Annotated in this window: 106 protein-coding genes, 1 tRNA gene, 4 pseudogenes and 1 riboswitch (2 of these 112 cut by a window edge); of the genes and pseudogenes, 51 read left to right on the top strand and 60 right to left on the bottom strand. The window is 72.1% G+C overall.

Translation table 11 applies throughout. The annotated features are described in order from the left end of the window. Window positions 1-979: the 3' portion of a serine/threonine-protein kinase gene (locus SMD11_RS14620; protein WP_234366039.1), read on the top strand. It extends 521 nt beyond the left edge of the window; the window shows 979 of its 1500 coding nt (coding positions 522-1500); the start codon falls outside the window, past its left edge; its stop codon occupies window positions 977-979. 18 nt (window positions 980-997) lie between these two features. Here the strand turns inward: SMD11_RS14620 and SMD11_RS14615 are convergent, their stop codons facing one another. Beyond that, window positions 998-1207 carry a DUF397 domain-containing protein gene (locus SMD11_RS14615; RefSeq protein ID WP_087926887.1) on the bottom strand — a complete coding sequence of 70 codons (210 nt, stop codon included), beginning with the start codon at window positions 1205-1207 and terminating at the stop codon, window positions 998-1000. 154 nt (window positions 1208-1361) lie between these two features. Between SMD11_RS14615 and SMD11_RS14610 the strand changes: the two genes are divergently transcribed. Together SMD11_RS14610 and SMD11_RS14605 are read left to right on the top strand one after the other, a co-directional pair. Beyond that, entirely contained in the window at window positions 1362-2372 is a 1011-nt protein-coding gene (locus tag SMD11_RS14610; RefSeq protein WP_087926886.1) for a bifunctional lytic transglycosylase/C40 family peptidase, read from the top strand. A 198-nt stretch (window positions 2373-2570) separates the two neighbouring features. Next, the gene (locus tag SMD11_RS14605; RefSeq protein WP_087926885.1) at window positions 2571-3299 is read left to right on the top strand and encodes a phosphatase PAP2 family protein; all 729 of its coding nucleotides are present in this window, start codon (window positions 2571-2573) and stop codon (window positions 3297-3299) included. A gap of 96 nt (window positions 3300-3395) precedes the next feature. Here SMD11_RS14605 and SMD11_RS14600 read toward each other — a convergent pair whose 3' ends face one another. Continuing rightward, a complete protein-coding gene (locus tag SMD11_RS14600; protein ID WP_087926884.1) occupies window positions 3396-4973 on the bottom strand; it encodes an FAD-binding oxidoreductase in 1578 nt (525 codons plus the stop codon). Window positions 4974-5111: 138 nt separating this feature from the next. Beyond that, the gene (locus tag SMD11_RS14595) at window positions 5112-5318 is read right to left on the bottom strand and encodes a hypothetical protein (protein WP_087926883.1); all 207 of its coding nucleotides are present in this window, start codon (window positions 5316-5318) and stop codon (window positions 5112-5114) included. A 97-nt stretch (window positions 5319-5415) separates the two neighbouring features. Here SMD11_RS14595 and SMD11_RS14590 point away from each other — a divergent pair, with 97 nt between their 5' ends. Then, window positions 5416-6354: a hypothetical protein gene (locus tag SMD11_RS14590; protein ID WP_087926882.1), complete on the top strand. Its 939-nt coding sequence runs from the start codon at window positions 5416-5418 to the stop codon at window positions 6352-6354. Between the two features lie 186 nt (window positions 6355-6540). Then, window positions 6541-6738 (top strand): hypothetical protein, encoded by a 198-nt coding sequence (locus SMD11_RS36400; RefSeq protein ID WP_087926881.1) that lies wholly within the window; start codon window positions 6541-6543, stop codon window positions 6736-6738. Between the two features lie 160 nt (window positions 6739-6898). On the opposite strand, the gene SMD11_RS14580 is transcribed toward SMD11_RS36400, so the two are convergent. Continuing rightward, complete coding sequence (locus SMD11_RS14580) at window positions 6899-7288, bottom strand: metal-sensitive transcriptional regulator (RefSeq protein ID WP_199844064.1); 390 nt, start codon at window positions 7286-7288, stop codon at window positions 6899-6901. A gap of 264 nt (window positions 7289-7552) precedes the next feature. Between SMD11_RS14580 and SMD11_RS14575 the strand changes: the two genes are divergently transcribed. Continuing rightward, on the top strand, window positions 7553-8173 hold the full coding sequence (locus tag SMD11_RS14575) for a DUF47 domain-containing protein (protein WP_087926880.1): 621 nt from the start codon (window positions 7553-7555) through the stop codon (window positions 8171-8173). A gap of 6 nt (window positions 8174-8179) precedes the next feature. Continuing rightward, entirely contained in the window at window positions 8180-9178 is a 999-nt protein-coding gene (locus SMD11_RS14570) for an inorganic phosphate transporter (protein ID WP_087926879.1), read from the top strand. Between the two features lie 114 nt (window positions 9179-9292). Here the strand turns inward: SMD11_RS14570 and pstB are convergent, their stop codons facing one another. The 4 genes from pstB to pstS all read right to left on the bottom strand — a co-directional run bounded on the left by pstB (window position 9293) and on the right by pstS (window position 13413). Continuing rightward, window positions 9293-10072, bottom strand: coding sequence for a phosphate ABC transporter ATP-binding protein PstB (gene pstB / locus SMD11_RS14565; RefSeq protein WP_087926878.1), 780 nt, complete (start codon window positions 10070-10072; stop codon window positions 9293-9295). Between the two features lie 30 nt (window positions 10073-10102). Continuing rightward, window positions 10103-11170 carry a phosphate ABC transporter permease PstA gene (gene pstA / locus SMD11_RS14560; RefSeq protein ID WP_087930505.1) on the bottom strand — a complete coding sequence of 356 codons (1068 nt, stop codon included), beginning with the start codon at window positions 11168-11170 and terminating at the stop codon, window positions 10103-10105. An 11-nt stretch (window positions 11171-11181) separates the two neighbouring features. Then, window positions 11182-12174 carry a phosphate ABC transporter permease subunit PstC gene (gene pstC, locus SMD11_RS14555; protein WP_087926877.1) on the bottom strand — a complete coding sequence of 331 codons (993 nt, stop codon included), beginning with the start codon at window positions 12172-12174 and terminating at the stop codon, window positions 11182-11184. Window positions 12175-12282: 108 nt separating this feature from the next. Then, window positions 12283-13413: a phosphate ABC transporter substrate-binding protein PstS gene (pstS, locus tag SMD11_RS14550; RefSeq protein WP_087926876.1), complete on the bottom strand. Its 1131-nt coding sequence runs from the start codon at window positions 13411-13413 to the stop codon at window positions 12283-12285. A gap of 333 nt (window positions 13414-13746) precedes the next feature. Between pstS and SMD11_RS14545 the strand changes: the two genes are divergently transcribed. Then, window positions 13747-14796 (top strand): C40 family peptidase, encoded by a 1050-nt coding sequence (locus tag SMD11_RS14545; protein ID WP_234366038.1) that lies wholly within the window; start codon window positions 13747-13749, stop codon window positions 14794-14796. A gap of 93 nt (window positions 14797-14889) precedes the next feature. Here the strand turns inward: SMD11_RS14545 and SMD11_RS14540 are convergent, their stop codons facing one another. Continuing rightward, entirely contained in the window at window positions 14890-15414 is a 525-nt protein-coding gene (locus tag SMD11_RS14540; protein ID WP_087926875.1) for an O-acetyl-ADP-ribose deacetylase, read from the bottom strand. Between the two features lie 167 nt (window positions 15415-15581). Between SMD11_RS14540 and SMD11_RS14535 the strand changes: the two genes are divergently transcribed. Beyond that, window positions 15582-16913, top strand: a complete 1332-nt coding sequence (locus SMD11_RS14535) for a PP2C family protein-serine/threonine phosphatase (protein ID WP_087926874.1) — start codon at window positions 15582-15584, stop codon at window positions 16911-16913. A 163-nt stretch (window positions 16914-17076) separates the two neighbouring features. Here SMD11_RS14535 and SMD11_RS14530 read toward each other — a convergent pair whose 3' ends face one another. The 3 genes from SMD11_RS14530 to SMD11_RS14520 form a co-directional block, all read right to left on the bottom strand. Then, entirely contained in the window at window positions 17077-17418 is a 342-nt protein-coding gene (locus SMD11_RS14530) for a DUF2516 family protein (RefSeq protein WP_087930503.1), read from the bottom strand. A gap of 135 nt (window positions 17419-17553) precedes the next feature. Further along, window positions 17554-18162 carry a hypothetical protein gene (locus SMD11_RS14525; RefSeq protein ID WP_087926873.1) on the bottom strand — a complete coding sequence of 203 codons (609 nt, stop codon included), beginning with the start codon at window positions 18160-18162 and terminating at the stop codon, window positions 17554-17556. A 17-nt stretch (window positions 18163-18179) separates the two neighbouring features. Further along, on the bottom strand, window positions 18180-18557 hold the full coding sequence (locus SMD11_RS14520; protein WP_087926872.1) for a helix-turn-helix domain-containing protein: 378 nt from the start codon (window positions 18555-18557) through the stop codon (window positions 18180-18182). A gap of 273 nt (window positions 18558-18830) precedes the next feature. Between SMD11_RS14520 and SMD11_RS14515 the strand changes: the two genes are divergently transcribed. From SMD11_RS14515 to SMD11_RS14505, 3 genes are all read left to right on the top strand, one after another. Continuing rightward, a complete protein-coding gene (locus tag SMD11_RS14515; protein ID WP_087926871.1) occupies window positions 18831-19727 on the top strand; it encodes an RNA polymerase sigma-70 factor in 897 nt (298 codons plus the stop codon). Beyond that, window positions 19715-20179, top strand: coding sequence for an SRPBCC family protein (locus SMD11_RS14510; protein WP_087926870.1), 465 nt, complete (start codon window positions 19715-19717; stop codon window positions 20177-20179). The genes SMD11_RS14515 and SMD11_RS14510 overlap by 13 nt, the downstream gene beginning before the upstream one ends. 106 nt (window positions 20180-20285) lie before the next feature. Next, window positions 20286-21050: a MerR family transcriptional regulator gene (locus SMD11_RS14505; protein ID WP_087926869.1), complete on the top strand. Its 765-nt coding sequence runs from the start codon at window positions 20286-20288 to the stop codon at window positions 21048-21050. A 465-nt stretch (window positions 21051-21515) separates the two neighbouring features. Here the strand turns inward: SMD11_RS14505 and SMD11_RS14500 are convergent, their stop codons facing one another. Together SMD11_RS14500 and SMD11_RS14495 are read right to left on the bottom strand one after the other, a co-directional pair. Next, window positions 21516-21926, bottom strand: a complete 411-nt coding sequence (locus SMD11_RS14500) for a VOC family protein (RefSeq protein ID WP_087926868.1) — start codon at window positions 21924-21926, stop codon at window positions 21516-21518. A gap of 53 nt (window positions 21927-21979) precedes the next feature. Next, window positions 21980-22390, bottom strand: coding sequence for a VOC family protein (locus SMD11_RS14495; protein ID WP_087926867.1), 411 nt, complete (start codon window positions 22388-22390; stop codon window positions 21980-21982). 218 nt (window positions 22391-22608) lie between these two features. On the opposite strand from SMD11_RS14495, the gene SMD11_RS14490 reads away from it, so the two are divergent. Then, complete coding sequence (locus SMD11_RS14490; protein WP_087926866.1) at window positions 22609-23205, top strand: TetR/AcrR family transcriptional regulator; 597 nt, start codon at window positions 22609-22611, stop codon at window positions 23203-23205. A gap of 360 nt (window positions 23206-23565) precedes the next feature. Here SMD11_RS14490 and SMD11_RS14485 read toward each other — a convergent pair whose 3' ends face one another. From SMD11_RS14485 to SMD11_RS14460, 5 genes and pseudogenes are all read right to left on the bottom strand, one after another. Next, window positions 23566-23964, bottom strand: coding sequence for a winged helix-turn-helix transcriptional regulator (locus SMD11_RS14485; protein WP_087926865.1), 399 nt, complete (start codon window positions 23962-23964; stop codon window positions 23566-23568). 1001 nt (window positions 23965-24965) lie between these two features. Next, window positions 24966-25559 carry an NADPH-dependent FMN reductase gene (locus SMD11_RS14475; RefSeq protein ID WP_087926864.1) on the bottom strand — a complete coding sequence of 198 codons (594 nt, stop codon included), beginning with the start codon at window positions 25557-25559 and terminating at the stop codon, window positions 24966-24968. 222 nt (window positions 25560-25781) lie between these two features. Then, window positions 25782-27053 carry a GNAT family N-acetyltransferase gene (locus tag SMD11_RS14470; protein WP_087926863.1) on the bottom strand — a complete coding sequence of 424 codons (1272 nt, stop codon included), beginning with the start codon at window positions 27051-27053 and terminating at the stop codon, window positions 25782-25784. A gap of 313 nt (window positions 27054-27366) precedes the next feature. Beyond that, window positions 27367-28349: pseudogene (locus SMD11_RS14465) on the bottom strand (asparaginase). 59 nt (window positions 28350-28408) lie between these two features. Further along, window positions 28409-28999: an AmfC protein gene (locus SMD11_RS14460; protein ID WP_234366037.1), complete on the bottom strand. Its 591-nt coding sequence runs from the start codon at window positions 28997-28999 to the stop codon at window positions 28409-28411. Between the two features lie 150 nt (window positions 29000-29149). Between SMD11_RS14460 and dtd the strand changes: the two genes are divergently transcribed. Continuing rightward, complete coding sequence (dtd, locus tag SMD11_RS14455; protein WP_087930502.1) at window positions 29150-29575, top strand: D-aminoacyl-tRNA deacylase; 426 nt, start codon at window positions 29150-29152, stop codon at window positions 29573-29575. Window positions 29576-29635: 60 nt separating this feature from the next. On the opposite strand, the gene SMD11_RS14450 is transcribed toward dtd, so the two are convergent. The 6 genes from SMD11_RS14450 to SMD11_RS14425 form a co-directional block, all read right to left on the bottom strand. Then, window positions 29636-30619, bottom strand: coding sequence for a YgfZ/GcvT domain-containing protein (locus SMD11_RS14450; RefSeq protein WP_087926861.1), 984 nt, complete (start codon window positions 30617-30619; stop codon window positions 29636-29638). Window positions 30620-30629: 10 nt separating this feature from the next. Then, entirely contained in the window at window positions 30630-31067 is a 438-nt protein-coding gene (locus tag SMD11_RS14445) for a Fur family transcriptional regulator (protein WP_087926860.1), read from the bottom strand. A gap of 19 nt (window positions 31068-31086) precedes the next feature. Next, the gene (locus SMD11_RS14440; RefSeq protein WP_087926859.1) at window positions 31087-32121 is read right to left on the bottom strand and encodes an ABC transporter substrate-binding protein; all 1035 of its coding nucleotides are present in this window, start codon (window positions 32119-32121) and stop codon (window positions 31087-31089) included. Window positions 32122-32131: 10 nt separating this feature from the next. Continuing rightward, the gene (locus SMD11_RS14435; RefSeq protein WP_087926858.1) at window positions 32132-32905 is read right to left on the bottom strand and encodes an ABC transporter ATP-binding protein; all 774 of its coding nucleotides are present in this window, start codon (window positions 32903-32905) and stop codon (window positions 32132-32134) included. Window positions 32906-32907: 2 nt separating this feature from the next. Then, window positions 32908-33999 (bottom strand): FecCD family ABC transporter permease, encoded by a 1092-nt coding sequence (locus SMD11_RS14430; protein ID WP_087926857.1) that lies wholly within the window; start codon window positions 33997-33999, stop codon window positions 32908-32910. A 141-nt stretch (window positions 34000-34140) separates the two neighbouring features. Further along, window positions 34141-34214: riboswitch (cobalamin riboswitch) on the bottom strand. A 60-nt stretch (window positions 34215-34274) separates the two neighbouring features. After that, complete coding sequence (locus SMD11_RS14425) at window positions 34275-34877, bottom strand: FABP family protein (protein WP_087926856.1); 603 nt, start codon at window positions 34875-34877, stop codon at window positions 34275-34277. Window positions 34878-35148: 271 nt separating this feature from the next. Between SMD11_RS14425 and SMD11_RS14420 the strand changes: the two genes are divergently transcribed. Beyond that, window positions 35149-35517, top strand: a complete 369-nt coding sequence (locus SMD11_RS14420; RefSeq protein WP_087926855.1) for a DsrE family protein — start codon at window positions 35149-35151, stop codon at window positions 35515-35517. 46 nt (window positions 35518-35563) lie between these two features. On the opposite strand, the gene SMD11_RS14415 is transcribed toward SMD11_RS14420, so the two are convergent. The 7 genes from SMD11_RS14415 to SMD11_RS14390 all read right to left on the bottom strand — a co-directional run bounded on the left by SMD11_RS14415 (window position 35564) and on the right by SMD11_RS14390 (window position 40528). Next, window positions 35564-35836 (bottom strand): DUF3099 domain-containing protein, encoded by a 273-nt coding sequence (locus SMD11_RS14415; RefSeq protein ID WP_087926854.1) that lies wholly within the window; start codon window positions 35834-35836, stop codon window positions 35564-35566. 166 nt (window positions 35837-36002) lie between these two features. Then, on the bottom strand, window positions 36003-36290 hold the full coding sequence (locus tag SMD11_RS14410) for a DUF1416 domain-containing protein (protein ID WP_087926853.1): 288 nt from the start codon (window positions 36288-36290) through the stop codon (window positions 36003-36005). Between the two features lie 41 nt (window positions 36291-36331). Further along, window positions 36332-37177 carry a sulfurtransferase gene (locus SMD11_RS14405; protein ID WP_087926852.1) on the bottom strand — a complete coding sequence of 282 codons (846 nt, stop codon included), beginning with the start codon at window positions 37175-37177 and terminating at the stop codon, window positions 36332-36334. Window positions 37178-37441: 264 nt separating this feature from the next. Further along, complete coding sequence (locus SMD11_RS37320) at window positions 37442-37522, bottom strand: putative leader peptide (RefSeq protein WP_356454418.1); 81 nt, start codon at window positions 37520-37522, stop codon at window positions 37442-37444. Window positions 37523-37716: 194 nt separating this feature from the next. Further along, on the bottom strand, window positions 37717-38427 hold the full coding sequence (locus SMD11_RS14400; RefSeq protein WP_087926851.1) for a DUF2993 domain-containing protein: 711 nt from the start codon (window positions 38425-38427) through the stop codon (window positions 37717-37719). Between the two features lie 111 nt (window positions 38428-38538). Next, a complete protein-coding gene (locus SMD11_RS36395; protein ID WP_324614735.1) occupies window positions 38539-40242 on the bottom strand; it encodes a hypothetical protein in 1704 nt (567 codons plus the stop codon). Between the two features lie 10 nt (window positions 40243-40252). Beyond that, entirely contained in the window at window positions 40253-40528 is a 276-nt protein-coding gene (locus SMD11_RS14390) for a MoaD/ThiS family protein (RefSeq protein WP_087930501.1), read from the bottom strand. Between the two features lie 166 nt (window positions 40529-40694). On the opposite strand from SMD11_RS14390, the gene SMD11_RS14385 reads away from it, so the two are divergent. Both SMD11_RS14385 and SMD11_RS14380 read left to right on the top strand, forming a co-directional pair. Beyond that, complete coding sequence (locus SMD11_RS14385; protein ID WP_087926850.1) at window positions 40695-42428, top strand: ABC transporter ATP-binding protein; 1734 nt, start codon at window positions 40695-40697, stop codon at window positions 42426-42428. Between the two features lie 131 nt (window positions 42429-42559). Continuing rightward, window positions 42560-44449, top strand: a pseudogene (locus SMD11_RS14380) (ABC transporter ATP-binding protein); the annotation flags it as partial. 169 nt (window positions 44450-44618) lie between these two features. Here SMD11_RS14380 and SMD11_RS14375 read toward each other — a convergent pair. Further along, the gene (locus SMD11_RS14375; RefSeq protein ID WP_087926849.1) at window positions 44619-45584 is read right to left on the bottom strand and encodes an alpha/beta fold hydrolase; all 966 of its coding nucleotides are present in this window, start codon (window positions 45582-45584) and stop codon (window positions 44619-44621) included. A gap of 264 nt (window positions 45585-45848) precedes the next feature. Here SMD11_RS14375 and SMD11_RS14370 point away from each other — a divergent pair, with 264 nt between their 5' ends. Beyond that, on the top strand, window positions 45849-46649 hold the full coding sequence (locus tag SMD11_RS14370) for a response regulator transcription factor (RefSeq protein WP_087926848.1): 801 nt from the start codon (window positions 45849-45851) through the stop codon (window positions 46647-46649). A 24-nt stretch (window positions 46650-46673) separates the two neighbouring features. Then, on the top strand, window positions 46674-47699 hold the full coding sequence (locus tag SMD11_RS14365; protein ID WP_087926847.1) for a LacI family DNA-binding transcriptional regulator: 1026 nt from the start codon (window positions 46674-46676) through the stop codon (window positions 47697-47699). A gap of 127 nt (window positions 47700-47826) precedes the next feature. On the opposite strand, the gene SMD11_RS14360 is transcribed toward SMD11_RS14365, so the two are convergent. Further along, complete coding sequence (locus SMD11_RS14360; RefSeq protein ID WP_159395302.1) at window positions 47827-50256, bottom strand: hypothetical protein; 2430 nt, start codon at window positions 50254-50256, stop codon at window positions 47827-47829. A 559-nt stretch (window positions 50257-50815) separates the two neighbouring features. Between SMD11_RS14360 and SMD11_RS14355 the strand changes: the two genes are divergently transcribed. Beyond that, entirely contained in the window at window positions 50816-51418 is a 603-nt protein-coding gene (locus SMD11_RS14355) for a hypothetical protein (RefSeq protein ID WP_199843878.1), read from the top strand. Between the two features lie 31 nt (window positions 51419-51449). Here SMD11_RS14355 and SMD11_RS14350 read toward each other — a convergent pair whose 3' ends face one another. From SMD11_RS14350 to SMD11_RS14335, 4 genes are read right to left on the bottom strand one after another with little or no spacing between them, the layout of a single operon-like run. Further along, entirely contained in the window at window positions 51450-52655 is a 1206-nt protein-coding gene (locus SMD11_RS14350; protein ID WP_087926845.1) for a HEAT repeat domain-containing protein, read from the bottom strand. Then, complete coding sequence (locus SMD11_RS14345; RefSeq protein ID WP_087926844.1) at window positions 52648-53505, bottom strand: ATP-grasp domain-containing protein; 858 nt, start codon at window positions 53503-53505, stop codon at window positions 52648-52650. The genes SMD11_RS14350 and SMD11_RS14345 overlap by 8 nt, the downstream gene beginning before the upstream one ends. A gap of 54 nt (window positions 53506-53559) precedes the next feature. After that, the gene (locus SMD11_RS36390; RefSeq protein WP_234366036.1) at window positions 53560-53850 is read right to left on the bottom strand and encodes a DUF397 domain-containing protein; all 291 of its coding nucleotides are present in this window, start codon (window positions 53848-53850) and stop codon (window positions 53560-53562) included. A gap of 11 nt (window positions 53851-53861) precedes the next feature. Further along, a complete protein-coding gene (locus SMD11_RS14335; RefSeq protein ID WP_418952441.1) occupies window positions 53862-54668 on the bottom strand; it encodes a helix-turn-helix domain-containing protein in 807 nt (268 codons plus the stop codon). A 257-nt stretch (window positions 54669-54925) separates the two neighbouring features. On the opposite strand from SMD11_RS14335, the gene SMD11_RS14330 reads away from it, so the two are divergent. Together SMD11_RS14330 and SMD11_RS14325 are read left to right on the top strand one after the other, a co-directional pair. Beyond that, the gene (locus SMD11_RS14330; RefSeq protein ID WP_087926842.1) at window positions 54926-55399 is read left to right on the top strand and encodes an ATP-binding protein; all 474 of its coding nucleotides are present in this window, start codon (window positions 54926-54928) and stop codon (window positions 55397-55399) included. A gap of 177 nt (window positions 55400-55576) precedes the next feature. Beyond that, window positions 55577-56998, top strand: a complete 1422-nt coding sequence (locus SMD11_RS14325; protein WP_087926841.1) for a condensation domain-containing protein — start codon at window positions 55577-55579, stop codon at window positions 56996-56998. Between the two features lie 277 nt (window positions 56999-57275). Here SMD11_RS14325 and SMD11_RS14320 read toward each other — a convergent pair whose 3' ends face one another. After that, the gene (locus SMD11_RS14320) at window positions 57276-58133 is read right to left on the bottom strand and encodes an NAD(P)H-binding protein (protein WP_087926840.1); all 858 of its coding nucleotides are present in this window, start codon (window positions 58131-58133) and stop codon (window positions 57276-57278) included. A 316-nt stretch (window positions 58134-58449) separates the two neighbouring features. Here SMD11_RS14320 and SMD11_RS14315 point away from each other — a divergent pair, with 316 nt between their 5' ends. The 4 genes from SMD11_RS14315 (at window position 58450) to SMD11_RS14300 (ending at window position 63921) form a co-directional block, all read left to right on the top strand. Continuing rightward, window positions 58450-59724 carry a DUF2993 domain-containing protein gene (locus tag SMD11_RS14315; RefSeq protein WP_159395301.1) on the top strand — a complete coding sequence of 425 codons (1275 nt, stop codon included), beginning with the start codon at window positions 58450-58452 and terminating at the stop codon, window positions 59722-59724. A gap of 250 nt (window positions 59725-59974) precedes the next feature. After that, the gene (locus tag SMD11_RS14310; protein ID WP_087926839.1) at window positions 59975-61273 is read left to right on the top strand and encodes an MFS transporter; all 1299 of its coding nucleotides are present in this window, start codon (window positions 59975-59977) and stop codon (window positions 61271-61273) included. A gap of 113 nt (window positions 61274-61386) precedes the next feature. Then, window positions 61387-62616 carry an ATP-grasp domain-containing protein gene (locus SMD11_RS14305; RefSeq protein ID WP_087926838.1) on the top strand — a complete coding sequence of 410 codons (1230 nt, stop codon included), beginning with the start codon at window positions 61387-61389 and terminating at the stop codon, window positions 62614-62616. A gap of 141 nt (window positions 62617-62757) precedes the next feature. Then, window positions 62758-63921: a threonine aldolase family protein gene (locus SMD11_RS14300; protein ID WP_267896824.1), complete on the top strand. Its 1164-nt coding sequence runs from the start codon at window positions 62758-62760 to the stop codon at window positions 63919-63921. 286 nt (window positions 63922-64207) lie between these two features. Here the strand turns inward: SMD11_RS14300 and SMD11_RS14295 are convergent, their stop codons facing one another. From SMD11_RS14295 to SMD11_RS37065, 3 genes are all read right to left on the bottom strand, one after another. Next, complete coding sequence (locus SMD11_RS14295) at window positions 64208-65593, bottom strand: sensor histidine kinase (RefSeq protein WP_087926837.1); 1386 nt, start codon at window positions 65591-65593, stop codon at window positions 64208-64210. Beyond that, window positions 65590-66321 carry a response regulator transcription factor gene (locus SMD11_RS14290; RefSeq protein ID WP_087926836.1) on the bottom strand — a complete coding sequence of 244 codons (732 nt, stop codon included), beginning with the start codon at window positions 66319-66321 and terminating at the stop codon, window positions 65590-65592. Before SMD11_RS14290 ends, SMD11_RS14295 begins: the two co-directional genes overlap by 4 nt. Before the next feature lie 68 nt (window positions 66322-66389). After that, the gene (locus tag SMD11_RS37065) at window positions 66390-67523 is read right to left on the bottom strand and encodes a S1C family serine protease (protein WP_087926835.1); all 1134 of its coding nucleotides are present in this window, start codon (window positions 67521-67523) and stop codon (window positions 66390-66392) included. A gap of 169 nt (window positions 67524-67692) precedes the next feature. On the opposite strand from SMD11_RS37065, the gene SMD11_RS14280 reads away from it, so the two are divergent. Next, a complete protein-coding gene (locus SMD11_RS14280) occupies window positions 67693-67932 on the top strand; it encodes a DUF1876 domain-containing protein (protein WP_087926834.1) in 240 nt (79 codons plus the stop codon). A 23-nt stretch (window positions 67933-67955) separates the two neighbouring features. Here SMD11_RS14280 and SMD11_RS14275 read toward each other — a convergent pair whose 3' ends face one another. Continuing rightward, entirely contained in the window at window positions 67956-68159 is a 204-nt protein-coding gene (locus SMD11_RS14275; protein ID WP_087926833.1) for a hypothetical protein, read from the bottom strand. Window positions 68160-68338: 179 nt separating this feature from the next. After that, window positions 68339-70156 carry a bifunctional metallophosphatase/5'-nucleotidase gene (locus SMD11_RS14270; protein ID WP_087926832.1) on the bottom strand — a complete coding sequence of 606 codons (1818 nt, stop codon included), beginning with the start codon at window positions 70154-70156 and terminating at the stop codon, window positions 68339-68341. Between the two features lie 364 nt (window positions 70157-70520). Between SMD11_RS14270 and SMD11_RS14265 the strand changes: the two genes are divergently transcribed. The 7 genes and pseudogenes from SMD11_RS14265 (at window position 70521) to SMD11_RS14230 (ending at window position 79321) form a co-directional block, all read left to right on the top strand. Then, on the top strand, window positions 70521-71108 hold the full coding sequence (locus SMD11_RS14265; RefSeq protein WP_199843876.1) for a hypothetical protein: 588 nt from the start codon (window positions 70521-70523) through the stop codon (window positions 71106-71108). A 39-nt stretch (window positions 71109-71147) separates the two neighbouring features. After that, window positions 71148-72071, top strand: coding sequence for a mycothiol synthase (mshD, locus tag SMD11_RS14260; protein ID WP_087926831.1), 924 nt, complete (start codon window positions 71148-71150; stop codon window positions 72069-72071). 85 nt (window positions 72072-72156) lie between these two features. After that, window positions 72157-72546 (top strand): annotated as a pseudogene (locus SMD11_RS14255) (GntR family transcriptional regulator); the annotation flags it as partial. 848 nt (window positions 72547-73394) lie between these two features. Next, complete coding sequence (locus tag SMD11_RS14245; RefSeq protein ID WP_087926830.1) at window positions 73395-74333, top strand: ABC transporter ATP-binding protein; 939 nt, start codon at window positions 73395-73397, stop codon at window positions 74331-74333. After that, entirely contained in the window at window positions 74330-75349 is a 1020-nt protein-coding gene (locus SMD11_RS14240; RefSeq protein WP_087926829.1) for a translation initiation factor IF-2, read from the top strand. Before SMD11_RS14245 ends, SMD11_RS14240 begins: the two co-directional genes overlap by 4 nt. 471 nt (window positions 75350-75820) lie before the next feature. After that, a complete protein-coding gene (locus SMD11_RS14235) occupies window positions 75821-78088 on the top strand; it encodes an RNA degradosome polyphosphate kinase (RefSeq protein ID WP_087930496.1) in 2268 nt (755 codons plus the stop codon). A gap of 211 nt (window positions 78089-78299) precedes the next feature. Further along, a pseudogene (locus SMD11_RS14230) lies at window positions 78300-79321 on the top strand (CHAD domain-containing protein). 412 nt (window positions 79322-79733) lie between these two features. On the opposite strand, the gene SMD11_RS14225 reads toward SMD11_RS14230, so the two are convergent. Then, a complete protein-coding gene (locus tag SMD11_RS14225) occupies window positions 79734-80165 on the bottom strand; it encodes an NUDIX hydrolase (RefSeq protein WP_087926828.1) in 432 nt (143 codons plus the stop codon). A 276-nt stretch (window positions 80166-80441) separates the two neighbouring features. Next, entirely contained in the window at window positions 80442-81248 is an 807-nt protein-coding gene (locus SMD11_RS14220) for an SAM-dependent methyltransferase (RefSeq protein ID WP_087926827.1), read from the bottom strand. 199 nt (window positions 81249-81447) lie between these two features. On the opposite strand from SMD11_RS14220, the gene mshA reads away from it, so the two are divergent. Together mshA and SMD11_RS14210 are read left to right on the top strand one after the other, a co-directional pair. Next, window positions 81448-82809 carry a D-inositol-3-phosphate glycosyltransferase gene (gene mshA / locus SMD11_RS14215; protein ID WP_234366034.1) on the top strand — a complete coding sequence of 454 codons (1362 nt, stop codon included), beginning with the start codon at window positions 81448-81450 and terminating at the stop codon, window positions 82807-82809. Then, a complete protein-coding gene (locus tag SMD11_RS14210; protein ID WP_087926826.1) occupies window positions 82802-83329 on the top strand; it encodes a YbjN domain-containing protein in 528 nt (175 codons plus the stop codon). The genes mshA and SMD11_RS14210 overlap by 8 nt, the downstream gene beginning before the upstream one ends. Window positions 83330-83354: 25 nt before the next feature. Here SMD11_RS14210 and SMD11_RS14205 read toward each other — a convergent pair whose 3' ends face one another. Further along, window positions 83355-84650, bottom strand: coding sequence for an MDR family MFS transporter (locus tag SMD11_RS14205; protein WP_087926825.1), 1296 nt, complete (start codon window positions 84648-84650; stop codon window positions 83355-83357). Window positions 84651-84814: 164 nt separating this feature from the next. Here SMD11_RS14205 and SMD11_RS14200 point away from each other — a divergent pair, with 164 nt between their 5' ends. Then, window positions 84815-85576: a phosphoglyceromutase gene (locus tag SMD11_RS14200; RefSeq protein ID WP_087930494.1), complete on the top strand. Its 762-nt coding sequence runs from the start codon at window positions 84815-84817 to the stop codon at window positions 85574-85576. Between the two features lie 108 nt (window positions 85577-85684). Here the strand turns inward: SMD11_RS14200 and SMD11_RS14195 are convergent, their stop codons facing one another. After that, entirely contained in the window at window positions 85685-85891 is a 207-nt protein-coding gene (locus SMD11_RS14195) for a hypothetical protein (protein WP_087926824.1), read from the bottom strand. Between the two features lie 353 nt (window positions 85892-86244). Between SMD11_RS14195 and SMD11_RS35440 the strand changes: the two genes are divergently transcribed. Beyond that, entirely contained in the window at window positions 86245-87036 is a 792-nt protein-coding gene (locus SMD11_RS35440; protein WP_159395300.1) for a hypothetical protein, read from the top strand. 19 nt (window positions 87037-87055) lie between these two features. Further along, entirely contained in the window at window positions 87056-87796 is a 741-nt protein-coding gene (locus tag SMD11_RS14185) for a class F sortase (RefSeq protein ID WP_087926822.1), read from the top strand. Between the two features lie 397 nt (window positions 87797-88193). On the opposite strand, the gene phoU is transcribed toward SMD11_RS14185, so the two are convergent. Continuing rightward, window positions 88194-88883, bottom strand: a complete 690-nt coding sequence (gene phoU, locus SMD11_RS14180) for a phosphate signaling complex protein PhoU (protein WP_087926821.1) — start codon at window positions 88881-88883, stop codon at window positions 88194-88196. A gap of 203 nt (window positions 88884-89086) precedes the next feature. Here phoU and SMD11_RS14175 point away from each other — a divergent pair, with 203 nt between their 5' ends. Further along, a complete protein-coding gene (locus SMD11_RS14175) occupies window positions 89087-90340 on the top strand; it encodes a sensor histidine kinase (protein WP_087926820.1) in 1254 nt (417 codons plus the stop codon). Window positions 90341-90398: 58 nt separating this feature from the next. Further along, window positions 90399-91079: a response regulator transcription factor gene (locus SMD11_RS14170; protein ID WP_087926819.1), complete on the top strand. Its 681-nt coding sequence runs from the start codon at window positions 90399-90401 to the stop codon at window positions 91077-91079. Between the two features lie 164 nt (window positions 91080-91243). Here SMD11_RS14170 and SMD11_RS14165 read toward each other — a convergent pair whose 3' ends face one another. Next, entirely contained in the window at window positions 91244-91966 is a 723-nt protein-coding gene (locus SMD11_RS14165) for a DUF461 domain-containing protein (protein ID WP_199843875.1), read from the bottom strand. Between the two features lie 544 nt (window positions 91967-92510). Between SMD11_RS14165 and SMD11_RS14155 the strand changes: the two genes are divergently transcribed. The 4 genes from SMD11_RS14155 (at window position 92511) to SMD11_RS14140 (ending at window position 95192) form a co-directional block, all read left to right on the top strand. Then, complete coding sequence (locus SMD11_RS14155; protein WP_003953493.1) at window positions 92511-92993, top strand: CarD family transcriptional regulator; 483 nt, start codon at window positions 92511-92513, stop codon at window positions 92991-92993. Between the two features lie 336 nt (window positions 92994-93329). Then, complete coding sequence (gene ispD / locus SMD11_RS14150) at window positions 93330-94109, top strand: 2-C-methyl-D-erythritol 4-phosphate cytidylyltransferase (protein WP_087926818.1); 780 nt, start codon at window positions 93330-93332, stop codon at window positions 94107-94109. Beyond that, on the top strand, window positions 94099-94605 hold the full coding sequence (gene ispF, locus SMD11_RS14145) for a 2-C-methyl-D-erythritol 2,4-cyclodiphosphate synthase (protein WP_087926817.1): 507 nt from the start codon (window positions 94099-94101) through the stop codon (window positions 94603-94605). Before ispD ends, ispF begins: the two co-directional genes overlap by 11 nt. Window positions 94606-94784: 179 nt before the next feature. Next, window positions 94785-95192: a PPOX class F420-dependent oxidoreductase gene (locus SMD11_RS14140; protein WP_087926816.1), complete on the top strand. Its 408-nt coding sequence runs from the start codon at window positions 94785-94787 to the stop codon at window positions 95190-95192. A 128-nt stretch (window positions 95193-95320) separates the two neighbouring features. Here SMD11_RS14140 and SMD11_RS14135 read toward each other — a convergent pair whose 3' ends face one another. Next, complete coding sequence (locus SMD11_RS14135; RefSeq protein WP_087926815.1) at window positions 95321-96568, bottom strand: acyltransferase family protein; 1248 nt, start codon at window positions 96566-96568, stop codon at window positions 95321-95323. A gap of 200 nt (window positions 96569-96768) precedes the next feature. Next, window positions 96769-97914, bottom strand: coding sequence for an acyltransferase family protein (locus SMD11_RS14130; protein ID WP_234366033.1), 1146 nt, complete (start codon window positions 97912-97914; stop codon window positions 96769-96771). 172 nt (window positions 97915-98086) lie between these two features. On the opposite strand from SMD11_RS14130, the gene cysS reads away from it, so the two are divergent. The 3 genes from cysS (at window position 98087) to SMD11_RS14115 (ending at window position 102347) form a co-directional block, all read left to right on the top strand. Then, on the top strand, window positions 98087-99481 hold the full coding sequence (cysS, locus tag SMD11_RS14125) for a cysteine--tRNA ligase (RefSeq protein ID WP_087926814.1): 1395 nt from the start codon (window positions 98087-98089) through the stop codon (window positions 99479-99481). Between the two features lie 104 nt (window positions 99482-99585). Then, window positions 99586-100536 carry a 23S rRNA (guanosine(2251)-2'-O)-methyltransferase RlmB gene (gene rlmB, locus SMD11_RS14120; RefSeq protein ID WP_087926813.1) on the top strand — a complete coding sequence of 317 codons (951 nt, stop codon included), beginning with the start codon at window positions 99586-99588 and terminating at the stop codon, window positions 100534-100536. A 176-nt stretch (window positions 100537-100712) separates the two neighbouring features. Beyond that, window positions 100713-102347, top strand: a complete 1635-nt coding sequence (locus SMD11_RS14115; protein ID WP_234366032.1) for a DoxX family protein — start codon at window positions 100713-100715, stop codon at window positions 102345-102347. Window positions 102348-102430: 83 nt separating this feature from the next. On the opposite strand, the gene SMD11_RS14110 is transcribed toward SMD11_RS14115, so the two are convergent. From SMD11_RS14110 to SMD11_RS14100, 3 genes are all read right to left on the bottom strand, one after another. Beyond that, window positions 102431-103147: a nucleotidyltransferase family protein gene (locus SMD11_RS14110; RefSeq protein ID WP_087926811.1), complete on the bottom strand. Its 717-nt coding sequence runs from the start codon at window positions 103145-103147 to the stop codon at window positions 102431-102433. A gap of 165 nt (window positions 103148-103312) precedes the next feature. Continuing rightward, entirely contained in the window at window positions 103313-103729 is a 417-nt protein-coding gene (locus tag SMD11_RS14105; protein WP_087926810.1) for a hypothetical protein, read from the bottom strand. A gap of 227 nt (window positions 103730-103956) precedes the next feature. Further along, window positions 103957-105093, bottom strand: a complete 1137-nt coding sequence (locus tag SMD11_RS14100; RefSeq protein WP_087926809.1) for an ABC transporter ATP-binding protein — start codon at window positions 105091-105093, stop codon at window positions 103957-103959. 182 nt (window positions 105094-105275) lie between these two features. On the opposite strand from SMD11_RS14100, the gene SMD11_RS14095 reads away from it, so the two are divergent. Next, a tRNA-Thr gene (locus tag SMD11_RS14095) sits at window positions 105276-105348 on the top strand. A 59-nt stretch (window positions 105349-105407) separates the two neighbouring features. On the opposite strand, the gene SMD11_RS14090 is transcribed toward SMD11_RS14095, so the two are convergent. Beyond that, the gene (locus SMD11_RS14090; protein WP_087926808.1) at window positions 105408-107576 is read right to left on the bottom strand and encodes an MMPL family transporter; all 2169 of its coding nucleotides are present in this window, start codon (window positions 107574-107576) and stop codon (window positions 105408-105410) included. A gap of 223 nt (window positions 107577-107799) precedes the next feature. On the opposite strand from SMD11_RS14090, the gene SMD11_RS14085 reads away from it, so the two are divergent. Then, entirely contained in the window at window positions 107800-108945 is a 1146-nt protein-coding gene (locus SMD11_RS14085) for an aminopeptidase P family protein (RefSeq protein WP_087926807.1), read from the top strand. 48 nt (window positions 108946-108993) lie between these two features. Here the strand turns inward: SMD11_RS14085 and SMD11_RS14080 are convergent, their stop codons facing one another. Together SMD11_RS14080 and SMD11_RS14075 are read right to left on the bottom strand one after the other, a co-directional pair. Next, complete coding sequence (locus SMD11_RS14080; protein WP_087926806.1) at window positions 108994-109485, bottom strand: GNAT family N-acetyltransferase; 492 nt, start codon at window positions 109483-109485, stop codon at window positions 108994-108996. 351 nt (window positions 109486-109836) lie between these two features. Further along, window positions 109837-110844, bottom strand: a complete 1008-nt coding sequence (locus SMD11_RS14075) for a zinc-binding dehydrogenase (protein WP_087926805.1) — start codon at window positions 110842-110844, stop codon at window positions 109837-109839. A gap of 101 nt (window positions 110845-110945) precedes the next feature. Here SMD11_RS14075 and SMD11_RS14070 point away from each other — a divergent pair, with 101 nt between their 5' ends. Next, window positions 110946-111716, top strand: a complete 771-nt coding sequence (locus SMD11_RS14070) for a pentapeptide repeat-containing protein (RefSeq protein ID WP_087926804.1) — start codon at window positions 110946-110948, stop codon at window positions 111714-111716. Between the two features lie 52 nt (window positions 111717-111768). On the opposite strand, the gene SMD11_RS14065 is transcribed toward SMD11_RS14070, so the two are convergent. Both SMD11_RS14065 and SMD11_RS14060 read right to left on the bottom strand, forming a co-directional pair. Beyond that, window positions 111769-112266, bottom strand: coding sequence for a hypothetical protein (locus SMD11_RS14065; RefSeq protein WP_087926803.1), 498 nt, complete (start codon window positions 112264-112266; stop codon window positions 111769-111771). A 318-nt stretch (window positions 112267-112584) separates the two neighbouring features. Further along, on the bottom strand, window positions 112585-112855 hold the 3' portion of the coding sequence (locus tag SMD11_RS14060; RefSeq protein WP_418952525.1) for a M4 family metallopeptidase. The gene runs 1277 nt beyond the window's last position; 271 of the gene's 1548 nt are visible here — the last part of the coding sequence; the start codon falls outside the window, past its right edge; its stop codon occupies window positions 112585-112587.

The raw sequence follows: 112855 nt of genomic DNA, 5'->3' as shown, positions 1-112855 counted from the left end.
CGCCCCGGAGCGGGCCCTCGGCCGGCCGGCGGGCCCCGCCTCCGACGTCTACGCCCTGGGGTGCGTGCTCTATCAGCTCCTGGCCGGCCGGCCGCCCTTCTGGGCGGACAGTCCGACCGCGCTGCTCTACCTCCACGTCGACGCGGAGCCGGTGCCTCCGCGTACGCACCGGGCGGACCTGCCGCCCGCCTTCGAGACCTATCTGCTGCGGATGCTGGCCAAGCAGCCGGAGGCGCGGCCCTCGGCGGAGGAGGTCGCGGACTGGTTCGCGGGAGCCTCCTGGCGGGAAGCGCCGCGGCCGCCCGTGCCGGGCCCGCTGTCCTCGGCGGTGCCCCCGCCCTCGACGTCGCCCTCCCCTGCGCGGGTGCCCATGCCGCCCTCCGCGGCCCCGTGGCCGCCCGGCCCCGCGACGCCCCCCGGCTTCGCCCCGGCGCCCCCCGGCTTCGCCCCGGCGCCGGGCCCCGGTCCGTCGTCCACCGCTTCGTTCCCGGTGGCACCTCCCGGCCCCGTGCCCCCGCCTCCCTCGCGCCGTAAGGGCGGCGGCGGTCGTACGGGCGCGCGGCGTCCGAAGGTGCTGTTGAGCGTGGCCGCCGGTGCGGTGGCGTTCGTCGCGGCGACGCTGTTCGGCGCGTCGGTGTTCGGTGCCGGTGGCACCGGCACCGGGGGCGGGAGCCCCGAGGCGCAGCCGTCGGAGTCGGCCGTGGACCGTGGTGGGGACCTTCCCGCGCCCGGTCCCGACCCGGAGTCCCATCGGGTGGTGCCGGCGGAGGCGTCGGGGGCACCGGAGTCGCCCCGGGCGTCGCGTTCGCCGAAGTCGAAGCCGAAGTCCAGGCCGAAGGGGGAGAAGTCCAAGGACGCGTCCAAGGAGGCGGAGCGGTCCAAGGACGGGGACAAGAGGGACGGGGACAAAAAGGACGGCGACCGTAAGGACCCGGACAAGGGCGAGAAGGACGACAGGGGTGACAGGGACGACGACTGAGTCGTCGTCCCGGCGGGGCTAGTCGATTCCCTCCACGAAGTGGTCGAACTCGCCCGCTTTCACGCCCAGTACGAACGCGTCCCACTTCGTCTCGGTCGTCACCACGACCTTCTCCGGCTTGTGGTTCTCACGGATGTAGACGTTGCCGTCCCCGCCGAAGGCGATCTCCAGGTACTCCGTCTCGTCGCCGTCCTTCGCCGGAATCCATTCGAGCTCGTTCACGTTCATGGTCCCCCCTCGCGGGTCTGCTCATGGGATCTGCGGCACGGGCGTCCGTGCCCGCGCCCACGATAGAGGAGCGGTCGCGGCGGCGGACGTTGACGGATCGACAGGTGGCCGTGAATCGCGGATATGCGGCGGGCTCGTGGGGGAGTATTGCGGGGTGCGGAAGCTCTGGGTGGGCGTGGGTGTCGGGATCGGGATGTGCCTGTGTTTCATCGGGCTGCTCGTCGTCGGCGTGTACTCGGCCGCGGGGAATCTGTTCGGCGAAAACGGAAGCGGGCGTTCCGTGGGGCTCGCGGAAGGCGCGGTGCCCGCGCAGTTCCAGCAGCTCGTGCGGGACTGGGGGAATCTCTGCCCCGCGCTCAACCCCGCGATCCTGGCCGCGCAGATCTACTCGGAGAGCGCCTGGAACCCCAAGGCCGTGAGCCCGGCGGACGCCCGTGGGATAGCGCAGTTCATCCCCGCCACCTGGGATTCGCACGCCATCGACGCCAACAAGGACGGCAAGCGCGACATCTGGGATCCGCAGGACGCCATCCCCTCGGCGGCGGTGTACGACTGCGCGCTGGCCAAGGACGTCAAGGGCGTGCCCGGTGACCTGGCCGACAACATGCTCGCGTCGTACAACGCCGGTCCGTACGCCGTCATCCAGCACCGCGGGGTGCCGCCCTACAGCGAGACCCGGGGCTATGTGAAGGCCATCCGCACCCTGGAGAAGAGCTTCGCGCGGCCGGTCGGCCGGGTGGCGCCCTCGCAGCAGGCGGCCGGGGCGATCTACTACGCCCAGGAGAAGCTCAACACGCCCTACCTCTGGGGCGGCGACGGAACGGCCGAGGACGGCGGCCGGTTCGACTGCTCGGGGCTGACCAAGGCCGCGTACGCCTCCGTGGGCATCGAGCTGCCCCGGGTCGCCAACGACCAGTGGAACGCCGGCGCGCACCCCCGGCGGGACGAGCTGCTCCCCGGGGACCTGGTGTTCTTCGCCTACGACCTGAAGGATCCGCGCAGCATCCACCACGTGGGGCTGTACGTGGGCGGCGGGTACATGATCAACGCTCCGTACACGGGGGCCGTCATCCGTTTCGACAAGATCGACTCACCGGACTACATCGGGGCGACCCGGGTCACCCAGGACGGTGCGAAAGCCCTGGCCGGCGGCAAGGCGGCCTGAGCCGTAGCGCCGACCCTGAGCTGCGACGACGGGTCACCCTTCGATAACGTCCGGGTGATCATTGAGTGGAAAGTGGAACGCCCGGCCGGAGTGGGGCGTTCCATGGAAGTGGGAAAACGGCGTCGCTACACGGGCGCGAAGACCACGGGGGTCGGCAGCTGGACGTAGCAACAGGCGACAGATAAGGGGCCACGACACATGGCTGGACTCGCGGTGGGTTATCCCATGTCGGAGGCCAGGGGCGGGTCCAACCCCGACACCAGCACGCTGTACGACATCAACGGCATCGCCAAGGCCGCCCCCAACTGGCTCGACCGCCTCGTCGAGTTCATCGGCGAGTACGGGATCGTCCTCGGACTCGGCGTGCTGATGCTCTTCGCCTGGTGGAGCGTGCGCAAGCGCGAGGACGCTCCGGCGGCCGTCGCCGCGCTGTGCTGGGCGCCGCTCGCCGCCGGGATCGCGCTGCTCGTCAACATCCCGATCCGAGGCTTCGTCAAGCGCCCCCGCCCGTTCCTCGATCACTCCGGCCTCGAGGTCCTGGTCAAGGGCAAGACCGACTACTCCTTCGTCAGCGACCACGCGACGCTGACCATGGCGCTCGGCGTGGGGCTCTTCGTCGCCCACCGCAAGTACGGCCTGATCGGGATCGCCCTCGCGTTCCTGGAGGGCTTCTGCCGGGTCTACATGGGCGTCCACTACCCCACGGACGTCATCGGCGGCCTCGCCCTCGGCACCGCCGTCGCCCTGCTGCTGGCGCCCCTCGCGATGATGCTGCTGACCCCGCTCGCCCGGCGCGTGGCGGGCACCCGCGCGGGCCGGCTCGTACGGTCGGACCGGGCCGTCCCGCCCGTCGTGGCCGCCGCCGGGCCCACCGGCCGGGGTCTCCCCGAGCAGCCGCTGCACCGGAACAACGACCTCGCCGCCTGACGGGCGGCCGGAGCGGCGGGGTCCGTGCCGGCCCGCCGCCCGGTTCCGCCGGGCGAGGCCACGGCGCGCGAGGCCCCGTCCCGGCCCCTCAAGGGCTCACAGAGCCTGCGGGAAGTCGAAGAGGCGGTTCGGGTCGTACCGCCCCTTCAGCTTCGTCAGACGGCCCTCGGCGTCCCCGTAGTAAGCCTTCCGCCAGTCCTTCAGGCCGGGGTCGGCGTAGTTCTGGTACGCCGCGCCCGACGCGTAGCGGCGCATCGCCGCGTGCGTGCCGTCCAGCCAGGACATCTGCGCCGCCCCGGAGCCGCCCGCCGCCCAGGACGTCAGGTACTGGGCGAGGAAGCGGGAGCGGCGGTGCACGAAGGCGGTCTCCAGGGGCTTGACGCGGTTGACCGCGCCGCCCAGCGCCGTCAGCTGGATCGCGGCGCCACCGCTGCCGCCTTTCTTGCTGAAACGTTCCATCTGGTCGGTCAGAGCGCGGTTCCCCGCCGCGCCCACCGGACGGTCGTAGAAGTCGGAGCGTGCCGCGTAGGTCTCCCGCTTCAGGGCGCCCGCGGACTCGCGGCCGGGCGTACCGCCCGGCAGATGGCATTGGGTGGTGGTCTTCTCGCCGCATCCCGCGTAGCCGCGGACCATCTCCAGGTGGGTCCGGCGGCGCAGCCGCACCCCGTTCGAGGCGCCGCCCACCTTGCCGACGAGCTGGTCGAGGCTGTTCGCCAGGTCGCCGTACGTGCCGAGCGAGTACGCCGAGACGGACACGCGCGGCGTGCCGCCGGCGGCGGCCGACAGGTCGCAGGACGACCAGATCTCGTCCGGGCGGCCCGGCCCCCACTCCTGCCAGACGCGCAGCACGTCGGCCGCCCGGGACCAGGGCCAGGAGACGTATCCGGCGACGCCGTCCGCGGCCTCGTGGGTGCGGAAGCGGAGTTCGGTCACGACGCCGAAGTTGCCGTTGCCCGCGCCGCGCAGGGCCCAGAAGAGATCGGCGGAACGGTTCGCGTCGCAGTCGACGGTCCTGCCGTCCGCCGTGACGACCGTGGCACCGGTGAGGCTGTCGCAGGTCAGGCCGTACGCGCGGGAGGTGACGCCGTGGCCGCCGCCGAGGGCGAGCCCGGAGACGCCGACGGTCGGGCAGGAGCCCGCCGGTATGGTCACACCGCGCGCGGCGAGGGCGGTGTACACGTCGATGAGCTTGGCGCCGGCCCCGACGACGGCCGTGCCTGCGGGCGGCGTACGGACCGTCCTGAGCCGGGAGACGTCGATGACGAGCCGGTCCGTACCGCTCGACCAACCGGCATAGCTGTGACCACCGTTACGTATGGATATCCGGGTGGTGTGGCGGCGGGCGAAGGCGAGGCACTCGGCTATGTCGTGGGTGTTGTCCACATAGGCGACGGCGGCTGGGCGCAGCCCGTCGAAGCGGGTGTTGTAGAGCTGGCGGGCCGTGGCGTAGTCCGCGTCGCCGGGGCGGACCAGGCCGCCGGCCAGGCCCTTGCCGAGTGCCGTCCAGTCCGCGGCGACCGCCTTGGTGCGCGGGACGGCCCTGCCGCTCGCGACCGGCACCCGGCCGGAGGGGCCGGACGGCGAGGCGTAGCCCGTGCTGTCACCGCAGGCGGCCGCCCAGACGCCGGCCGCGGCCAGGCCCGTACCGGCGGCCAGGAGGTGCCGGCGGTCCATGCCGCCGCCCCTCGCCTTCCTGAGGACGCCGCCCGGGACTCTGCCCGGTGGGCCCTCCGCGCCGCCCGTCGCCCGCTCCACGCGCCCGCCCCTGGCCATGCCGCCCCGCCACCCCACCGCTGTCCGTCGTTCGACCGCCTAGACAGATGGTGTACCCACGGAACCGGTTCCCTCACGTGCGGCGCCGGCGCCGGCGTGCGCCGCGGCGTCGTCGCGGGCGAGGGAGCGGGCCCGGCGGGCCGGGCCGCGCCAGCCGCACGTACAGCGGGCGCTACAGAAGGAGCCCGTCTCGGTGGTGCTCACGGAGTGGGCCGGGGTGAGGCTCGCGGTGGCTGTGTCGGACACGCCATCACCGTACCGGGCCGTGACGGCCGCCCCGGAGTGGTCGTTGACAGTAACGGGTTCCACAGGTGGTGGCAGCGGTGGCAGGGGGCTGACGGACATGGTGGTGCGGCGGCACGGACACAGGGGCGCGGTCGTCGCCAACGCGGTGGCGGGCGGGCTGGCCCTCGGGCTGCTGCTCTCCGGCTGCGCGGCCCAGGACCCCGTCGTCCCTGATGGCAGCGGGTTGCGGGAGGACCTGAAGAGCCTGAGCAGCCAGGCCCGCCCCGCGGGCGACGAGACCGATCCGCGCCGGGCGCGCGAGGCCCTGTCCCGCGCCGCCCGCGTGCTCGCGGGCGCCGGGGGCGCGAAGGTGCGCACGTCCATGGAGACGGTCAGCGGCGGCACCCGGCTCACCATCCACGGCCGCGGGCTCTACGACTTCTCCCGGCCGGCCGGGCAGTTGACGGTGCTGGTGCCCGAGGACGCCGCGGGCGCCGCCGAACACCGCCCGATCACCGAGGTCTTCACCCCCGGCAGGCTCTTCATGAAGAACCGCGGCGCCGGGGTCCCCGGGGACAGCTGGGTGCGGCTCGCCACGGCCTCGCTCGCCGACGGCAACCTCCTCACGAACGGCGCCACCGACCCGCTCGCGGCGGCCGAACTGCTCGGTGGTGCCCGGGAGGTGACATACATGCGGGACGAGCGGGTAGGCGGCGTCCGGGTGCGGCACTATTGGGGGACGATCGACCTCGGCAGAGCCGCCCGCGCGGCACCCGAGCGGGACCGCGAACCGTTGACCGTAGCGGCGAAAGGGTTCTCCAACGGCACAGTGGCGTTCGACGCCTACCTCGACGACCAGGGCCGCCCGCGGAGGGTGAGCCACCGCTTCAGCGTCGACGGCCGCGGGCGCGCCTCTTCCGCCTCACCGGTGGCCTCGGCGCCGCCGATGACCGTGGTCTCGACCGTCGAACTCTACGACTTCGGCACCCCGGTGCGGGTGGCCCTTCCCGCTCCCGCCGATATCTATGCGGGGACGGTGGGTTCGCCGCGGAAATAACGCGGCAGGGCGTAGTTGGCCATGGAAATGGTCCTTCTGTGCCATGCGCGCCATGTGTACCGATCACTACGCTGGTGAATCGGAGAGCGACCCCCTGACGGGGGGTGGAACAAGGGCCTGGAGGGCCTGAGCAGGCAAGAGCGGAAGACCTGGGCAGACCTGAGCAGAGCCGAGGAGGTGAATCACGTGGTTTCGCGACGCGGTTCGTCGGGCGGGCCGGATCCCGTGGCCCTCATCGAGATCGATCTCTACGGTGATCTGATGATCGCGGCGTCCAGTGCGGATGAGGATCGGCTGAGTCCGGATCGGATCGACGAGGTGCTCAGGGTTGTGCCGCGGGGGGAGTCCTCGGGGGACGGGTGCGGTGGCGGGGACGGGGGCTGAGGTGGTGGGCCCTGCGGGGCTTTCTCCCCTACCCGCCCCTTCCCGATCCCGGGGGCTCCGCCCCCGGACCCCCGGTCCTCAAACGCCGGACGGGCTGGATTGCCCGCTCTCCGGCCTTCGGGTGCGGCCGGGACAACTTGACCGTCCGGCCGCGCCGCCGTCACGTCCGCAGCAGCCTCGCGATCGCCGCCGTCGCCTCCGCGACCTTCGCGTCGATCTCGGCGCCGCCCTTGAGGGCCGCGTCCGCCACGCAGTGCCGTAGGTGCTGCTCCAGGAGCTGGAGGGCGAAGGACTGGAGGGCCTTCGTGCTCGCCGAGACCTGGGTGAGTATGTCGATGCAGTAGACGTCTTCCTCGACCATGCGCTGGAGGCCGCGGATCTGGCCCTCGATCCGGCGCAGGCGCTTGAGGTGCTGGTCCTTCTGGGCGCTGTAGCCGTGCGGGCCGTGCGCGGGCGCGGTGGCGGCGCCTGCCGGGGCCGGTGCGGCGCCGTGGCAGGACGGCGCGGCCGGCTCGGTGGTGCCGCCGCTCACGTCGGCTTCCGTCGTCATGCCGTCCGTCATGGCGTCCTCCGTCATTCCACCGCGCGGCCTTCGGCGCTCCGCGGGTCGGGGAGTTTTGCGCCCCTGTCGGGCGTATACCCCACTCGTATACCCCCGCTGGGTATATGGTACAGAAATTCGCCGCCGGAGGCGGTACCTGCCTTGGTGAGCACTCTGCCCGATGGGCGACACTGAGGGAATGCCAGTTAGCTGTGGCCCGATGATGCGCCTAGCATCAACGAGACCGAATCCGCTGCACCCCGAGGATCCCACGTGCGTTTTCGTCTGACCCCCAGGGAGACGAGCTTCTACGACATGTTCGCCGCCTCCGCGGACAACATCGTCACGGGCTCCAAGCTCCTGATGGAACTGCTCGGAGCGGACACGTCCGCCCGAGCCGAGATCGCCGAGCGGATGCGGGCAGCGGAGCACGCGGGGGACGACGCGACGCACGCAATCTTCCACCAGCTGAACTCCTCCTTCATCACGCCGTTCGACCGCGAGGACATCTACACCCTCGCCGGCTCGCTCGACGACATCATGGACTTCATGGAGGAGGCCGTCGACCTGGTCGTGCTGTACCAGATCGAGGAGCTTCCGAAGGGCGTCGAGCAGCAGATCGAGGTCCTCGCCCGGGCCGCCGAGCTGACCGCCGAGGCCATGCCGAACCTCCGGACCATGACCAACCTCACGGAGTACTGGATCGAGGTGAACCGTCTGGAGAACCAGGCGGACCAGATCCACCGCAAGCTCCTCGCCCAGCTCTTCAACGGCAAGTACGACGCCATCGAGGTGCTGAAGCTCAAGCAGATCGTCGACGTGCTGGAGGAGGCCGCCGACGCGTTCGAGCATGTCGCGAACACGGTCGAGACCATCGCGGTCAAGGAGTCCTGACCCCCGGTGGACACGTTTGCGCTTGTCGTGACCATCGCGGTCGCGCTCGGATTCACATATACGAACGGTTTCCACGATTCCGCGAACGCCATCGCGACCTCGGTCTCCACGCGGGCGCTGACCCCGCGCGCGGCCCTCGCGATGGCGGCGGTGATGAACCTCGCGGGTGCCTTCCTCGGCAGCGGGGTCGCCAAGACCGTCAGCAAGGGCCTGATCGAGACGCCGGTGGGCGACAAGGGGATGGGCATCCTCTTCGCCGCGCTGATCGGCGCGATCGCCTGGAACATGATCACCTGGTACTTCGGCCTTCCGTCGTCCTCCTCGCACGCCCTGTTCGGCGGCATGGTGGGCGCGGCGCTCGCGGGCGGTACGACCGTCATCTGGTCGGGCGTCGTCGAGAAGGTCGTCATCCCGATGTTCCTCTCGCCGTTCGTCGGCCTGATCATCGGCTATCTGGTGATGGTCGTGATCATGTGGATGTTCCGGAAGGCCAACCCGCACAAGGCGAAGCGCGGCTTCCGGATCGCCCAGACCGTCTCCGCGGCGGGCATGGCGCTCGGCCACGGTCTCCAGGACGCGCAGAAGACCATGGGCATCGTGGTGATGGCCCTGGTCATCGGTGATGTGCAGTCCATGGACGACGCGATCCCGCTCTGGGTCAAGCTGTCCTGCGCGATCACGCTCTCGCTCGGTACGTACGCGGGTGGCTGGCGGATCATGCGGACGCTCGGCCGCCGGATCATCGAGCTGGACCCGCCGCAGGGCTTCGCGGCCGAGACGACCGCCGCCTCGGTGATGTACACGGCGTCGTTCATGTTCCACGCGCCGATCTCGACCACGCACGTCATCACGTCCGCGATCATGGGCGTGGGCTCCACGAAGGGTTCGCGCGCCGTCCGCTGGGGCGTCGCCAAGAACATCGTGATGGGCTGGTTCATCACCATGCCGGCCGCGGCCGTCGTCGCCGCGTTCAGCTATTGGATCGTGAATCTCGCGTTCGGCTAGCGGTCGCGGGAGTACGAGAAGCGGACGGGCCCGCCCCCTGGTGGTCACAGGGGGCGGGCCCTTCGCCTTGCGGCGGCACCGCCATGCAGCGCCGCAAGGCGGCTCTCGGCGGGCTCAGCCGAAGCGGCCCGAGATGTAGTCCTCCGTGGCCTGCACCGACGGGTTGGAGAAGATCCGCTCCGTGTCGTCGATCTCGACCAGCTTGCCCGGCTGGCCGACGCCCGCGAGGTTGAAGAAGGCCGTACGGTCCGACACGCGCGCGGCCTGCTGCATGTTGTGCGTGACGATCACGATCGTGAAGCGCTCCTTGAGCTCGCCGATCAGGTCCTCGATGGCGAGGGTGGAGATCGGGTCGAGCGCCGAGCAGGGCTCGTCCATCAGCAGGACCTGGGGCTCCACGGCGATCGCCCGCGCGATGCACAGGCGCTGCTGCTGGCCGCCGGAGAGGCCCGCTCCCGGCTTGTTCAGCCGGTCCTTGACCTCCTTCCAGAGGTTGGCGCCCTGGAGGGACCGCTCCACGATCGCGTCCATCTCGGACTTGCGGACGCGGTCGCCGTTGAGCCGGATGCCCGCGGCCACGTTCTCGTAGATGGACATGGTCGGGAACGGGTTCGGGCGCTGGAAGACCATGCCGACCGTGCGGCGCACGGAGACCGGGTCGACGCCGGCGCCGTAGAGGTTCTCGTCGTCCAGCATCACCTTGCCCTCCACGCGGCCGCCGGGGGTGACCTCGTGCATCCGGTTCAGGGTGCGCAGGAAGGTGGACTTTCCGCAGCCGGACGGGCCGATGAAGGCCGTCACGGAGCGGGGCTCGACGGTCATCGAGATGTCGTCGATGGCCTTGTGGGCGCCGTAGAACGCGGAGAGGCCGCTGACGTCGATTCGCTTGGCCATGGGGATCACTTCTGCTTTCTGCTATCGCTGTCAGCGATGGGTCTTCGGGGCCTTCCAGCGGGCGATGCCGCGGGCCACCAGGTTGAGGATCATCACGAAGGCGATGAGGACGAGGGCCGCCGCCCAGGCGCGGTCGTAGCTGGCGTCGTTGCCGGCCGCCCACTGCTCGTAGATGTAGTACGGCAGCGAGGACTGGGCTCCGTCGAAGGGGTTGTTGTTGATCAGCTGGGAGCCGAAGACCAGCAGCACGATCGGGGCGGACTCACCGGCGATGCGGGCGACCGCGAGCATCACACCGGTGGCGATGCCGCCGATGGCGGTGGGCAGGACGACCTTGAGGATCGTGCGCCACTTGGGCACGCCGAGGGCCAGCGAGGCCTCGCGCAGCTCGTTCGGTACGAGCTTGAGCATCTCCTCGGTGGAGCGGACGACGACGGGCATCATCAGGATCGCCAGGGCCATCGACCCGGCGAAGCCGGAGTAGCCGAAGTCCAGCATCAGGATCCAGAAGCTGAGGATGAACAGACCGGCGACGATCGACGGGATGCCCGTCATGACGTCGACGAAGAAGGTGACCGCCTTGGCGAGCCGGCCGCGGCCGTACTCCACCAGGTAGACGGCGGTCAGCAGGCCGATCGGGGCCGCGATGGCGGTGGCGATGCCGACCTGCTCCAGGGTGCCGATGATCGCGTGGTAGACGCCGCCGCCGGGCTGGATGGTCAGCACGCCGGCCATGGAGTGCGTGAGGAAGTTGCCGTCGAGCACCTTGCTGCCGCGCGAGACCGTCTCCCAACCGAGGGAGACCAGCGGGATCACGGCGAGGACGAAGCAGACCCAGACCAGGCTGGTGGCCAGCCGGTCCTTGGCCTGCCGGCGGCCCTCGACGCGGGTCGCGAGGGCGTACATCCCGGCGACGAAGAGGAGGACGGCGATCAGGCCCCACTGGATGCGGCTGTGCAGCCCGGCGCCCAGGCCGATGCCCACGCCCACGGCCACCGAGGCGGCGGCGAGGGCGGCCGGGGTCCAGCGGGGGAGGCGCGGCTGGCGCAGGGGCCGGGAGGCGCCCGGGACGTCGTCGGCGACCAGCGGCTCGTTCATGGTCACTCCGCTCATGCCGTGTACTCCTTGCGGCGCGCGATGATCAGGCGGGCGGCGCCGTTGACCAGCAGGGTGAGGACGAAGAGCACCAGACCGGAGGCGATCAGGGCGTCCTTGCCGATCTCACCGGACTCCTTGAAGCTGCTGGCGATGTTCTGCGCAAACGTTCCGCCGCCGGGGTCCAGCAGGCTCTTGCCGATCTCGAAGCTGGGGGAGAGGACCGTCGCGACGGCCATGGTCTCGCCGAGCGCGCGGCCGAGGCCCAGCATCGAGGCGCTGATGACACCGGAACGGCCGAACGGGAGGACGGCCATCCGGATGACTTCCCAGCGGGTCGCGCCGAGCGCGAGCGCGGCCTCCTCGTTCATCTTCGGGGTCTGGAGGAAGACCTCGCGGCTGACGCTGGTGACGATCGGCAGGATCATGATCGCCAGCAGGATGCCGATGGTGAAGAGGGAGCGGGCGGCGCCGTCGTGGTACGCGAAGATCCCGGTCCAGCCGAGGTAGTCGTCGAGCCAGCTGTAGAGGCCGCCGAGGTGGGGCACCAGGAAGAGGGCGCCCCAGAGGCCGTAGACGATGGACGGCACGGCGGCGAGCAGGTCGATCACGTAGGACAGCGGGGTGGCCAGCCGGCGGGGCGCGTAGTGCGAGATGAAGAGCGCGATGCCGATGGCGACCGGGACCGCGATGAGCATCGCGATGACCGAGCTGACCACGGTGCCGAAGGCCAGGACGGCTATGCCGAAGACCGGCGGGGTGCCGTTGGCGGTCCACTCGAAGGTGGTGAAGAAGTTGCCTTCGTTCTTCGAGAGGGCGCTGGTGGCCCGGACGGTGAGGAAGACCGCGATCGCGGCCATGATCACCAGGAGCAGGATGCCGGAGCCCCGGGAGAAGGCGAGGAAGATGCGGTCACCCGGTCGGGTGGCCGACTTCGTCCGGGCCGCGGTGGCGGGCCCGCCGGCCGGTGGCGGTGGTGAGTCTGCGGTGGCTGAGGATATTTCCATGGGTTTCTCCGGTCTGCGGGGCCGGCTCGCGGATGAGCGCGGCCCCTGGCGCGGCGGTGCACCGGACGGTGCGGCCGGGACCCGGTCCGGGTCCCGGCCGCACACGGGTCAGGCGAGGCTCGCGACGGCCTCGCGGACCTTCGTCGCGATCTCGGCGGGCAGCGGGGCGTAGCCGAGGTCCTTGAGGACGGACTGGCCGTCCTCGCTCGCGATGTAGGTCAGGAAGGACTTGGTGGCGGGCAGGGTCTCGGCCTTGTTGCCCTTGTCGCCGACGACCTCGTACGTCACCAGGGTGATCGGGTAGGCGCCCTCGGCCTTGGTGGCGTAGTTGAGCTTGAGCGCGAGGTCCTTGCCGGTGCCGGTGATCTTGGCCTCGGCGATCGCCTTGGAGGCGTTGTCCGAGGTGGCCTCGACCGGGGCGCTGGCGCCGGTGTTCAGCTTGACCGTGTCGATCTTGTTGGCGGTGGCGTAGGAGAGCTCGAAGTAGGAGATGGCGCCGTCGGTCTGCTTGACCTGCGAGGACACACCGGCCGAGCCGTCGGCGGACTGGCCGCCCTTGGGCTTCCAGGCCTTGGCGGGCTCGTACGGCCAGGACTTGTCGGCGGCGGCCTTGAGGTACTTGGTGAAGTTGTCCGTGGTGCCCGACTCGTCCGAGCGGTGGAACGCCTGGATCTTGAGGTCGGGGAGCTTGGCGTCCTTGTTGAGCTTGGCGATCGCCGGGTCGTTCCACTTGTCGATCTTGTTGTCGAAGATCTTGGCGAGCGTGTCCGCGTCCAGGACCAGGTCCTTCACGCCGGGGACCTTGTAACCCACGGCGATGGGGCCGCCGACCAGGGGCAGGTTGATGCCCTGACCGCCCTTGACGACCTCCTTGGACTTGGTGACCTCCTCCGGCTTGAGCGCGGAGTCGGAGCCGGCGAAGGCGGTCTTGCCCTGGAGGAACTCCTGGATGCCCGCGCCCGAACCGGTGGGCTTGTAGTTGATCTGGATGTCCTTGCAGGCCGCCATGAAGTTCTTGACCCACAGGTCCATGGCGTTCTTCTGCGCGGACGAGCCCGAGGCCAGCAGCTGGCCCTTGCCCTCGCACTTGATGTTGCCGGCGGCCTTGGTGGAGCCACCGCCGGTGGAGCCGCCGCCGCTGTTGTCGTCCGAGCCGCACGCCGTGAGGACCAGGGCGCCGGAGACGGCGATGGCGCCGAAGGCGACGGCGCGGAGCCGGTTCTTGCGCTGAAGCTTCACTTTCGGGTGTTCCTTCCGGGAGCCGCCGCTGGGGCGGCGTGCGAGAGGTGGGTGGTGCTCATGTTGCTCTGGTCGTGCCACGAGGGTGAGGGCCGTTCGGACGGTGGGGCTCACACCTTCTAGCCCCGAAATTAGGCAGAACAGGTGAAGCGGTCGAAGGGTGAGAGTGAACGGAGGGTGAACCTCACCCGTCAGGGTGGTGGCCCGGCGGAAAGGCCGATTTCCCCACCGAGTGTGACGCAGATCTCTGTCGGTTTCCGGGTGGCCATGGCAGCATCCGTGTCTCACGTGACGGTATGTCAGACATGGGGGCGGACGCCGCGGAGGTGGCCTGTGAGGCGGTACGGCAGGGGTACGGGCGGGTACGCGATAGCGCTGACGGCGCTGGTCTGGGCGGTCGCCGTGCCCGGTGTGGCCTTCGCGGACGCGAAGCCGCCGACGCGGAGCCTGGAGGACGTGCACAAGGAGGTGGAGGGCCTCTACCGGCAGGCGGAGGCGGCCACCGACGCGTACAACGCGGCGGACGAGGCGACCCGCCGCCAGGAGAAGTCGATCGTGGAGATCGCGAAGAACGCGGCCGCCGCGCAGGAGCGGATGAACCGGCTCCGTAACCAGGCCGGCTCGCTGGCCCGCGCCCAGTACCGCGACGGCTCCATGCCGCCCCAGGTGCGGCTCTTCCTCTCGGCCTCCCCGCAGACCTTCCTGGAGGGCCTCGCGCTCACCCATAAAGGGGAGGCCGCCACGCGCGGTCTGATCGCCGAGGCCGCCGCCACCCAGAAGGACCTCGACGGCTACGCGAAGGCCGCGAGCAAGCGCTGGCGCACCCTCGACGACGAGCGCAAGCGCAAGGAGAGCGCCAAGCGGGAGATCGAGTCCAAGCTGTCGGCCGCCAGGGCGCTGGAGTCGCGGCTGGAGGAGAAGGAGAAGGAGCGGCTGCGGCAGCTGGAGGAGGAGCGGGCCCGGCAGCAGCAGAAGCAGTGGCTCTCCTCCGACGCCGTGAAGGGCGTCACCCTCAAGGACGCCGGCTCGGCGACGGGCGACGGCAAGCGGGCCGTCGCCTTCGCGACCGCCCAGATCGGCAAGAACTACGTGTGGGGCGCCGAAGGCCCCGACACCTTCGACTGCTCGGGCCTGACCCTGAAGGCCTGGGCAGCCGCCGGCCGGCCCATACCGCGCACCTCGCAGGAGCAGTGGCGCCAGCTGCCCAAGGTGGACGTCAAGGACATGCGCCCCGGCGATCTGATCATCTACTTCGCGGACGCGAGCCATGTGGGGATGTACGTGGGCGACGGCACGATGGTGCACGCGCCGCGGCCCGGCCGGCAGGTGACGATGGCGGGGGCGGGGACGATGCCGGTGCTCGGGGTGGTGCGGCCGGGGTAGTGCCCCGCGGGGCCGTTTCCCCTGCCCGGGGGCTTCGCCCCCGGGCACCCTTTCCGCTCCGCGCGGTGGCCTCGAATGCCGGCCGGGCCGAGATCAGCCCGCCAGCGCCGCCTCGAAGGCTTCGAAGGCCGCCGCGTCGAAGAGGACGAAGCGCGCCTCCGTGACGCCCGAGCCCGTCTCCTCCGCCGCCTCCGTGACCGCCCGGACCGCGATCCGCGCCGCGTCCGCCATCGGCCAGCGGTAGACACCTGTGGAGATCGCCGGGAACGCGACCGTACGGGCGCCCAGCTCGTCCGCCACCCGCAGCGACTCCCGGTAGCAGGACGCGAGGGTCGCGGAGCGGTCCTCGTCGGGCGAGAAGACCGGGCCCACCGTGTGGATCACCCAGCGGGCGGGCAGCCGGCCCGCGGTCGTGGCGACGGCCCGGCCGGCCGCCAGACCGCGCCCGTAGTGGCCCGCCCGCAGGTCACGGCAGGCGGCCAGGATCTCGGGCCCGCCGCGCCGGTGGACGGCCCCGTCCACGCCGCCCCCGCCCAGCAGGGAGCTGTTCGCCGCGTTCACGACGGCGTCGACGGCCTGCTCTGTGATGTCGCCCCGGACGAGCGTGATGTATGTCATCGAGTGATTCTCTCCGACCGCGCCAAATGCATTTCCGGCTAGGGCATATGACAGCGGCGAGTGGCTTCGTTCCATTCCGTTCGACCGTGCCTGACGCTATGGTCGCGTTCGGTACCCGCCGGTCGGCGGGTCCGCACTCCCGGGGGGAACGGAAGGAAACCACCACCATGCCCGTACCCGCGCCGAGGCCCGCGGAGCCCTCCGCGACGCCGCCCGACGCCGGGCTGACCCTCCTGGTGATCGAGAGTGATCCCGCCGGACCGCTGTCGGTCCCGGAGATCACCGGCATGTCCGGGGCCGTGGGCGGTCCCGTGGCCAAGCCCTTCCGCGTCCGCACGGCCCGCAACCTCACCGAGGCGGAGCGGCTGCTCACCGACGACGTCGACTGCGTCCTCCTCGACCTCACCACGCCGCCCGCCGACGGCACGGACGAGCTGGCCGCCCTGCACGAGGTGCTGCGGCTGGCCCCGCGCCACGCCGTACTCGCCCTGACGGCGGAGGCCGACGCCGAACGCGCCGCGGAGGCCGTGCGCGCCGGGGCGCAGGACTACCTCTTCCGCGAGGAGCTCGACGGCCGGGTGCTCGGCCGCGCCATCCGCTACGCCATCGCGCGCAAGCGCGCCGACCTCACCCAGCGGCAGCTCACCGAATCCCGGCTGCGCGCCCAGGAGAACGCCCGGCTGGAGCGCGGCCTGCTGCCGACCCCGCTGCTGGCGGGCTCCGGCCTGCGCTTCGCCGCCCGTTACCGGCCGGGCCGCAGCCGCGCCCTGCTCGGCGGCGACTTCTACGACGCCGTGCGGACGCCCGACGGCACCGTGCACGCGATGATCGGTGACGTCAGCGGGCACGGCCCGGACGAGGCCGCGCTCGGCGTCGAACTGCGCATAGCGTGGCGGGCGTTGACCTTCGCCGGGCTCTGCGGCGACGAGCTGCTCGCCACCTTGCAGCAGGTCCTGGAGCACGAGCGGGCGGACGAGGAGACCTTCGCGACGCTCTGCGCCGTCGACATCTCGCCGGACGGGCGGCGGGCCGGGCTGAGCCTGGCCGGGCACCCCGCCCCGCTGTTCGCCGTTCCCGGGCAGGCGCCCCGGCTGCTGCCGCAGGACGACGGCGGCCCGGCGCTCGGCCTGCTCCGGCGCGCCCGCTGGCCGCGCACCCAGGTCGAACTCGGCGGCCACTGGAGTCTGATGATGTACACGGACGGCCTGATCGAGGGGAAGATCGGGGCCGGTTCCGAGCGCCTCGGCCAGGACGGCATGGTCGAATTGATCACCCGTCAGGTGAAGGACGGGCTCCGGGGCGAGGCGCTGCTGGAGGCCGCGGTGGCGCGGGTCCAGGAGCTCAACGGCGGGGAGCTGACGGACGATCTGGCGGTGCTGCTGCTGGATCGGGGCGACCGGGGTGCCGGCCGGGACGGGCGGGTCGAGGGTGGTGGGCTGCGGGTGATTCCGGCGCAGGCGTCGGCGTCGACGTCGGCGCTGTCGGATCTCCAGGTCTGAGGGGGCGGGGGCTTTTTCCCCTACCCGCCCCTTCCCGTAACTGGGGGCTTCGCCCCAGACCCCTTTCCGCGCTGACGCGCGGTGTCCTCAAACGCCGGACGGGCTGAATCGTCACCCGGTACCGGGAAGGGGCGGGGGAAAGCCTGCCGCCGGCCCCTGCCGCCTACCGCCGGCCGTTGTACGGGCCGTACGGCCCGTCCGAGCTGGAGCCGCCGCGTCGCGGCCCGCGCCCGCCCGAGGCGTGCTTGAGGGCGGGGCGGACGTCCACCACGTAGACGATCGTGGCGATCAGTCCGAGGATCGGCAGGAAGCCGAAGACGCCCATGAAGAGGTTCACCGCGGCCGCCACGCCCAGGATGATCAGCCAGAAGGCCTTGGACTGCTTGTCCGCCGCGCGGTAGGCGTCCTCGCGGTGGACCGCGGCGTTGACGAACGCGCACAGGGCGAAGGCGAGCAGGCCGACGGACACCCAGGACATGACCTCGTTGAAGCCTTCTACCAGCACGTCGCTCACCTCTTGCTCTTGCCGGTCCTCTGTCGGGGCGCCTGGCGGCGGTCCGACGCCACCGTACCGGGAGAACGATCCGGGCACGGGATATGTGCCCGGATGTTCCCGGTCCGGCGACGCGCCCGCCGGTGCTTACTGCTGCTCGTCGCCCGCCTTGGCGTCCGCCTTCTTGGCGGTGGTCTTGCGCGCCGTGGTCTTCCGCGCGGCGGGCTTGGAGTCGGCGGCCTCGTCCGTGCCTTCCTGCGGCGCGGTGGCGTCGTCGCCGGCCTGGGCGTCGGCCCGGGTGCCGGCCTGCTCGTCGGCGGGCTTGGCGCTGTCCGGCTCGATGGCCACGGCGATGTCCGTGACCTCCTCGGCGACCTCGCCGCGCCAGGTCTGCACGGCGACGCGGCCGCGCTCGGCCAGCTTCTCGTAGGTCTCGCCGGCCTTGGCCGCGACCCCGACCGCCTGGCCGACGCCCTGGAGCGCCAGGTCCTGCGCGGTCTGGCTGAGCTTCTTGAAGTCGGTGTCGAGGGCCCCGACGATCTCCGCGAACTTCGCGGAAGCGGTGGCCTGGGCCTCCTTGGCCCGCTGGGTCACCTTCTCCTGCACGGCCTTGGGGTCGGTGTTCTTGAGCTGCTGGAAGCGCTCGGGGGCCTCGGCGACGAGCTGGCCGATCTTCTCGGCGGTCAGGTCGGCGGCGCCCGCCGCGGCGTACGCGGTGTCGGTGGCGACCTTGCGGATGTCTTCGGTGGTGGCCATGGCGATGGTCTCCCGGATCAGCTCGGAGGGTTGCTGTCGTCGTCCGTCGCGAGCCCGTTCTCCTTGCGGAAGGACTCGTAGATCTGGAGCAGCGCCTGCTTCTGCTGCTCATTGATCGAGGGGTCGGCGAGGATCACGCTGCGGACCTCCGCCTCGTCCCGGTCCCGCTCGTCGAGGATCCCGGCCTGCACGTACAAGGTCTCGGCGGAGATCCGCAGCGCCTTGGCGATCTGCTGGAGGATCTCGGCGCTCGGCTTGCGCAGGCCGCGCTCGATCTGGCTGAGATACGGGTTGGACACTCCGGCGGCGTCGGCGAGCTGCCGCAGGGTGAGCTGGGCGTTGCGCCGCTGCTCCCGCAGGTACTCACCGAGATTGCCGACGTTGAGTGATGCCATGCGGACGATGCTGCCCCACGTTGCTAACTTTTGCAAGCGCCTGCTTGCAAAAGTTCCCGGAAGGGCGTGTGGCCGAGCGCTACAGGTGGTCCCTGAGCATCGAAGACGCCCACAGGGTGCGCTCGGCGGCCTCCTTGTGAAGTGAATCACAACGGATGGGTGTCACGGTTCTCCGGTCCGAGGTGTCTCGATGTGCGTCCGGGGAGAGGAGCCGGGGTGCGACGACCGCGCACCGGCCGACGCGCCGGGGAGAGGAAGGGGTGGGATCCGGATATGGGCGAGGACGCGTTCACCGAGCACCGTCCGCTGCTGTTCACCATCGCCTACGAGATGCTGGGCAGCGCTTCCGACGCCGAGGACGTGCTCCAGGAGAGCTATCTGCGGTGGAGCGCGGTCGATCCGGCCGAGGTCGAGCACCCGCGCGCCTATCTGGTCCGGGTGGTGACCCGGCAGGCCCTCAACCACCTGCGCGCGGTCAAGGCCCGGCGCGAGGAGTACGTCGGTACGTGGCTGCCCGAGCCGATCCGCACCGCGCCCGGGGTCGGCGAGGACGCCGTCCTGGCGGAGTCGGTGTCGATGGCGATGATGCTCGTCCTGGAGACGCTGAACCCGACCGAGCGCGCGGTGTTCGTGCTGCATGACGTGTTCGGCTACACCCACGGCGAGATCGCCGCCTCGGTCGGCAAGGCCGAGCCCACCGTCCGGCAGATCGCCCACCGGGCGCGGCGGCACGTCCACGCGCGGCGCCGCCGCTTCGAGCCCGATTCGGCCGCCGGCCGGGAGGTCGTCCGGCGGTTCCTGCGCGCGGCGGCGACCGGCGAGGTCCAGGCGCTGATGGACCTGCTGGCGCCCGACGTCGTGGTGTTCGCCGACGGCGGCGGGAAGGTCTCCACCGTCCGCCGCCCCGTCAGCGGCCGCGACGACGTGGCCCGGTTCGTCCTCGGCGTGACCCGCGCCGGCACCTCGACGGACCGGTTCGAGCACCTCACCTGCAACGGCATGCCCGCGGTCCGGTTCCCCGCCGACGGGGGACCCGGCTGGCTGCTCGCGTTCGAGATCGACGACGGACGCGTCACCGGCCTCTACGGCATGCGCAACCCGGACAAGCTGCACCGCGCCGACGCGGTGCGCCCACTCGACAGAGGAGGAAGCCCGCCGTGGAAACCATGACCGTGGAACGAGTCGTCCACGCCCCGATCGACGAGGTCTTCGACTGGCTCACCACGACCACCAACTACACGCGCTCGCCCATGGTGCTGCGCTGCCGCCTGACCCGGCGCGGCGAGACCGCGCCCTACGGTGTCGGCGCGGTGCGCGTCCACCTCTGGACGATCGGCTGGTTCCGGGAGCGCATCACCGGTTACGAGCCGCCGTACTCCACCGAGTACGTCGTCGAGCGCAGCCTGCCGCCGGCCCGGCACGAGCTCGGCCGTATGACGTTCTCCGAGGTCGACGGCGGCACCCGGGTCGTGTGGACCACCCGCGCCGAGATACCCGTCCCGCTGCTCGGCCCGTTCCTCACCCGGCGCGTCGCGAAGCCGATCATCACCGGCACCTTCCGTAACATCCTCGACGCCGCCGACAGCGCGCTGTCCCGGCACCCGGGCCGGAAGCGGGCCTGACGGCCGGCGGCTCCGGTCCACGGTCCGGGCTTGCGGTTGCCGCAGCGTCAACTCCTACGGTCTTCCGTGTGGCCGGAAAGACCGGCCCGGCGAGGGGAGCGGCACGATGGCCTGGTCGATCGCGGACGTGGCCCGGATGTCCGGGGTGACGTCCCGGACGCTGCGGCACTACGACGAGATCGGCCTGCTGCCGCCGGCGTGGATCGGGAGCAACGGGCACCGCTACTACGAGGAGGCTGATCTGCTGCGGTTGCAGCAGATCCTGCTGATGCGGGAGCTGGACCTGGGACTGCGCGAGATCCAGGCGGTCCTGGACAGTCAGGTCGACCGGGTGGCCGTGCTCCGCGAGCACCACCGGCGGCTGCTGACGGAGCGGGACCGGCTGGAGACGCTGGCCCGCACGGTCGGCCGCACCATCGCCGAACTGGAGGAAGGCGAGGACGACGACGCCATGACGAAGATCAACAGGCCGGAGAACCTCTTCGAGGGGTTCGAGTCAGCCGCCACCGACGACGCGGAGGTGCGCGAGCGGTGGCCGGAGGCGTGGGAGGAGTCCCGGCGGGCCGTCGACGCGATGACCGCCGAGGACATGGAGCGGTGGCAGCGGGAGGTGACGGCCCAGATGATCCGCTTCGCGGAGTACATGGCGGCCGGCACGCCGGTCACCGACCCGGAGGTACAGGCCGAGGTGGACGTCCACTACCAGGGCGTCTGCCGGTTCTGGACCCCGAACGCGGTCGCGTACAAGGGGCTGGGACAGACGTACGTCGACGATCCCCGGATGCGGGCGAACTACGACAAGATCGCGGAGGGGCTGGCGGGGTATCTGCGGGACGCGATGGTGGTTTACGCGGAGGGGCGGCTGGGTTGAGGGGGTGAGCCCTGCGGCGTCCGGGGTGCGGGGTGCGGGGGTTGGGCCTTGGGCCTCGGGAGGGGTGCCTGGCGCGGGCCGGTACGTCCGTTCCGTCGGAGTCCGCCTAGGTCCGCCTAGGTCCATCGGGGGTCGTCGGGGCGGTCGGCGCTCCCAGCCACGCGGGGGTATGGCTGGGCGTGGGGCCGCCGCTGCGCGGGGCTTTTCCCCAGCCCCGCCCCTTCCCGAAACCAGGGGCTCGCCCCCGGGCCCCCGTTCCGCGCTGACGCGCGGTGTCCTCAAACGCCGGACGGGCTGGATTTGCCTCCTGCCCGAGGTCGGCTCTCCCATGCGCCAGAGGCTGCTCCCCTGGGGCGAGGTCGCTTTCCTTGCACTCCTGGGGACGGGGCCGAGGACCGGGGTCCGGGGCGGAGCCCTGGTTGGGGGAAGGGGCGGGGTGGGGGAAGTCCCCCGGCCCCGCTCGCGTCACGCGTACATCTCGCCGAGCTCGCTCGACTGGAACGCGGCCTTGTCGTTCACGCCGATGACATACCCGTCGATGTCGCGGAAGTAGAACATCCGCTGTCCCGTCCCGTCGGTCGTGACGTCCTTGACGATCTCGGCGTGCCGGCTGACGAGTTCGCGGAAGCCGTCCAGGTCATCCACGCCGAGGTAGAACATGCCGGCGAAGCCGACGGGGGTGTCGGCGAGGACGGGCAGCCAGTTCTTGAGATCGGCGTTGCTGTAGAGCATCGCGCAGAACTCGCCCTGGTGGACGAGCATGTGGATGTCGTCACCGGGGCGGGCGGTGCTGGAGTCCACGTCGAAGCCGAGCTGCTTGTAGAAGGTGATGCTGGCGGTGGTGTCCTTGACGCTGATGCAGGGGGCGAAGGGCATGGCGCTGGTCCTTACGGGGCCGTGGGGGGAGAGTGCGGTGCCGGCGTGCGGGCTCAGGCGGCCGCGTCGGGGGCGGAGGCGGCGCTGACGCAGAACGGCTGGCCGGACGGGTCCAGCAGGACCGTCCAGTGGTCGCCGCCCGGCTGGTGGCCGGGCTTGGTGGCGCCCAGTTCGAGCAGGCGTCGCTCGGCGGCCGGGACGTCGTCGAACTTCAGGTCCAGGTGGAAGGGCAGGTCCTCCGCGGGCCAGTTCGGGGCCCGGAATCCCTTGGCGGTGTAGAAGACGTAGACCGTGCTGCCGTCGGTGACGAGGAAGGCGGTGGGGACGCCGTTCTCGTCCGGGAACTCCTGGGCCACCTGCCAGCCGAGGGCGGCCGCGTAGAAATCGGCGAGCGTGCGGCCGTCGTGCCCCCAGAAGGCGTAAGAGGAGACGGTTCCGGTGGGGGTGGTGGTGCCTGCGGGCATGTAGCTCACTCCGGTGGATGGGGCCTAATGAGTAGTACATACGTACCGTAGCGCGCCCCCAGGGTGTGTGCAATACGGACATAGGGTGCAGTTTGGAGGGGTTGGGTGGGGGCGCGGGGCCTCGTATGGGCGTCGTCGTGCCGAATGTGCTGGTCGGGGGCGCAGTACAGTACGTCTGTACTTTCCCCTCTTTCCCCGGATGATCAGGAGCCCCGACCGTGACCGCCGACCCGCCCGCCCGGCGCCGCCGCGACCCCGAACGCCGTATCGCGGAGATCACCGCCGCCACGGAGCGTGTCATCGCCGGACGGGGCATCGAAGGGCTCACCCACCGCGCGGTCGCCGACGAGGCCGGTGTGCCGCTGGGGGCCACCACGTACCACTTCGCCACCAAGGACGACCTGATCCTCGCGGCCCTACGGCGCGCGTACGAGCGCTACGCCGCGATGCTGGAGGAGTGGGTGGCCCAGCGCCCGGAGCTCACCACGAACCAGCTCGTCGTCCTCCTCACGGACGCGCTCATGGGCTGCTACGGGCCCCACCGCGACCGGGAGGTCGTCCAGATGGAGCTCTACCTCGCCGCCCTGCGCCGGCCCGCGCTGCGCCCCATCGCCGACCTGTACACCGAGGCGACCATGAACGCGCTCCTGCCGTATGTCGACCGGCCGACGGCGCGGGCCGCCACGGCCGCCATGAACGGGCTGACCATGTCCGGCCTTGCCGCGTCCCTGCCGCCCGGCCGGGCCGAGGTCGAGGACGTCCTGCGGCGTGTCCTCACCCCCAACCCCGCGCTCCCCGACGCCACGGAGGCGTGATCCGGGGCGCGATGGCGCGATGATCGGCTGGTCATCATTCATCGCAGGGTCATACAAGCGGTCCGGGGGAGGGTGCGGCCGGACCCGGGTTCGGCGGGCCTGCACGTGGTGCCGTCCCCGCCGGCCGCACCGCCGTGACGCGGCGCGCGGCCGTGTTCCCGGTGAACCGTGACTCCGGGTGGGAACGTGGGGTACGCGCGCCCACCGGGAGGGCGAAATCCCCGTGTGGCGCGCGGACTTCGGCGCGCATGCCGGGTGGGGCGGAGCCCGCGAGGGGTGGTGCGCTGCCGCTCGGGGTGTGCGCCTTGAGTGGGCGCCGTTGCATCGGGTGGGGCGAGGGTCGGGCGTGGCCCGGTGCCTCTATGCGGCGGGTGCGGGCGCTTCTTGGGCCTCGGTGGCCTCGCTCTGCGGGTTCTCCGCGTTCTTCGTCTTCTCCGCGTTCTCCGCCTCGAGCGTGGCGATGCGTTCCTTGCCCCATGCGCCCAGTGGGGCGAGCGCCGCGTTGAGTTCGTGGCCGCGGCCGGTCAGGGAGTACTCGACCTTCGGCGGGACCACGTCGTAGACCTCGCGGTGGACGATGCCGTCCGCTTCCAGCTCGCGGAGCTGCTGGGCCAGGACCTTCTCACTGACACCGGGGAGGAGGCGGCGGGTCTCGCCGAAACGGCGGGGGGCTTCGCCGAGGGCCCAGAGGATGAGGACTTTCCACTTGCCGTCTATGACGTCTATGGCGGCGTCGAGGCCGCATGTGTAGTGCTTCATGGTGTCCCCTGGGTGGTCCGGTGTGTCCGGGGTCAGGGTAGGGGGTGGGCGTGGGAGCGGCTTGGTGGCGCGGGGGTGCGCCTGCGGCGGGCTTGTTCCCCACCCCGCCCCTTCCCGAACCGGGGCTCCGCCCCGGACCCCGGTCCTCAAACTCCCCCAGCTACCGCTGGGAGGTGCCCCCAGACGGGCTGAGTTGTCGCCCGGAACCGGGCGGGATCGCCGCCCCTGAGCCAAGGGATTGCCGCCCTCATGGCGGAGAAGGTCGGCCTCGGCCGGGGGCGGTATCCGGCCCGGCTGAGGGCGCCTCCCAGCGGTGGTCGGGCGAGCTTGAGGCCGCTGGGCATCAGCGTGTCCGGAGGCCCGGGGCTTGCCTGCCACACGGCGGAGCCGCGCATCGGACGGAGCGGGAATCCCGGCTCGGGCAGGCGAAGGATCCAGCCCGGCTCGGGCATCTTCCGGCTGTAGCCGGGAGTTTGACGCCGCCACGCCGCCACGCCGCCACGCCGCCACGCCGCCACGCCGCCACGCCGCCACGCCGCCACGCCGCCACGCCGCCACGCCGCCACGCCGCCACGCCGCCACGCCGCCACGCCGCCGGGGGTCCGGGGGTCCGGGGACTTTCCCCCGGTTTCGGGAAGAGGCGGGGCTGGGGAAAGGGCCCCGCGCAGCGGCCAACCCGTCGCACCGCCCTACGGACATGTTCCTGCCACCGGCCCGAGCGGGGGTGTGGCCGGTGGCAGGAAGTTCATGGGTGGACAGGGATGTTCACGGGCCGGGAGGCCCGGAGGGCTCGGGCTCCCGGGAGCCCGAGGGTGCGGGCCCTGAAGGTGCGGCACCCCGAAGGCTCAGCATTCCGAAGGCCCAGTCCCTGAGCCGTTCAGTCCCCGAGCCGTTCAGTCCCCGAGCCGTTCAGCCCCTGAGCCTTTCAGGCCCTGAACCTTCAGCACTTGAACCTTCAGCACTTGAACCTTCAGGCCCTGAACCTTCAGGCCCTCAAAGGCTCACGCACCGTACGGACGCGCCTCCCGCGCCTCCCGCAGGGACAGCGCCCACCACGCCAGCTGGTCGAGCATGACCTTCGCCGCGCCCGCCGCGGCCGTCGCGCCTTCCTCGTCCAGGATGGTGCCCTCGTCGTCGAACTTGCCCCAGGGCAGGTGGAAGCTGACGGCGTCGCGGATCGTGACCGCGTGGAGCTCGGCGAAGACCGGGCGCAGGTGCTCGACCGCGCGGAGGCCGCTGGCGAGGCCGCCGTAGGAGATGAAGGCGACCGGCTTGGCGCGCCACTGGGTGTAGTGCCAGTCGATGAGGTTCTTGATGGTGGCCGGGTAGCTGTGGTTGTACTCCGGCGTCACGACGATGTAGGCGTCGGCCGCCTCCAGTCGCGGGCTGACCTCGGCGAGCAGGGCGGCGGTCTCCGGGTCGGGCTCGTTGCTGAGGGCCATCGGCAGCGGGTGGTCGGCCAGGTCGATCACGTCGACCTCGACGTCCTCGCGCAGGTCGAGCTGCTTGTCGAGCCACTTCTTCACCGTGGGGGCGAAGCGACCGTCGCGGGTGGATCCGATGATGACGGCGAGGCGGTACGTGTTCTCGGACATGGTGTCCCTCTCTCGGAGTTCCGGCGGTCGGGTCCGCGCTCCGCCTCGTCGGCGGGCTGTTGAACCGTTGATGGAATCGTGCGACCTCAAGTCCGGTCGAGGTCAAGACGAGACAATTAATCGGTCGTAATTGCCCGGCAAAGTCCGGTAATTACCGGCTGGATCAAGCCGGGCCGGGCCGGCGCCTTCCCCGACCCAGAAAACGGAATGTGTGATTCAGTGTCAGAAGACGTCCGGGCACCACGGCCGGCGCGCCGTCCGCAGTAGTCCGTCCGCGACCGCGAGGGCACCGGCCCGCTCCTCGGACACCCGCCCCAGCACGGCCAGCCGCGAGGGCGCCTCGTCGCCGAGGGCCAGCGTGCCCAGCTCGGCCACGTCCAGGGCGAGTTCCGCGCCGCGCGCCGTAGGCACGCACGTGGCGCCCTCCGGCCCGGCCTCCAGCAGGAACCGCCCGTTCGCGAGTCCGGCGCGGTCGGTGACGTCGAGGACCAGCGAACCGGACGTCGTGTACGTACGCCCCGTCAGCAGCGCGGGCACGTCCAGCGGGCGCACCCACAGGTAGTCGGCGTGGGTGACCGTCCGGGCCGCGCGCGGATCGGGCAGCAGCAGCGGCAGGACGTCGTCGGGGGCGCGGTACCCCGTGCGGACCCGGGCCACCAGGTCCGTCGACAGCAGGTAGTGCCACAGGGCCCGTTCGGCCTCCGGGGAGACCGCGAGGAGGTCCAGGACCTGGACGGTGTGCTGCGGGACCTTGGCCTCCCAGCAGTCGTCGGACGTGTAGGAGAGCAGGCCCTCGACGACGCCTCCCGGCGACCGGTACAGCGCGTAGAACGGCTCGGCCCACGGCCGGTCGTCCACCGCCAGGGCACCCGTGTTCCGCAGCCACCAGCGCTCCGGGCGGTCGATCAGCCCGTGCCGGGCCGCCCGCAGCCGCTCGTGCAGTCCGGGGCCGTGCTCGCGGACCCCGGCGGGGTCGGTGAGATCCACCCGCCCGCCGTCCGAGGGGCCGGCGTAGCGCGGGTCGAGTCCGGCGCGGGCGACGTCCACCTCCCACTCGGTGGTCCAGGTGGCCGGCCCGAAGCCGTAGCGCCCGTAGATGGGGTACTCGGCGGCTATGAGCGTCGACGCCACGTCGCCGCGCTCCTTGGCGGCCCGCGCGTCGCTGTCCAGCATGCGGCTGAGCAGCCCGCGCCTGCGGTGCGTCGGCGAGACGGTGACGTTGCTGAGCGCGTTCACGGCGACGTCGGCGCCCCCGGGGAGCGTGAGCCGCTGGGCGAAGCTGCGGAACGTGGCCACGCAGCGCCCGGCGTCGAACGCGCCCTGGGTCCGTTCCGCGTCGAAGGCGCCCCGGGCGTCTCCGGAGGCCGTCATCAGGGTGCGGCGGGACTCGACCTCCTCCTTGCTCACCGCGGGGGAGCGGAGGAAGCCGGTGTGCAGGGCACGGATCCAGTCGGGAAGGTCGAGTTCGGTGATCGTGCGGACTTCGGGGCTCATGCGATCACGCTAGGGGGCGGCGTGCGGAGATCCCACCGGATATTCGGGCGGCCGAAAGGGCGGAGGGGGCCCGGCCGGAGGGGGCGCGGCCGGAGGGGCGCGGAGGAGGCCCGGACGGAGGGTGACGGGGCCGCAGGGGGTGTCCCGGAATGCTGCCGGATATTTGCGGGCGGCGACGGTTCGGAGCACCTGCGACAGGAACGGCTCCCGCCCGTAAATATCCGATTCCGGGACACCCCCGGAGGCCCCGGCACCCGGCCCACGACACGGCACCGGCGACCTCCGGGCCCCGCGCTCCCGGCCCGCCACGCCCTCAGAACGCCGCCCTGACCTCCCCACCCGCTCCCCGCCACCCAGCAGCGGCGTCTCCGCGATGCGCGCCACGACCGGCGACTCGACGCCCAGCAGCTCCAGACCGCGCGCCAGCACCGGCCCGGTAGCCCGCATCGCACCGTCGTCGATCTTGAACGCCAGCGCCCGGCCGTCCGGCAGGGCCACGGCCTGCACGGCCTCGGCGCCCATCTTCGACAGGGCGCCCGGCACCGAGCGCATCAGCCACGTGTCGGGGCGGCGCGTGCCCGCCACGTACTCCGGGTGGGCGCGCATGGCGTCCGCGACCCGGCGCTCCGGCGTGCCCGGCTCCGCCAGGACGAAGCTGCGGAAGGCGCGCGCCAGGCCGGTCAGGGAGATCGCCATCAGGGGGGCGCCGCAGCCGTCCGTGCCGACGTGGCCGACGCGCTCGCCGCTCGCCTCCTCCACGACCTGGAGGGTGAGCCGCTGGAGCGGGTGCCCGGGCGCGAGGTAGCTCTCCACCGGCCAGCCGTTGCGGGCGCAGGCCGCGATCATGGCCGCGTGCTTGCCGGAGCAGTTCATCGTGACCCGGTCGCGGACGTGGCCCGCCGCCAGGTAGAGCTCCGCCTCCGCCGGGTCGTACGGAAGGTCCGGCGGCGTCTGAAGCTCGGCCTCGGCGACGCCGAGCTCCGCGAGCATCTTCCGCACCAGATCCAGGTGGAACGTTTCTCCGGAGTGGCTGGCGGCCGCCAGCGCGAGCCGCTCCCCGGACAGCTCCAGACCGGCCCGCAGCACGGCAGCCGCCTGCATCGGCTTGTTCGCCGAGCGGGGGTAGACCGGGCCGGCCACGTCGCCCAGGGCGAGCTCCACGCCGCCGTCCGCCGCCAGCACCACCAGCGAGCCGCGGTGGTGGCCCTCGACGAAGCCGGAGCGCACGACCTCGGCGAGGACCGGGGGTATGAGGGTGTCGGCGGCCGCGGCAGCGACAGGGGTCGAGGAGGTCATCGTCGGCCTTCCGGGGGAGGTGGTGCGGACCGCCCCCGGCCGATCACGGGTGGATCAGATCACGCGAGGAGGTCGTCTACTTGTGCTTCCCCTTCACGGTACCTGCGGGCGATCTCCGCACTGCAATCGTCCGCCGTCCGCTGGAGGGTCTGGCGGCGCACCGAGACCTGCCGCTCGTACGCGCCGAGGCGCCGCATCCCGTCGTGCAGCTCGTGGTCGGTACGGGCGCCGAGGTCCGACAGCTCCACCTCGGACAGGGTGTCCTCGGCCAGCCGCCGGTACTCCTCGCTGTGCGGCGTCCCGAGCGTCACATGACGGGCGGACGAGCGCTGGGGGGACGGGTCGTCGGCGAGGATCTCCGACAGCCGCTCGACCACCAGCCGGGACATCACCGGCGCGTCCGGTGAGGCCCGCCGTGCCAGCTCGGCCCGCAGGATGTCGATCCGGCCCTGGAGCAACCGCCGCACATAGCTCAGGTCCGCCTCGTCCCGCTGGGCCTCCCTGCGCAGCGCGCGGAGCTCCGTGAGGCGCAGCTCGCCCAGCCCGCGCCCGGGAACGTCCGCCAGCCGGCCGGAGCGCTGACTCGGCGGCCGGGGGTGCAGGCCGTCGGCTGCCTTGAGCATGGGGCCGTCCTCAATGGGTGTGGTCATGCTTTTTCCGATCCCCTCGGGCGGTGGGCGTCCCGGGTCACGTTGCCCGCATAAAGCACCGCCTGCACGCATCGTGCCACTCTGTGAGGCACGGGCGCAGGGTCTCGGCACCCGAACGGCCCTGGATGGACGCAGGGCATCATGGTCCGTATGCGTGCAGTGGTGCAGAGGGTGGACGGGGCGGCCGTCGTCGTCGACGGCGAGACGGTAGGCGAGATCATCGGACAAGGGCTCTGCGTCCTTGTCGGAGTGACGCATGAGGACAGTCCGGAGAAGGCCGCGCAGCTCGCCCGGAAGCTGTGGTCCGTACGGATTCTTGAGGACGAGAAGTCCTGTTCGGATGTGGGGGCGCCGCTGCTGGTGATCTCCCAGTTCACTCTCTACGGTGACGCCCGTAAGGGGCGTCGGCCCACGTGGAACGCGGCGGCGCCCGGCCCGGTGGCGGAGCCGTTGGTCGACGCGGTCGTCTCCGAGCTGCGGGCGCTCGGGGCGCAGGTCGAGACGGGCCGGTTCGGCGCCGACATGAAGGTGTCGCTGACGAACAACGGCCCGTTCACGGTGCTGATCGAGGTCTGATCCCCGGGGGGACCGGGCCCGAGGGCGCGGCAGCAGAGCGCCGCGCCCCGGACACACCGGCTACGGCTCGACCACGACCTCCTGCGAGGCCGCCGTACCCTCGCCCACGCGCAGCGGCGCGTCCAGCGGGACGTTCCGCTTGACCAGGGCCAGGGCGACCGGGCCCAGCTCGTAATGACGGGCGGACGTCGTGACGAAGCCCAGCTGGCGGCCCTCCGGGCCGTCCGAGGCCAGGCGGACCGGGGCGCCGTGGCCCGGCAGGGTCACCTCGCTGCCGTCCAGGTGCAGGAAGACCAGGCGGCGCGGCGGCTTCCCCAGGTTGTGGACGCGGGCGACGGTCTCCTGGCCGCGGTAGCAGCCCTTCTGGAGGTGGACGGCCGTGCCGAGCCAGCCCAGCTCGTGCGGGATCGTGCGGTGGTCGGTCTCCCGGCCCACCCGCGGCCGGTGCGCCTCGACGCGCAGCGCCTCGTAGGCCAGGACGCCCGCCGCCGGGCCGTGCGCGGCGGCGAAGTCCGCCAGCCCGGCGCGCGGCAGGAACAGGTCGCGGCCGTGCGGCGTCTCGCGCACCGTCACCCCGTCCGGCACCTCGGCGATCGAGCCCGCCGGCAGGTGCACCACGGCGAGGTCGGCCGTCCGGTCGGCGACCTCCACCTGGTAGAAGAACTTCATGCTCTCCAGGTAGGCGATCAGGTCGCCCTCGGTGCCGGGCTCGACGTGCGCCCAGGTGGTGGCGCCGTCGTCCACCAGGTACAGCGCGTGCTCGATGTGGCCGTTGGCCGAGAGGATCAGCGCTTCCGTGGCCTGTCCGGGCGGCAGCGCGCTCACGTGCTGGGTGATGAGCAGGTGCAGCCAGCTCAGCCGGTCGGGGCCGGTGACGGTGACCACCCCGCGGTGCGAGAGGTCGACGAAACCGGACCCGCCGGCGAGGGCGCGCTGCTCGCGGAAGAGGTCGCCGTAGTGCGCGGCGACACCTTCGTCCGGGGCCTCGGCGGCGACGGCGCCGGGCAGCGACAGCAGCGGGCTGGCTTTCGATTGACGCAGCATACGGACAAGCCTACGACTCGGCCGCGGCCGCCTTCGCGGAGCAGTCCGCACACCTGCCGAAGATCGCGAAGTGCTTCATGTCCGTGTCGAAGCCGAAGGTCTCGCGCAGCCGCTCGGTGAACGGGCCGGCCACCGCCAGGTCCGCCTCGATCACGCCCGTGCAGTCCCGGCAGACGAGGTGTATGTGGTGGTGCCGGTCGGCGAGGTGGTAGGTCGGGGCGCCGTGCCCGAGGTGGGCGTGGCTGACCAGGCCCAGTTCCTCCAGGAGCTCCAGGGTCCGGTAGACCGTGGAGATGTTGACCCCGCCCGCGGTCCGGCGGACCTCGGTGAGGATGTCGTCCGGCGTCGCGTGCTCCAGCCGGTCCACCGCCTCCAGGACCAGCTGGCGCTGCGGGGTCAGCCGGTATCCGCGCTTACGGAGATTGCTCTGCCAGTCGCTGTCGACCACGTCCCCAGTCTAGGCAGCGTCACTGCTCGCGTACCCCCTTCAGATACGCGGCGAGGGCGGCGATCGCGGCCGGGTTGCGAGGGCTCTCGACGAGGTCGACGTAGTCGAGGACGAAGATCCGGTCGTTCTTGACCGCGGAGACGCCGGCCAGCGGCGCGTACGACTTCAGGAAGTCCTTCTTCTGCTGGGCGGTGACGTCACCATAGTTGTTGATGACGATGACGTCGGGGTCGCGCTCGACGACGGTCTCCCAGCTGACCGAGGTCCAGGAGTCCTTGAGGTCCTTCATCACGTGGTCGCCGCCGGCCTTGGTGATGATGTCGTGCGGCCCGGCGAAGGCGCCCGAGGTCAGCGGCTTGTCGCGGCCGTCGTCGTAGAGGAAGACGGTGGGCTTCCTGCCGTCCGGGATCCGCGCCTGGGCGTCCGCGACCTGCTTCTTGAAGCCGGTGACGAGCTTCTTCGCCCGGTCCTCGACGTCGAAGACCTTCCCCAGCGTCTCCAGGTCGGTGTAGAGCGCCTCCAGCGGCGGCATCACCCCGCGGGACGTGGAATTGCCGTTGTTGCGGCAGGACTCGGTGAGGACGTACGAGCCGATGCCCAGCTTCTTCAGGCCGGCGGGGGTGAAGTTGTTGCCCTCGCCGAAGCCGTAGTTCCAGCCGGCGAAGACCAGGTCGGCCTTGGCGTCCAGGACGATCTCCTTGGTGATCTCCTTCTTGGACAGCCACTTCACCTTCTTGTAGCCGTCCTTCCACGCCACGGACTCGCGGTCGCCCTTGTAGTCCGGCGCCACGTAGCCCGCCATGTGGTCCTCCAGGCCCAGCGCGAACATGATCTCGGCGATGCCGACGTCGTTGGTCACCACCCGCCGCGGCGCCTTGTCGAACGTCGTCCTCACCCCGCAGTTCTCGATGGTCACGGGGTAGTGCCCCGAGGCCTTCGCGCCCTTGGCGGCGTCGTCCTTCTTGTCGGTCTCCGAGACCTCGGCCCCGCACCCGGCGAGGGCCAGGGCGGTCAGGAGGGCGAGGGCGGTACGGGCGGCGCGGGCGGCGGCCATGGCGGGGTCCTTAGGAGGCGGGGAGGCGGTCGAACAGCAGGTGCGGGGCACCGGACTCGGGGTGCGGCACGCGGAGCGCGCGTACGCCGAAGACGTCGGCGAGCAGCTCGGTGGTCAGGACGGCGTCCGGCGGGCCGGACGCCACGATGCGGCCGCCCGCGATGACGTACAGGGCGTCGCAGTGGGTGGCGGCCAGGTTGAGGTCGTGCAGCGCGGCGAGGACGGTCAGGCCGGCGGCGCGCACCAGCGAGAGGACCTCCAGCTGCTGGGCGATGTCCAGGTGGTTGGTGGGCTCGTCGAGGACGAGCACCTTCGGCTGCTGGGCCAGCGCGCGAGCGATCAGCACGCGCTGCTTCTCGCCGCCCGACAGGGTGGGGAAGCTCCGGTCGGCGAGGTGCGCGCCGCCGACCCGGCCCAGGGCCGCCGCGCAGATCTCCTTGTCGCGGTCCGTGACCCGGCCGGCGGCGCTCTGGTGCGGCAGCCGGCCCATGGCGACGACCTCGGCGGCGGTGAAGTCGAACTCGCTCGTCGACTCCTGGGGGAGCGCGGCCAGCCTGCGGGCGCCCTCCCGGGCGCCGAGCGCGTGCAGGTCGTCGCCGTCCAGGCGGACGGTGCCGGCGGCCGGCCGCAGGGCGCGGTAGACGCAGCGCAGCAAGGTCGACTTGCCGCTGCCGTTGGGTCCGACCAGGCCGACGAACTGCCCGCTGCCCGCCCGGAGCGCGATGTCCTCCACCAGCCGGGCGCCCGCGATCTCGACCGCGAGTCCCTCGATGTCCACCCGCACGCTCACGCACCTCCGAAGACGTAGCCCCGGCGGCGCATCAGCAGCACGAAGCACGGCACGCCGATGAGGGCCGTGATGACCCCGACGGGCAGTTCGACGGGGGCCAGCAGCAGCCGGGAGACGATGTCGACCCAGACCAGCAGCACCGCGCCCAGCAGCGGTGCCACGGCCAGCACCCGGCGGTGGTCGGCGCCGACGAGCATGCGGGTGACGTGCGGGACCATCAGGCCGACGAAGCCGATCGCCCCGCTGACGGCGACGACGGCGCCGGTGACGGCGGCGGCGACCACGAAGAGCCTGCGGCGCAGCCGGTCGGCGTCGACGCCGAGCGCCGCGGCCGTCTCGTCGCCCATGGCCAGCGCGTTGAGCCCGCGCGCCGTCCACAGCAGATAGCCGAGCCCGGCCAGCACGGCACCGGCGGCGATCGGCACGGACGACCAGGTGGCGCCGCCGAGGCTGCCGAGCAGCCACATCATGGCCGAACGGGCGGACTCGCCGCGCTCGGCGCTGAAGACCATCAGGGTGGTGATCGCGGAGAAGCCGTAGTACATGGCGGATCCGGTCAGCACCAGCCGCAGCGGGGTCAGGCCGTGCGGGGTGCGGGCCGCCAGATAGACGAGCAGCATGGCGGCGAGCGCCGAGGCGAAGGCGGCGCCGGACAGCGCCCAGACGCCCAGCGAGCCCAGCGCGCCGAACAGCAGCACGGCGTTGGCGCCGACGGCGGCGCCGGAGGAGATGCCGAGGACGAAGGGGTCGGCGAGCGCGTTGCGGACCATGGCCTGCACGGCCACGCCGATCGCGGAGAGCCCCGCGCCGACGACGGCGGCCAGCAGGGCGCGTGGGAAGCGCAGCTCCCAGATGATGGTGTAGGCGGAGACCTCGTCCGGCGCGATGCTCCCGCCGGTCAGCCCCGCCCGCAGGAAGCGCAGGGTCTCGCCCCAGGTCACCCCGGCGGCGCCGAGGCCCACCCCGCAGACGAGCGAGACGAACAGCGCCGCGGCCAGCACACCGACCAGCGGCGGCACCGGCAGCCGTCTGGGCGGCGGCGGCCCGCCGGTGGACCGGGGGACGGTGACCTGCTCGGGTATCGCCACGGGCGGTACGCCTTCGCCTCGGGCCGCGGCTCCGCTGCGTACGTACGGGCGTACGTACCGAGGAACGGCCCGGGGCTCGTACGTGCCCGGGTGATCCCCTCGCAGTCCACGGCGAGTTGTGCGGGGAGCGCACGCCGCCGTGGGTGATCGGGCTCGCGGCACGGGTGTGCCGCCTACCGTTGCGGGTCAGCGCCGGATTTCGACCGGACTTCCCCCACGGGGCGCGGTGAGAGCGGTGCTCTCGGGTGGTGCGGTCGTGCGGAGGCCGCGCGACGTCAGGCGTTGGGGTTGTACGGCGTGCCGTCCTGGTTGAAGAAGGCCACGCCGTCGGGCATGTCCTCCGGCAGGTTCTTCGCCCACTCCTCCAGGGAGGCCTGGTCGGCGACCTTCTTCAGGTGCGCCGACATGTAGGGGCGCAGCGGCACCTCGGGGGTGGCCTTCTCGCCGACCCACATCAGGTCGCCCTTGACGTAGCCGTACAGGCGCTTGCCGCCGGTGTACGGGCCGGACGCCTCGGTGCGGGCGACGGCGTCGGTCGCCAGGTCGATCTGCGGCTTCTGGTCGGCCAGCTCGCCGTACCAGACCTCGGCGACGCCCTGGTCGCGGACCATGACGATCTCGACCTTGCGGTCCTTGTCGATCCGCCAGTAGCCGCTCTCGCTCTCCAGCGGACGGCCCATCTTGCCGTCGGCGTCGAGCACCCAGCTGTGCGACGTGTACTCCAGGAAGTCACGGCCGTCGTGGCTGAAGACGACCTCCTGGCCGAAGTTGCACTTCTCGGCACCCGGGAAGTCGGCGACGCCCGCGCCCTCCCACTTGCCGAGGAGGAAGACCAGGGGGACGAGGTCCGGGTGGAGGTCGGACGGAATCTCGATCATTGGGTGCTCAGACGATCTGTGGGAGGACGGACAACGACGGGGGTCAGCGCTGGCCCTGGTACAGCTTCTTCCAGGTCAGCCCGGCGAACGCGAGAACGCCGACGACGACCAGGACCAGCAGGGAGGTGAAGACTGCCTCAAGCACGAGCGCGCTCCTCGGTCGGAGTGAGGGTGTACGGACCGCTGCCGAGTCTAGTCGGACGTGTCCGGAGTGGCGCTGTGAGGTCGATCGTCCTGGGCCGCGCCCCGCCCGGGCCCCTACAGTGATCGCATGGCGTACAAGAAGCTCGTGATCAAGGTGACGGCCGGGGCGGACGCGCCCGAGCGGTGTTCGCAGGCGTTCACGGTGGCCGCGGTGGCCGTGGCGAGCGGTGTCGAGGTGTCGCTGTGGCTGACCGGTGAGTCGTCCTGGTTCGCGCTGCCGGGGCGGGCCGCGGAGTTCGAGCTGCCGCACGCGGCGCCGCTGCCCGAGCTGATCGAGGGGATCCGGGTCGGCGGCGGGATGATCACGGTGTGCACGCAGTGCGCGGCGCGCCGGGACATCGAGGAGAAGGACCTGATCGAGGGCGCGCGGATCGCCGGCGCGCAGGTGTTCGTCAGCGAGATCATGGCGGACGGCGTGCAGGCGCTCGTCTACTGATCTTTTACGGATACCGGGCCCGCCCGCTTCCGGCGGGCCGTGACGGCTACTGGTCGTGGGACTCGGGCCGGCGCTTGCCGTCCAGTTCGTCCCACCACTCGTCCGACTTCGGGTCGCCCGAGGGGTCGTCCCACCAGCGGTCGTCCGGGCCTCTGCGGTTGGCCATGATCGCCGCCACGGGCGGGATCACCATGGCCACCAGGCACATCGCCACGGCGGCGGGCACCGACCACAGCCGCACGACGGCCCAGGCCAGGACGAACAGGCCGATGCAGCTGCCCATCATGGCGAAGTACAGATGGCGACGCCGGGCGTACATGCCTCCACGGTACGACCGGGGGACCACGGCGCGAAGGGCCGCACCCCCATCAAGGCGTCCAACCCCTGGGTGCGGCCCTCCGGCCCGTAGTGACCGTCCCGCCGCCTCGGGGGCGGCGGGACGGCGGATTTCGGCGGCGGTGCCGGGCGGGACCCCGGCTGCCGTGTCAGACGGCGATGGCGACCTCGGCCAGGCCGCCCTTCTCCGCGACGACCGTGCGGTCGGCGGTGCCGCCGGGCACGAGCGCCCGCAGCGTCCACCGGCCCTCGGCGGCGTAGAAGCGGAACTGCCCGGTCGCGGAGGTGGGCACCTCGGCGGTGAACTCGCCCTGCGCGTCCAGCAGGCGGACGTAGCCGGTGACGGGCTCGCCGTCGCGGGTCACGGAGCCCTGGATGGTCGTCTCACCGGGCTTGGCGGCCTGGGCGTCGGGGCCGCCGGCCTTTGCTCCACACATAAGTGATCCTTCGGAAGTCGGGCGGGGAGGGGGAGGAGGCGTCAGCCGTCGGCGCCGAGCTCGATCGGCACGCCGACGAGCGAGCCGTACTCGGTCCACGAGCCGTCGTAGTTGCGGACGTTCTGCTGGCCGAGCAGCTCGTGCAGGACGAACCAGGTGTGCGCGGAGCGCTCACCGATGCGGCAGTAGGCGATGGTGTCCTTGGCCAGGTCCACGCCGGCCGCCTCGTAGAGCGACTTCAGCTCGTCGTCCGACTTGAAGGTGCCGTCGTCGTTGGCCGACTTGGACCAGGGGATGTTGCGGGCGCTCGGCACGTGGCCGGGGCGCTGCGACTGCTCCTGGGGGAGGTGCGCCGGGGCGAGCAGCTTGCCGCTGAACTCGTCGGGGGAGCGGACGTCGACGAGGTTGAGCGAGCCGATGGCGGCGAGGACGTCGTCGCGGAAGGCGCGGATCGAGCTGTCCTGGGCCTTCGCCTGGTACGTGGTGGCCGCGCGCTGCGGGACCTCGGCGACGAGGTCGCGGGAGTCCAGCTCCCACTTCTTGCGGCCGCCGTCGAGCAGCTTGACGTCCTGGTGCCCGTAGAGCTTGAAGTACCAGTAGGCATACGCCGCGAACCAGTTGTTGTTGCCGCCGTAGAGGACGACCGTGTCGTCGTTGGCGATGCCCTTCGCGGAGAGGAGCTTCTCGAAGCCCTCCTGGTCGACGAAGTCACGGCGCACCGGGTCCTGGAGGTCGGACTTCCAGTCGATCCGGACGGCGGTCTTGATGTGGTTCTTGTCGTAGGCCGAGGTGTCCTCGTCGACCTCGACGATGACGGTCTTCGGGTCGGCGGCGTCGATGCGGGCCTGTACCCAGTCGGCGTCCACCAGGACGTCACTGCGGCTCATGCTGTTCTCCTCCGGGGCGAGATGGGGGCGCCCCCATGCCCGTTCAGGGCTATGGGGGAGGATGTGCGCGGGCGCGTGAGAGGGGCGCGGCGCCGCGCAGCGGGTGGTGTGGGAGGGGCCTCGGCGGCGGGGCCGAGGCGAAGGAGCGCGGGGCTTTCACCGAAGGGGACCGGCGGGCCGGCGGGAAGCGGCGGCACCGACGGGACCGGCGGGATCCGGTGGGCCGACGTGAAGGCGTCCGTCCACCGGGGGCGAGCGCCCCGGTCAGACACGGCGACAGAGCATGGCGGCGACGCGGCACAGGTCGACTGCCCGCCGCTTCGTGAGGTCCGCCTGTCGCTTCATGCGTCCGATCGTAGGGACGGACGCACGCGCGTGTCACCGGCATGTCGGATAGTGAGACAGGATCTTCCGGATCGTGGGACGCGTGCGCCCTGAAAGGAGGTCGGGGAGGCGGATTCCGGCCAACCGGAGGGCAAGTGGTCTGTCGTACGGACGTACCCGTCTCGCCGAGTGGACGGGCCGGGTCCCGCCGGGCCTCAGCCCGCCAGGTTCACCTTGCTGCCGGCCAGGGTGATGTCGATGCCGTCCGGGGTCGTGACGACCTTGTCCAGCGTGATGCCCTTGGGCAGGCCGTTCAGCTGCCGGTCGATGTCGATCTTCTGGCGGACGGCCTCCTCCAGGCCCGGGATGCCCTCCGCCGGGACCTCGTCGGCCCGCACCCGGACGGTGTTGCCGCCCCGCACGCTCACGGTGGAGTTCACACTGCGCTCGACGGTCTGACCCATCACCATGACCTTGCCGGTCACCTTCACCTGGCTCTTGCCCGCCGCGTCCGTACCGCCGTAGCCGATGGTCACGCCGGGGTCGGCGGCGGCCTTGGTGAGGTCGGCGTAGGAGATGTGGGCGGTGCCCGAGGCCCGGTCGGCGACGGCGGAGCTGAAGCTGCTGTCGATCCGCACGTCGTGCAGGGTGGCGTCGAAGCCCGAGACCCTTATCGACTCACGGCCGGTGCTCGCCGTGACCGCGTCGTCCAGCTTCACCTCGACCTCGTCGAGGCTGGAGCCGGCTATCTGGGTCAGGAACGGAAAGCCCTTGATCGAGACCTCCGGGGTGCCCGAGAGCCCCTGGCTGCTGCGGATCTTCTCGGCCGCCTGGTCCTCCGCGAAGTACACGGCGATCCGGTCGGCGGCGACGAAGAGCGCCCCCAGCACCACCAGGACGATCAGGGTTGTCCGTATCGCGCGCATCGAAATCTCTCGCTCCCCCGGGTCTGGGTCAGGCCCCTGCTAGTGCAGTGAGCCTAACCGGACCCGGGGGAAGAACGACGAGAGCGTGATCGGACGAGCCGGGGCGGGGCCCTACGTGAGCGCGCGGCCGATCACATAGACCGCCGGGGCCGCCGCGGCCAGCGGGAGCGCGACGCCCGCCGTCATGTGCACGAAGCGGGACGGGTAGTCGTAGCTCGCGACCCGCAGGCCGACCAGCGCGCAGACGCCCGCCGCCAGGGCGAGCAGCGCCGCCGAGGCGCCCACGCCCGTCAGCTGACCCGTGGCCACGCCGGAACCCGCCGCCGCGATCAGCGCGACGACCGGGGAGGCCATCGACGGCAGCGGCAGCGCGCGCGCCAGCGCCGCCACCGCGACACCCGCCGCGCCCACCACGACCGCGTCCGGGGCCGAGGCCAGGTGCCCGGCAGCGACGACCGTGACGGCCGTCGAGGCGGCCGCCGCCGTGAGCCCGTAGAGGCGCTCGTCGGCGCCCGCGTGACTGCGCAGCTGAAGCACGACCACCAGCAGGAGCCACACGCCGAGGGTGCCGATGAGCACCGTCGGCGCCTGGTCGGCGTCCGTGGCCAGCAGTCCGATGTCCGCCGCCACGCCGCTCAGGAACGCCAGCGCGATGCCCTGCCGCGCCGGCCACATGCCGTTGAGCCGGAACCAGCCCGCCGCGGTCACCGCCTGGAGCAGCACCACCGGCACCGCCAGCGCGAGCTCGCCCAGCGGCGCGGCCACCGCGAGCAGGGCGGCGAGCGCCGACGTCAGCAGCGCGGGCTTGAGGCCCGGCGACAGGATCTGCGGGCGGCCCTCGGCCTTCGCCTTCTCGGCGGCGGTCAGCGGCCGCTCCGGGGCGGCCGCCGGGTCGCCGGCCTCCGGGCCGGAGTCCTCGGCGGTCTGGGCGGGCAGCCGGTGCCCGCCGGTCCCGGCCGCCCAGTCCTGGCCGGCCTGACCGGCCTGCCCGGCGAGGCCGTGCTGTCCGCCCTGCCCGCCGTCCGTCCGCTGCCGGCCCGAGGCGTGGGCGTAGGAGCTGTCGAAGGAGTCGCCGCGCGAGGCGCCGTGCGCGCCGTGGGACCCGCCGTGCGGAACGCCGTGCGCGCCGCCGCCGTCCGGGCCGCCCCGCGGGCCGTCGTAGGCGCCGTCGTAGGCCGCGGCCGGGTAGCCCTGGCCGCCGCCGGTCGCGTACGGGCCGAGGCCGTCCGCCCGGCCCGTGTCGTCGGCCCGGTGGCCGCCGCGCCCGCCCGGCGTGGCCCGGGTGTCCGGGACCTCTTCCGGCAGCGCGCCGCCGTGCCACGGCGGGGTGCCGTAGCCGGTCCCGGTCCCGGCCCCGGTCCCGTTCCCGGTGGCCGGCGCGGGCGCCGGGGCGGCCGCTTCGGCGGGCCGCTGCCAGGTCTGGGTGTCCCAGGTCTGCGTCTGCCAGGTCTGCGTCACCGGCTCCTGCTGCGCCGCGTAGTCCTGCCCGGCGCCGCCCTGGGTCGTCGGCCAGGAGGCCGGGCCCTGGGGCTGCTGGGCGTGCGGCTGCGGCTGGTGCGGTGCGTGCTGCTGCCCGTGCGCCTGCCCGAGCCCCTGGCCGTTCCCGTTTCCGTACGGGTCGTACGCCTGCTGCTGCGGCGCCTGGGGCTGCTCGCCGTACGGGTTGTACGCGTCGTAGCCGGACGGGGCACGCGGCGGCTCGTACTGCTGGTGCTGCTGTTGCCGGCCCTGCTGGTCGTAGCCCTCTCCGCCCTGCCGGCGGTAGGGGTCGTACGGCTCACGCGGCTCGTACGTGTTGTGCGGCTGATCACTCATGGTGCCGGGGTCACCCTCCTGCGAAGGGCGGGAGCACCTCGACGGTGCCGCCCTCGGCCAGTTGGACCGTCGTGTGGTCGCGCGTGCCGACCGGGTCGCCGTCCACGAGGAAGGAGCAGCGCAGCAGCACCCGGGCGAACTCGGGCCGCTCCGCGTGCCGCCGCCGGGCCGCGTCGAGCGCCTCGGCCAGCGTGTGCGCCGCGTAGCCCTCCTCGGCCGTGCCCGCCGCGGCCTTCGCCGCGGCCCAGTACCGGATCGTGCCCGCCGGTCCGGGCTGCCTCGGCAGCTCTCCCGGCAGGGCCGGTTTCACCGGATGTGCCGGTTGTGTCGTCGCCACGGCGACCCCTTTCCTTCATCTGCGCCTCCCATGATGACGGGTGCCGGGCGGCCCACAGCCGTCACGGGCGAAAACCTGAGGCCGCGTGGCGGGCCGCTCTCTTAGGCTGCGTGGTGTGTTGGTACGACTAATGCGGGCGTATTTGAGGCCCCACTCCAAACCGATTGCGATGGTCGTGCTGCTCCAGCTCGTCCAGACGCTGGCCACCCTCTATCTCCCGACCCTCAACGCGGACATCATCGACAACGGTGTCGTGAAGGGGGACACGGGCTACATCCTCGGCCTCGGCGGCTGGATGCTCGGCGTCACCGTCGTCCAGATCGTCTGCGCGATCGGGGCGGTGTACTACAGCGCCCGCACGGCCATGGCGCTCGGCCGCGACCTGCGGGCCGCGGTCTTCGACCGCGTGCAGTCCTTCTCCGCGCGCGAGGTGGGGCACTTCGGCGCACCGTCGCTGATCACTCGTACCACCAATGACGTGCAGCAGGTCCAGATGCTGGTCCTGATGGCGTTCACGCTGATGGTCTCCGCCCCGATCATGTGCGTCGGCGGCATCGTGATGGCCCTCAACCAGGACGTGCCGCTCTCCGCGCTGCTCCTCGCCATCGTCCCCGTCCTCGGCGCCGTCGTCTCCCTGATCATCTGGCGGATGCGACCGCTGTTCCGCGGCGTCCAGGAGCGCATCGACACCGTGAACCGGGTGCTGCGCGAGCAGATCACCGGCATCCGCGTGATCCGCGCCTTCGTCCGCGACACCCATGAGCGCAAGCGCTTCCAGGGCGCCAACACCGAGCTCATGGACGTGTCGCTGCGGGCCGGCCGGCTGATGTCGATGATGTTCCCGTCGGTGATGCTCGTCGTGAACCTCTCGTCGATCGCCGTCCTCTGGTTCGGCGGCCACCGCATCGAGAGCGGCGACATGGAGATCGGCGCGCTCACGGCCTTCCTCAACTACCTGATGCAGATCCTGATGGCGGTGATGATGGCCACCTTCATGTTCATGATGGTGCCGCGCGCCGAGGTCTGCGCCGAGCGCGTCCAGGAGGTCCTGGCCACCGACTCCAGCGTCGTACCGCCCACCGAGCCGGTCACCCGGCTGCGCCGTGCGGGCCACCTGGAGCTGTCCGGTGTGGAGTTCCGCTACCCCGGCGCCGAGGAGCCCGTCCTCAAGGACATCTCGCTCGTCGCCCGCCCCGGCGAGATCACCGCCGTCATCGGCTCCACCGGCAGCGGCAAGTCGACGCTGCTCGGCCTGGTGCCCCGGCTCTTCGACGCCACCGCAGGCACGGTCCTCGTCGACGGCGTGGACGTACGCGACCTCGACCCGGCGCTGATGTCCGAGACGGTCGGTTTCGTCCCGCAGAAGCCTTATCTCTTCTCCGGCACCGTCGCCTCCAACCTCCGCTACGGCAAGCCCGACGCGACCGACGAGGAGCTGTGGCACGCGCTGGAGACCGCGCAGGCCCGCGAGTTCGTCGAGAGCATGGAGCTGGGCCTGGAGGCGCCGATCGCGCAGGGCGGCTCCAACGTCTCGGGCGGCCAGCGCCAGCGGCTGGCCATCGCCCGCACGCTGGTGCGGCGCCCGGAGGTCTACCTCTTCGACGACTCCTTCTCCGCGCTCGACTACGCCACGGACGCGCGGCTGCGCGCCGCCCTGTCCCGCGAGACCGGCGACGCGACGGTCGTGATCGTCGCCCAGCGGGTGTCGACCATCCGCGACGCCCACCGGATCGTCGTCCTCGACGAGGGCCGCGTCGTGGGCACCGGCACCCACGACGAACTGATGGCGTCGAACGAGACCTACCGGGAGATCGTGCTCTCCCAGCTCACCGAGGAGGAGGCGGCGTGACGACCCCGCAGAAACCCGCGGACGCCGGTTCCGGCCAGGGCGCGGGCGGGGGCGCCGGTTCCGAAGGCGCCCCCGCCGCCGGCGGCCCGGCCCGCAGAGGCCCCGCCCCCGCGACGGGCATCGCCCGCTTCATGGGCGGCCAGCCCACCGAGCGGTCCATGGACTTCGCCGGCTCCGGCAAGCGGCTCCTCGGCACGCTCCGCCCCGAGCGCGCCCTGATCACCGTCGCCCTGCTGCTGACCCTGGCGAGCGTCGCGCTCTCCGTCATCGGCCCCAAGATCCTCGGCCATGCCACCGACCTGATCTTCTCGGGCGTCGTCGGCAAGCAGTTCGACGAGGGCGGCAGCAAGGCCGAGACCATCGAGCGGATCCGGCGGAGCGGCGACGGCAAGGTCGCCGACCTGCTCTCCTCGGTGGACTTCACCCCCGGCCGGGGCATCGACTTCGACGCCGTCGGCCAGGTGCTGCTGTGGGTCCTGCTGATCTACGTCGGCGCGTCCCTCTTCGGCTTCGTCCAGGCCCGCATCGCCACCGTCGTCGTGCAGCGCGCCGTCTTCCGGCTGCGCGAGCAGGTCGAGGAGAAGCTGGGCCGGCTGCCGCTGAGCTACTTCGACAAGCAGCAGCGCGGCGAGGTCCTCTCCCGCGCCACGAACGACATCGACAACATCGCCCAGACCTTCCAGCAGACCATGAGCCAGATCGTCACCTCGCTGCTGACGATCGTGGGCGTGCTGGCCGTGATGTTCTGGATCTCCTGGCTGCTGGCCCTGGTCGCGCTGGTGACCGTGCCGGTCTCCGTGATCGTCGCCACGAAGATCGGCAAGCGGGCGCAGCCGCAGTTCGTCGCCCAGTGGAAGACCACGGGCACGCTGAACGCCCACATCGAGGAGATGTACACGGGCCACGCGCTGGTGAAGGTCTTCGGCCGCCAGAAGGAGTCCGCGGAGATCTTCCGCAAGGAGAACGACGACCTCTACGAGGCCGGGTTCAAGGCGCAGTTCATCTCCGGCGTCATCCAGCCCGCGATGATGTTCATCGGCAACCTCAACTACGTGCTGGTCGCCGTGGTGGGCGGCCTGCGCGTGGCGAGCGGCGCGCTGTCCATCGGTGACGTCCAGGCCTTCGTGCAGTACTCCCGCCAGTTCAGCCAGCCGCTCACGCAGGTGGCCTCCATGGCCAACCTCGTGCAGTCCGGCGTCGCCTCCGCCGAGCGGGTCTTCGAGCTCCTCGACGCGGAGGAGCAGTCGCCCGACACGACGGCCGCCATGATGCCGGAGCGGGTGCGCGGCGAGGTCGCCTTCGAGGACGTCTCCTTCCGCTACGAGGCGGACAAGCCGCTCATCGACGACCTGTCGCTCACGGTCCGGCCGGGCCAGACGGTCGCCATCGTCGGCCCCACGGGCGCCGGCAAGACCACCCTGGTGAACCTGCTGATGCGGTTCTACGAGGTGAACGGCGGCCGCATCACGCTGGACGGCGTGGATGTCGCCCGGATGTCCCGCGAGGAGCTGCGCTCCCACATCGGCATGGTCCTCCAGGACACCTGGCTGTTCGGCGGGACGATCGCCGAGAACATCGCCTACGGCGCCGAGGGCGCCCCCATGGAGAAGATCGTCGAGGCGGCGAGGGCCACGCACGTGGACCGCTTCGTGCGGACCCTGCCGGACGGCTACGACACCGTCATCGACGAGGAGGGCTCCAACGTCAGCGTCGGCGAGAAGCAGCTGATCACCATCGCGCGGGCGTTCCTCGCCGAGCCGTCGATCCTCGTCCTGGACGAGGCCACCAGCTCGGTCGACACCCGCACCGAGGTGCTCATCCAGCACGCCATGGCCGAGCTCCGCACGGGCCGCACGAGCTTCGTCATCGCCCACCGCCTGTCCACGATCCGCGACGCGGACGTGATCCTGGTGATGGAGTCGGGCCGCATCGTGGAACAGGGCACGCACGACTCCCTGCTGGCGGCGGAGGGCGCGTACGCCCGGCTGTACGCGGCCCAGTTCGCGGAGGCGGTGGTGGAGGGTAAGGGGGGCGGGGGCCCCTGCCCCGGGCCTCAAGCTGCCCGAGCCTGGGGCCCGGGGGCTCGCCCCGGGCTCGGCTCCTCAAGCTGCCCGAGCTGTCTCTCCCGGCTACCGGGGTATCGCCGGCGGGCTGATTTTCAGCCCGGCCGGCGATTGAGGCCACCGCGCGTCAGCGCGGAAGGGGGCCCGGGGGCTTGCCCCCGCCGCGCGGCGGAAGCCGCACATCGGATGCGGCGGGAAGGGGCGGGGTGGGGGAAAGACTCCCCGCCACCCACGCACCGATCCGCCCCAGCAACGCACCGCTCGCCGCGGACTCCGCATGCCCGAACCCCCGCTCGATCCACAGCGACGCCCCCGGCCCCGCCGCCGCGGCCAGCGCCCGCGGATGATCCAACGGAAAATACGTGTCCCGGTCCCCGTGCACGATCAGCACCCGCCGCGGCGCGATCAACGGCACCGCCTCCGTGGGCGACAGCGGCACCGGGTCCCAGTCCTCCGCCCGCACCCGCGTCCGCAGCACGCACCGGGCCAGGAGCCGGCCCGACGGCCGTGAGATCGCCCAGTGCAGCCGCCGCATCGGCGCCGTGCCCCGGTAGTACCAGCGGGCCGGAGCGCTGACGGACACGACCGTGTCGGCGTGTGCGTCGATGCGCCCCCCGTGCTCCTTGTCCCGTCCCCGCGTCGGCGCGTCCGCGCCCGCCGGAGCGGGCGGGTGGAGGGCGCCGTGCCGCAGCACCACGGACCCGCCCATCGAGAAGCCGACCGTGGCCACCCGCTCGTGCCCCAGGGAGCGCGCCCACCCCACCGCGGCGGCGAGGTCGAGCACCTCCAGGTCGCCCAGCGTGGACCGCCCGCCGGAGCCGCCGTGGCCCCGGAAGGAGAACGTGATCACGCCCGCGTACTGGGCGAACGCCCGCGCGGCGCGCCGTACGGCCGGACGGTCCAGCGAGCCCGTGAAGCCGTGCGCGACCACGATCGCGGGCGGCGTCCCGGCCCCCGTGCCCGGCCCGCGGTACGGCTCGTATTCCGCCTCGATCCGGACCTCGTCCGCTGTCAAGAGGGCGAGCCGATGACCACTCGAAGTGATCGACGAAACACAAGGTCGTGCAAAATCGTCCGTACCTCCGAAAGTCATGTGGGCTATTCTGCTGGGCAGAGAGGATCCGGGCAGAGTAGCCCCCGGGTCCTTTTGTGCATTCGGACACGCACGTGCGCGTCTGAGCGCACGCGTGCTCCTAGGGCGCGCAGCCCTAACCGTACGAAGCAGAGCCGCATACTCCCCCGGGCCGGGGCCCGGGTGGTGCCCCCTTCGCAGGGACCGAGGAGGAACCGACGTCATGGGCGAGCGACGCGCGCAGATCCGCCAGAACGGCACGACGACCGAGGCGGGTGGCAGCCGATGAGCTCCCTGCTGCTCCTGACCAACGCCCTCCAGCCGTCCACAGAGGTGCTTCCCGCCCTCGGCCTGCTGCTGCACAGCGTGCGGGTGGCCCCCGCCGAGGGCCCGGCCCTCGTGGACACCCCCGGGGCCGACGTCATACTGATCGACGGCCGCCGTGACCTGCCGCACGTCCGAAGCCTCTGCCAGCTGCTGCGCTCCACCGGGCCCGGCTGCCCGCTGATCCTGGTGGTCACCGAGGGCGGCCTGGCCGCCGTCACCGCCGACTGGGGCGTGGACGACGTCCTGCTGGACACGGCGGGCCCGGCCGAGGTCGAGGCCCGGCTCCGGCTGGCCATGGGCCGCCAGCAGATCTCCGTGGACGACAGCCCGATGGAGATCCGCACGGGCGACCTGTCCGTCGATGAGGCGACGTACAGCGCCAAGCTCAAGGGCCGGATACTGGATCTGACGTTCAAGGAGTTCGAGCTCCTGAAGTATCTGGCGCAGCACCCCGGCCGGGTCTTCACCCGCGCCCAGCTGCTCCAGGAGGTCTGGGGTTACGACTACTTCGGCGGCACCCGTACGGTCGACGTCCATGTGCGCCGGCTGCGCGCGAAGCTCGGCCCCGAGCACGAGTCGCTGATCGGCACCGTCCGGAATGTCGGCTACCGCTTCGTGGTGCCGGAGAAGCCGGAGAAGGCCGAGCGCGCCGAGGACGGCAAGGCTTCCGGCGGTGCCGCCAAGGAGTCCGCGCCCGCCACCCGGACGGCGGAGCCGGAGGCCTCGGAATCCGGGGCCGCTCGCCCGGCCAAACGCTAGGTGGACCCGCGTAGACTGCCCGGCGTGGCCAAGGTGACGCGGGACGATGTGGCGAGACTTGCGGGGACGTCGACCGCGGTCGTCAGCTATGTCATCAACAACGGTCCGAGGCCGGTGGCCCCGGCCACGCGCGAGCGTGTGCTGGCCGCGATCAAGGAGCTGGGTTACCGCCCCGACCGGGTCGCCCAGGCGATGGCGTCCCGACGGACGGATCTCATAGGCCTGATCGTCCCGGACGCGCGCCAGCCGTTCTTCGCCGAGATGGCGCACGCCGTCGAGCAGGCGGCCGCCGAGCGCGGGAAGATGGTCCTCGTCGGGAACTCCGACTATCTCGACGAGCGCGAAGTGCACTATTTGCGCGCTTTCCTGGGCATGCGCGTCTCCGGTCTTATCCTCATCAGCCAGGGCCCCAGTGAGCACGCCGCGACGGAGATCGACGCCTGGGACGCCCGGGTCGTCCTGATGCACCGCCGCCCGGACGCCATCGACGACGTCGCCGTCGTCACGGACGACGTGGGCGGCGCCCAGCTCGCCACCCGCCACCTCCTGGAGCACGGCCACCCCTACGTCGCCTGCCTCGGCGGCACCGAGGAGACCCCCACCGTCGGCGACCCCGTCACCGACCACGTCGAGGGCTGGCGCCGGGCCATGCGCGAGGCCGGGAAGTCCCTGGAGGGCCGGCTCTTCCAGGCCCCGTACAACCGCTACGACGCCTATCAGGTCGCCCTGAAGATCCTCTCCGGCCCCGACCGCCCCCCGGCCCTGCTCTGCGCCACGGACGACCAGGCCATCGGCGTCCTGCGCGCCGCCCGCGAGCTGCGCATCGACGTGCCGGGCGAGCTGGCCGTCGCCGGCTTCGACGACGTCAAGGAAGCGGCGCTGACCGACCCGCCGCTGACGACGGTCGCCTCCGACCGCATCGCGATGGCCCGCTCGGCGGTCGACCTCGTCCTGGACGACGCCCTGCGGTTCGCGGGCTCGCGCCGTGAGCGCCTGAAGCAGTTCCCGTCGGCGCTGGTCATCCGCCGCTCCTGCGGCTGCGGCGGCTGACGGACCGCTCCGCGCGGGCCGCGCCACGCGGCGGAAGCCGCACATCGGACGCAGCGGGAAGGGGCGGGGCTGCGGAAAGGGCGCCCGCGGGGCCCACCGCCCCCGCACGACCCGGACACGCCGCCCGTCACCCCCGCAGATCCGCCAGCTTCTTCTTGGCCGCGGCCAGCTTGGGACCGTACGTGCCGGGATCCGCCGCATTCAGCTGCGTATAGAGATCCACCGCCTCCTCCACAAGCGCGATCGCCCGCCCCTTCTCACCCAGCGCGACGAGGAAGTCGGCCGTGGGCGACATGATCCAGTCCGCCAGCTGCGGCCGGTAGGACGGTGTCCTCGTCGCGAGAGGCCGGAGTTTGTCGATGGCTTCGACCGCGAGGTCACGCGCCTTCGCCTGAAGCTCGGGTTTCCCCCAGAGGTGGAGGGAGATGTCGATGAAGGACTGGGAGAGGAGGTAGGCGAGTTCGTCGTCGTCGGGGTTTTCCTTGGTGAGTGTGCGGTAGAGGGTGATGGATTCGTCGGCCATGGTGTTGGCTTCGTCCCAGCGGCCGGCGGCGGTGAGGAATGCGGTGGCGGGTGAGGCGGTCCATTGGGCGAGTTGGCGGCGGTAGGTGGGGTTTTTCGTGGTGAGGGTGCGGAGGTTCTCGATGGCTTTGAGGGTGAGGTCGAGTGCTTTCGGCTGGAGTTCGGGTTTGCCCCAGAGGTGGAGGGAGATGTCGATGGAGGCCCACGAGAGCCCGTACGCCAGTTCGTCGTCGTCGGGGTTTTCCTTGGTGAGTGTGCGGTAGAGGGTGATGGATTCGTCGGCCATGGCGTCGGCTTCGTCCCAGCGGCCGGCGGCGGTGAGGAATGCGGTGGCGGGTGAGGCGGTCCATTGGGCGAGTTGGCGGCGGTAGGTGGGGTTTCTCGTGGTGAGGGTGCGGAGGTTCTCGATGGCTTTGAGGGTGAGGTCGAGTGCCTTTGGCTGGAGTTCGGGTTTGCCCCAGAGGTGGAGGGAGATGTCGATGGAGGCCCACGAGAGCCGGAAGGCCAGCTCTTCGTCGCCGGGGTTCTCCTTGACGAGCGTGCGGTAGAGACCGATGGACTCGTCGGCCGTCGCGACCGCCTCGTCCCAGCGGCCGACGGCGGTCAGGAACGCCGTGGTGGGCGACGCGTCCCACTGCGCCAACTGGCGCCGGAGAAAGGGCTGGTCGACCGTCAGCGGGCGCAGCGCGGTCACCGCGTCCAGCGCCAGCTGGGCCCCGACGTTCGAACTCCCGCGGAAGAAGAACGTGCTTGCGATGCTGATGAGCGCTCCGAAGCCGGGTGCCGGACCGTCGCCCTTCTGTTCGGCCGAATAGTGGACGACGGCGGTGTGCGCCGTGGGAACCACCGTTCCCGGAGCGGAGAGCACACGGGGGCCGGTCCACCCGCCGGACTTCTCCAGCACGCGGAATTCACAGAGTCTCTTGTCCGCTCGCGGGACGAACACCGAGGCGTATCCGTTGTCGTACGGAACCGTCGAGAGCGGGGCCCCCGGCGTGAATCCGGTGCCGGAGATCTTCGCGGGAGCGGCCCAGGAACCGTTGCCCTGCTCCCGGACGGCGTACAGCACCCCGTCGTTGCCCACCACGAACGCGTCGAGCTGCCGGAAGTCCGGCTGTGCCGACTGGGTGACTCCGGCGACACCGGCGCCGGGCGGGGCGAACCGGGTGGGGGTGAGCGGGACGGGCCGCGCCCAGGAGCTGTCGGTCGCCTGCCGCAGCGTGTGGAGGGCGCCGTTGTTGCCCACGACGAAAAGGTCGAGTTGATCGTTCTTCTGCCGTTCGGCCGCCAGGGCGGCACCGCCCGGGGCGAAGCGCGCGGCAGTGAGGGGGAGGGGCCGCGACCAGGAGCTGTCGCCGCTCTCCGACAACATGTGGAGGATCTCGTCGTTGCCGACGAGGAACAGGTCGAGCCGGTCGTTCGCCTGCCTTCCGGCCGTGAGGGCGGCGCCGGCCGGGGCGAAGCGCGCGGTGGTGAGCGGTACGGGCCGTGACCAGGAGCTGTCGCCGTCCTCCGACACCACGTGGAGGGTTCCTTCGGTGCTCACGACGAACACCTCACGCCGGCCGCCGGCCCGGACCCCGGCCGCCACGGCGGCGCCGGGCGGGGCGAAACCCGCCGGCGTCAGGGCCACCCGCCGGGCGGTGGCCGGCAGGGCGTGGTCCCACAGCGTGGCCTGGAGTCTGCCCTCGCCGTCGACCACGAAGACGGCGAACTCGCGCTCGGTCCGGATGACGCCCGCCACCCCGGCCTCCGGCGGCGCGGCCCCCGGTTCGCCGAAGGCCAGCGCCGGCGTGCAGGAACCGACGTTGCCGGGCGGGCTGTCGAGCACGTAGTGCAGGAACAGCCCGCCGTTCCTGCCCACCGCGACGACGTACGTCGCGCCCACGCGCGGGGTGGGTCCTGACCCGGCGGCCCGCGCTCCCCGGCCCGGTACGGCGACGGCCGGACCGCACAGTCCCGCCGCACCGGCGGCCAGAGCGGTGCCGCCTGCGGCTCTGAGCATCGTGCGCCGGGAAAACAGTGGTCTGTCCATGTGGCCCTCCCGCTCCCGCGGTGCCGGTGCGCGGGGGTCCGCGCGGCAGCATGAGGGTGCGGTACGGGAGCTTCGGAGGCCAGGGGTTCGGGAGGAATGGCGGGATCCGGGCCGTGGGTGCGGGGTGGGTGCGGGTGCGGGTGCGGGTGCGGGTGCGGGTGCAGTGCGGGGTGGCCGCTGCGCGGGGCTTTGTCCCCGCCCCGCCCCTTCCCGCTGCATCCGATGTGCGGCTCCGCCGCGTGCGGGGCTCCGCCCCGGACCCCGGTCCTCAAACGCCGGACGGGCTGAGTTGTCGCCCGGAACCGGGCAAATTCAGCCCGGCCGGCGATTGAGGCCACCGCGCGTCAGCGCGGAACGGGGGTCTGGGGGCGAAGCCCCCAGTTACGGGAAGGGGCGGGGTGGGGAACAGGCCCGCCGCAGGCGCACCCCACCGCCCCCCCCCGCACCCCAACCCGCACCCCCATCCCCCTCACGGCCGACCCCCGTTCATCCCCACGGCGGGCCCTCACCCTCCCCACGGCCGACGCCCCGCACCCCCCGCCCCACGAGGCTGGAGAACGTGACCAAGACCCGCGAACTCCCGCCGCGAACAGCCGCTCCCACCCCCCGCTGGGCGAACCTCGTCGCCCACGCCATCCCCCTGCTCCTCCTGCCCCAATGCCTGTGGCGCCTCCCCTTCGCCTTCCACTTCGAGATGGGGATGGTGCACCAGAAGGACATGCCCTCGATGTGGATCAGCGTCCCCTACGTCTTCGGGCTCAGCGTGATCACGGAGACGCTCGCGCTGCTCTCCTTCGGCCTGGTGCGGGGCTGGGGCGAGGTCGCCCCCGCGTGGCTGCCGTTCATCGGCGGGAAGCGGCTGCGGCCGATGGCCGTGATCATCCCCGCGACGCTGGGCGGCCTGGGCGCCACCGCGTTCTGGATGCCCACGGTGCTCTCGTGGTTCGGCGTCCTCTCCCCCGGGGCGGGGTTCACCAGCGACGGCTGGCAGGCACTGGCCAGGGTGTGCGTCGCCCCCGGCACGCTCTGGGGCCCGCTGGTCCTGGTGCTGACCTACGCCTACTACGTACGGCGCTGCCGCCCGGCGAAAGGCACCGGCGAGGCGCCGGCGGCCAAGTCGCTCCACGGCTCGGCCGTGCCGGGCCCCGCGAACGGCGGATGACGGCCGGGCCGCCGGGGTGGTTACCCGCCCGTCACCCCTCGGCGGCCGCCTCGGCCTCCTCGGCGCGCCTGCGCCGGTACGACCACACGTCCGCGAGTCCCCAGCGGTACCGGGTCTCCTCGTCGACGGGGCCGAGACCGTCGATGACCTCGTCCCCGCGCGGGTCGTCACGCATCGCCAGCCGGACCGCCGCCGTGACCCGTACGTCCGGGTCGTCATCCGTAAGGCGCTCGGCGAGCGCGTCCGCGATGACGGACGACTTCTCGGCGGGCCCCCACATGAAGGCCGCGACGGCGGCCTGGCGGACCTTGGGGTCCTCGTCCCGGAGACGTTCCACGACGGCGGCCACGGCCTCGGGGCAGTTCGCCGCGACGGGGTAGGACAGTCCGGAGAGCGCCCACTTGCGGGTGTCCGCGTCGGCGCTGCGGCTGAGCGCGGGCAGCGGCTCGTCGGCGCGCGGATCCCGGGCGTTGCTCAGGCCCGCTGTGAGCGCGCGTACGACCCGCAGGTCCGTCTCCCGCTCCAGCCAAGGCAGGAAGAGCTCGACGAGCGCGGTGTCGTAGGGCGACTCGTCGTCCTCGTCGACCTCCATGAGGCGATCGGCGATGACGACGAACCGGAGCACCTCCGCGCCGAAGTACCGCTCCAGCGGGTCCGGCCGGTCGCACAGGGCCTCGGCCGCGTCCCAGGCGGCGAGCCCGAGGTGCTCGTGCACCGCGTACGTCGCCGCCCCCCAGACCGAGCGGTCGACGTCCGGCTCCGCCACGGCGCGGGCCAGCAGCTCGTCGAACGTCCGAGTGATCCCGTAGGCGGACTCCAGGTACGTGGCGATCGCGGCGTGCCCGTCGCGCGCTGTGACACCGCCGAGCGTGAGCTCCTCGGACGTCCCGCCGAACCTGTCCTCGACGGTCCCGCGCCCGACGGGCCCCGTCGCCCCCGTCCTGCGGCGGAGCTCCGCCTCCGCGCCCGCCTCGTGCCAGTGCCACGCCAGAGCCAGGGCGTCACGCCCGTCCGCACCCCGGAACCGGAGGTCCCCGCCCCGGTCCACGACCCGCTCCACGAGCGCGTACGAGCCCAGGTCCACCGCCCGCAGCAGCGGCGTCCGGCCGTCGGCCCCCACGGCGTTCACCTCGGCGGGGGTCATCTCCAGCATCAGCTCGTCGGCGAACCTCGCGTCGTACGCGTCCAGCGCCGCGAGGAGCAGGCCCGCTCTGTCCGCCCGCGTCCGCTCAGTCACGGCGGCCCGCCAGCAGGCCGTGGATCGACGCCGCCATGTTCACCGCGAACGCCTCCCGCTTTTCCGGAGCCAGCAGCTCCAGCGACAGGTACGGGTTCAGGTCCTCCAGCTCGACGAGCAGCAGTTCCCCGCCCGGCGCCCGGCACGCGTCCACCCTGCTGATGCCGTGCGCGATGTCGTTCCAGTCGACGAACCGCCGCGCGAACGCGATGTCCTCTGCCGTCGCCTCGTACGGCTCCAGCCGCCAGCGCTCCTCCGGGCTCGGGGCGTACAGCGCGTACTGGAAGTCCCGGTCGATGAAGTAGAACGACACCTCGTAGGCGAAGTCGATACGCGGCTGTACGAGCACCTCACCGTACGCGAGCGCCGGCAGCGCCTCCTCGGGCACGAATTCCAGGCCTATGGAGTCCGCGCCCAGTTTCGGCTTCACGACGTATTCGGCGGCGTGGGGGAGCCGGGATACGTCCTCGGCCCGGTCGATCGTCGGGATCACGGGGTATCCGGCGGCGGTCAGGTCCAGCAGGTATTGCTTGCCGATCATGTCGGCCTTGCCGCGCAGCTCGTTGTAGACGAGCGTCCCGCGCTTCTCCGCCTCTTCGCGGAAGCGGTCGTATTCCGCCTGGTAGTGCAGGACCGGACCGCTGTTACGGATCACGACCGCGTCGAAGTCGTCCATGAGGGCGGTGGCGTCGAGCGGGTGGCAGAGCGCGACATCGAATTCCTGCCGCAGGCGGGAGGTCAGGAAAATGTCCTCGTCGCAGTAACGGCGGCCCTTCGCCTGATATGCGAGATCTGTGACGAACAGGACGCGGGGCCGCTTGGGCGCGGGCCTGCGGGTGGGACTGGGCATGACTCTCCTGCCGAGGGTAGGTCGACTGAGAGTAAACCTACCTATCGCCCGAGGTCAGCCGCTTTTCAGGGTGCGTATGAGGGTGCGGAGCGTTTGGGGGGCGACGGCCAGGATGACGTCGGGGTTGTCGCTTTCTCGGAGGAAGATCCGGCCAGCGTTGACGGCAGCTAGGTCGAGGCAGTTGGCGCCGTGCTGGCTGTACGACGATTTCTGCCACTCGGCGGCGACACTCAGGCACGCGTCGCCCTCCGAGCAGTAGCCGGACTTTTGCCAGGTGGCGGCAATGTTCAGGCAGTTCGAACTGTCACCGCTGTAAGAAGACTTCTGCCAGTGATGCGTAGACACGCCGATACCTTTCAGAGACCCTGCGCGAGGCGCTTGATGAAGTCTCTCGACGCGCTCGGAGAGAGGGAGCTTCCTTCCAGGCGGTCGAGTACGGTCCGGTATTTGGCCAGCTCGGCATCGGCGTCGAGGAATTCACAGCCGTGGTGGACATCCAGCTGCACAGTGTCCAGCGGAGGCACTGCGCCGGATACGTAGTCGATAGGCTGGCCATTGCCGGAGAACGATCCGTTGCCGAACGGGATCACGCGCAACGTGATGTTGTCGAGCTCGCTCATCTCCAGAAGGTGCTCCAACTGGCCGAGAGATGTCGCACGGCCACCGAACTGCATGCGTAGCGCCGCCTCATGAACGATCGCCGTGTATGGGATGGCCCGCTCGCCGTGGAGCACTGCTTGCCGCTTCATCCGGTAGGAGAGCCGATGCTCGACTTCGTGGGCTCTGAGCTGAGGGACGACCTCCTGGAACAGGGCGCGGGCATGGTCGGTCGTCTGCAACAAGCCGGGGATGTGGATTGCGAGGGCGACACGCAGGCCGAATGCGTGGTGTTCGAGCTCGGCCAGATCCATCAGGGGCGCCGGAAGCAGCTCCTGATAGGCATCCCACCAGCCTCGTGTGCGGCCGCCCGTCATAGCCGCTAGCGCTTCGATCAAGGCGTCGTCGGCACACTTGTAGTTGCGGGCCATGGTGCGGACGCGATCCGCGCCCACCGCGTACCGGCCCGCTTCGATGTTGCTGATCCTCGACTGGTTGACGCCGAGGAGCGCAGCCGCCGCTGATGTCGACAAGCCGGCCCGTTCGCGGAGCTTCCGCAGCTCCACCCCTAGGCGCTGCTGCCGCAACGTTGGACTGCCTGATGACCCCACTGACTTCCTCCCGCCCCAAACGTCACCCACACGGGGCTAGTTGGCCTGAATTTCGTCGACCGAGTGGAATATAGGCCATCACCGACCCTACGGTGTGACTTAAGCCACTCACCTGGCCCGCCGTGAACACGGAGGCGCATCGCCGACGCACCGGCGACAGGACACCGCAAGCGCGGCAACTCAGCCAATCACCTCCTGATAAGGAGCCCCGCATGGCAACCGTATCCCCGGAGAACACCTGGTCGTACACGCTCAACCTGCCCCACGACCCGCACTCCGCGCGAATCGCCCGCACCACCTTGCGCAGCGTGCTCGTCAGTCACGACCGGGACGAACTGGTGGACGACGCAATGCTGTTGACCAGTGAACTCGTGACCAACGCCTACCGCTACTCCGACGGCCCCGTCGAACTCCGCGTGCGGCACGCGTGGGAGGCGGGCATCAGGATCACCGTGTGGGACACCAACCCCCTCGTGCCTGCGCCGTTCGACGCCCCTCCGGGCGGCGGCGGGACCGACGTGCCGGCGGACGGTACGTACGGGCGCGGTCTCCTGATCGTGCGGCTGTGTGCGGACAACTGGGGCAGTCAGACGTTCGGCGGACCCGCGTCCGGGGCGGGGTTCCGGGGGAAGCTGCTGTGGTGCGAAATCGGCGCGAAATCGCCCGTGGCGCAGCTCGCCGCGTAGGGGCCGGATGGGCCCCCGCCCGCTTGGGGCGGTCAGTAATCCGTGGGGAAGGAGGGAGCGGAGGGGTGGCGGAAGGGTGATGCGGCCTGGTGCTTTACCGCGCCGCCGTCACCCGTTCGGCTTGGCGTCGTTGTCAGCCGAAGAGCCGTTTTTCCTCCATCGCGGGAGAGAGTCAGCATGCGTCAGTTCCCTTTGGAAGGCCTGGAGATCGCTCCCGGGCGCGTGGTGGAGTGGCGCCTGCGGTCGACGAGACGGAGCGAGGAGGGCGGCACGGAGGGGGCCCGTAAGAGCGCGTCGTTCAACCAGGACAAGCACTTCTCGGTGGTCGAGGAGGCCCGTAAGGCCAACGACTCGATCGCCTCGTGGCTCGCGGTGACGTTCGAGGTGGAGGGGCCGCTCGACCGGGACGCGCTGGAGGCCGCGCTGCTGTTCCTGGCGCGGCGGCACGAGGTGCTGCGCTGCGAGTTCCAGCGGCTGGCGGGGGACCTGTCGTGCGGGGCGATCGACGAGGAGGAGATCGCCCTGGACGTGGCGGAGATGGGTGACTTCGACACCTCGGCCGAGCTCCTCGCGTTCATGTCGGACAGCTTCCAGAAGCAGATCGACACACTGGCCTGGCCGCTGTTCATGATGGGGGCCGTGGTCAGGGAAACCGGTTCTTCGACGGTGTACATGGCCTTCGACCACATCGTGTCGGACGGTGTGTCGATGCCGAACGTCGTGAACGACATCCAGACCGCCTACGCGGCCTACACCCAGGGCCGCGAGCCCGTACTCCCCGTCGCGGGCAGCTATTTGGACTTCGCGCACGAGCAGCGGGTCCGTTATCTGTCGCTGGAAGCGGGCGACGAGCGTCTCGACTACTGGAAATCCTTCATGGCGGGCAACGGCGAGTTCTTCCCGCGCTTCCCGCTGGAGCTCGGGATCGAGCCGAACCGGCTGTACCCGACGGTGAACGAGGCGGACAGGCTGCTCGACGCGCGGGAGACCGAGGCGCTGGAGACCCGGTGCAGGGAGGCCGGCGGGAAGTTCTTCATGGGCCTCCTCGCGAGCGTCGGCACCGCCCTTCACGCCCTGGGCGGCCCCGACTCGTACCGGGGATTCATGCCCGTCAGCGAGCGCGGCCGGGGGCCCTGGAAGCATTCCGTGGGGTGGTTCGTGAATACGCTGCCCATCGAGTTCCCCGTCGGGAAGGGCTTGGAATTCGACGAGCTCATCGCCGGTGTGCGGGCCGGCTTCGGCGCCATGATGGGCAGCCTGGAAGTGCCCTTCATCCGGGCCTGGGAACTGCTCGCCCCCGAGCACTTCGCGCTGCGCACCTGGCCGTACCCGGTGAACTTCTTCTCCTACATGGACATGCGGAGGACTCCGGGCGCCGGACACCATCCGCAGTGGCAGCCGACGGCTCATGTCTGGGCCTCGACGGCTAACGGGACGTGCTCGTGGTTCCAGCGTGATGTCACGGGCCTGTACATGAACTCGATCTACGTGGATACGGGGGAGGCGCGGCGGACGATGCGGTCTGTGCGGGAGGTTCTGACGGAGACGTTGCGGGCTACGTCGCGGGTGGCTCTGCGGGAGCCGGCTGCGGTGAGTTGAGGCGGGCCGGGGTGCGGGTGAGGTGCCGCTGCGCGGGGCTTTTCCCCAGCCCCGCCCCTTCCCGAAACTGGGGGCTCCGCCCCCAGACCCCCTTTCCGCGCTCCGCGCGGTGTCCTCAAACGCCGGACGGGCTGAATTTCAGCCCGTCCGGCGTTTGAGGACCGGGGCCCGGGGCGGAGCCCCGGTTCGGGAAGGGGCGGGGCGGGGACAAAGCCCCGCGCAGCGGCACCCCCCCCCGGCACCCCCCCCGCACCGCACCCGGAACCCCGCACCGGACTCAGCGGAAGTCCGCCACGTGATCCCTCGCCCACTCCTCGAACGACCGCGCCGGATGCCCCGTCACACGGAGAACCGCGTCCGTGACCCGCGCCTCCGTCCCCACCGTCGCCTCGAAGTTGCGCAGGACGTCCTCCGCCACCGGCCCCGGCGCGCCGTGGCGTTCCATCAGGGCGATGCCCTCCTCGAAGGAGACGCGTTCGAAGCGGACCTCCGGGCGGCCCAGGGCCCGGCCGATCGCCGCTGCCTGGCCCTCGAAGGTGATGCCCTCCGGGCCCGTGACGACGTAGACCTGGCCGGTGTGGGTGCCGTCCTCGTCCAGGAAGGCGCGGAGCGCGATCTCCGCGAGGTCCGCCTCGTGGACCGGCGCCGCGGTCGTGCCGGGGAACGGGCCGCGCACCAGGCCGTCCGTGCGGATGCCGTCCGCCCACATCAGGGCGTTCGTGGCGTACATGCCGCCGCGGACGAAGCACCACTCCAGGCCCGACTCGCGGATCAGGCGCTCGGCCTCGGCGTGCCACACGGCGATGGGCGCGGTGTCGTCCTCGGGGACGCCGGTGACGGCCATGGAGGAGTTGAGGACGATCCGCTGTACACCCGCCGCGACCGCCGCCGCGACGATGTCGGCCACGTCCGCGCCGCGCGTCGCGGCGAGGTTCAGGAACAGGCCGTTCGCGCCGTCGAGGAGGGGCTCCAGGGGCTGTCCGGCCGAGAGGTCCGCGCGGACGACCTCGGCCGCCTCGGGCAGGCCCGCCCGTGCGGGGTCACGGGTCAGCGCCCTTACGGGCACTCCCTGGGCGACGAGCTGTTCCACCAGGCTGCGGCCGATGTTGCCGGTCGCTCCGGTCACGACTATCACGAGCGCTTCCTTCTGTCGGAGCCGCGCGGGAAACCAGCTGCTGTATGCCCGCCAGTTGCCGCATATGCTCGGTGCAACGGCCGGAAATGGCGCCGGAATTCCCGCTACCGCGGGTAGGTCTTGCGTTCGGGGGCCGTTCCCGTGGTGGGATGTCGTGATGCGAACCCCCACACGCATACCCGACCTTCCGCCCAATCCCTATGACGAACTCGCCTCGCTGGCCGACCCCGTGGCCCCCGAGGCGGAGAAACCGGAGGACGAACCGGAGGAACGCGGGGGAGGTTCACCTCCCGATTCCGTCGATCCGGCCGTAGCCGTGAATGCTGTCCAGCACGCCGGTCCTGTCCATCGCGCCGGTCCCGTCGAATCCGCAGATTCCCGCGAATCCGCCGACTCCTCCGATTTCGCCGAATTCCTCGACATCCGGCTGGTCCCCGACAGCCCCGAGAGCCTCGACGACGCCGCTCTCGCCCGCCTCACGGCGCCGCCCGGCCACCGCCGTTCCCGGCGCGGCCGCTCCGGTCACGGCCGCCGTGCCCGCCGCGCCTCCCGCCGCGTCCGGCACCGCCGCCGGTTCGCGGCCGTACCCCGCGCCCTCAAGCTGCTGATCGCCGTCGCCGTCTGCGCGGCCTTCCTGGTGCTGGGCGACCGCTGCGCCGTCCTGTACGCGGAGAAGAAGGCGTCGGAGAAGATCCGGGACGACCTCCACCTGGCCGCCGGGCCCCAGGTCGACATCCACGGCTTCCCCTTCCTCACCCAGGTGCTGGGCAAGCGGCTGGAGCGCGTCGACATCACCGTGCCGCACGTCGACGCCGGCCGGGTGTCCCTCGCGGAGGTCCGGGCGAGCGGCCGGGACATCAAGCTCACCGGTGACCTCCCCACCGCCGTGCGCGGCGCGGTCATCGGGCGGCTGGACGGGGACGTACGCCTCTCCTTCGCCGACCTCAACCGCGAACTCGGCGCCTCGCAGGTGCGGTTCAGCGACGCCGGGGGCGACACGATCGCGGCCGACGGGCGGCTCGACGTCGGCGGCCAGGAGCTGCGGGTACGGGCGCGGGCCCAGCTGCGGCGCACCGACGACCGGGGCCTCGCCACCGACATCGACGGGATGAGCGTCGACGTGCCGCACGTCGCCACCTACCGGCCCGGCCGCGACAAGGGCCTCACTCTGCACCGCGAGGCGGCCGAGCGCGTCGCCCGCGACACGGCCCGGGTGAAGGCGCTGCTGTCCGTGCCGTCGCTCGCCGCGCGGCTGGGCGTGGGCCCGGACGAGGTGGCGGCGGCCCTCAGCGGTGAGGACCGGCTGCGCGAGCTCACGGGCGCGCCCCGCTTCGTCGAGCGGCTGATGGGGGTCAACCTCGTCGACGCCGTGGCCGACCACCCGTGGGTGCTGCGGAAGATCGGTGTCGACCCCGATCTGATCGCCGGGCTGATGCGGCTGCGGCCGCCGGAGCTGACCGACCGGCTGTCCTTCTCCTTCCGGCTGCCGGAGCAGGCGAAGGACCTCAGACTGCGTGCCGTCACGGTCGACCACGAGGGAATCCGGGCCGAGCTGGGCGGGGTCGCGCTGCCGGTCGGACGGGCGTCTTAGCGCGCTTCATTCACTTGAAATTCATAGCGACGCCCCAAAACGAAGGGTCGGATGCTCTATCGCCTTGCATTCATCGAATGGAGGGCTAGATCACACTCGCATTTATTGAACCGACCATACGGTTTGTGTTTGGGTCTGGGTGTGCGGACGACAGCCGGCCCCGTGGCCGGGCTGCCGGCCGCGCATGGCTGCCGTGCCGGGGGAGGGGGGCACGGCAGCCCGAAAGCAACCTTGAGGACCACGCGTCATCATGAGCAATGCGACGGAATCCGGACCGGGGTCCACGGCGCGATCCGCCACGGAACCGGAAGCGGGACCGGGGCACGCGATGCCGGGCCTGTGGCCGACCCTGGCCTCACGGGCACTCGGCAGCAGCGCCTATTACGTGGTCTCGCCGTTCCTGGCGATCTGGCTGCACAGCACCCTGGGGATCTCCGTGTCCCTCGCCGCCACGGCGGTCGGGGTGCACCTGCTCAGCATGCGCGCCGGGGCCGTCTACACGCAGTTCGTCGTGGTGCGGTTCCGGCTCCGCGCGGTCCTCGTCGGCGGTTACCTCGTGGCCGGCGCCGTCCTGCTCGTACCCGTGGGCCTCGGGCTGGACGACCCCGCCTCCTGGCTCGCCGTGCTGGCCGTGAACGGCACGGCCGTGTCCTGCGCCAACGTCGGCACCAAGGCCCTGATCGCCAACGGCTGCGACGAGCGCACCCGGCTGCTCGCCTTCGGCCGCCTCAACGCGGCCATCAACGGCGGCGCGGCGCTCGGGCCCGTCGCCGGCGGCTGGCTGATGTCCGCGACGGGCCGCGCCTTCCCCCTGATACCGGCCGGTGTCTTCGCGCTGGCGGCGGTGCTGGCCGCCCGCGCGCCGGGTGACGTGACGGCCACCCCGCGGGCCGGGGGCGGCGCGGCCCGCTTCGGACTGCCCAACCGGCAGGTCCTCCTCTGGGCCGCCGTGACGGCGACCCTCTGGCTGGCCTACGCGCAGTTCGCCAACGTGCTGCCGATGTACGTGGGCAGCTCGGTCTCCACCCGCGTCATCAGCATGCTCTTCCTGGTCAACGCGATCCTCATCGTGCTGTTCCAGGGCGTCGTCGCCCGCCGCATGGAGAGCCTCGCCCGCCGGCGCGGCGACCGGGCGGTCCTCGCGCTCGGCATGGTCCTCCTCGCCGCCGGCCTGGTGCTGTTCGTGCCCGGCCGCGGCCCGGCATGGCCCGTGATCTTCCTGGGCGCCGCCGTGTTCACCTTCTCCGAGCTGGTCTGGTCGCCCGCCGCCGACAGCCTCATGGCCAAGAAGGCGCAGGGGAACAGCTTCGCCGCATTCGGCTTCGCCGGTCTCATCTGGGGCGTCGCCGAATCCGCGGGCGGCGCCCTCGGCACGGCCGTCGCGGGCGGTTCGGACGACAGCACCTGGGTCACCTGGTCGCCGTTCCTCGTGGCCGCCGGCCTGACCCTGCTCACCGCCCTGGGCGTCGTCCTCGCCCCGCGCCGGACGGAGCGGGCGACGGCCCTTGCCACCGGATCGTGTCCCTCCGTGCCGGACAAGGCCCTCTGACGGTCCCCTCCGGCACGCCCGTACCCCGGCACGCCGCACTCCCCGGCGCCGCCCCTCAGCCCCTCCGCACCCGCACACCCCTCCACCCTCCAGCAGAAACGGGACCGGCAACCATGGCCGACCACATCGTCATCGTCGAAGCGCTCACCAGCGGCACCGGCCTCCGGGTCGTCGAGGCCGCCACCCGCAAGGCGGCCCGCGTCACCTTCGTCACCCGGGACAAGGCCCGCTACATCAACGATCCGCTCCGCGACCTGCTGGAATCGGGCAGGGTCGAGACGTACATCAGCGAGACCCGCTCCGTCGAGGAGCTCACCGTCCTCTTCGAAGCCCTCGGCACGGACGGCGCGTTCACCCTGATCGCGCCCAACGAGCAGTACCTGCTGCCCGCCGCCACCGCGGCCGAGAAGCTGGGCATCCCCTTCCTGCCGACCGCCTCCGTGCGCCTGACCCAGGACAAGCACGCCTTCCGCCGGGCCTGCGAGGCCGAGGACATCCCCGCGCCGCGCAGCACCGCCGCCGCGGACGTCGAGGCGGCCGTCGCCGCCGCCGAGGCCACCGGCTACCCCGTCGTCCTCAAGCCCTCCATCGGCACCGGCAGCTACGGCGTCGTCTCCGCCGCCGACGAGGAGGAGGTGCGCTGGCACTTCACCGAGGTGCTGGCCGAGTCCGACGGGCAGGGCGGTGTGCCGCTCGTCGAGGAGTTCCTCATCGGCCCCGTCGTCAGCGCCGAGGTCCTCTACACCGGCGGCGTCCCGCACGTCCTCGGGATCAGCGACCGCATCATGAGCGAGCTCCCGTACTTCATGGAGCTGGCCATCCGCTTCCCCGTCGACCTCTCCGCCGACGCCCACGAGCGGATCGAGCGGATCTGCGCCGACCTCGCCCGCCTGATGGCGTACGAGAACGGGCCCGCGCACATCGAGTTCGCGCTCACGGCCGACGGCCCCAAGGTCGTCGAGTTCAACCCGCGCTTCGCCGGGCGCAACGTCTCCACGATGGTCTCCGCGGCCCTCGACTGGAACGTGTTCGACGGCGTCATCGCCTCCTACCTCGGCGAGCCCGTGGACGCGCCGCAGCCGGTCGGCGCCGCCGCCGAGCAGGCCCTCTACGCCAAGCGCGGCGGCCGCTTCGAGGGCGTCGCCGGTCGGGAGCTGGCCCAGCGCGTCCCCGGCCTGCGCGACATCCACATCACGGCCCGCGCCGGTGACGAGCTGCCCGACGCCAAGGACCAGCGCAGCGAGTACGGCACCCTCTGGTGCACCGGCGCCACCGCCGACGAGGCCGGCATCCGCGCGGCCTCGGCCGCGGGGTATCTGCGGCCGGTGTTCGACGAGCGGTAGCCGGCCGCCGGGCCGCCGAGGCCCCTGAAAGCCCCTTCAGGCCGGTGCGCCCACCGGTCCGGCTCCCCGCGGGCCGGGCCGGTGGCCTCGCCCCCGGCCCGCCCCGCTCCACCCCAGCTTCGTCACACTCCGTGACGGATTGTGGCGTCCCGTCATATCCCGGCGGGCGCCGCCCGCGCCCCATCCCGGCGCGAAGCCGCAGCGTCAGACCCGACGAAAGAGCACGCACGTGAGTACTCCTGCCCAGGTACAGCGTCCGCTTGTCGACCTGTACAGCGACACCATCACGCTTCCCACCCCCGAGATGCGCGCCTTCATGGCCGAGGCCCCCTCGGCGACGAGCAGAAGGGCGAGGACCCCAGCGTCAACGAGCTCACCGCCATGGCCGCCGAGCTCCTCGGCAAGGAAGCCGCCGTCTTCCTGCCCTCCGGCACCATGTGCAACGAGATCGCGCTGGCCGTCCACTCGCGGCCCGGCGACGAGGTCCTCACCGACCGCACCGCCCACATCATCAACTACGAGGTCGGCGGCCCCGCCGCGCTCAGCGGCATCAACGTCCGGGCCCTGGACGGCGAGCGCGGCGTGTTCACCGCCGAGCAGTTCCGCGCGGCGATCCGCCCCGCCAGCCGCTACGCGCCCGTCACCAGCGGCGTCGTCATCGAGCAGACCTCCAACGCGGGCGGCGGCACGATCTGGCCGCTGGAGCGCATCCAGGAGATCACCGGGATCGGCCGGGAACACGGCATGTGGGCCCACATGGACGGCGCCCGCCTCCTCAACGCCTCCGTCGCCAGCGGTGTCGAGCCGCACGTCTACGCCGCGCACTTCGACTCCGTCTTCGTCGACCTCAGCAAGGGCCTCGGCGCCCCCGTCGGCGGCATCCTCGCCGGCACCCAGGACTTCATCGACCAGGCCTGGCGCCTCAAGCAGCGCTGGGGCGGCGCCATGCGCCAGGCCGGCGTCATCGCCTCGGCCGGCGTCTACGCCCTCCGCCACCACGTGGCGCGGCTGGCCGAGGACCACGCGAACGCGCGGGTGCTGGCGGAGTCGCTGGCGTCGATCGAGGGGCTTGTGGTGCGGCCCGAGCACGTCGATACGAACATCGTTCTTTTCGATGTGGCGGAGACGGGGCTTTCCGCTGCGGAGTTCGGGAAGCGGACGTATGAGCGGTTCGGGGTGCGGGTGAGTGTGTTCGGGCCGACGACTGTGCGGGTGGTGACGCATATCGATGTGACGGCGTCTCAGGTGCCGGTGGCTGTGGCGGCGATCGGTGAGGTGGCGGCGGGGGCGTTGGCGGCGAGGTAGCCGCTGCGCGGGGCCTTGTCCCCACCCCGCCCCTTCCCGAACCGGGGCTCCGCCCCGGACCCCGGTCCTCAAACTCCCCCAGCTACCGCTGGGAGGTGCCCCCGGACGGGCTGATTTATCGCCCGGAACCGGGCGGGAAAACCGGCCCTGGCGCAGGGGGAAAGCCAGCCTCGGACAGGGGCACATCCAGCCCGGCCGGCGTTTGAGGCCACCGCGCGTAGCGCGGAACGGGGGCCCGGGGATCTCCCCGGTTTCGGGAAGGGGCGGGGCTGGGGAAAGGCCCCGCCTACAGCGGCGGCGGCGCCGTCGTCGCACCCGGGAGCCGTACGGACGCCACCGTCCCACCCCCTCCGTCACCCGCCGCCGACAGCCGTACGGACCCACCCGCCCGCTCAACCGTCCGCGCCACGATCGACAACCCCAACCCGCTCCCCGGCAGGCTCCGCGCCGACGGCGACCGCCAGAACCGGTCGAAGACGTGCGGGAGTTCCGCCGCCGGGATGCCCGGGCCGTGGTCCCGTACGGTCAGTTCGCCCGCCGACAGGGCCACGGAGACCGTTCCCCCGGGCGGGCTGAACTTCACCGCGTTGTCGAGCAGGTTGACCAGGGCCCGTTCCAGCGCGGCCGGTTCGGCGCGTACGTACCAGTCCTCCAGGTGCACCTCGAAGGTGAGGCCCGAGCCGCGCAGCCGGGCGCGTTCGACCGCTCGTTCGGCGGTCTCGTGAAGGGCGATGACCTGGACCGGGCCGCTGCCCGGCGCGGTCTCCGGGCGGGAGAGTTCCTGGAGGTCGCCGATGAGCGCGGCCAGCTCCGTCATCTGGGCCTTGACGCTGGTCAGGAGCTCGCGGCGGTCGTCCGGGGGGATTGCCCGGCCGGTCTCCTCGCTGCGGACGAGCAGGTCGATGTTGGTGCGCAAAGAGGTGAGCGGGGTGCGCAGTTCGTGGCCGGCGTCCGCGATGAGCTGCTGCTGGCGGTCGCGGGAGGAGGCGAGCGCGGCGGTCATGGAGTTGAACGAGCGGGACAGCCGCGCGATCTCGTCCTCGCCGTCGACGGGGATGCGGACCGCCAGGTCCTCCGTGCGGGCGATGTGCTCGACCGCGTCCGTGAGCCGGTCCACGGGCCGCAGGCCCGCGCGGGCGATGCCGAGGCCCGCCGTGGCGGCGCCGAGCACGCCGACGCCGGCCGTGAGGACGAGCACGAGCGCGAGCTTGTTCAGCGGCTTGTCGATGTCGCTCGCGGGCTGGGCGATGGAGACCGCGTAGACGCCCGGCACGGTGCTGCGCGAGGTCGCGACGCGCATCTCCTTGCCGTCCTTCGCGTGCGCGTCGTGCAGCACCGGGTCCTGCCCCAGGCCCACGGCCAGGTCGCGGGAGTCCACCGTGACCGGCGACTTCCCGGCCGTCGTGCAGACCGCGCCGCGCGCAGTGATGATCTGCACGGTGTACGGGCTGGGGTACGGGCGCGTGCCGTTGCCGCAGGTGTTGAGCAGGTCGACGACGGTCTCGTCCGCCGGGCGCACATTGGTCAGGGTGGTGTCCCGCTGCTGTTCGAGCTGCTGTTTGAGGACGACCCAGGACACGGCCGCGACGACCGCGACCGCGACGGCCACGGCCACGGCCGTCAGCAGCGCCAGCCGCGACCGCAGCGGCAGCCGGCGGAACCGTCCGATCACTCGGCGCCGCCGCCTTCCGCGCGCAGGACGTAGCCGACGCCGCGCACGGTGTGGACGAGGCGCGGCTCGCCGCCCGCCTCGGTCTTGCGGCGCAGGTACATCACGTAGACGTCCAGGGAGTTGGAGGAGGGCTCGAACTCGAAGCCCCACACGGACTTGAGGATCTGCTCGCGGGTGAGGACCTGGCGGGGGTGGGCGAGGAAGAGCTCCAGGAGGGTGAACTCCGTGCGGGTGAGCTCCACGGCGCGGCCGCCGCGGGTGACCTCGCGGGTGTCGGGGTCCATCCGCAGGTCCGCGAAGGTCAGGGCGCGGTCCTCGGCGGGCGCCGCCGCCGCGTAGGAGCTGCGGCGCAGCAGGGCGCGGATGCGGGCCAGCAGCTCGTCCAGCTCGAACGGCTTGACCAGATAGTCGTCGGCGCCGGCGTCGAGGCCGGTGACCCGGTCGCCGACCGTGTCGCGGGCGGTCAGCATCAGGATCGGCACGGTGACGCCGGAGGCGCGCAGCCGGCGGGCGGCGGTGAGGCCGTCCATGCGCGGCATGAGCACGTCGAGGACGATCAGCTCGGGGGCGTAGGCGTCCACCTTGCCGAGCGCGTCGAGCCCGTCGACGGCCAGCTCGGTGCCGTATCCCTCGAAGGCGAGGCTGCGGCGCAGCGCCTCACGGACGGCGGGTTCGTCGTCCACGATCAGGATGCGGGCGGGCTGGTCGCCGTGGTCGGCGGGGCTCATCGGCTTTACCTCGCGGTTCGGGGGTCAGGGGCGCTCTCAGCCTCGCACGCCGCCGGGTCGGGTGGGCGTCAGCCGCCGGTGCCGCCCGCGCGCAGCTTGGCCAGGTCGGCCTTGAGGGTGTTGACCGGGATGGCGAAGCCGAGGCCGACGCTGCCGGCGTCCCCGGACCCGGACCCGGCGCCCGCGTACATGGCGGAGTTGATGCCGACGATCTCGCCGTTCATGTTGATCAGCGCGCCGCCGGAGTTGCCGGGGTTGAGGGAGGCGTCGGTCTGGATCGCCTTGTAGGTGGTCTTGGACGAGCCCGTGTCGCCGTTGTACTGGTTGCCGCCGAACTCGAACGGCCACTGCGGGAGCCCGCCGCCCTGGCGCTGCTGCTGCCGGCCGTCCTGGCCCTGCTCCTTGGAGACGGTGACGTCGCGGTCGAGGGCGGAGACGATGCCGCTGGTCACGGTGCCGGTGAGGCCCTCGGGCGAGCCGATGGCGACGACCTCGTCGCCGACCTTGAGCTTGCCGGAGTCGCCGAGGGAGGCGGCCTTGAGGCCGCTCGCGCCCTGCACCTTGATCAGGGCGAGGTCCTTGTCGGGGTCGGTGCCGACGACCTTCGCGGTCCTGGTGCCGCCGTCGCTGAAGGACACCTTCACGGTGTCGGCGCCGGCCACGACGTGGTTGTTGGTGACGATCTCGCCGTCGGCGGTGATCACCACGCCGGAGCCGGTGGACTCGCCGGAGGCGGTGGTGGCCTTGATCTCCACGATGCTCGGCATGACGGCCTTGGCGACGGCCGAGACGCCGCCGCTCTTGGAGGAGACGTTCTGCACCGGCGTGGAGTGACCGCTGCCGCCGGAGCCGCCGGTCAGCTGCCCGACGAGGGCGGCCGAGCCGCCGCCGACCACCGCGGCGAGGATCGCGCAGGCGGCGAGCAGGGCGACGGGGCGGCGGGCGCGGGGCGCGGCGTGCCCGGCGGGGACACCGCCGGTGGCCGCGGGCTCGGGCGCCGGGGCGCCGAAGCCCGCGTAGCCGGCCGGGGTGCCGCCGCCACCGCCGTGACCGCCGGCGCCGTCACCGGGCCAGACGGTGACGCCGCTCGCCGTGGTCACCGGCTGCTGCGGCGCGTACGGCGGCGGGGCCGGGTAGGCGTAGGCCTGCTGCGGGTGCTGCTGGGGGTCCTGGGCGCCGTCGCGGCGGTGGTTGTCGGTCATGGCTACGACTGTGCTCCGGCTGGATGAGAACAGTCTGAGTGTGTGCTGAGAAGCCCGGCAGAAGTAGGTATGTCGGGTATAAGGAAGATCAAGCCCGTCCGGCGGACGAGGACGCCGCGCCCGGCGCGGGACCCGGACCCGGCGCCGAGGATCAGCGGAGGAGACACCCATGCAGGTAGCCGGCTGGCACGTGGAAGTCGAGTTCGACGAGAACGACACGCACACCCGCGCGGCCGCGCTCCTGCGGCTGCGCGACGGCAACGAGCTGCGCGGCCGGGGCCAGGCCACCCGCGACCCCCGGGACCCGGACGAGAAGCGCATCGGGGAGGAGCTCGCGGGCGGCCGGGCCCTGCTGGACATCGGCCAGCAGCTGCTGGCGAAGGCGGGCGCGGAGGTGGAGAGGCTCTAGCGGCGCGGCCCGGCTCGTACGGCTCAGAGGCCGACGGCGTTCGGGATGTTGAGGATCGTCTGTCCTGCGATGCCCACGTCGATCGTGCCGTTCGTTTCCGCGGTGATGAGGCCGCCCAGCAGGCTGGCGTGAACGTCCGCCTGCGCGGGCGCCGCCAGCGCGGCCGCGCCGACGGTGAACAGGACGGTCGTGGCGAGGGCGGTCAGGACGCGCCGGGTGGTCGACATGGGACTCTCCCTTGGATCGGGCGTGACGGGTGCGCCAGTTCTTTCCATCCGGTTGTCCGAAAAACGGCCGCCGTCCGGGGCGTTGTGGCGCGCGCTGGTGCCCGTACACGCGTGAGCGCCGGTGCGCGTTGCCACGCACCGGCGCTCGTACTTCCTCCGCGCGCTACTTCACGGCCGTGCTACTTCACGACGGTGATGCGGTCCGCCTTCGGCGGGGCGAGCGGGGAGGTCGCCGAGGAGTGCGCCGTCAGGTAGGCGTTGAAGACGTCCAGGTCGGAGGCGCCGACCCGCTTGTTCGCGCCGTCCTTGAAGGCGACGAAGCCGTCACCGCCGCCCGCGAGGAACTCGTTCGCCGCGACGCGGTACGTCTTCGCCGGGTCGATCGCGGTGCCGTTCAGCTTCACCGAGGCCACGTCGACGCGCGCCGCGCCCTTCTTGGTGAGGTCGAGCGTGTAGGTGAAGCCCTTACTGACCTGAAGGATCTTCGGCTCGGCCTCGTTGGGGCCGCTGACCTGCTGCTGGAGCAGGGCGATCAGCTGCGCGCCGGTGAGGTCCTTCGTCTGCATCATGTTGGTGAACGGCTGGACGGTGAACGACTCGCCGTACGTCACGACGCCGTCGCCCTCGCCGCCCGACGCCTTGTGGGCCAGGTCGGAGCGGATGCCGCCGGGGTTCATGAAGGCGATCTGCGCGCCGCCCTTGTCGGCCGGGGCGAGGGCCTCCAGCTGCGCGTCGGTGATGACGTCGCCGAGCGGCTTCTCGTAGGCCTCCGAGCCACGGCCGTTGATGTCACCGGAGATGTAGCCGACCGGCTTGTTGGCCACCGGGGCGGCCAGCTTCTTCCAGCGGTCGATGAGGGCGGTCATGTCGGCCGCCTTCGGCTGGTCCCGGTCCACGATGTGGTTCGCGGCCTTGGGGCTCTTCACGGGCGTCCGGACGATGTCCTTGGTGCGCCGGTCGTACGTCAGGGTCGTGTCGGTGTAGAGCCGGCCGAAGGAGGCCGCCGACGTGACCGTGCGGGGCGCGCCCGACGGGTCCGGGATGGTGCAGGCGTAGGCCTGGTGGGTGTGGCCGGTGACGAAGGCGTCGACCTTCGGCGTGACCTTCTTCGCGATGTCCACGATCGGGCCGGAGATGCCGGCGCCCGCGCCCGGGGTGTCGCAGTCGAAGTTGTACGAGCCGGAGGCGGGCATGCCGCCCTCGTGGATGAGGGTGACGATGGACTTCACGCCCTGGCGGTCGAGCTCCTTGGCGTACTTGTCGATCGTCGCGACCTCGTCGGCGAACTTGAGGCCCTTGACGCCCTCGGCGGTGACGACGTCCGGCGTGCCCTTCAGGGTGAGGCCGATGATGCCGATCTTCACGCCCTTGTGCTTCCAGACCGTGTACGGCTTGAAGAGCGGCTTGCCGGTCTTCTCGTCCGTCACGTTCGCGGCGAGGTAGGGGAAGTCCGCGCCGCGGAACTTCTTGCCCTTCTCGAAGCAGCCTTCCTTGGGGTGGCAGCCGCCGTTCTGCATGCGCAGCAACTCGGCGCGGCCCTCGTCGAACTCGTGGTTGCCCACGGAGGTGACGTCGAGGTCGAGCTTGTTGAGCGCCTCGATGGTCGGCTCGTCGTGGAAGAGGCCGGTCATCAGGGGGCTGGCGCCGATCATGTCGCCGGCCGCCGCGGTGATCGAGTACTCGTGGCCCTTACGGGCGGTGCGGAGCGAGTTGGCGAGGTACTCCACGCCGCCGGCGGGTATCGCCTTCTTCGTCCCGTCGGCCTGCGTCTCGGTCACGGTGCCGGAGGAGCCCTGCGGAGGCTCCAGGTTCCCGTGCAGGTCGTTGAAAGACAGCAGCTGGACGTCCACGGTCCGCTTCTGGTGCCACAGCCCGCCCCACGAGCTGTCGGCGCTCGCCGGGGCGGCGGAGGCGAGGACACCGGCGGTGGCGGTGAGGGCGACGGCGGTCGCGGTCAGCCGTCTGGCGAGGCGCTTCCGGGGCGGCGGCGCGTGCATTTGTTCCCCTTTGTGCAATTGGCAGGTACTGCGGGTACATCGGTCGGCGGCAGCCTATGTCAACGCGCGTAGCACGGCAGGAGGGTTGAGGTGACGAATCGGTAGCGCTTGCCCTTCCGCCGGGGCCGGTCCGGGCGGTCCGGGCGGCCCCGGGTGGCTCCGCGCGCGTCCGCGGCCCCTCGTGGTCCTTCGCGGCAACGAATCGGTCACGCCGCTTGACCGGGCGGAATGCCGTGTGGCCTAGTAAGGGCGAACTCGCCCAAGGCAAGGCTTCCCTAAGTTTCCATGGGGCGTGCCGGTCCGCGGGTTCGGCCTGTGGGGGGCCGGCCTGTCAGTCCGCTCCGCACGCCCGAGGAACCGCCACGTGACCGCCCACGCAGGCCCCGCCCCCGCACCCGTACTCGGCAGACCCGCCCTGACCGCCGCCGCGGTGGCCGGCGTCTGCGCGGTGTGGGCGGCGGCCGTCTGGACCGCGGTCCACCTGACGGCCGACCCGCTCCTCCACGACGTGGCGCTCTTCGCGCACCTGGCCTCCCTGGTCGTCGGCTTCGGCGCGGTGCTCACCGTCGACTGGCTCGGGCTCCTGTGGCTGCTCGGCCGGCGCCCGCTGCCGGAGGTCCTCCGGACGGCCGACGCCGTCCACCTGCCGATCTGGCTCGGCCTCGCGGGACTTGTCGGCAGCGGCGTCCTGCTGCACCCCGACCCCGGCTCCCCGCTCACCCAGGTCAAGCTCGGCCTCGTCCTCCTGGTCGCCCTCAACGGGGTGCACGCGTGGACCCTGGGGCCCGCCCTGGCCGCGCTGTCGGGCCCGCGCGGCGCGGACGCCCCCGGTGACGCGCCCGGCGCCCCCGTGAGCCGCGCCCTGACGGCCCGCTGCGCCTCGACCGTCCTCGTCTCGCAGCTCGGCTGGTGGGGTGCCACCGTCATCGGGTTCCTGAACAGCCGACACTGACCTCGGGCCCCACCGCCCCCTGCCCGTAGGCTCGGACCCATGACTGACGTGGTGAATGGCGTGGGCGGGCAGCGGTCGATCGAGGTACTGGACGAGCTGGCGCCGGAGCTGGCGCGGGACGTGCTGGCGCTGGTGTCGGAGGCCGCGGCCGTGGACGGGCAGCCGGCCGTCTCGGAGCAGGGCCGGCTCCAGCTCGACGGGCGGCGGGCCGGGGTGCGGCACGTGCTCGTGCGGAACGCCGGGGAAGAGCTCGTCGGCTACGCGCAGCTGGAGGACAGCGACCCCGTGGAGGCGCCGGCGGGTGAGCTGGTCGTGCACCCGGGCCACCGGGGGCGCGGGCACGGGCGGGCGCTGGGCAGCGCCCTGCTGGCGGAGTCGGGCAAGCGGCTGCGGGTCTGGGCGCACGGCGGGCACCCGGCCGCCCGGCACCTCGCGCAGGTGCTCGGCCTGAGCCTCTTCCGCGAGCTGCGCCAGATGCGCCGGCCGCTGGCCGGCCTGGACCTGTCCGAGCCCGCGCTGCCCGAGGGTGTCACCGTCCGCGCCTTCCGGCCCGGCGAGGACGACGCGGCCTGGCTCGCGCTGAACGCGGCGGCCTTCGCCCACCACCCGGAGCAGGGCTCGCTCACCCAGCGTGACCTCGACGACCGTAAGGCCGCCGGGTGGTTCGACCCCAAGGGCTTCTTCCTGGCCGAGAAGGACGGCGAGATCGTCGGCTTCCACTGGACCAAGGTGCACGCCGCGGAGGGCCTCGGCGAGGTGTACGTCCTCGGGGTGCGCCCCGGCTTCCAGGGCGGCGGGCTCGGCAAGGCGCTCACCACGCTCGGGCTGCGGCACCTGGCGGCCCAGGGGCTGCCCACGGCGATGCTGTACGTCGACGCGGACAACCTCCCCGCCGTCGCCGTCTACGAGCGGCTGGGGTTCGCTGTGCACGAGACGGACCTGATGTACCGCACCGAGAGCTGACCGGTGGCCCTTACGGCCACCGTTTGACAGGGGTCGGGCGCTTCCATCACCCTTTCACTAGTCAAGTAGTGAAAGGGTGATGCGCGTGGTCGAGTTCCGCATCGACCGGCGCAGCGGTGTCGCCACCTATCTCCAGATCGTCCAGCAGGTCAAACAGGCCCTGCGGCTGGGTCTGCTGACCCCCGGCGACAAGCTGCCCACGGCCAAAGAGGTCGTCGCGGCCACGGCCATCAACCCGAATACCGTCCTCAAGGCCTACCGCGAGCTCGACCGCGAGGGCCTCGTCGAGGCGCGCCCCGGGCTCGGCACCTTCGTCCGGCGCTCACTCGCCCGGCCGCAGGCCGCCGCCGACTCGCCGCTGCGCGCGGAGATCGCCGACTGGATGAACCGCGCCCGCGCGGCCGGGCTCGACAGGGAGGACGTGGCCGCGCTGGTGGCGTCCGTACTGGAGGAGGGCTTCTCGGGACCGGGACCGGCCCTGGGGGCGGCCCCGGCTGTGCCGGAGCCGGAGCCGGCACCGGAGGGCGGGGCGGGTCAGGGGGCGGGGCCGGGGCCGTACGCCGCGCCCGGCGCCCCGAGCGCGTCCGGCGCCCGGGCCGCCGAGGCAGGCCAGGCGGGTCGGGCCGCCCGGGGTCCTCGGACCGGCCAGGGCTCGCAGGCCGGCCAGGACCCGCAGGTCCGTCAGGGCCCTCGTACCCCGGACGCCCCGGAAGTCCTGGGCACCCGGGCTGCTCGGGGCTCTCGGGCCGCCCAGGATCCGCAGGCCCGTCAGGACCCGGAGGCCCCGGGCACATCAGAGGCCCCGGACGCCCCGGAGTCCCTGGGCGCCTCGGACGCCCCGGAGTCCCTGGGCGCCTCGGACGCCCCGGAGTCCCTGGGCGCCTCGGACGCCCCGGAGTCCCTGGGCGCCTCGGACGCCCCGGAGTCCCTGGGCGCCTCGGACGCCCCGGAGTCCCTGGGCGCCTCGGACGCCCCGGAGTCCCTGGGCGCCTCGGACGCCCCGGAGTCCCTGGGCATCTCGGACGCCCCGGAGACCCTGGGCACCCGGGTTGCCGGGGGTTCTCGGGCCGCCCAGGATCCGCAGGCCCGTCGGGCCCCGGAGGCCCCGGGCGCATCGGACGCCCCGGAGACGCCGAGCGCCCCGGCTGCCCGGGTTTCTCAGGCCGCCCAGGCCCGTCAGGCCCGTCAGGCCCCAGGCACACCAGAGTCCTCGGGCACCCCGGACGCCTCGGACGCCCTGGCCACTCCGCGGACTCCGCGGACCGCGCGGACCCCGCGCGACCCGCATGACCCGCAGCACGTGGACAAGGGGACGACGACCGGATGACCGAGCTGACCTTCCACCCCGACCGCACCGCCCTGGAGGCGGTCGGCCTCGGGGTGGCGTACCGCCGTGCCACGGCCCTGCGTGACTGCTCCTTCCGGGTGCCCGCCGGCCGCGTCTGCGCGCTCGTCGGGCCCAACGGCGCCGGCAAGTCCACCCTGCTCTCCGTCGCCGCCGGGCTCCGCCGGGCCACCGCCGGCTCGCTGACCGTCTTCGGCCGCCCGCCCGGCGACCCGGCGGTCCGGCCGCACGTCGCCTTCCTCTCCCAGGAGAAGCCGCTCTACCCCAGCTTCACCATCGCCGACACCCTGCGCATGGGCCGCGAGCTCAACCCCGGCAGCTGGGACCAGGCCACCGCCGAGCGGCTCGTCGGCGACGGCGGCCTCTCCCCGCAGGCCCGCGTCGGTGACCTCTCCGGCGGCCAGCGCACCCGCGTGGCGCTCGCCCTCGCCCTCGGCAAGCGGCCCGCGCTGCTGCTGCTCGACGAGCCCATGGCCGACCTCGACCCGCTCGTGCGCCACGACATGACGGCCGTCCTCATGGCCGAGGCCGCCGAGCACGCCACGACCGTCCTCCTGGCCTCGCACGTCCTCGCCGAGCTCGAAGGTGTCTGCGACTACCTGCTGCTGATAGCCGACGGGCGGGTGCGGCTCGCGGGCGAGGTCGAGGACCTGCTCGCCGCGCACACCGTCCTCGTGGGCAGGCACGAGGCCCCCGGGCCGCCCCGCGAGTTCGCCGCCCACACGGTCGTCGAGTCGCGCGTCACGGGCCGTCAGCTCACCGCGCTCGTACGCCCGGAGGGCCCCGTCGCGGGGGAGTGGCGGGCCTCCGATCCGTCCCTGGAGGAGCTCCTCCTCGCCCACCTCCGGGCCCCCGGCGCCCCGGCGCTCCTGACCCCGAGCGCCGAACCGCGCTCCTCCTGGAAGAAGGCCGCATGACGGCGGCCACGACCTCCACGCCCCGCGCGGAGCGCTCCCCCGGCCGCCTGGCGGGCCTGCGCGGGCTCGCCTGGGTCGTCTGGCGCCAGCACCGCCTCACGTCCTGGATCGCGCTCGCCGCGTTCCTCGCGTTCTGCGCCGAACTGCTCTGGCTGCGCTCCTCGATGATGTCCTTCATCGACGCGAACGGACTGCGGGCGGCGTGCGAAAGCGCGGCGGCGTGCGAGCGAAGGGGCCCGGCCGTCGGCGCGTTCCAGCACGAGTACTACGACCTCCTGCGCCTCAACGGCCTCCTGCTCACCTGGCTGCCGCTGCTCTTCGGGATGTTCGTCGCCGGACCCGTCGTCGCGCGCGAGCTGGAGACCGGTACGTACAAGATGGCGTGGACCCAGTCCGTGTCGCCGGCGCGCTGGTTCGCGGCGAAGCTCGCGCTCCCGGTGGTGGCCGCGCTCGCCGGCGTCTCGGTGCTGTCGGCGCTCCACACCTGGACCTGGCGGTCCGTCGACTCCGCCGACTCCGGGGCGCTGCTCGTCGACTGGCGCTGGTTCGACGCCTTCGACGCGCTGGGAACCGCCCCCGTCGCCGGATCGCTGGCCGCGATCGGGCTCGGTGCCCTCGCCGGCCTGCTGGTCAAGCGCGTACTGCCGGCCATGGCCGGCACCGCCGTGGCCGGGGTCGCGCTGTACTGGCCGCTGGCCGCCGTCCGTCCGCGCCTGCTCTCCCCGGAGACCCTGCTCGGCCGCGATGTCCCCGCGCTCTCGGACGGCGACTCCTGGCGCTTCGAGCGGGGCATGGTCTCCGCCACCGGGCGGCGGCTGCCGGAACCCGACTGCGTCCTCCTGGAGAAGCTCGAAGGGGCCTGCCTCTCCCGGCACAACGCCACCGGCTGGTACGTCGACTACCACCCGGCCGCCCACTTCTGGCCGCTCCAGGGGATCCACGCGGGAATCGTGCTGGCCGCGGCGGTGGCTCTGGGCGCGGGCACGCTGTGGTGGATGCGGCGGTCGTACCCCTGACAGGCGGTCGTACCCCTGACAGGCGGTCGTACCTCTGACGGGCGGTCGTACCCCTGACCGCGGGCGGGGCGGCGGCCGCGGCGCCCGCGACAGCCCTGGGAGACCAGGGCGGAAGGCCCGTCCACGCCCGGGTGTCGCCGGACGGTGACGCTCCGGAGTGGGCTGCCGCTTCCCTGCGCGCCATGTGAGCGTTACCCGTGATTCAACCGCGGTTGCGAGTCTTGCCGAATGCAGCCCGCCGTGCCCGTCGCGCCCGAACGAAGGCCCCACACCACGCCGCGCCTCTCCGGAGAGCGCTCCGGCGCGCCCGCGGCCGCCCTCGCGCGGAACAATGAGGACATGACCCAGTCCTCCAGCGCCCCGGCAGACGGCCCGTCCCCCCGGTCGCACGGAGACGTGTCGCACGGAGACCTGTCGTACGGGAACCCGACGCACGGGAACGCGTCGCACGGGAACCCGTCGAACGGCGATCTGCCGCGGGCGGACCGGCCGCACGGCGACGGTTTCGGCAATCCGCAGCCCTCCGTCGGCTCCATCGCCGCGCACCGCCCGTACGCGGTCGCGCCGCCTTCCGCACCGGCGCTGGAGCCCGACCTCGACGCCTCGGACCTGGGCACCTACGGCGACGCGGCGTACGCGGACGAGGGCGCGGGCCCGTACGACGACGAGCCGTTGCCGCAGGGCCGGTTCCTGGACCGGGAGCGCAGCTGGCTGGCGTTCAACGAACGGGTGCTGGAGCTGGCCGAGGACCCCGCCACGCCCCTCCTCGAACGGGCGAACTTCCTCGCCATCTTCGCCAGTAACCTGGACGAGTTCTTCATGGTGCGGGTGGCCGGCCTCAAGCGCCGCATCGCCACCGGAGTCGCCACCCGCTCGGCGTCCGGCCTCCAGCCGCGCGAGGTCCTGGAGCTGATCTGGACCCGCTCCCGCGAGCTCATGGCCCGGCACGCCGCCTGCTACCAGCAGGACGTCGCGCCCGAGCTCGCCGAGCACGGCATCCACCTGATCCGCTGGGCCGAGCTGACCGAGAAGGAGCAGGAGCGGCTGCGCACGCTCTTCCGGCAGCAGATCTTCCCCGTGCTGACCCCGCTGGCCGTCGACCCCGCGCACCCCTTCCCGTACATCTCCGGGCTGTCCCTGAACCTCGCCGTGGTCGTCCGCAACCCGGTCAGCGGCCACGACCACTTCGCCCGGGTCAAGGTGCCGCCGATCCTCTCGCGGTTCCTGGAGGCGGGCGCGCGGCGGTACGTCCCGCTGGAGGACGTCATCGCCGCCCATCTCGGGGAGCTCTTCCCGGGGATGGAGGTCCTCGCGCACCACATGTTCCGGGTCACGCGCAACGAGGACCTGGAGGTCGAGGAGGACGACGCGGAGAACCTCCTCCAGGCGCTGGAGAAGGAGCTCATGCGGCGCCGCTTCGGCCCGCCCGTGCGGCTGGAGGTCGAGGAGACCATCGACCCGTACGTCCTCGACCTGCTCGTCCGCGAGCTGAAGATCTCCGACGCCGAGGTCTATCCGCTGCCCGGCCCGCTCGACCTCACCGCCCTCTTCCGCATCGCCTCCCTCGACCGCCCCGAGCTCAAGTACCCCAAGTACGTGGCGGGCACCCACCGGGACCTCGCCGAGGTCGAGTCAGCGTCCGCGCCCGACATCTTCGCCGCGCTGCGCGAGCGCGACGTCCTGCTGCACCATCCGTACGACTCCTTCTCCACCTCCGTGCAGGCGTTCCTGGAGCAGGCGGCGTCCGACCCGGACGTCCTCGCCATCAAGCAGACGCTGTACCGGACTTCGGGCGACTCGCCGATCGTGGACGCGCTCATAGACGCGGCCGAGTCCGGCAAGCAGGTGCTCGTCCTCGTCGAGATCAAGGCCCGGTTCGACGAGCAGGCCAACATCAAGTGGGCGCGGAAGCTGGAGGAGGCCGGCTGCCACGTCGTCTACGGCCTCGTCGGCCTCAAGACGCACTGCAAGCTCTCGCTGGTCGTGCGGCAGGAAGGCGAGACGCTCCGCCGCTATTCCCATGTGGGAACGGGCAATTACCACCCCAAGACGGCCCGGCTCTATGAGGACCTCGGCCTGCTCACCGCCGACCCGCAGGTCGGCGCCGACCTCTCCGATCTCTTCAACCGGCTGTCCGGCTACTCCCGCCGCGAGACCTACCGGCGGCTGCTCGTCGCCCCCAGATCACTGCGTGACGGGCTGATAGCCCGGATCGGCAACGAGGTCGCCCACCACCGCGCGGGCCGGCCCGCCTCCATCCGCATCAAGGTCAACTCGATGGTGGACGAGGCGATCGTCGACGCCCTCTACCGGGCGGCGCGGGCCGGCGTGCCGGTGGACGTGTGGGTGCGCGGCATCTGCGCGCTGCGGCCGGGCGTCGTCGGCCTGTCGGAGAACATCCGGGTGCGGAGTGTGCTCGGCCGGTTCCTGGAGCACTCACGCGTCTTCGCGTTCGGGAACGGCGGTGAGCCGGAGGTCTGGCTCGGCAGCGCCGACATGATGCACCGCAACCTCGACCGGCGGATAGAGGCGCTCGTACGGGTCACCGACCCCGCGCACCGCGCCTCGCTCAGCAGGCTGCTGGAGAGCGGGATGTCGGACACGACCGCCTCCTGGCACCTGGGCCCGGACGGCGACTGGACCCGGCACGCGACGGACGCGGACGGGCAGCCGCTGCGGAACGTACAGGAGATGCTCATCGACGCGCGGAGGCGCCGGCGTGGCTCAGCGACCCCATGACCTGCCGAGCGCGGTTACCGAGGACCACACCGCCGGGGGGCAGGACGTGACGACAACGACCAGTACGACCACCAGCACGACGACCGGTACGACGATCAGTGCGACCAGCGGGACGACCGGTACCGCCGGTGCGACGCGGAGGGCCGACCGGGGGGCGCCCGCCGCCGGACCGGCCTCGCCGGGGACGGCGGACGCGACCGCCGGGACCGTCCTGGCGGCCTATCTGCACGCCCAGGCCGCGGACTTCCTGCGCAGCCTGAGGCTGCACCGGGAGAGCGGCGCCGACGCCGAGGACGCGAGCGAGGCGGCCCGGATGCTGCGCCGTTCCGCCCGCAGGATCGCCGGGACGCTGCACGTCTACCGCCCGCTCACCGACGTCAATTGGACGGACCCGCTCCGCTCCGAGCTGCTGTGGCTGTCGGACATCCTCGGCCGCGAGTACACCCACGCGGCCCGGCTGGCCCGGCTGCGGGGGGCGCTGCACCGGCTGTCGGGGGCGGAGGGGCCGATGGGGCAGACGGGGCCCGCGGGTGCTTCGGGCGCACGGGGGAGCACGGCGGGCGGGGGAGCCTCACGGTCGGGGCGGCGCGCGCCGGGGCGCTGCTGGAGCGGCAGCTGACCCTGGCCCGTACGCGGGCGCACTCGGCCGCGCTCCAGGCGCTGGGCTCCTCGCGCTTCCACGCCGTCGCGGACGCCGCGGCCGTCCTGGCCTCCGAACTGCCGCTGGACCCGGCGGCGCACGACCTGCTCGCCCGGGAGGCGCTGCCGTGCCTCGCCGAACAGGCGCACCGGCGGCTGACGGACGCGGCGGAGGCGCTGCCGCTGTCCGTGGCCGGGCACCCGTACAACGCGGAGGCGCTCACCCACGGCCTCGCCGCCGTGCCGGGCCCCGACGCGCCGCCGGCCGAGGGGCGGCAGGACGCGCCGTGGCACCAGGTGCGCCGCTTGGTGCGGCTGCGGCGGTACGCGCAGGAGGTATTGGACGAGCACGTGGCGTCCGAGGCCGAGCCCACGCTGTCCGTGCGGCTGCTGGGGGCGGGCCAGGCCCTGGACCGGCACCGCGACGCCGCCGAGGCGGCCGCCGCCGCCGCCACCGCGGCCCGTACGCCCCGGATCGCCCCGGCCACGGCCTACGCGCTGGGCATCCTCCACGCCGACCAGCGCCACGAGGTCGAGGCGGCCCGCTACGCCTTCGGCCGGATCTGGCAGCGGCCGGCGCTGCCGTCCGCATGACCGCCACGGGTCTCGTGGCCGGCGCTGACGCGGAGCTCTTCGAGGACCATGGACCGGCCGTCGGCGTGAGGGGTGGGCCGGCTCCATGACTGTGCCGACGCGCGCCGGGCCATTCGTGCGCGCGGGCCCGCGCCCTTGGGGGGCCTGCGTGCCGCCTGTGGGTGAGGGTTCAGCCGGCGAGGTGGCAGGCGGTGGCCGCACGGTCCGCGGGGCCGCCGGTCACGTCATCCCCGGGTGGTCGTGGCGGTGCATCCGACGCGTACCCTCGCGCGCACCTGCCGCCTCGCGCCCCGGCGGTTCATGTACGTGTCCAGGGCGCCCCGGACGCGACGCGGTTTCCGCACCACTTCGCTCCCAGGCGGACGCCCCTTCCCACGACCGCCGGTCCGCCGGGCCTAGCCGCTTTCCGCCGTCAGATCTCCTCGCCGTCTTCGCCGAGTACCGAGTGCAGCGCGGAGATCAGCTTTCTGTCCCGGTCGTGCGTGAGCGTGGCATGCGCGGCGTCCGGAGCGAGCCAGACCATCCGGCTCACCTCCCGGCTGGGTACGAACTCGCCGCCCACCGCTCGCGCCGCCCAGTAGCGGACTTCTTTCGGGCGCCCCTGCGCGTCGACGTAGCGCGCCGTCGGCAAGGGCGCGCCGAGAGCGCACGTCATGCCGGTCTCCTCCCACACTTCCCGGACGGCGGCCTCGCGGGCGCCCTCACCCCGCTTGAGCTTGCCTTTCGGATGTGACCAGTCCGCCCACTTCGGCCTGAAGACCAGGGCGAGCTCGATGCCTTCACCGGTGGGGGTGCGGCGCCACAGGACGCAGCCCGCAGCCTGAACGATCGGCGGCTCTTCCATGGGTTCCATGCTGCCGGACGGGGTGCCGGGGGTGGTGGGTGCCGGGTGCCGCTGCGCGGAGCTTTGTCCCCTACCCGCCCCTTCCCGGAACCGGGGCTCCGCCCCGGACCCCGGTCCTCAAGCTCCGGACGGGCTGATTTCAGCCCGTCCGGCGCTTGAGGACACCGCGCGTCAGCGCGGCCGGGGGTCCGGGGATCTCCCCGGTTTCGGGAAGGGGCGGGGCTGGGGAAAAGGCCCGCCGCAGGCGTACCGCACCGCACCGCACCTCACCGCCAACTACCCCCGCGGCGCCAACGCCCCCCACCGCACCGTCACCTCCCCCTGACGCCACCGCCGCCCCCCGTCCACCACCGGCCAGTCCCCCTTCAGAGAACCCACCGCCCGGATCCACCGCTGCCGCGCGCTCAGCGACGCGTACGGCGCCGCCGCCGCCCACGCCCGGTCGAAGTCGCGCAGGAAGGCGTGCACCGGCTCGCCCGGCACATTGCGGTGGATGAGCGCCTTCGGCAGGCGTTCGGCCAGGTCGGAGGGGGTGACCAGGGAGCCGAGGCGGGTCGCGAAGGTGACCGTGCGCGGGCCCTCGGGGCCGAGCGCGACCCAGACGTGGCGCCGCCCGACCTCGTCGCACGTGCCCTCGACGAGCAGCCCGTCCGGCGCCAGCCGCGCGCACAGCCGGGCCCACACGGCGGCGACCTCGTCCTCGTCGTACTGGCGCAGGACGTTCGCGGCGCGGATCAGCGCCGGCCGCCGGCCCGCCGGGAGCGGCACCTCGAAACCGCCGTGGGTGAAGGAGAGCCCGTCCCGCTCGTACGGCTTCGCCGCCGCGACCCGGGCCGGTTCGATCTCCACGCCGACGACCTCCGCCGCCGGGCACACCGTGCGCAGCCGCCCCAGCAGCTCCACGGCCGTCCAGGGCGCGGCCCCGTAGCCGAGGTCGACGGCGACGGGGTCCGCGCTGGCCCGCAGCGCCGCGCCGTGCGTGTCGGCGATCCAGCGGTCCATGCGGCGCAGCCGGTTCGGGTTGGTCGTCCCGCGCGTCACCGAACCGACGGGACGGCCGGGCGGAGGGGTGCGGGGGGCCATGGCAGCACCCTAAGTGGTGCGGGCCGCGGCCCCGGCAGTCGCCGGGCGGGGCCCGGCGCGAGCGCGCCGACCGTGAGGGCTCCGGTGCGCTACGTCACTTTTTGGCAAAGCGGGAAGGGGACCCGACGCTGTCGGTGTTGGTGGGGTTGACAGGTGGTGCACGCCCCCAGGGGCCCCAGGCGGACGGAGGACTCGTACGGTGAGCCAGTACGCATCCAGGCTCGGCGCCCGCAGGGGCCGCGCGCTCGGTACGCTCGCCAACACCCCGCTCCGGCGCCTCGGCGCCGGCCGCAGGCCGCGCCGCGTGGCGATGCTGAGCGTCCACACCTCGCCCCTGCACCAGCCGGGCACGGGCGACGCGGGCGGCATGAACGTCTACATCGTCGAGCTGGCCAAGCGCCTGGCCACCATCGGCATCGAGGTCGAGATCTTCACCCGGGCCACCACCGGCGGGCTCGCGCCCTCCGTCGAGCTGGCGCCCGGCGTGCTCGTCCGCCACATCGACGCCGGACCGTACGAGGGCCTGGCCAAGGAGGAGCTGCCCGCGCAGCTCTGCGCCTTCACCCACGGGGTGATGCAGGCCTGGGCCGGCCACCGGCCCGGCCACTACGACCTCGTCCACTCCCACTACTGGCTCTCCGGCCACGTCGGCTGGCTCGCCGCCGAGCGCTGGGGCGTCCCGCTCGTCCACGCCATGCACACCATGGCCAAGGTGAAGAACGCCGCGCTCGCCGCGGGCGACGCCCCCGAGCCCGCCGCCCGGGTCATCGGCGAGACCCAGATCGTCCGCGCCGCAGACCGGCTGATCGCCAACACCGACGGCGAGGCCGAGGAGCTCGTGCACCACTACGAGGCCGACCCCGGCAAGGTCGCCGTCGTGCACCCGGGCGTCAACCTCGACCGCTTCACGCCCGCCGACGGCCGGGCCGCCGCCCGGCGGCGCCTCGGCCTGCCCGCCGACGCCCTGATCCCGCTCTTCGCCGGGCGGATACAGCCCCTCAAGGCCCCCGACATCCTGCTGCGCGCCGTCGCCGACCTCCTCGACCGGCGGCCGGAGCTGCGCCCGCGCGTCGTCGTCCCCGTCGTCGGCGGGCCCAGCGGCAGCGGCCTCGCCAAGCCCGAGGGGCTCCAGAAGCTGGCCGCCAAGCTGGGCATCGCCGATGTCGTCCGCTTCCGCCCGCCGGTCGGCCAGGACCAGCTCGCCGACTGGTACCGCGCCGCCTCCGTGCTCGTCATGCCCTCCTACAGCGAGTCCTTCGGCCTGGTCGCCGCCGAGGCGCAGGCCTGCGGCACGCCCGTGGTCGCGGCCGCGGTCGGCGGGCTGCCGGTGGCGGTGCGCGACGGCGTCAGCGGCTTCCTGGTCTCCGGCCACGACCCCGCCGACTACGGCCGGGCGCTGGGCCGCTTCGCGGACGACCCCGGCCTGGCGGGCCGGATGGGTGAGGCCGCGGCCCGGCACGCGCGCTCCTTCGGCTGGGACACCGCGGCGGCCGGCACGGCCGAGGTGTACACCGCGGCGATCAACGAGCGGCGTCGTCGCCTACGCTCGAACCATGTCTGACGCCAAATCCGTCATCGAGCAGACGTTCCACGAGGCCGGGCTCGAATGGGAGAGCCCGGCCGACGGCACGTACGTGGTGAAGCTCCCCGGCACGCGCAAGCTGTCGACGACCGTCTCCCTGATCGTCGGCAAGCACTCCCTGTCGGTCAACGCCTTCGTCGTCCGCTGCCCCGACGAGAACCACGCGGCGGTGCACCGCTGGCTCCTGGAGCGCAACACCCGGCTCTACGGCGTGGCGTACGCGACCGACCGGCTCGGCGACATCTACCTCGTCGGCCGGCTGCCGCTCGCCGCGGTGACCCCGGACGAGATCGACCGGATCCTGGGCACGGTCCTGGAGCACGCGGACGGCAGCTTCAACACGCTCCTGGAGATGGGCTTCGCGACGGCGATCCGTAAGGAGTACGCGTGGCGCACGGAGCGGGGGGAGTCGACGCGGAACCTGGACGCCTTCACCCGCCTCACGAAGCCGAGCGCGTCCGGCGGCGGGGTCGGGGACGGGGACGACGGCGCGGCCTAGGCGGCGGACTGCGGGGCGCGGTGTGTCAGCCCGCCGTGGCCGGCTGCTCCACCGCCGGGGCGGCCGGCTCGGCCGCACCGCCCGGTGAGCCGCCCGCCGGCGTCAGCCCCCGCATCAGCGCCCAGTACCCGCCCGCCGCCAGCGTCCCCACGACCGCGCACCCCGCCCACAGCGCGCCGGCCCCGAAGCGGTCGATGACCGTGCCGCCCGCGACCGGGGCGACCAGGGCCGCCACGGCCCACGCGAGGGTCGCCATGCCCTGGTAGCGGCCGCGGCCCTGGACCGGGGAGAGGCGGACGACCAGGCCCATCTGCGTGGGCGAGCTGATGATCTCCGCCAGGGTCCAGACGCAGACGGTCAGCGCGTAGACCGCCAGCGAGTCGGCGAAGGCGGTGAGGCCGAAGCCGTAGCCGCCGAGGAGCGAGGCGACGACCAGCAGCCGCCGCGGGCTCCGGTGCTCGATGAAGCGGGTCACGGGGATCTGGAGGGCGACGATCAGGACGCCGTTGACCGCGATGGCGAGGCCGTAGTCCGTCGTGGAGAAGCCGCCCTCCGTCATCGCCACCGGCAGCGCGACCTGCGACTGCATGAAGATCAGGGCGAGGAGGAAGGACAGGCCGACGACGGCCATGTAGCGCCCGTCGCGCAGCACGGTGCCCATGCTGACGGCCGGCTCGTCACTCCTGGCGCTCCGGGCACCCTTGGTCCCGCCCGCCGCGGCCCCGTCCGGCCGGGACTCGGGGACCTTCACGAAGACGAGGACCGCGCAGGCCAGCGTCATCGCGGCCTCGCCGAGGAAGCCGAGCAGATAGCTGTAGCGGGCGACGAGGCCCGCCGCGACCGAGGAGATCGCGAAGCCGAGGTTGATCGCCCAGTAGTTCAGGGCGAAGGCCCGCACCCGGTCCGCCGGGGCCACGATGTCCGCGATCATCGCCTGCACCGCGGGCCGGGAGGCGTTGCTCGCCATGCCCACCACGAAGGCGACGACCGCGATGGCCACCGGGTCGGTCATGAAGCCGAGCACGGCCACCGACACGGCGGTGGACGCCTGCGCGACGAGCATGGTGGGCCGCCGGCCCAGCCGGTCGGTCATCACGCCCCCGCCGATCGACGACACGACGCTGCCGAGGCCCAGCAGTGAGCCGACGAGCCCGGCGTACGAGGCCGAACGCCCCTGGTCGGCGGTGAGGAACATGGCCAGGAAGATGGAGACGAACGCCCCGAGCCGGTTGACCAGCGTCGAGGTCCACAGCCACCAGAACTCCCGGGGCAGCCCCGAGACGCTCTCCCGCGCCGCCCGTCTGACGCTCGCCACCGACATCCCGCAACCCCCGCTGTGTAAGTGTCACCCTTCGAGATCGCAAGTTACCCAGGCAGGTGGCGGAGGGGCCAGACATTTGCGGCTCTGCGTCAATCGGCCGTAGCCCGCCGCTATCACGGACAGCGCGCGCGGCGCCACCCTTACCGTCGATTACGCTCATGGGCATGGCCGACGCACCGTACAAGCTGATCCTCCTCCGCCACGGCGAGAGCGAGTGGAACGCGAAGAACCTGTTCACCGGTTGGGTGGACGTCAACCTCAACGAGAAGGGTGAGAAGGAGGCAGTCCGTGGCGGTGAGCTGCTCAAGGACGCCGGCCTGCTCCCCGACGTGGTCCACACGTCCCTCCAGAAGCGCGCCATCCGCACCGCGCAGCTCGCGCTGGAGTCCGCGGACCGCCACTGGATCCCCGTCCACCGCTCCTGGCGGCTGAACGAGCGCCACTACGGCGCCCTCCAGGGCAAGGACAAGGCCCAGACCCTGGCCGAGTTCGGCGAGGAGCAGTTCATGCTCTGGCGCCGTTCCTACGACACCCCGCCGCCGGCCCTTGAGGACGGCACGGAGTTCTCGCAGAGCGACGACCCGCGCTACGCCTCCATCCCGCCGGAGCTGCGCCCGAAGACCGAGTGCCTCAAGGACGTCGTCGTCCGCATGCTGCCGTACTGGTACGACGGCATCGTCCCGGACCTCCTCGCCGGCCGCACGGTCCTGGTCGCCGCGCACGGCAACAGCCTGCGCGCGCTGGTCAAGCACCTCGACGGCGTCTCCGACGCCGACATCGCGGGCCTGAACATCCCGACCGGCATCCCGCTCGCGTACGAGCTGGACGCCGACTTCAAGCCGGTCAAGCCGGGCGGCACCTACCTCGACCCGGAGGCCGCCAAGGCCGCCATCGAGGCCGTGAAGAACCAGGGCAAGAAGAAGTAGCCCGCAGAAACAGCCGGAAGTCCCGACGGGACGTTCGAGCCCCCTGTCCGCGACGCGCGCGGGCAGGGGGCTCCGCCGTGCGCGGGCCCGCGCACGGATCCCGCGGATCTACTTGCCGCCCCTGCCCTCCGTCCCCGCCATCACGAAGGCCGGCGCGACGAACAGCGCGGCTTCGGACGCGGTCGTCGTCCTCGTGATGATCAGTGACGCGCCGACCGCGAGGGCCGCCACGGCCAGCGCGGCGCGGACCGGCCAGCCCGCGGAGCCGGGCTTCCAGGGGTCGGAACCGCGGGGCTCTTGAGTAGGCTCCTGCATGGACTCTCTCTCCTTCACCTCGGGAACGGGTCCCGCGGCCCAGGGCCTGGCCGGGCGTCAGCTTGCCGGCGCCGCCCGGCTCCCTGGGCCGCTCGGCACGAGTTTCGCGCCAGGTTCCTTCGCCAGGCCAACGCCACCCTTACGCCACACTTTTCTGCCCGTGTCGGCTCCCTTTCTGACCGACCGGCGACTGTTGGCTGTTGGTACGGGGATCCGCATTTGGCCGAGGCCCGCGGCCGCCCCGGCGTCGGGCGGAACGGGTGGATCGGTCACCGAATGGAGCAAGTCGGCTACGCAGCGGATGCGCGGGCCGGGAGCCCGGGTGAGCCTCGTGAATTGAAGGAGGTACCACCATGGTTTCCATCCGCTCCGCCATATGCGGTGCTGCGACGGTCGTCGCTGTCTGTGCGGCCCCCGTCGTCCCTGCCTACGCCTTCGGCACCTCGGCCCCTGCGGCCGGTGAGGTCGGAGTCGTCCCCGAGACCGACGGCCCCGGCCATCACGACGGTCGCCACGACCACGACGGGCGTCACGACCACGACGGTCGCCACGACCACGACGGCCGTCACGACCACGACGGTCACAAGGACCACCACGACGGTCGTCACCACGATGACGACGACTGCGACGAGCACGACGGCCACAAGGGTCACCACGACGGGCGTCACGACCACGACGGTCGCCACGACCACGACGGTCGCCACGACCACGACGGACGTGACGACCACGACGGCCGCAAGGACCACGACGGGCGTCACGACCACGACGACGACTGGGACGACCACGACGGCCGTAAGGACGACCACGACGGTCGCCACGACCACGACGGGCGTCACGACCACGACGGCCGTCACGACGACCACGACGGGCGTCACGACCACGACGGTCGCCACGACGACCACGACGGTCGCCACGACCACGACGGGCGTCACGACGACCACGACGGCCGTAAGGACCACGACGGCCGCCACGACGGTCACCGCCCGCACCACCCCTCGCACGCGGGTGGCGGTGCTGCCGCGCTCGCGGCAACGGCCTCGTCGGTCCCCGACGCCCCTGTCCTGATCCTCGGCGCCACGGCGGCGGCGGGTCTGGTCGGCGGCATGGTCTGGTACCGCCGCCGCGTCAACACCGCCAAGCAGTGACGGGAAGAGAACGGGCGACATGTCAGAACCGCGCACAGGTGGCCGTCGCCGCCTGCTGACAGGAGTGGCCTGGGCGGCCTTGCTGCTCGCCCTGTGCCTGTGTGGCAGTGGTACCGCGGGAGAGCTCTCCAAGGCTCCCGGCGGTGTCGCGGCCAAGGGCCACTCTCCCGCGCACGGCCTGCCCCCGGCGCACGACCCGCTGCCGGGGGCGGGCCCCCAGACCGATCCCAAGACCCTGGCCATCAAGGCCATCGGCCTGAAGGCCCCCATCGAGGGCCATGGCCTCGACCCGCTGGGCGGCGTCGAACCACCGCCGTACGAGCGGGCCAACTCCGTCGCCTGGTACAAGGACGGGCCGCAGCCCGGCAGCGCGGGCGCCGCCGTCCTCGTCGGCCACGTGGACACCGACCGGGCCCTCGCCGTCTTCGCCGGCCTCAGCGTCGTCAAGCGCGGCCAGCACATCTGGGTCGCCCGCCAGGACGGCTCCGTCGCCGAGTTCGTCATCGAGGACATCTCGGTGGTCGCCAACGACCAGTTCGACGCCGAGAAGGTCTACGGGGCGCGTGAGCCGGACCGCGCCGAGCTCCGCCTGATCACCTGCGGCGGCAGCTACGACAAGACCCGCCGCGCGTACAGCGCCAATGTCGTCGTCTCCGCCTACCTCACCGGGGCGACACCGGCCACACAGCCCCCGAGCCCTGTCGCGGACGAGGACGGCGAGGACGAGGCGGAGGCCGGGGACGACAGCGGCGAGGCGTAGTCACACCCGCCGGTCACACCCGGTTGCACGCGGAGGGCCGGGACGGCTCGTACGGCCCGTAGACCCCGCGGCGGGCCCGGACCGCCCGCGCCGTGAGAGGGGCCCCGGCCGGACCGACCGGCCGGGGCCCCTCCCCGTGAGTGACATGCGCGCCGGCTGCTAGCCGCAGCCGCCACACTGGCACGGCCCGCCGGACTGGCAGCCGCAGGAGCAGCCTGGGCCGCACGTGCACGCGGCCTTGACCGGCTGCGTCGCAGGAGGGGTGTGGGTCATATGCGGTACCTCCTCGAAGGGTGGTCTGCTGTCACCCAGTCAAGAACTGCCCGCCTCGGCCGTCAATGCCTCTCACGCACGCTTGTACGGGCGCGTATGGGGCGCATGGAAGCACGCGCGGCGATTACGCGCCTTCCACCGGGCCCGTGCGCCCCTCGGACTGGGTGAGCTCGTCCGCGTGCTCCCCGGTGACCAGGTACACCACCCGCTTGGCCACCGAGACCGCGTGGTCGGCGAAGCGCTCGTAGTAGCGGCCCAGCAGCGTCACGTCCACGGCCGTCTCGATGCCGTGCTTCCACCGGTCGTCCATCAGGTGCTGGAACAGGGCGCGGTGCAGCAGGTCCATCGCGTCGTCGTCCTGCTCCAGCTGGAGCGCCAGGTCGACGTCCTTGGTGATGATCACCTCGCCGGCCTTGGCCATCAGCCGCTGCGCCAGCTGGCCCATCTCCAGGATGGTGGCGTGCAGGTCGCGCGGGACCGCCGTCTCCGGGAAGCGCAGCCTGGCCAGCTTCGCCACGTGCTGGGCGAGGTCGCCCGAGCGCTCCAGGTCCGCGCTCATGCGCAGCGACGTCACCACGATCCGGAGGTCCGTGGCGACCGGCTGCTGGCGCGCCAGCAGCGCGATCGCCCGCGCCTCCAGGTCCCGCTGAAGGTCGTCGACCTTCGCGTCCGCGGCGATCACGGACTCCGCCAGCTTGAGGTCCGCGTCCAGGATCGCCGTGGTGGCGCGCCCGATCGCGGAGCCCACGAGCCGTGCCATCTCGACCAGGCTCTCGCCGATCGAGTCGAGCTCCTCGTGGTACGCGTCCCGCATGGCTTGAACCTCTTTCTCCGGAAATTCACTGGGGCGAGGGATCCGACGTCCTGCCCACGGTCCCACGTTGCGTCCGAAACGCGACGGCCGTCGGCCTCAGGAGTGAACCGGCGCCGACCTGAAGGTGAACTCTCGGCAACGTATGTTCGAGGTGCCCCCCGATTGGCTGTGGATGTGTCCTCGCCCCCGCATAACCTGGACTCATGAACGTGGACGCGGCAGTCGCCGCAGCGGCAGCGATCGCCGGGCTCTGCACCGGAGTGATCGCCATGCTGGCGTTCCGCTGGAGCGAGCGCGATCAGGCCAGGCCCACCCGCAGCTCCCTGCACACCGACGCCGTGCTCCCGCCCGGCGTCGACACCGTCCTCTCCGTGCTGCGCTCCTCCGCGGTCGTCCTCGACGAGGCCGACGCCGTGGTCAAGGCCAGCTCCGCCGCGTACGCCCTCGGACTCGTCCGCGGTGGCAAGCTGGCCGTCGAGCCCATGCTCCAGATGGCCCGCGACACCCGCCGCGACGGTGAGATACGCCAGGTCGAGCTGGACCTGCCGCGCCGGGGCACCGGCCGGGGCGAGGCCCTCGCGGTCTCCGCCCGGGTCGCGCCGCTCGGCTCCCGGCTGGTCCTGCTGCTCGTCGAGGACCTCACCGAGGCCCGCCGCATCGAGGCCGTCCGCCGGGACTTCGTCGCCAACGTCAGCCATGAGCTCAAGACGCCCGTCGGCGCGCTCTCCCTGCTCTCCGAGGCCGTCATGGACGCCGCCGAGGACCCCGAGGCCGTCCACCGCTTCGCCGGCCGGATGCAGATCGAGGCCACCCGGCTGACCAACCTCGTCCAGGAGCTCATCGACCTCTCCCGGGTGCAGAACGACGACCCCCTGGAGGACTCCGAGCCCGTCCGCGTCGACGAGCTCGTCGCCGAGGCCATCGACCGCTGCCGCCACCAGGCCGGCGCCAAGCAGATCACCATGGCCGCCGGAGGCACCGCCGACCTGCACGTCTGGGGCAGCCGCGGCCAGCTCGCCGCCGCCCTCGGCAATCTCGTGGAGAACGCCGTCAACTACAGCCCCGCGCGCACGCGCGTGGGCATCGCCGCCCGCCACATCACCGCCCCCGGCGGCGACCTCATCGAGATCGCCGTCACCGACCAGGGCATCGGCATCTCCGAGAAGGACCGCGAGCGGATCTTCGAGCGGTTCTACCGCGTCGACCCGGCCCGCTCCCGCGCCACCGGCGGCACCGGCCTCGGCCTCGCCATCGTCAAGCACGTCGCCGCCTCGCACGGCGGCGAGGTCACGGTCTGGAGCGCCGAGGGCCAGGGCTCCACCTTCACCCTGCGGCTCCCCGAGGCCGGCGCCGTGCGCGACCGTGACCCCTACAGCGACCACACGCTCCTGGAGCCGCACGAAACCATGTCTTCCTTCCCCGACGACTCCCTCCCCACCCGGGAGGTCCGTCCGTGAACCGCGGCCGGGAAGCGACCCCCCGTACCCGCACAGAAACCCGACCGGAGGTCCATCCGTGACGCGTGTGCTCGTTGTAGAGGACGAGGAATCCTTCAGCGACGCTCTGTCCTACATGCTCCGCAAGGAAGGGTTCGAGGTCGCCGTGGCGGCCACCGGGCCCGACGGGCTGGACGAATTCGAGCGCAACGGCGCCGACCTCGTCCTGCTCGACCTGATGCTGCCCGGCCTCCCCGGCACGGAGGTCTGCCGGCAGCTCCGCGGGCGGTCCAACGTCCCCGTCATCATGGTCACGGCCAAGGACAGTGAGATCGACAAGGTCGTCGGGCTGGAAATAGGAGCCGACGACTATGTGACCAAGCCCTTCTCCTCCCGGGAGCTGGTGGCCCGCATCCGGGCCGTCCTGCGCCGCAGAGGCGAGCCCGAGGAGGTCTCGCCGGCCGCCCTGGAGGCCGGGCCGGTCCGGATGGACGTCGACCGGCACGTCGTCACCGTCTCCGGCGGCAAGGTCGACCTGCCGCTGAAGGAGTTCGACCTGCTGGAGATGCTGCTGCGCAACGCCGGCCGGGTGCTCACCCGGATGCAGCTCATCGACCGCGTGTGGGGCGCCGACTACGTGGGGGACACCAAGACCCTCGACGTCCATGTGAAGCGGCTGCGCGCCAAGATCGAGCCCGACCCGGGCGCGCCGCGCTACCTGGTCACGGTCCGGGGCCTGGGCTACAAGTTCGAGCCGTAAGGAGACCCGGCCGTACGGGGCGGGCCTGCCGCCGGCGCGCGGGAGGACCGCCCGTACGGGGGACACGCCGCCCTCGTACGGGGCCGTACAGGACGTACGGGACATGCCGAGGGGCCCGGAAGCGGAATGCTTCCGGGCCCCTCGGCGTCGGCCGGGTGTCCCCGTCAGTGGCCGGCGTGCTGCTGGCCGCCCTGGGCCTGCTGCTGGCCACCCTGCGTGGCGCCCTCCTGGCGCTCACCGCCCTGCTCGCCCTGCTGGGCGCCCGCGGCGCCGGACGGGGCCCCGGGGGTGCCCGAGGGCTTGCCGGAGGGCGTGCCGGACGGCTTGCCGGGCTTGTCGCCCTGCTTGGGGGACTGCGCCGGAGCGGGCGCCTCGGGGCCCCACTCCTTGAAGAAGCTGGTCGCCGGGACGACGAACGCGCCGATGTTCACGTCGCCCGTGTCGCTGAAGTCGAAGGTCAGCTTCTGCTGCTCGCCGTCCTTGATCGCCTCACGGCCGTTCGGCAGGACCGCGGTGGCGTTGCCCTTGCCGCCGAGGACGACCGAGCGGCCCGCGGGCACGACGAGGCTGCCGGAGCCGCCGCCCGCCGGGGTGAGCTTCACGGTCGCGCCGGACTTGCCGGGAAGAGTGATCTTCTCCAGCGTCTGGTCCTTGCGGCCGTTGTTGAAGACGGTGCCGGTGATCACGGCCGGGCCGGTGGCCTTGAGGTCCGGCTGGGTGATCACGTTGATGTTCTGGAGCTTGATGTCGCCGACCGACGTGGCGGCGTTGTCCGGCTTGACCTCCAGCGTCTGGGCGCTGTTGCCCGCCGCACAGGCGGTGAGCGAGGCGATCGAGAGCACGAGGGCGGAAGCGGCGAGAGTGCCGCGTCGAAGGCTGCTGCTCACGGCGGCGGCATCTCCTTGGACGAAGTAAGAGGTGTGTCAGCGCGCTCAGGTTACCGACCCGTCTCCGGCGCCCCGCACCCGACCCGCCCTCATGGTCAACTAGTCCTCGCTCGGGCGCACGGCCGAATATCGCCCATCAACACCTCGGGGAACGTCCCGCACACCGCGCGGGGGATTATCCGCGAGGAATGCGCGGGGGTCCGGGAAGGTGTTCGGGAATTGATCAAGTTCAGGGTGATCAATTCCCGAATCCGGGTGGCGAAGGACGGCCCGCCCCGAACGGAGTAGCGGAAGTCCGCCGACCGGACCCCGGCAAAACGGGACGTTCGGCCGCGCGCGAGGGACTCCGGGCGGGTGTAACGTGCCCGTTTCGCCCCGCCCGAAGAACCGCTCCGACCTGCGAATACCCGCTTCCGGAACCCTCCCGCAGCACGTTCCGGTTGCTGTTGTCAAGCCCCGAGATATGCCCTGACCTGCGAAAACGCCATTCAGAACGGGCAGTTCCCGTGTTAGACTGGATAGCCACGGAAGGGGTACCTGTCACATGACGTTCAAGGTTGGCGACACCGTGGTCTATCCCCATCACGGGGCCGCGCTGATCGAGGCCATCGAAACTCGCCAGATCAAAGGCGTGGACAAGACCTACTTGGTGCTGAAGGTCGCCCAGGGTGACCTGACGGTTCGGGTGCCGGCGGACAATGCGGAGTTCGTCGGTGTGCGCGATGTGGTCGGCCAGGACGGGCTGGACCGGGTCTTCGAGGTGCTGCGCGCACCGTATGCCGAAGAGCCGACGAACTGGTCCCGTCGCTACAAGGCAAATCTCGAGAAGCTCGCGTCCGGTGACGTGATCAAGGTCGCCGAGGTCGTCCGCGACCTGTGGCGCCGTGAGCGCGAGCGCGGTCTCTCCGCCGGTGAGAAGCGCATGCTCGCCAAGGCGCGCCAGATCCTGGTGAGCGAGCTCGCCCTCGCGGAGAACACCAACGAGGACAAGGCCGAGGCCCTGCTCGACGAGGTCCTCGCGTCCTGACGTCGTCATGCCCCGGCGTGGTGACGACATGAGGCGTCGTCCAGGACACGCCCACATGACGCAGCGCTGGACAGACGCAGCGCTGGACATGAGGCCAGGTGCTGGACGTAAAGAAGTGCCGCGGTGCCCGCGCGATGACGACAGTCATCCGCCGGGCGCTGCGGCATCTCTGCTCGGTGGCGCCGGGGCGTCGACCGTTCACGCCGTGCTTGGTGTGCCGGGCTCGGGCAGCCGACCCGACCAGCTTGTCACGGAAGGGGCTGGTCGGAGCGGAGTGCCCGGCACGCTGAGGCCATACCCAATTCGGCCGAGGAAGCAAACCTGAACGCCATCGCAATGTCTGATCGAGCACCCGCCGCCACCCTTTCGCGCACCGCCGCGGTCATCCCCGCGGCGGGCCGCGGGGTCCGGCTGGGTCCCGGTGCGCCCAAGGCGCTGCGCACCCTCAACGGCACCCCGATGCTCGTCCACGCCGTCCGGTCGATGGCCGCCTCGCGCGCCGTCTCCCTCGTCGTCGTGGTCGCCCCGCCGGACGGCGCCGCCGAGGTCCGGTCCCTCCTCGACGCGTATCCGCTCACCGGCCACGACCGCGCCGAGCTGCTGGTCGTCCCCGGTGGCGAGAGCCGCCAGGAGTCCGTGCGCCGCGGCCTGGCCGCCCTTCCCGGTGACGTCACCACGGTCCTGGTCCACGACGCCGCGCGCCCCCTGGTGCCCGTCGAGACCGTCGACTCCGTGATCTCCGCCGTGCGCGCGGGCGCGCCCGCCGTCGTACCGGCGCTGCCGCTGGCCGACACCGTCAAGCAGGTCGAGCCGCGCTCCGGCGCCGCCGCGGGCGAGCCCGAGCCGGTGGTCGGCACCCCCGAGCGCGCGCTGCTGCGCGCCGTGCAGACACCCCAGGGCTTCGACCGGCGCACGCTCGACGCGGCGCACGAGAAGTTCGCCGCCTTCGCCACCGAGGGCGAGGGCGCCACGGACGACGCGGGCCTCGTCGAGCGGCTCGGCTCCCCGGTCGTCGTGGTGCCCGGCCACGAGGAGGCGTTCAAGGTGACCCGCCCGCTGGACCTCGTCCTGGCCGAGGCCGTACTCGCCCGCAGGAGGGCCAACGATGGCTTCTGACACCCCCGGCGCCCCGGCGCTGCCCCTGGTGGGCATCGGCACGGACGTGCACGCCTTCGAGGAGGGCCGCGAGCTGTGGTGCGCGGGCCTGCTCTGGGAGGGCGCCTCGCACGGCCTGGCGGGCCACTCCGACGGCGACGTCGCCGCGCACGCCGCGTGCGACGCGCTGTTCTCCGCCGCCGGCGTGGGCGACCTCGGCGCGCACTTCGGCACGGACCGCCCCGAGTGGTCGGGCGCGGCCGGCGTCACCCTGCTGGCCGAGGCCGCCCGGATCGTCCGTGCCGAGGGCTTCGAGATCGGCAACGTGGCGATCCAGGTGATCGGCGTCCGCCCCAAGATCGGCACCCGGCGCGAGGAGGCCCGGAAGGCCCTCTCGGAGGCCGTCCAGGCCCCCGTGTCGGTCTCCGGCACCACGACGGACGGGCTCGGCCTCACCGGCCGCGGGGAGGGCCTCGCGGCCGTCGCCACGGCGCTGGTGTACCGCACGGCGCGCTGACCCGCCGCCGGGCGGGCCCACGGGCGCCGTGGCGCCCGGACGGCGTGCCGACGCGCGAGAAGTACCCGAGAGGGCTGTTCGGGGGCTGTCGGCCCCCTTACGGCCCTTTTCGCGTTCCCGGCGGCTTACGGTGAGCCCACGCCGCCTCGCGCGCCCGTCACCCGAGGGAAGGACCCGTCGTGTCAGCCGCACTCTCCGACGACCTGAAGAAGCTCATCGACGACAGCCCGGTCTTCGCGACCGTGGCGACCGTCCAGCCCGACGGCAGTCCCCAGCTGTCCGTCACGTGGGTCACGCGCGACGGCGACGACCTGCTGATCTCCACCACGGTGGGCCGCCGCAAGGAGACGAACCTCCGGCGGGACCCGCGCGTGAGCGTGATGATCAACCCGCACAACGCGCCGTACACGTACGCGGAGGTCCGCGGGACGGTCACGATGACCACGGACGGCGGGCAGGAGCTGATCGACGCGCTGTCGCGGAAGTACACGGGGAAGGACTACGCGGACTTCAACCCGGCGGCGGCGGATGACGCGGAGCGGGTGGTGGTGCGGGTCTCTCCGCGGCGGGTGGTGGGCTCGATCTAGGGCCCTGCGGGCGGCTTTGTCCCCGCCCCGCCCCTTCCCGAACCGGGGGCAAGCCCCTGGGCCCCCGGTTCCGCGCTCCGCGCGGTGTCCTCAAACGCCGGACGGGCTGAAAAATCAGCCTGTCCGGCTCAGGTGCCGTCCGGGCGCCCCGCGCCCACGCGGTCCGGCTCCGCCGGCCCGTAGGCGCGCAGCCGCTGCGGCGTGACGGCCGGGGCGGCGTCCGGCGCCGGGATGACCTTGTCGGCCACCCGCCCCGCGTCCGTCGCCTTCCCCGCCGGCGAGTGCCGCCGCACCTCGTCCATGCTCGACCGCATGATCTTGCGCAGCCAGGAGCCCATCGGGCGTTCCACCAGGCGGTGCAGCAGCCAGGCCGCGCCCATCATCGCCACGATCAGGCCCGCGACCAGCACGTACGGCGGCAGCTTCTCCCGCAGCGCGTAGATGATCGTCATGCCGATGTACTGGTGGATCAGGTACAGCGGGTACGTGAGCGCGCCCGCCGTGGACAGCCACCGCCACTGGATCCTGTTGCAGGCGCCGAGCGCGATCAGGGCCATGATCACGAACGCGGCGAGGACGATCAGCCGGGCCGGCCAGACCGCGATGTCGTGCGTGGAGTTGTCCGCGACCCGCTTGGTCAGGTGGTGCTGGGCGAGCAGCAGGGAGAGGCCGGCGATGCCCCAGAGGAGGGCCGTGGGGCGATAGCGGTACATCAGGTAGAAGGCGATGCCCGCGACGAAATAGGGCGCGTACAGCGGCATGGCCCACATGGTGAGCAGCTTGCTGTCCACCTGGGTGGAGGTCATCGCGACCACGGTCCAGAGGGCGCAGAAGAGCACGCACTTGCGGTACGTCACGCCCGTGGCCACCACGATGGCGAACAATACGTAGAACTTCAGCTCGACGAAGAGGGTCCAGTAGACGCCGTCCACGTCCCAGACACCGAAGCCCGTCTGGAGCATCGTCAGGTTGGTGAGGACGTCGTCGTAGCTGTGCACCTGGCGGACCTGCGGCCAGAGCGAGACGATCAAGGTCGTCAGCCCGATCGCGACCCAGTAGGCGGGATAGACCCGGGACACCCGGGACATCACGAAGTCGCCCAGTGAGCGGCCCCAGGTGCTCATGCAGATCACGAAGCCGCTGATGAGGAAGAAGACCTCCACACCGAGCCACCCGTACTGGGCGAGCGGCTTCAGCTCGGGGAAGATGTCGCTGGTGTCCTGCCCCCAGCCGCCCCGCAGGGAGACGTAGTGGAATATCACGACCATCAGGGCCGCGAGGATCCGGAGCCCGTCCAGGACGTAGAGCCGTGGGGCGGACCGCTGGACGGCTGCTGCACGGCCGCCCTCGAGTTCACCTCGTCCGGCGAAACGCATGTCGTCCTCTTCCAGTGAATTTGGTCGGCTCATCCTACGCAGGCGCCGGTCGCACGCATGCTGACACAGAAAGTCCACGCACCGCCGTGACAGTTATCTCCCGTCGCTCCCGTAATTCCAAGCCCCTGCTGTAACCGATCTTGTGCAGGGGTTGTGCAGGACCGGTACAGGTCGGCGCGGGAGCGCCTCCTGCGAGGGTGTCACCCGGACCGGATGTCCGTCACGGCCCGTCTCAGGCCCCGTCCGAGCGCTCCGGCCAGCGGGCGCTCCACGAGCCGGTGGACGAGCCAGGCCGCCAGGAGCATGGTCAGCACGAGCGCGGGCAGCAGCACATGGCGCGGCACCCGGTCGGCGTTGTGCTCGATGACCATCCAGCCGAGGCGCTCGTGGATCAGATAGAGGGGATAGGTCAGCACTCCGGCGGTGGTCAGCGGGCGCCACTCCAGGCGTCGCGTCCAGCCGAGCGCGACGGCCATGACGACGAGGAAGAAGAACGCCATCAGCGCCACCGTCGGCCACTGCGGTACCCGGTGGCCCATGTGGCCCTCCGCCCGCGCCTGCGCGATCAGCAGATAGTGCTGCGCGACCACGAAGCTGCCGGTCACGAGCAGCCAGAGCACCAGGTTCGGGCGGAAGCGGTGCATCAGGTAGAAGGCGATGCCGGCGATGAAGAACCAGCAGTCCTCCGGCATCAGCACCTGGTCGAGCACCGGGTTGTCGACCGCCCGCGCGACGGCCGCCGCGACGGCCCAGATCACGCAGAAGCCGACCGCGCGGCCGTACGTGAGCCCCTTACGGACGACGAGCGCGAAGAGAAGGTAGAAGCGGAGCTCGATCCAGAGCGTCCAGTACACCCCGTCGACCGGATCCACCCCCAGGGGTGACTGGAGCATGGTCAGGTTGACCGCGATGTCGCTCGGCTCGGGGGTTTCGCCACCCGGCGGCCACAGATGGACGGCCAGGGCCACGGCGAGTACGGCGAACCAGTACGCGGGGAAGAGCCGGGTGACGCGCGAGACGGCGAACTGGCCCACGCCCTTGCCCCAGCAGCTCATGCAGATCACGAAGCCACTGATCAGGAAGAACAGCTGGACGCCCAGCCAGCCGTACGACGCCGGCAGGTGCGCCGTGGGGAAGGCCTCCGCCGCCGGCCGGCCCCAGACGCCGCTGCCGAAGGCGAGGTAGTGGTACGCCACCACCATCAGTGCCGCGCACAGCCGCAGCCCGTCCAGGGCGCCCAGCCGGGTGTGCCGTGCCGCGCCGCCCGCCGGCTCCCGCGCCGTCCCCGGCGCCGGCTCCGTGCGGGCACCCGGCTGCTCGTGCTGTACCGGCAGCGTGGAGTGCAACGTCCCTCCAGGGTTCCGCGGCGCCCGCCGGGAAAGCGGAAGGCGTGCCGGGAAGCTACCACGATGAATTGTATTTTTGGTGCAAAAAGCAAATAAGGGGCAAAGTGTGCCGTCTGACGAATGAACCGGCCGATTGCCCGGGGCACTGCTCAGGGGCCACTACCCTGGTTGCGTGACCATTCGCCTGTACGACACCAGCGCCCGGCAGATCCGTGACTTCACCCCGATCGTCCCGGGCTGCGTCTCGATCTACCTGTGTGGCGCGACCGTGCAGGCCGCCCCGCACATCGGGCACATCCGCTCGGGGCTCAACTTCGACATCATGCGCCGTTGGTTCGCCTACCGCGGCTACGACGTGACCTTCGTCCGCAACGTCACGGACATCGACGACAAGATCATCAAGAAGTCCGGCGAGCAGGGCCGCCCCTGGTGGTCCATCGGCTACGAGAACGAGCGCGCCTTCAACACGGGCTACGACGTCCTCGGCTGCCTGCCGCCCACCTACGAGCCCCGCGCCACCGGCCATGTCACCGAGATGGTCGAGATGATGCGCGGCCTCATCGAGCGCGGCCACGCCTACGAGGCCGACGGCAACGTCTACTTCGACGTGCGCTCCTTCCCCGGCTACCTGGAGCTCTCCAACCAGGAGCTGGACAACCTCCTCCAGCCCTCCGGCGAGGGCGAGACCGGCAAGCGCGACCCCCGCGACTTCGCCATGTGGAAGGCCGCCAAGCCCGGCGAGCCCTCCTGGGAGACCCCCTGGGGCCGCGGCCGTCCCGGCTGGCACCTGGAGTGCTCCGCGATGGCCCACAAGTACTTGGGCGAGGCCTTCGACATCCACGGCGGCGGCCTGGACCTGATCTTCCCGCACCACGAGAACGAGATCGCCCAGGCCAAGGCCTTCGGCGACGCCTTCGCCGCCTACTGGGTGCACAACGCCTGGGTCACCATGAGCGGCGAGAAGATGTCGAAGTCGCTCGGCAACTCCGTCCTCGTCTCCGAGATGGTCAAGCACTGGCGCCCCATCGTGCTGCGCTACTACCTCGGCACCCCGCACTACCGCTCGATGATCGAGTACAGCGAGGAGGCGCTGCGCGAGGCCGAGTCCGCGTTCGCGCGCATCGAGGGCTTCATCCAGCGCGTCGTCGAGAAGGCCGGCCCGGTCGAGCCGGCCGCCGAGGTGCCGCCCGCCTTCGCCGAGGCCATGGACGACGACCTGGGCGTCCCGCAGGCCCTCGCGATCGTCCACACCACCGTCCGCCAGGGCAACTCCGCGCTGACCGCCGACGACAAGGAGGGCGCCGTCGCCCGCCTGGCGGAGGTCCGCGCCATGCTGGGCGTCCTCGGCCTCGACCCGCTGGACGAGCAGTGGGCCGGTGCCGGCGGCGGCCGCGGGGACGACCTGCACGGCGTCGTCGACTCGCTGGTCCGCCTGGTGCTGGAGCAGCGCCAGGCCGCCCGCGGGCGCAAGGACTACGCCACCGCCGACGCGATCCGCGATCAGCTCCAGCAGTCCGGCCTCGCCATCGAGGACACCCCGTCCGGCCCCCGCTGGTCCCTGTCCTAACCCAGGATCCGAGCGTCGCCGACCGTCCTGAGGGACACTTTTCGTACGTACGTTTACAGAAGTCGCGGCCAGCGGCTCTGAGCAGTGAAGAAACAGGTGCACCCATGGCCGGCAACAGCCAGCGCAGGAACCGCCGCACGTCCAACAAGAAGGGCGCGCAGGTCGGCAGCGGCGGTCAGCGACGCCGGGGCCTGGAGGGCAAGGGCCCGACCCCGCCCGCCTCCATGCGGAAGGGCCACAAGAAGAACCGCATCGCCGGCGCCAAGGCCAGGCACGAGTCCAAGCGCCCGGCCCCGCGCCGCGGCGGCCCCAAGGGCACCAACGAGCTCGTCGTCGGCCGTAACTCCGTCGTCGAGGCGCTGCGCGAGGGCGTGCCGGCCAACACCCTGTACGTCCAGCAGTACATCGACAACGACGAGCGCGTCCGCGAGGCGCTCCAGCTCGCCGCGGACAAGGGCCTCAACCTCATGGAGGCCCCCCGTCCCGAGCTGGACCGGATGACGAACGGCCTGAACCACCAGGGCCTCGTCCTCTCCGTGCCGCCGTACGAGTACGCCCACCCCGAGGACCTCACCGCCGCCGCGTTCGACGACGGCGAGGACCCGCTGATCGTCGCCCTCGACGGCATCACCGACCCGCGCAACCTCGGCGCCGTCGTCCGCTCCGTCTCCGCCTTCGGCGGCCACGGCGTCGTCGTCCCCGAGCGCCGCGCGGCCGGCATGACCGCCAGCGCCTGGAAGACCTCCGCCGGCACCGCCGCCCGCACCCCGGTGGCCCGCTGCACCAACATGACGCGGATGCTGGAGGGCTACCAGAAGGCCGGTCTCACGGTCGTCGGCCTCGCGGCCGACGGCGACGTCGAGCTGCACGAGCTCGACGCCCTGTCGGGCCCGGTCGTGATCGTCGTCGGCAGCGAGGGCAAGGGCCTCTCCCGCCTCGTCGGCGAGACCTGCGACTTCCGCGTCCGCATCCCGATGCCGGGCGGCGCCGAGTCGCTCAACGCCGGTGTCGCCGCCGGTGTCGTGCTCTACGAGGCCTCGCGCCGCCGCGCCTGACACCGGTGCGGTGACCGCTCCTCCCCGGAGGAGCGGTCGATGTACACCGAAATACGCCGTTAAACGCCGGACGGGGGTTTTTCCTCCCGTCCGGCGTTTGTCGTCCGGAGCCTTGACGCGTCTCGGACAGTTCGAACCGGTCAAGGCAGTGTCCTAATCAGAAGTCACTCGGTTAGATGAGTGTGGACACCAGAACACCCCGCACACCCACGGGGGGAAGCTCTTCCGGGTACGACGACCAGCCCGCGCTGAGTACGGTGAAAGTGCCGTCCGACCCGGCGCAGATCGTCGTCAACCACCTGAGTTTCCGCGTGCAGCTCGCCCGGCCGCCGCGCGTCGCCCGCCAGTTCGCCGGGGTCGCCGACACCGCGCAGCTGCCCACGGTCAAGAGCGCGGCCAAGCGGCGCGCCCCCGTCGTGTGGAGCGGCCGCACCGCGCCCGGCGACTCGGCGCCGACCGAACTCCTCCAGGCCGTAAGGGACTCCGCCGTCCCCGGCGACGCGGGGTCCACCCAGGTGCTGCCCAGGATCCGGGTCGACGACCCGCCCGCCACGGTCGTCGGTCCACGCGGTCCCGCGGACCACACCGGCCCCGGTGAGCTCGTCGACCCCGTGGGTCCCGACAGTGCCGGCGCCCCGCGGACCCAACTGCTGCGCGGTGTACGCCCCACCGGCAGCGCGTACGACGAAGATCAGTACGGCTACGACGAGTTCGACCCCCGCCAGGGCGAGTACGACGGCGACTCCCCCCGCCGCCAGGGCAACGACGCCGTCCGGCACGCCTACTACCCCGGGCGCCGGATGAACCTCGGCGTCGTCCTGCTCCCGCTGCGCGTCTTCCTCGGCTTCATCTCGATCTACGCCGGCATGGGCAAGCTCTGCGACCCCGTCTACTTCGACGGCGGACGCCGCGGCTCCATGGTCACCTGGCTCACCCAGCTGCACCCCTGGGCGGTCGCCTCACCGCTGCGCGACCTCGCCCTGAGCCACCCGGTGGGCGCCGGCCTCACCGTCGCCTTCCTCCAGGTCCTCGTCGGTGTCCTCACCATCTTCGGACTCTGGCAGCGCCTCGCGGCCGGCATCGGCGTCCTGCTCTCGGCGGCCCTCCTGGTCACCGTCAGCTGGCGCACCGTCCCCGCCTACGACGCCCCCGACATCATCTACCTGGCCGCCTGGAGCCCCCTCGTCATCGCGGGCGCCCCGTTCTACTCCCTGGACGGCCGCCTGGCCGGCGAGGCCTGGCGGCGCCTCGGTCCGCGCGCCGAGCTGTGGGAGCTCCGCCGCCGTGTGCTGCGCCGCGGCACGATCATGGCCACGGTCCTGATCGGCCTCTCCCTCCTGGTCGGCTCCACCCTCGGCGGCGCCGTCCGCTCCTCCGAGGTCGCCCAGGTGCCCGGCCCCGCCGACCCGCCGGCCAACAACCTCCCCGGCTCCCCGCTCCCGCAGCGCCCCGGCACCGGCTCGCCCTCGCGCGGCCACCAGGGCCCGGCCGTCCCCGGCACGCCCAAGCCCACGCTGCCGGGCCGGAAGACCGCCACCCCGAGCGCGACCGCCCCGGCCGCTCCCGGCGCCGCGCGGACGCCCGCGAGCTCGGCCGGCACCGCCGGGCGCCCCGGCGCCAGCCAGGGCGTCCGCCCCGCGCCGCAGACCCCGCAGCGGCCCGCCGCCCCCGCCGCGCCGCGCACGCCCACCGGCTCCTCGACGTCGACGGGCACGGGCAGCGGCAGCACGGGCAGCACCGGCTCCTCGACCGGCGGTTCCTCCACCGGCGGCTCCCGTGGCGGAGGCGCCCTCGGCGGCCTCCTCGGCTGAGCCCGGGGCCCGGCCCCGCGGACGTACGGACGCCCCCGCACCGGGTCGGTGCGGGGGCGTCCGTACGTCCGGCACGCGGTTCGCTATCCGGCGAGCTCCTTGGCGGCCTCGGTCAGGTCCTTGGCGGTGTCGATCGCCCGCCAGTAGGCGCCCTGCGGCAGCGGGAAGCCGGCCAGCCGCCGCTCGCGGGCGAGGCGCGGGAAGGTGGTGCGCTCGTGGTCGCCGCGGTCGGGCAGCAGCTCCCGGAAGGCGGCGGAGAAGACGTACACCCCGGCGTTGATCAGGTAGGGCGAGGGCGGGGACTCGATGAAGTCCAGGACCTGCCCGAACTCGTTGGTCTCCACGGCGCCCCAGGGGATCCGGGGGCGGGCCAGGGCCAGGGTGGCCACCGCGTCACGCTCGTGGTGGAAGGCGGCCATCTCGCGGAGCGAGAAGCGGGTCCAGATGTCGCCGTTGGTGGCGTACCAGGGCCGGTCCGGGTGCGGCAGCGCGGCGGCGGCGAACTTCAGGCCGCCGCCGCGGCCCAGCGGCTCCGGCTCGACGACCGTGGTCACCCGGAGCGGCAGATCGGCCGACGAGAGCCAGTCCTGGAGGACCTCGGCCAGGTGACCGCAGGAGACGACCGCGTCCGTGACCCCTTCGGCGGCGAGCCAGGCCAGCTGGTGGCCGATGATCGGGGTTCCGGTGCCGGGGATCTCGACCATCGGCTTGGGTCGGTCGTCGGTGTAAGGGCGCAGCCTCGATCCCTGGCCTCCGGCCAGGACGACGGCTTGCGTGGGGTGCGGGTACGTGCCGGTCATGCTCCGCACGATATGCGGCGGCCCGGGCGGGGGTGCGGGCGGCATGACGGGCGGTCCGTACGGAGTGCTGCGCGGGGCGCTCCGTGGAGCGCCCGGTGGTGCGGGTGGTGCGGGGTGCTACGGGAGGTGCGGCGGCCCGGCCCGAGCGGAACGGTCAGGGGGCTGTCAGGGGGTCTGGGCGACGCCGGCGGCGTACGAGGTGTCGCAGACCGGCCGGGCGAAGGACTGGGCGCCCTTGAGGCCGTACTTGGCGACGGCGGCGCGGCCGAGGGCGCGGGCCAGCTCGGCGCAGTGCCGGGCCAGGGAGGGGCGGCCGTTCACGGCCGTCTGGAGGTCGGTGAGCGCCTCGCCCGGGTTCTTCTCCTGGAGCTCGGTCAGCAGCCGGTCCCGCAGCACCTCATGGGCCTGTCGGGGGGCCTTGGCCTGGGTGGAGGCGGTCTCGGACGAGGCGGTCAGCACCTGCGACTCGGATGTCGGCGCCGCCCAGGGCACGCGGGTGACCGCGAGCGTCCCGGAAAGGACGAGAACGACGGGGAGGACGAGGGCGAGGGTTCTGCCGATGCGGCGGGCGGCCTGGTTCATGTCGCAGATGGTAGCGAGGGGTAACGATAGGGCGACATTTAGTCACCCGGTCGAGTGAGGAATTTGCGCGAGTAGGCGGGCGTGAAATTGACGAACGCTGCTCGAAAGGCGCGGTCTGCGTAGATATTTATCGACAGATGATGATCTGCTGCGTCGAGGGGGAAATGCGTATCGCCCCGCGCCGGGAGCGGCGCGGGGCGACATCGGCCCTGGGACGGTCCGTAAGGTCAGTCGCTCAGTCGCTCGCCCGAGGACGTCGAGAAGACGTGCAGCTCACCGGCGCGCGGCACGACGTGCAGCTGGGAGCCCTTCTCCGGGACCCGGCGCCCGTTGACGCGGACCACGAGGTCCTTACGGTCGTCGCCGACCTCGGCCGTGCCGTACACATATCCGTCGGCGCCCAGCTCCTCCACGACGTTGACGGTGACGGCGAGACCGGCGGGCGCGCCCGCGTTCTCCTTGCTGAGCGACTGCGCCGCGGCGCCGCTCTGCTCGACCACGTCGAAGTGCTCCGGGCGGACACCGACCGTGACCGTGCGGTCGCCGCGGTCGGCGGCGGCGGTCAGCGCCTCCCGCGACACGGGCACCACGCTGTTGCCGAACTTCACGCCGCCGTCGGTGATCGGCACCTCGACCAGGTTCATGGCCGGCGAGCCGATGAAGCCCGCGACGAAGAGGTTGGCCGGGCGGTCGTACATGTTGCGCGGCGAGTCGACCTGCTGGAGCAGGCCGTCCTTGAGGACCGCGACCCGGTCGCCCATGGTCATGGCCTCGACCTGGTCGTGCGTGACGTAGACCGTGGTGATGCCGAGGCGACGCTGGAGCCCGGCGATCTGGGTGCGGGTCTGCACGCGCAGCTTGGCGTCGAGGTTCGACAGCGGCTCGTCCATCAGGAAGACCTGGGGTTCCCGGACGATGGCCCGGCCCATCGCGACGCGCTGCCGCTGGCCGCCGGAGAGCGCCTTGGGCTTGCGGCCCAGGTACTCCGTGAGGTCCAGGATCCGCGCGGCGTCCTCGACCTTCTGCCGGATCTCCGTCTTGTTGACGCCCGCGATCTTCAGGGCGAAGCCCATGTTCTCGGCGACGGTCATGTGCGGGTAGAGCGCGTAGTTCTGGAACACCATCGCGATGTCCCGGTCCTTCGGGGGCAGGTGCGTCACATCGCGGTCGCCGATGCGGATGGCGCCGCCGTTGACGTCCTCCAGCCCCGCGAGCATGCGCAGCGAGGTGGACTTGCCGCAGCCGGAGGGGCCGACGAGGACGAGGAACTCGCCGTCCTCGATGGCGATGTCGAGCTGGTCGACTGCGGGCTTGTCGGCACCCGGGTAGATGCGGGTCGCCTTGTCGTACGTGACCGTGGCCATGGTGTTGCGGTCCCTTCACCGGCAGGAACGTGCCGGACGATCCGAGTAGAGGGAGTGGTCCAGTCCATTTGGACGGGGTTGCGGGTGACGGTACCCGGGGCGGGGGCGGTTGTCAGCAGTGGACGGGCGGAAAAATTCATGGCTGGGCCATGGGCCGAGTCTGGGTAGACTGCATCGCACACGCCGACTTAGCTCAGCTGGTAGAGCACCGCTCTTGTAAAGCGAAGGTCGTCGGTTCGAACCCGACAGTCGGCTCACGCACAGAACCGCAGGTCCCGGACGGGACCTGCGGTTCTCGCGTTTCCGGGGCCGCGCTAGCGGCGGGCCTCCTCGGCCTCGGCCCAGGTCGGGCTGCCCGGCCCGGCCGGCGGTGTCACCCGCGGCGCGTCCTGGTGGCCGGGCCACCACGCCTTGTGGCCCAGCAGGGACGTGATCGTGGGGACGAGCAGCATGGCCATGATGAAGGCCGTGAGCAGGATGCCGAAGGCGACCGCGAAGCCCATCTGCTGGAGCATGGAGTTGTCGGCCAGCATCAGGACGCCGAACGTGCCGGCGAGGATGACCGCCGCCGAGGCGATCGTCGGCGTCGAGCGGGCGACGGCCGTGCGGATGGCCTCGCGGGGCGGGACGCCGCGCCGGACCTCCTCGCGGAGCCGGGCGACCATGAGGATGTTGTAGTCGGTGCCGATGGCGACGACGAAGAGATAGACGATGACCGGCAGCATGAACAGCAGGCCGTTCTTGTGCTGGAGGTCCTGGAAGAGCCAGACCGTCGCGCCGAGGGTCGCCGTGAAGCCCAGGGCGACGGAGATCATCAGATAGACGGGCGCGACGAGGCTGCGGAGCAGCAGGCCCAGGATGATCATGATGGCGAGGCCGGCGACGGGGAAGACCAGCTTGTAGTCGTGGTTGACGGCCTTCTCCACGTCGGAGAGGACCGCCGAGGTGCCGCCGACCAGGGCCTTCGTCCCCTCGGGGGCCGACGCGTGCGCGGCGTCCCGCAGCGGGCCGCCGGCCAGCTCGATGGCCTTGTCCTCGGTGGGGCGGTACTTGAGGACGACGCTGTACTGCGCGACGGTGCCGTCGGGGTTCGTCGTGGTCAGGGTGGCGGAGCCGACTCCGTCGATGCCCTCCAGCTTGGTCTTGTACGTGTTCAGGGCGCCCTTGTCGAGCGGCGTGCCGGACGTCGACCGGACGTAGACCATCGCCGGGTCGGACTGTCCGGCGGAGAACCCGCGCTGGAGGTCCTTCATGGCCTGGACGGACTCCAGCTTCGGGGAGAGCGAGCTGTCGGTGTCGAACTCGGCCTTGAAGCTGAAGGTGCCCACGGCCAGGACGGCGAGGACGCCCGCGGACAGGGCGGCGATGACGCCGGGACGGCGGGCGACCATGGAGCCGAGGCCGTCGGCGACGCGGGTGCGGGGCCGCTTCTTCCATGCCTTGGAGGGCCAGAAGGCCTTGGTGCCGAGGAGCGAGAAGACGGCGGGTACGAGCGTCAGCGCGGCGACCAGGGTCACGGCGACCGAGATGGCGAGCGAGGGGCCCATCGCCCGCATCATGCCCATGGTGGACAGCAGCAGGGCGAGGAAGGCGACGATGACGGCGCCGGCGGCGGAGGCGATGGTCTCGCCTACCCGGGCGACCGAGTTGACCAGCGCCTCCTTGGGCTGCGTCCCGGCCCGCAGCTCCTCGCGGTAGCGGAAGAGGAGGAAGAGGATGTAGTCGGTCCCGACGCCGAAGAGGACGACGATCAGGATCGCGGAGATGGAGCTGTCGGCCTTGAGGCCGCCGAGGTCGGCCGCGGTGCCGATCAGGCCGAGGGCGACCATGAAGACGACGCCGATGATCAGCACCGGCATCAGGGCGATGAGCGGGCTGCGGAAGATGACGAGCAGCAGGACGACGATGAGGACCAGCGTCGCCATCATGATCATGGCGTCGGTGTCGCCGGACGACTCCCTGGAGTCGAGCGCGGTGGCCGCCTGACCCGTGATCCCCATCTTCAACTGGGTGTCCTTGAGGAGCGGTTTGGCGTCCTCGCGGAGGTCCTTGACGGCGTTGGGCACGGTCTCGTCGGCGGGGTTCTTGCCCTTGTCGCTGTCGGCGACGATGTTGGCGAGGGCGATCTCACCGTTGGGGGACACGGCCTGGGGGCTGGTCGCCACCTTGGCTATGCCCTTGCGGTGCTTGTCCTGGAGGCCGGCCGCGACCTTGGCGACGTCGTTCCGGTCGGCGGGGGTGAGCTTGCCCCCGTCCGTGCGCTGGAAGACGGCGATCGCCGACGGCTGTTCGGTCTTGGGGAAGGCGTTTTCCTGAAGTTTTCCTGCCTGTACGGACTCGTAATGCGAAGGGAGGAATTCCGTTTCATCCGTGGTCGACTTCAGGCCCGGCGCGAGCATGGCCAGGGCCACGGCGGCGATGAGCCACCCCGCTATGGTCAGCCAGGGTCGGTGGACGGCGAACCGACCGATCGCTCGGAACATGGTGCTCCTTCAACGTGTGATTCAGCGCCCGGCGGAAGAACGACTGGATAAGAGTTCGGTACGGGCGACAACACGCTAGGCGTGGAAGTTCCGTGGTCACAACGGAATCAGGGGGAAATCGGTCCTGGGTCGGGGTGCGTCTCATCCGGCCGGATGAGGGGCTCTCCCCCGTGGGGTAGAGAAATGCTCCGCCGACCGCCTCCCTCCGGATTACTCTGCCCCCATGAGCGAGACAACTGCCGCCTCCAGCAAGCCGTCCGGCGGGCCCGCGGACCCCGCCGCCTACGCCGCCCGGATGGAGCGCGCCGCCGTGTCGGCCGCCGACGCGGGCCTCGCCGGTGTGATCGTCACTCCGGGTCCCGACCTCGCCTGGCTGACGGGCTACCGGCCGCACACCTCCGAGCGGTTGACGGCGCTGCTGCTCACCCGGGGGAAGCGGCCGCAGCTGATCGTGCCGGCGCTGGAGCGGCCCGACGCCGAACGCGCACCGGGCGCCGGGGCGTTGACGATCACCGGCTGGACGGACGGCCAGGACCCGTACGCCGCGCTGGCCCCGCTGATCGACGAGCGCGGCCGCTACGGCGTCTCGGACAACGCCTGGGCGCTGCACCTCCTGGCGTTGCAGCGGAAGCGCCCGGAGGTGGCGTACGGCGCGTTCACCGAGGTGCTGCCGATGCTCCGGGCGGTCAAGGACGCGTACGAGGTGGACCGGCTGGCGGCGGCGGGCGCCGCGGCGGACGCCACGTACGAGGAGATCGTGAAGCTCCGGTTCGCCGGCCGCCGGGAGCGGGAGGTGGCGGCCGACCTCGCGCGCCTGCTGCGGGAGAACGGCCACAGCCAGGTCGACTTCACGGTCGTGGGCTCCGGCCCCAACGGCGCGAATCCGCACCACGACGCGGGGGACCGGGTCATCGAGACCGGCGACATGGTGGTGATGGACTTCGGTGGCCTGCTGGACGGCTACGGCTCGGACACCACGCGCACCGTCCATGTGGGTGAGCCGTCCGCCGAGGAGCGCAAGGTCCACGACGTGGTGCGCGAGGCGCAGCAGGCGGCGTTCGAGGCGGTGCGCCCGGGCGTGGCCTGCCAGGACATCGACCGGGTGGCGCGGCAGGTGATCCGCGCGGCCGGGTACGGCGAGTACTTCATCCACCGCACCGGGCACGGCATCGGCGTGACGACGCACGAGCCGCCGTACCTGGTGGAGGGCGAGCATTTGCCGCTGGTTCCGGGGATGTGTTTCTCGATCGAGCCGGGGATTTACCTGCCGGGCCGATTCGGTGTACGGATCGAGGACATTGTCACGTGCACGGACTCGGCCGGGCGGCGGCTCAACAATACGGACCGGGAGATGCGGATCGTGGCCTGACCCGGCGCCAGGTCCGGCGTCCACCGCGGTCGATTACGGCCGGGTGGATTACAGGGCCAGATGCATGATGTGCAGGCCGGTGTAGCTGCCGTCCGGCATCCGGTATCCCTCGGGGAGAGTACCGATCACCGAGAATCCCAGGGATTTCCAGAGCCGGACGGCGCGGGTGTTGGTCTCGACGACGGCGTTGAACTGGATCGCCCGATAGCCCTCCGCGCGGGCCCATTCGATGACGTGCTCCCCGAGCGCCCGGCCGACGCCCCGGCCGCCGTGCTCGGCCGCGACCATGAAACTCGCGCTCGCGATATGCGAGGCGGGGCCCATGTGATTGGGATTCATCTTGGCCGAGCCGAGGAGGGCCCCGTCCGCCGGGTCGACGGCGACGACGGTACGACCGGGCGCGTCCTGCATCCACATCTCGCGGGCCTGGTCCTCGCGGAGGTCGCGGGGGTAGGTGTAGGTCTCGCCGGCGGCGGCGACGGTGTGGACGAGGGGCCAGATGGTGGGCCAGTCGGTGGGGTGGGCGTCTCTGATCAGCATGGGGCCAGGATGGGGGTGGGGGGTGGGTGGCGCGAATTGTTTTCGCGGTGGGGGTGGTGGGGCGGGGGTGGGTGTGCGGTGGGTGCGTGGTGGGTGCGCCTGCGGCGGGCCTTTCCCCAGCCCCGCCCCTTCCCGAAACCGGGGAGATCCCCGGGCCCCCTTTTCCGTGCTCCGCGCGGTGTCCTCAAGCGCCGGACGGGCTGAAATCAGCCCGTCTGGGGGCACCTCCCAGCGGTAGCTGGGGGAGATTGAGGACCGGGGTCCGGGGCGGAGCCCCGGTATCGGGAAGGGGAAAAGGCCCGCCGCAGGCGCAACCCCGCACCCACCCCCGCCCCGCTCCACCCCACCCGCCTACGGAATCAGCACAACCTTCCCCACCGTCCCGCGCGATTCCAACGCGCGATGCGCCTCCGCCGCCCCCGCCAGCGGAAACCGCGTGATCAGCGGCGTGAACACCCCCGCCGCCGCCCGCCGCAACGCCTCCGCCCGCAGCCGCCGCATCCCCTCCGGGCCGCCCACCCGCTTCATCATCGGGTCGCCGAGGACGTCGTGCGTGGTCAGGGAGCGGGCCGCGATCTCCTCCGGGGTGAGGACCGGGTCGGGGGTCTCGCCGGTGGTGACGGCCGAGGCCCAGCCGTACGCGACGTGGGTGCCGCCCGCGCCGAGGAGGCCGACGGCGGCGCGTGCGGCCGGGCCGCCCACGCCGTCGAAGACGACGGTGGCCCCGGCGTCGCCGAGGGCGGTGCGGGCCGCGTCGGCCCAGTCCGGCCGGGTGTAGTCGAGGGCGACGTCAGCGCCCAGGCCGCGCACCCGCTCCACCTTGGCGGGGCCGCCCGCGAGGCCCACGACGCGGGCGCCCGCGCCCTTCGCGAGCTGGACGAGGAGGGCGCCGATGCCCCCGGCCGCGGCGAGCACCACGACGACGTCGTCGGCGGTCGGTTCCCTGAAGGAGAGGATGTCGAGGGCCATGCGGCCGGTGCCGACCATGGCGATGGCGTGGTCCTCGCGCAGGCCCTCGGGGATCTCGTGCAGATTGCCGGCGTCGGTCACGGCCAGCTCGGCGTAGCCGCCGGGGACCATGCCGAGGTGGGCGACGACGCGGCGGCCCAGCCACGAGGGGTCGGTGCCCTCGCCGAGGGCGTCCACCGTGCCGGCGACCTCGCGGCCGGGGATGGTGGGCAGCTCGGGCGGCCCGTACGGCCCCTTGGTGGTGCCCTTGCGGAGGGCGGTGTCGATGAGGTGCACGCCCGCCGCCGAGACCGCCACCCGGACCTGCCCCGGACCCGGCTCGGGATCGGCCGTCCGTTCGTAGGAGAGGTTCTCGGCGGGGCCGAAGGCGTGGAGTCGGACGGCGTGCATGCGGTGCTCCCTCGGGGGTGGGCCGGTGTGTACTGGAGTCTTCAACCTGGATCGCGCTTGAGGTCAAGGCCGTTGTCAGTGCCGTGTGCCACGGTGGATCCATGGCGATCGACGACGGGGCAGACGGGTCGGGCAGGGCACACGGCACGGCGCGGGGTGCGGTGCGAGGCGGGGCGCGGGGCGCCGCCCCGCGCCGGAAGAGGGCGCGCGAAGCGGCCCCGACAGCCAGGCTGCCAGACGTGAGGCTGCCTCCGCTACGCCCGTACGGGGGATCCGACCTGGAGCCCGAGGGGGACTACGACGGCCTGGAGTTCATCGAGGCGGACTTCGTGGGCCAGCGGGCCCGGGGCGCCTCTTTCATGGACTGCCGGATCCAGCGCTGCGCGCTGGACGAGGCGCGCCTGTCCCGGGCCCGCTTCGTGGGCTGCGTCCTGGACGGCGTCCGCGGGGTGGGCACGGACCTGGCGGAGGCGATCCTGCGGGACGTGGAGCTGACGGACGCCCGGCTCGGCGGGGTCCAGCTGCACGGCGCGGTCCTGGAGCGGGTCGTGGTGCGCGGCGGCAAGATCGACTATCTGAATCTGCGCAAGGCGACGCTCAAGGACGTGACGTTCGAGGGCTGTGTGCTCGCGGAGGCCGACTTCGGCGGCGCGAGCCTGGAGCGGGTGGTCTTCCGTGACTGCGCGCTGCGCCGCGTGGACTTCACGGGCGCCCGGATGAAGGACGTCGATCTGCGGGAGGCCGCCGAGCTGGACATCGCGCGGGGGATCGAGCGGCTGTCGGGGGCGGTCGTCAGCCCCACGCAACTGCTGGATCTGGCGCCCGCGTTCGCCGCGCAGATAGGGGTGCGCGTGGAGGCCCCGGCCGGCTGACCGGGCACGGAGGGCGGAGGGGCGCGCCGCACTCGCGTTCCGTACCCGTGTTCTACACCCGCGGGAAGCGGCTCTGGAGGTCCCAGACGACGGGGTTGTCGGCGAGGCCCTCGTGCATGTCCGAGAGGTCGGCGATCAGGTCGTGCAGGAAGTCGCGGGCCTCGCGGCGCAGCGCCTTGTGGTTGAAGGTGAGCGCGGGCTCGTCCGCCGGCATCCAGTCGGCGGACACCTCCACCCAGCCGAAGCGCCGTTCGAAGATCATGCAGTCGGTGGACTCGGTGAAGTCCAGCTCGGCGAACTGCGGGGTGGCCGCCCGGTTGCCCCGGGGGTCGCGGTCGACCTGTTCGATCACGTCGCACAGCGCCCACGCGAAGTCCAGGACGGGCACCCATCCCCAGGCTGTGGACAGCTCGCGGTCGGTCTTCACGTCGGCGAGGTAGACGTCGCCGCAGAAGAGGTCGTGCCGCAGCGTCCGCACGTCCGCGGTGCGGTAGTCCGTCTGCGGGGGGTCGGGGAAGCGGCGCGAGAGCGAATAGCCGAGGTCGATCACGCCTCGATGGTGTCACGCCCGCCGGGTGCGTGCGTAAACGTGTACGAGCAGGTCCGCGCCCCCCACCTGTGGAGGCGGTGGGGGGCGCGGGGTGCGGTGATCGATGGGAGGGGGGTGTCACCGCACGGTGACCGGGCCGGGCGGGCGGGGTGGCACCGGGTGCCGACCACCCGGTGCCGGTCATCCGGCGTCGGTCACCCGACGTCGAGCCACTGCCGGCGACCGGATGGTGGACGGGCGGACGATCACCTGGCGCCGGTTGCCCGGCGTCAGGGTCGTCGGTGGGTGCGCCCTCCCGGTGGCCTGTCGGTCAGCCGGTCACTTGACGTTGATCGCGGTCCAGGCGGCGGCGACCGTCTTGTACTCCGTGCTGGTGGAGCCGTAGAGGTCCGCGGTGGCCTTCAGGGTGCCGGCGCGGGCCGCCTTGTAGTTGGTGGTGGAGGTGAAGTAGGTGGTCAGGGCCTTGTACCAGATCTTGGTGGCCTTGTCCCGACCGATGCCGGTGATCTTGGAGTTGTTGTAGGTGGGGCTGTTGTAGCTCACACCGTTGATGGTCTTCGCGCCGCTGCCCTCGGACAGCAGGTAGAAG

Origin of the sequence: Streptomyces albireticuli, from assembly GCF_002192455.1 — a bacterium.
In the GTDB taxonomy this organism is placed as follows: Bacteria; Actinomycetota; Actinomycetes; order Streptomycetales; family Streptomycetaceae; genus Streptomyces; species Streptomyces albireticuli_B.
Note: the sequence above shows the minus strand (reverse complement) of the source record. Positions and strands in the feature narration are given on the sequence as shown.

Bases quoted from the DNA above. Each gene is read 5' to 3' on its own strand.
- SMD11_RS14580 (WP_199844064.1), bottom strand. From the start codon at position 7,288: ATGACGACGGAAGCCGACGTGAGCGGCGGCACCACCGAGCCGGCCGCG.
- SMD11_RS36395 (WP_324614735.1), bottom strand. From the start codon at position 40,242: ATGAGTGATCAGCCGCACAACACGTACGAGCCGCGTGAGCCGTACGAC.
- SMD11_RS14290 (WP_087926836.1), bottom strand. From the start codon at position 66,321: ATGAGCCCCGCCGACCACGGCGACCAGCCCGCCCGCATCCTGATCGTG.
- SMD11_RS14110 (WP_087926811.1), bottom strand. From the start codon at position 103,147: ATGACCGGCACGTACCCGCACCCCACGCAAGCCGTCGTCCTGGCCGGA.
- SMD11_RS14330 (WP_087926842.1), top strand. From the start codon at position 54,926: ATGGCAACCGTATCCCCGGAGAACACCTGGTCGTACACGCTCAACCTG.
- phoU (WP_087926821.1), bottom strand. From the start codon at position 88,883: ATGCGGGACGCGTACCACGAGGAGCTCGACTCGATCGGCGAGAGCCTG.
- SMD11_RS14090 (WP_087926808.1), bottom strand. From the start codon at position 107,576: ATGTTCCGAGCGATCGGTCGGTTCGCCGTCCACCGACCCTGGCTGACC.
- SMD11_RS14505 (WP_087926869.1), top strand. From the start codon at position 20,286: ATGGCCTGGTCGATCGCGGACGTGGCCCGGATGTCCGGGGTGACGTCC.
- SMD11_RS14220 (WP_087926827.1), bottom strand. From the start codon at position 81,248: ATGGCCCCCCGCACCCCTCCGCCCGGCCGTCCCGTCGGTTCGGTGACG.
- SMD11_RS37065 (WP_087926835.1), bottom strand. From the start codon at position 67,523: ATGACCGACAACCACCGCCGCGACGGCGCCCAGGACCCCCAGCAGCAC.
- SMD11_RS14075 (WP_087926805.1), bottom strand. From the start codon at position 110,844: ATGCACGCCGTCCGACTCCACGCCTTCGGCCCCGCCGAGAACCTCTCC.
- SMD11_RS14475 (WP_087926864.1), bottom strand. From the start codon at position 25,559: ATGTCCGAGAACACGTACCGCCTCGCCGTCATCATCGGATCCACCCGC.
- SMD11_RS14345 (WP_087926844.1), bottom strand. From the start codon at position 53,505: ATGCCCAGTCCCACCCGCAGGCCCGCGCCCAAGCGGCCCCGCGTCCTG.
- SMD11_RS14210 (WP_087926826.1), top strand. From the start codon at position 82,802: ATGTCTGACGCCAAATCCGTCATCGAGCAGACGTTCCACGAGGCCGGG.
- SMD11_RS14205 (WP_087926825.1), bottom strand. From the start codon at position 84,650: ATGTCGGTGGCGAGCGTCAGACGGGCGGCGCGGGAGAGCGTCTCGGGG.
- SMD11_RS14115 (WP_234366032.1), top strand. From the start codon at position 100,713: ATGAGTGTGGACACCAGAACACCCCGCACACCCACGGGGGGAAGCTCT.
- SMD11_RS14425 (WP_087926856.1), bottom strand. From the start codon at position 34,877: ATGATCGAGATTCCGTCCGACCTCCACCCGGACCTCGTCCCCCTGGTC.
- SMD11_RS14520 (WP_087926872.1), bottom strand. From the start codon at position 18,557: ATGGCATCACTCAACGTCGGCAATCTCGGTGAGTACCTGCGGGAGCAG.
- SMD11_RS14325 (WP_087926841.1), top strand. From the start codon at position 55,577: ATGCGTCAGTTCCCTTTGGAAGGCCTGGAGATCGCTCCCGGGCGCGTG.
- SMD11_RS14370 (WP_087926848.1), top strand. From the start codon at position 45,849: ATGAGCTCCCTGCTGCTCCTGACCAACGCCCTCCAGCCGTCCACAGAG.
- SMD11_RS14270 (WP_087926832.1), bottom strand. From the start codon at position 70,156: ATGCACGCGCCGCCGCCCCGGAAGCGCCTCGCCAGACGGCTGACCGCG.
- SMD11_RS14460 (WP_234366037.1), bottom strand. From the start codon at position 28,999: ATGACCACACCCATTGAGGACGGCCCCATGCTCAAGGCAGCCGACGGC.
- SMD11_RS14440 (WP_087926859.1), bottom strand. From the start codon at position 32,121: ATGGCCGCCGCCCGCGCCGCCCGTACCGCCCTCGCCCTCCTGACCGCC.
- SMD11_RS14515 (WP_087926871.1), top strand. From the start codon at position 18,831: ATGGGCGAGGACGCGTTCACCGAGCACCGTCCGCTGCTGTTCACCATC.
- SMD11_RS14525 (WP_087926873.1), bottom strand. From the start codon at position 18,162: ATGGCCACCACCGAAGACATCCGCAAGGTCGCCACCGACACCGCGTAC.
- SMD11_RS14410 (WP_087926853.1), bottom strand. From the start codon at position 36,290: ATGTGTGGAGCAAAGGCCGGCGGCCCCGACGCCCAGGCCGCCAAGCCC.
- SMD11_RS14245 (WP_087926830.1), top strand. From the start codon at position 73,395: ATGACCGAGCTGACCTTCCACCCCGACCGCACCGCCCTGGAGGCGGTC.
- SMD11_RS14105 (WP_087926810.1), bottom strand. From the start codon at position 103,729: ATGAACCAGGCCGCCCGCCGCATCGGCAGAACCCTCGCCCTCGTCCTC.
- SMD11_RS14085 (WP_087926807.1), top strand. From the start codon at position 107,800: ATGAGCGAGACAACTGCCGCCTCCAGCAAGCCGTCCGGCGGGCCCGCG.
- SMD11_RS14470 (WP_087926863.1), bottom strand. From the start codon at position 27,053: ATGAGCCCCGAAGTCCGCACGATCACCGAACTCGACCTTCCCGACTGG.
- dtd (WP_087930502.1), top strand. From the start codon at position 29,150: ATGCGTGCAGTGGTGCAGAGGGTGGACGGGGCGGCCGTCGTCGTCGAC.
- SMD11_RS14155 (WP_003953493.1), top strand. From the start codon at position 92,511: ATGACGTTCAAGGTTGGCGACACCGTGGTCTATCCCCATCACGGGGCC.
- SMD11_RS14280 (WP_087926834.1), top strand. From the start codon at position 67,693: ATGCAGGTAGCCGGCTGGCACGTGGAAGTCGAGTTCGACGAGAACGAC.
- ispF (WP_087926817.1), top strand. From the start codon at position 94,099: ATGGCTTCTGACACCCCCGGCGCCCCGGCGCTGCCCCTGGTGGGCATC.
- pstC (WP_087926877.1), bottom strand. From the start codon at position 12,174: ATGGAAATATCCTCAGCCACCGCAGACTCACCACCGCCACCGGCCGGC.
- SMD11_RS14225 (WP_087926828.1), bottom strand. From the start codon at position 80,165: ATGGAAGAGCCGCCGATCGTTCAGGCTGCGGGCTGCGTCCTGTGGCGC.
- SMD11_RS14185 (WP_087926822.1), top strand. From the start codon at position 87,056: ATGTCAGAACCGCGCACAGGTGGCCGTCGCCGCCTGCTGACAGGAGTG.
- SMD11_RS14540 (WP_087926875.1), bottom strand. From the start codon at position 15,414: ATGACATACATCACGCTCGTCCGGGGCGACATCACAGAGCAGGCCGTC.
- SMD11_RS14600 (WP_087926884.1), bottom strand. From the start codon at position 4,973: ATGGACCGCCGGCACCTCCTGGCCGCCGGTACGGGCCTGGCCGCGGCC.
- SMD11_RS14500 (WP_087926868.1), bottom strand. From the start codon at position 21,926: ATGCCCTTCGCCCCCTGCATCAGCGTCAAGGACACCACCGCCAGCATC.
- SMD11_RS14615 (WP_087926887.1), bottom strand. From the start codon at position 1,207: ATGAACGTGAACGAGCTCGAATGGATTCCGGCGAAGGACGGCGACGAG.
- SMD11_RS14175 (WP_087926820.1), top strand. From the start codon at position 89,087: ATGAACGTGGACGCGGCAGTCGCCGCAGCGGCAGCGATCGCCGGGCTC.
- SMD11_RS14310 (WP_087926839.1), top strand. From the start codon at position 59,975: ATGAGCAATGCGACGGAATCCGGACCGGGGTCCACGGCGCGATCCGCC.
- SMD11_RS35440 (WP_159395300.1), top strand. From the start codon at position 86,245: ATGGTTTCCATCCGCTCCGCCATATGCGGTGCTGCGACGGTCGTCGCT.
- SMD11_RS14485 (WP_087926865.1), bottom strand. From the start codon at position 23,964: ATGAAGCACTACACATGCGGCCTCGACGCCGCCATAGACGTCATAGAC.
- SMD11_RS14420 (WP_087926855.1), top strand. From the start codon at position 35,149: ATGGCGTACAAGAAGCTCGTGATCAAGGTGACGGCCGGGGCGGACGCG.
- SMD11_RS14135 (WP_087926815.1), bottom strand. From the start codon at position 96,568: ATGCGTTTCGCCGGACGAGGTGAACTCGAGGGCGGCCGTGCAGCAGCC.
- SMD11_RS14360 (WP_159395302.1), bottom strand. From the start codon at position 50,256: ATGGACAGACCACTGTTTTCCCGGCGCACGATGCTCAGAGCCGCAGGC.
- mshD (WP_087926831.1), top strand. From the start codon at position 71,148: ATGACTGACGTGGTGAATGGCGTGGGCGGGCAGCGGTCGATCGAGGTA.
- pstA (WP_087930505.1), bottom strand. From the start codon at position 11,170: ATGAACGAGCCGCTGGTCGCCGACGACGTCCCGGGCGCCTCCCGGCCC.
- rlmB (WP_087926813.1), top strand. From the start codon at position 99,586: ATGGCCGGCAACAGCCAGCGCAGGAACCGCCGCACGTCCAACAAGAAG.
- SMD11_RS14275 (WP_087926833.1), bottom strand. From the start codon at position 68,159: ATGTCGACCACCCGGCGCGTCCTGACCGCCCTCGCCACGACCGTCCTG.
- SMD11_RS14405 (WP_087926852.1), bottom strand. From the start codon at position 37,177: ATGAGCCGCAGTGACGTCCTGGTGGACGCCGACTGGGTACAGGCCCGC.
- pstB (WP_087926878.1), bottom strand. From the start codon at position 10,072: ATGGCCAAGCGAATCGACGTCAGCGGCCTCTCCGCGTTCTACGGCGCC.
- ispD (WP_087926818.1), top strand. From the start codon at position 93,330: ATGTCTGATCGAGCACCCGCCGCCACCCTTTCGCGCACCGCCGCGGTC.
- SMD11_RS14415 (WP_087926854.1), bottom strand. From the start codon at position 35,836: ATGTACGCCCGGCGTCGCCATCTGTACTTCGCCATGATGGGCAGCTGC.
- SMD11_RS14535 (WP_087926874.1), top strand. From the start codon at position 15,582: ATGCCCGTACCCGCGCCGAGGCCCGCGGAGCCCTCCGCGACGCCGCCC.
- SMD11_RS14080 (WP_087926806.1), bottom strand. From the start codon at position 109,485: ATGCTGATCAGAGACGCCCACCCCACCGACTGGCCCACCATCTGGCCC.
- SMD11_RS14200 (WP_087930494.1), top strand. From the start codon at position 84,815: ATGGCCGACGCACCGTACAAGCTGATCCTCCTCCGCCACGGCGAGAGC.
- SMD11_RS14240 (WP_087926829.1), top strand. From the start codon at position 74,330: ATGACGGCGGCCACGACCTCCACGCCCCGCGCGGAGCGCTCCCCCGGC.
- SMD11_RS14070 (WP_087926804.1), top strand. From the start codon at position 110,946: ATGGCGATCGACGACGGGGCAGACGGGTCGGGCAGGGCACACGGCACG.
- SMD11_RS14605 (WP_087926885.1), top strand. From the start codon at position 2,571: ATGGCTGGACTCGCGGTGGGTTATCCCATGTCGGAGGCCAGGGGCGGG.
- SMD11_RS14375 (WP_087926849.1), bottom strand. From the start codon at position 45,584: ATGACTTTCGGAGGTACGGACGATTTTGCACGACCTTGTGTTTCGTCG.
- SMD11_RS14450 (WP_087926861.1), bottom strand. From the start codon at position 30,619: ATGCTGCGTCAATCGAAAGCCAGCCCGCTGCTGTCGCTGCCCGGCGCC.
- SMD11_RS14305 (WP_087926838.1), top strand. From the start codon at position 61,387: ATGGCCGACCACATCGTCATCGTCGAAGCGCTCACCAGCGGCACCGGC.
- SMD11_RS14495 (WP_087926867.1), bottom strand. From the start codon at position 22,390: ATGCCCGCAGGCACCACCACCCCCACCGGAACCGTCTCCTCTTACGCC.
- SMD11_RS14590 (WP_087926882.1), top strand. From the start codon at position 5,416: ATGGTGGTGCGGCGGCACGGACACAGGGGCGCGGTCGTCGCCAACGCG.
- SMD11_RS37320 (WP_356454418.1), bottom strand. From the start codon at position 37,522: ATGAAGCGACAGGCGGACCTCACGAAGCGGCGGGCAGTCGACCTGTGC.
- SMD11_RS14195 (WP_087926824.1), bottom strand. From the start codon at position 85,891: ATGCAGGAGCCTACTCAAGAGCCCCGCGGTTCCGACCCCTGGAAGCCC.
- SMD11_RS14400 (WP_087926851.1), bottom strand. From the start codon at position 38,427: ATGCGCGCGATACGGACAACCCTGATCGTCCTGGTGGTGCTGGGGGCG.
- SMD11_RS14100 (WP_087926809.1), bottom strand. From the start codon at position 105,093: ATGGCCACGGTCACGTACGACAAGGCGACCCGCATCTACCCGGGTGCC.